The 92602-nt window shown below is 57.8% G+C and carries 89 protein-coding genes, 2 tRNA genes and 1 other RNA gene; 38 read left to right on the forward strand and 54 right to left on the reverse strand.

All coding sequences use genetic code 11. From position 1 onward, the window contains the following. Position 1: 1 nt before the first annotated feature. The 6 genes from HY29_RS05840 to HY29_RS18325 form a co-directional block, all read right to left on the reverse strand. A tRNA-Pro gene (locus HY29_RS05840) sits at positions 2-75 on the reverse strand. 53 nt (positions 76-128) lie between these two features. Next, positions 129-602 (reverse strand): MerR family transcriptional regulator, encoded by a 474-nt coding sequence (locus tag HY29_RS05845; protein WP_034794037.1) that lies wholly within the window; start codon positions 600-602, stop codon positions 129-131. A gap of 17 nt (positions 603-619) precedes the next feature. Further along, positions 620-913, reverse strand: coding sequence for an integration host factor subunit alpha (locus tag HY29_RS05850; protein ID WP_034794040.1), 294 nt, complete (start codon positions 911-913; stop codon positions 620-622). A 103-nt stretch (positions 914-1016) separates the two neighbouring features. After that, positions 1017-1988: a beta-ketoacyl-ACP synthase III gene (locus HY29_RS05855; protein ID WP_034794043.1), complete on the reverse strand. Its 972-nt coding sequence runs from the start codon at positions 1986-1988 to the stop codon at positions 1017-1019. Positions 1989-2010: 22 nt separating this feature from the next. Beyond that, positions 2011-3045 (reverse strand): phosphate acyltransferase PlsX, encoded by a 1035-nt coding sequence (gene plsX / locus HY29_RS05860; RefSeq protein ID WP_081811253.1) that lies wholly within the window; start codon positions 3043-3045, stop codon positions 2011-2013. Between the two features lie 97 nt (positions 3046-3142). Then, positions 3143-3676, reverse strand: coding sequence for a ubiquinol-cytochrome C chaperone family protein (locus HY29_RS18325; protein WP_051601188.1), 534 nt, complete (start codon positions 3674-3676; stop codon positions 3143-3145). A 91-nt stretch (positions 3677-3767) separates the two neighbouring features. Between HY29_RS18325 and HY29_RS05870 the strand changes: the two genes are divergently transcribed. Both HY29_RS05870 and HY29_RS19160 read left to right on the forward strand, forming a co-directional pair. Continuing rightward, on the forward strand, positions 3768-4247 hold the full coding sequence (locus tag HY29_RS05870) for an outer membrane protein assembly factor BamE (RefSeq protein ID WP_034794047.1): 480 nt from the start codon (positions 3768-3770) through the stop codon (positions 4245-4247). A 235-nt stretch (positions 4248-4482) separates the two neighbouring features. Next, positions 4483-4674, forward strand: a complete 192-nt coding sequence (locus tag HY29_RS19160; protein WP_155838220.1) for a hypothetical protein — start codon at positions 4483-4485, stop codon at positions 4672-4674. A gap of 15 nt (positions 4675-4689) precedes the next feature. Here the strand turns inward: HY29_RS19160 and HY29_RS05880 are convergent, their stop codons facing one another. Together HY29_RS05880 and HY29_RS05885 are read right to left on the reverse strand one after the other, a co-directional pair. Then, positions 4690-4890, reverse strand: a complete 201-nt coding sequence (locus HY29_RS05880) for a NepR family anti-sigma factor (protein WP_155838221.1) — start codon at positions 4888-4890, stop codon at positions 4690-4692. A gap of 163 nt (positions 4891-5053) precedes the next feature. After that, positions 5054-6280 carry an alpha/beta fold hydrolase gene (locus HY29_RS05885; protein WP_034794055.1) on the reverse strand — a complete coding sequence of 409 codons (1227 nt, stop codon included), beginning with the start codon at positions 6278-6280 and terminating at the stop codon, positions 5054-5056. Positions 6281-6423: 143 nt separating this feature from the next. Here HY29_RS05885 and HY29_RS05890 point away from each other — a divergent pair, with 143 nt between their 5' ends. The 3 genes from HY29_RS05890 to HY29_RS05900 all read left to right on the forward strand — a co-directional run bounded on the left by HY29_RS05890 (position 6424) and on the right by HY29_RS05900 (position 9081). Beyond that, positions 6424-7290, forward strand: coding sequence for an alpha/beta fold hydrolase (locus tag HY29_RS05890; RefSeq protein WP_034794057.1), 867 nt, complete (start codon positions 6424-6426; stop codon positions 7288-7290). A gap of 80 nt (positions 7291-7370) precedes the next feature. Then, complete coding sequence (locus tag HY29_RS05895; RefSeq protein ID WP_034794253.1) at positions 7371-8111, forward strand: SDR family NAD(P)-dependent oxidoreductase; 741 nt, start codon at positions 7371-7373, stop codon at positions 8109-8111. A 13-nt stretch (positions 8112-8124) separates the two neighbouring features. After that, positions 8125-9081, forward strand: coding sequence for an alpha/beta hydrolase (locus tag HY29_RS05900; protein WP_034794255.1), 957 nt, complete (start codon positions 8125-8127; stop codon positions 9079-9081). Here HY29_RS05900 and HY29_RS05905 read toward each other — a convergent pair. The 3 genes from HY29_RS05905 to pabB form a co-directional block, all read right to left on the reverse strand. Continuing rightward, positions 9078-10244 carry a CaiB/BaiF CoA transferase family protein gene (locus HY29_RS05905; RefSeq protein ID WP_034794060.1) on the reverse strand — a complete coding sequence of 389 codons (1167 nt, stop codon included), beginning with the start codon at positions 10242-10244 and terminating at the stop codon, positions 9078-9080. The genes HY29_RS05900 and HY29_RS05905 overlap by 4 nt on opposite strands. Positions 10245-10384: 140 nt before the next feature. Then, entirely contained in the window at positions 10385-10984 is a 600-nt protein-coding gene (locus HY29_RS05910; protein WP_034794062.1) for a hypothetical protein, read from the reverse strand. A gap of 64 nt (positions 10985-11048) precedes the next feature. Beyond that, positions 11049-13193, reverse strand: coding sequence for an aminodeoxychorismate synthase component I (pabB, locus tag HY29_RS18810; protein ID WP_081811255.1), 2145 nt, complete (start codon positions 13191-13193; stop codon positions 11049-11051). Positions 13194-13530: 337 nt separating this feature from the next. Between pabB and HY29_RS05920 the strand changes: the two genes are divergently transcribed. The 4 genes from HY29_RS05920 to HY29_RS05935 all read left to right on the forward strand — a co-directional run bounded on the left by HY29_RS05920 (position 13531) and on the right by HY29_RS05935 (position 18204). Beyond that, positions 13531-14388, forward strand: coding sequence for an SGNH/GDSL hydrolase family protein (locus tag HY29_RS05920; RefSeq protein ID WP_051601189.1), 858 nt, complete (start codon positions 13531-13533; stop codon positions 14386-14388). An 11-nt stretch (positions 14389-14399) separates the two neighbouring features. After that, positions 14400-15677 (forward strand): SGNH/GDSL hydrolase family protein, encoded by a 1278-nt coding sequence (locus tag HY29_RS05925; RefSeq protein WP_034794074.1) that lies wholly within the window; start codon positions 14400-14402, stop codon positions 15675-15677. 118 nt (positions 15678-15795) lie between these two features. Further along, positions 15796-17070 (forward strand): MFS transporter, encoded by a 1275-nt coding sequence (locus HY29_RS05930; protein WP_051601190.1) that lies wholly within the window; start codon positions 15796-15798, stop codon positions 17068-17070. 9 nt (positions 17071-17079) lie between these two features. Next, the gene (locus tag HY29_RS05935) at positions 17080-18204 is read left to right on the forward strand and encodes a glycoside hydrolase family protein (RefSeq protein WP_034794080.1); all 1125 of its coding nucleotides are present in this window, start codon (positions 17080-17082) and stop codon (positions 18202-18204) included. Between the two features lies 1 nt (position 18205). On the opposite strand, the gene HY29_RS05940 is transcribed toward HY29_RS05935, so the two are convergent. Next, positions 18206-19210: a LacI family DNA-binding transcriptional regulator gene (locus tag HY29_RS05940; RefSeq protein ID WP_034794083.1), complete on the reverse strand. Its 1005-nt coding sequence runs from the start codon at positions 19208-19210 to the stop codon at positions 18206-18208. A 410-nt stretch (positions 19211-19620) separates the two neighbouring features. Between HY29_RS05940 and HY29_RS05945 the strand changes: the two genes are divergently transcribed. From HY29_RS05945 to HY29_RS05955, 3 genes are all read left to right on the forward strand, one after another. Next, positions 19621-20703, forward strand: coding sequence for an alpha/beta hydrolase (locus tag HY29_RS05945; RefSeq protein ID WP_034794085.1), 1083 nt, complete (start codon positions 19621-19623; stop codon positions 20701-20703). Between the two features lie 71 nt (positions 20704-20774). Further along, positions 20775-21902, forward strand: coding sequence for an alpha/beta hydrolase fold domain-containing protein (locus tag HY29_RS05950; RefSeq protein WP_206741932.1), 1128 nt, complete (start codon positions 20775-20777; stop codon positions 21900-21902). A 103-nt stretch (positions 21903-22005) separates the two neighbouring features. After that, positions 22006-22902, forward strand: coding sequence for an ROK family protein (locus HY29_RS05955; RefSeq protein WP_034794087.1), 897 nt, complete (start codon positions 22006-22008; stop codon positions 22900-22902). 126 nt (positions 22903-23028) lie between these two features. Here HY29_RS05955 and HY29_RS05960 read toward each other — a convergent pair whose 3' ends face one another. Continuing rightward, positions 23029-24396 carry a neutral/alkaline non-lysosomal ceramidase N-terminal domain-containing protein gene (locus HY29_RS05960; protein WP_206741933.1) on the reverse strand — a complete coding sequence of 456 codons (1368 nt, stop codon included), beginning with the start codon at positions 24394-24396 and terminating at the stop codon, positions 23029-23031. A 406-nt stretch (positions 24397-24802) separates the two neighbouring features. On the opposite strand from HY29_RS05960, the gene HY29_RS05965 reads away from it, so the two are divergent. Continuing rightward, on the forward strand, positions 24803-26917 hold the full coding sequence (locus HY29_RS05965; protein WP_034794092.1) for a TonB-dependent receptor: 2115 nt from the start codon (positions 24803-24805) through the stop codon (positions 26915-26917). A 387-nt stretch (positions 26918-27304) separates the two neighbouring features. Here the strand turns inward: HY29_RS05965 and HY29_RS05970 are convergent. Further along, a tRNA-Gly gene (locus HY29_RS05970) sits at positions 27305-27379 on the reverse strand. A 128-nt stretch (positions 27380-27507) separates the two neighbouring features. Then, positions 27508-27972, reverse strand: coding sequence for a winged helix-turn-helix transcriptional regulator (locus tag HY29_RS05975; RefSeq protein WP_034794094.1), 465 nt, complete (start codon positions 27970-27972; stop codon positions 27508-27510). Positions 27973-28075: 103 nt separating this feature from the next. Here HY29_RS05975 and HY29_RS05980 point away from each other — a divergent pair, with 103 nt between their 5' ends. The 4 genes from HY29_RS05980 to HY29_RS18330 all read left to right on the forward strand — a co-directional run bounded on the left by HY29_RS05980 (position 28076) and on the right by HY29_RS18330 (position 31130). Next, positions 28076-29182, forward strand: coding sequence for an esterase-like activity of phytase family protein (locus tag HY29_RS05980; RefSeq protein WP_034794096.1), 1107 nt, complete (start codon positions 28076-28078; stop codon positions 29180-29182). Between the two features lie 69 nt (positions 29183-29251). Continuing rightward, positions 29252-29411: non-coding RNA, 6S RNA (gene ssrS, locus HY29_RS18815), on the forward strand. 51 nt (positions 29412-29462) lie between these two features. Continuing rightward, a complete protein-coding gene (locus tag HY29_RS05985) occupies positions 29463-30065 on the forward strand; it encodes a 5-formyltetrahydrofolate cyclo-ligase (protein WP_034794098.1) in 603 nt (200 codons plus the stop codon). A 63-nt stretch (positions 30066-30128) separates the two neighbouring features. After that, positions 30129-31130, forward strand: a complete 1002-nt coding sequence (locus tag HY29_RS18330) for a family 16 glycosylhydrolase (RefSeq protein WP_051601193.1) — start codon at positions 30129-30131, stop codon at positions 31128-31130. Between the two features lie 35 nt (positions 31131-31165). Here HY29_RS18330 and HY29_RS05995 read toward each other — a convergent pair whose 3' ends face one another. Next, positions 31166-31489 carry a DUF1476 domain-containing protein gene (locus HY29_RS05995; RefSeq protein ID WP_034794100.1) on the reverse strand — a complete coding sequence of 108 codons (324 nt, stop codon included), beginning with the start codon at positions 31487-31489 and terminating at the stop codon, positions 31166-31168. A 174-nt stretch (positions 31490-31663) separates the two neighbouring features. Between HY29_RS05995 and purC the strand changes: the two genes are divergently transcribed. The 4 genes from purC to HY29_RS06015 all read left to right on the forward strand — a co-directional run bounded on the left by purC (position 31664) and on the right by HY29_RS06015 (position 34420). Further along, a complete protein-coding gene (purC, locus tag HY29_RS06000) occupies positions 31664-32437 on the forward strand; it encodes a phosphoribosylaminoimidazolesuccinocarboxamide synthase (protein ID WP_034794102.1) in 774 nt (257 codons plus the stop codon). 115 nt (positions 32438-32552) lie between these two features. Then, complete coding sequence (gene purS, locus HY29_RS06005) at positions 32553-32798, forward strand: phosphoribosylformylglycinamidine synthase subunit PurS (protein WP_034794105.1); 246 nt, start codon at positions 32553-32555, stop codon at positions 32796-32798. 183 nt (positions 32799-32981) lie between these two features. Further along, entirely contained in the window at positions 32982-33590 is a 609-nt protein-coding gene (locus HY29_RS06010; RefSeq protein WP_051601194.1) for a TetR/AcrR family transcriptional regulator, read from the forward strand. 23 nt (positions 33591-33613) lie between these two features. Then, entirely contained in the window at positions 33614-34420 is an 807-nt protein-coding gene (locus tag HY29_RS06015) for a lysophospholipid acyltransferase family protein (RefSeq protein ID WP_034794107.1), read from the forward strand. A 6-nt stretch (positions 34421-34426) separates the two neighbouring features. Here HY29_RS06015 and HY29_RS06020 read toward each other — a convergent pair whose 3' ends face one another. The 10 genes from HY29_RS06020 to HY29_RS06065 form a co-directional block, all read right to left on the reverse strand. Next, complete coding sequence (locus HY29_RS06020; RefSeq protein ID WP_034794126.1) at positions 34427-35032, reverse strand: inorganic diphosphatase; 606 nt, start codon at positions 35030-35032, stop codon at positions 34427-34429. Between the two features lie 28 nt (positions 35033-35060). Further along, a complete protein-coding gene (locus tag HY29_RS06025; protein WP_034794127.1) occupies positions 35061-35555 on the reverse strand; it encodes a DNA-deoxyinosine glycosylase in 495 nt (164 codons plus the stop codon). A 34-nt stretch (positions 35556-35589) separates the two neighbouring features. Further along, complete coding sequence (locus tag HY29_RS06030) at positions 35590-35949, reverse strand: HesB/IscA family protein (protein WP_034794129.1); 360 nt, start codon at positions 35947-35949, stop codon at positions 35590-35592. Positions 35950-35984: 35 nt separating this feature from the next. Continuing rightward, positions 35985-36368, reverse strand: coding sequence for an SUF system Fe-S cluster assembly protein (locus HY29_RS06035; protein ID WP_034794131.1), 384 nt, complete (start codon positions 36366-36368; stop codon positions 35985-35987). A gap of 8 nt (positions 36369-36376) precedes the next feature. Next, positions 36377-37600 (reverse strand): cysteine desulfurase, encoded by a 1224-nt coding sequence (locus HY29_RS06040; protein ID WP_034794133.1) that lies wholly within the window; start codon positions 37598-37600, stop codon positions 36377-36379. Continuing rightward, positions 37597-38823, reverse strand: a complete 1227-nt coding sequence (locus HY29_RS06045; protein ID WP_034794137.1) for a SufB/SufD family protein — start codon at positions 38821-38823, stop codon at positions 37597-37599. Before HY29_RS06045 ends, HY29_RS06040 begins: the two co-directional genes overlap by 4 nt. Beyond that, positions 38820-39581, reverse strand: a complete 762-nt coding sequence (gene sufC, locus HY29_RS06050; protein WP_034794283.1) for a Fe-S cluster assembly ATPase SufC — start codon at positions 39579-39581, stop codon at positions 38820-38822. The genes HY29_RS06045 and sufC overlap by 4 nt, the downstream gene beginning before the upstream one ends. 84 nt (positions 39582-39665) lie before the next feature. Further along, positions 39666-40061, reverse strand: a complete 396-nt coding sequence (locus tag HY29_RS06055; RefSeq protein WP_034794140.1) for a Cif family virulence factor — start codon at positions 40059-40061, stop codon at positions 39666-39668. Beyond that, positions 40054-41616: a Fe-S cluster assembly protein SufB gene (gene sufB / locus HY29_RS06060; protein WP_051601195.1), complete on the reverse strand. Its 1563-nt coding sequence runs from the start codon at positions 41614-41616 to the stop codon at positions 40054-40056. The genes HY29_RS06055 and sufB overlap by 8 nt, the downstream gene beginning before the upstream one ends. A gap of 51 nt (positions 41617-41667) precedes the next feature. Then, positions 41668-42813: a cysteine desulfurase family protein gene (locus tag HY29_RS06065; RefSeq protein WP_034794143.1), complete on the reverse strand. Its 1146-nt coding sequence runs from the start codon at positions 42811-42813 to the stop codon at positions 41668-41670. 109 nt (positions 42814-42922) lie between these two features. Between HY29_RS06065 and HY29_RS06070 the strand changes: the two genes are divergently transcribed. After that, entirely contained in the window at positions 42923-43600 is a 678-nt protein-coding gene (locus HY29_RS06070; protein WP_034794151.1) for an alpha/beta hydrolase, read from the forward strand. Here the strand turns inward: HY29_RS06070 and HY29_RS06075 are convergent. After that, positions 43597-44760 carry an anhydro-N-acetylmuramic acid kinase gene (locus tag HY29_RS06075; RefSeq protein ID WP_081811256.1) on the reverse strand — a complete coding sequence of 388 codons (1164 nt, stop codon included), beginning with the start codon at positions 44758-44760 and terminating at the stop codon, positions 43597-43599. The two genes, HY29_RS06070 and HY29_RS06075, sit on opposite strands and share 4 nt — an antisense overlap. Before the next feature lie 14 nt (positions 44761-44774). Here HY29_RS06075 and tyrS point away from each other — a divergent pair, with 14 nt between their 5' ends. Then, positions 44775-46025: a tyrosine--tRNA ligase gene (gene tyrS, locus HY29_RS06080; protein ID WP_034794152.1), complete on the forward strand. Its 1251-nt coding sequence runs from the start codon at positions 44775-44777 to the stop codon at positions 46023-46025. Here the strand turns inward: tyrS and HY29_RS06085 are convergent. After that, on the reverse strand, positions 46022-49405 hold the full coding sequence (locus tag HY29_RS06085; RefSeq protein ID WP_034794153.1) for a YhdP family protein: 3384 nt from the start codon (positions 49403-49405) through the stop codon (positions 46022-46024). The genes tyrS and HY29_RS06085 overlap by 4 nt on opposite strands. Positions 49406-49504: 99 nt before the next feature. On the opposite strand from HY29_RS06085, the gene HY29_RS06090 reads away from it, so the two are divergent. The 4 genes from HY29_RS06090 (at position 49505) to HY29_RS06105 (ending at position 53570) form a co-directional block, all read left to right on the forward strand. After that, entirely contained in the window at positions 49505-49969 is a 465-nt protein-coding gene (locus HY29_RS06090) for a peroxiredoxin (RefSeq protein ID WP_034794154.1), read from the forward strand. A gap of 206 nt (positions 49970-50175) precedes the next feature. After that, positions 50176-51399, forward strand: a complete 1224-nt coding sequence (locus HY29_RS06095) for a peptidoglycan DD-metalloendopeptidase family protein (RefSeq protein ID WP_034794156.1) — start codon at positions 50176-50178, stop codon at positions 51397-51399. A gap of 37 nt (positions 51400-51436) precedes the next feature. Further along, positions 51437-51910, forward strand: a complete 474-nt coding sequence (locus HY29_RS06100; RefSeq protein WP_241765145.1) for a bactofilin family protein — start codon at positions 51437-51439, stop codon at positions 51908-51910. A gap of 148 nt (positions 51911-52058) precedes the next feature. Further along, positions 52059-53570, forward strand: a complete 1512-nt coding sequence (locus tag HY29_RS06105; protein WP_051601196.1) for a S10 family peptidase — start codon at positions 52059-52061, stop codon at positions 53568-53570. Between the two features lie 15 nt (positions 53571-53585). On the opposite strand, the gene HY29_RS06110 is transcribed toward HY29_RS06105, so the two are convergent. The 3 genes from HY29_RS06110 to HY29_RS06120 form a co-directional block, all read right to left on the reverse strand. After that, positions 53586-54053, reverse strand: coding sequence for an NfeD family protein (locus HY29_RS06110; protein ID WP_034794162.1), 468 nt, complete (start codon positions 54051-54053; stop codon positions 53586-53588). 3 nt (positions 54054-54056) lie between these two features. Then, on the reverse strand, positions 54057-54965 hold the full coding sequence (locus tag HY29_RS06115; RefSeq protein ID WP_422119919.1) for an SPFH domain-containing protein: 909 nt from the start codon (positions 54963-54965) through the stop codon (positions 54057-54059). A 151-nt stretch (positions 54966-55116) separates the two neighbouring features. Further along, positions 55117-55599 carry a peroxiredoxin gene (locus HY29_RS06120; protein ID WP_034794164.1) on the reverse strand — a complete coding sequence of 161 codons (483 nt, stop codon included), beginning with the start codon at positions 55597-55599 and terminating at the stop codon, positions 55117-55119. Positions 55600-55722: 123 nt separating this feature from the next. Between HY29_RS06120 and HY29_RS06125 the strand changes: the two genes are divergently transcribed. Continuing rightward, positions 55723-56283, forward strand: coding sequence for a YqgE/AlgH family protein (locus tag HY29_RS06125; RefSeq protein WP_034794166.1), 561 nt, complete (start codon positions 55723-55725; stop codon positions 56281-56283). On the opposite strand, the gene HY29_RS06130 is transcribed toward HY29_RS06125, so the two are convergent. From HY29_RS06130 to HY29_RS06175, 10 genes are all read right to left on the reverse strand, one after another. After that, complete coding sequence (locus tag HY29_RS06130; RefSeq protein ID WP_051601198.1) at positions 56284-57312, reverse strand: EAL domain-containing protein; 1029 nt, start codon at positions 57310-57312, stop codon at positions 56284-56286. 16 nt (positions 57313-57328) lie between these two features. Further along, positions 57329-57892 carry a GNAT family N-acetyltransferase gene (locus HY29_RS06135; RefSeq protein WP_034794167.1) on the reverse strand — a complete coding sequence of 188 codons (564 nt, stop codon included), beginning with the start codon at positions 57890-57892 and terminating at the stop codon, positions 57329-57331. 3 nt (positions 57893-57895) lie between these two features. Then, positions 57896-59272, reverse strand: coding sequence for a threonine synthase (gene thrC / locus HY29_RS06140; protein ID WP_034794168.1), 1377 nt, complete (start codon positions 59270-59272; stop codon positions 57896-57898). Then, positions 59269-59961: an SURF1 family cytochrome oxidase biogenesis protein gene (locus HY29_RS06145; protein WP_034794170.1), complete on the reverse strand. Its 693-nt coding sequence runs from the start codon at positions 59959-59961 to the stop codon at positions 59269-59271. The genes thrC and HY29_RS06145 overlap by 4 nt, the downstream gene beginning before the upstream one ends. 84 nt (positions 59962-60045) lie before the next feature. After that, positions 60046-60918, reverse strand: a complete 873-nt coding sequence (locus tag HY29_RS06150) for a cytochrome c oxidase subunit 3 (protein WP_034794171.1) — start codon at positions 60916-60918, stop codon at positions 60046-60048. Between the two features lie 77 nt (positions 60919-60995). Then, positions 60996-61574 carry a cytochrome c oxidase assembly protein gene (locus tag HY29_RS06155; protein ID WP_034794172.1) on the reverse strand — a complete coding sequence of 193 codons (579 nt, stop codon included), beginning with the start codon at positions 61572-61574 and terminating at the stop codon, positions 60996-60998. Continuing rightward, on the reverse strand, positions 61574-61897 hold the full coding sequence (locus HY29_RS06160; protein ID WP_034794173.1) for a hypothetical protein: 324 nt from the start codon (positions 61895-61897) through the stop codon (positions 61574-61576). The genes HY29_RS06155 and HY29_RS06160 overlap by 1 nt, the downstream gene beginning before the upstream one ends. A 1-nt stretch (position 61898) precedes the next feature. Further along, positions 61899-62852: a heme o synthase gene (locus tag HY29_RS06165; RefSeq protein ID WP_034794174.1), complete on the reverse strand. Its 954-nt coding sequence runs from the start codon at positions 62850-62852 to the stop codon at positions 61899-61901. A 110-nt stretch (positions 62853-62962) separates the two neighbouring features. Further along, positions 62963-64630: a cytochrome c oxidase subunit I gene (gene ctaD / locus HY29_RS06170; protein WP_206741934.1), complete on the reverse strand. Its 1668-nt coding sequence runs from the start codon at positions 64628-64630 to the stop codon at positions 62963-62965. 22 nt (positions 64631-64652) lie between these two features. Next, on the reverse strand, positions 64653-65615 hold the full coding sequence (locus HY29_RS06175; protein WP_034794176.1) for a cytochrome c oxidase subunit II: 963 nt from the start codon (positions 65613-65615) through the stop codon (positions 64653-64655). Positions 65616-65780: 165 nt separating this feature from the next. On the opposite strand from HY29_RS06175, the gene HY29_RS06180 reads away from it, so the two are divergent. The 3 genes from HY29_RS06180 (at position 65781) to HY29_RS06190 (ending at position 68352) form a co-directional block, all read left to right on the forward strand. After that, positions 65781-66335, forward strand: a complete 555-nt coding sequence (locus HY29_RS06180; protein ID WP_034794177.1) for a tetratricopeptide repeat protein — start codon at positions 65781-65783, stop codon at positions 66333-66335. Between the two features lie 57 nt (positions 66336-66392). Continuing rightward, positions 66393-67796, forward strand: coding sequence for a metalloprotease TldD (gene tldD, locus HY29_RS06185; RefSeq protein WP_034794181.1), 1404 nt, complete (start codon positions 66393-66395; stop codon positions 67794-67796). Between the two features lie 115 nt (positions 67797-67911). Then, positions 67912-68352 (forward strand): rhodanese-like domain-containing protein, encoded by a 441-nt coding sequence (locus HY29_RS06190; protein ID WP_034794184.1) that lies wholly within the window; start codon positions 67912-67914, stop codon positions 68350-68352. Positions 68353-68444: 92 nt separating this feature from the next. Here HY29_RS06190 and HY29_RS06195 read toward each other — a convergent pair whose 3' ends face one another. Together HY29_RS06195 and HY29_RS06200 are read right to left on the reverse strand one after the other, a co-directional pair. Further along, positions 68445-70490 carry a peptide MFS transporter gene (locus HY29_RS06195; protein ID WP_241765146.1) on the reverse strand — a complete coding sequence of 682 codons (2046 nt, stop codon included), beginning with the start codon at positions 70488-70490 and terminating at the stop codon, positions 68445-68447. Between the two features lie 109 nt (positions 70491-70599). Beyond that, positions 70600-71979, reverse strand: coding sequence for a glutamate--cysteine ligase (locus tag HY29_RS06200; RefSeq protein ID WP_034794187.1), 1380 nt, complete (start codon positions 71977-71979; stop codon positions 70600-70602). 106 nt (positions 71980-72085) lie between these two features. Here HY29_RS06200 and HY29_RS06205 point away from each other — a divergent pair, with 106 nt between their 5' ends. Next, positions 72086-72718 (forward strand): DUF6891 domain-containing protein, encoded by a 633-nt coding sequence (locus HY29_RS06205; RefSeq protein WP_051601199.1) that lies wholly within the window; start codon positions 72086-72088, stop codon positions 72716-72718. On the opposite strand, the gene HY29_RS06210 is transcribed toward HY29_RS06205, so the two are convergent. After that, entirely contained in the window at positions 72715-73491 is a 777-nt protein-coding gene (locus HY29_RS06210) for a 16S rRNA (uracil(1498)-N(3))-methyltransferase (protein WP_034794189.1), read from the reverse strand. The two genes, HY29_RS06205 and HY29_RS06210, sit on opposite strands and share 4 nt — an antisense overlap. Positions 73492-73538: 47 nt before the next feature. Here HY29_RS06210 and HY29_RS06215 point away from each other — a divergent pair, with 47 nt between their 5' ends. The 4 genes from HY29_RS06215 (at position 73539) to HY29_RS06235 (ending at position 79200) form a co-directional block, all read left to right on the forward strand. Beyond that, positions 73539-74912, forward strand: coding sequence for an NAD-dependent succinate-semialdehyde dehydrogenase (locus tag HY29_RS06215; RefSeq protein ID WP_034794193.1), 1374 nt, complete (start codon positions 73539-73541; stop codon positions 74910-74912). A 75-nt stretch (positions 74913-74987) separates the two neighbouring features. Next, positions 74988-76124 carry a 4-hydroxybenzoate octaprenyltransferase gene (gene ubiA, locus HY29_RS06220; RefSeq protein WP_051601200.1) on the forward strand — a complete coding sequence of 379 codons (1137 nt, stop codon included), beginning with the start codon at positions 74988-74990 and terminating at the stop codon, positions 76122-76124. Between the two features lie 915 nt (positions 76125-77039). Then, on the forward strand, positions 77040-78491 hold the full coding sequence (locus tag HY29_RS06230) for a pyridoxal phosphate-dependent decarboxylase family protein (RefSeq protein ID WP_034794207.1): 1452 nt from the start codon (positions 77040-77042) through the stop codon (positions 78489-78491). Between the two features lie 43 nt (positions 78492-78534). Further along, positions 78535-79200: a DsbA family oxidoreductase gene (locus HY29_RS06235; protein WP_034794211.1), complete on the forward strand. Its 666-nt coding sequence runs from the start codon at positions 78535-78537 to the stop codon at positions 79198-79200. A 78-nt stretch (positions 79201-79278) separates the two neighbouring features. On the opposite strand, the gene HY29_RS06240 is transcribed toward HY29_RS06235, so the two are convergent. The 6 genes from HY29_RS06240 to HY29_RS06265 all read right to left on the reverse strand — a co-directional run bounded on the left by HY29_RS06240 (position 79279) and on the right by HY29_RS06265 (position 86639). After that, positions 79279-79686, reverse strand: coding sequence for an ATP synthase F1 subunit epsilon (locus HY29_RS06240; RefSeq protein WP_034794214.1), 408 nt, complete (start codon positions 79684-79686; stop codon positions 79279-79281). A gap of 110 nt (positions 79687-79796) precedes the next feature. Then, positions 79797-81221, reverse strand: coding sequence for a F0F1 ATP synthase subunit beta (gene atpD / locus HY29_RS06245; RefSeq protein ID WP_034794217.1), 1425 nt, complete (start codon positions 81219-81221; stop codon positions 79797-79799). Between the two features lie 48 nt (positions 81222-81269). Beyond that, the gene (locus tag HY29_RS06250) at positions 81270-82148 is read right to left on the reverse strand and encodes a F0F1 ATP synthase subunit gamma (RefSeq protein ID WP_034794220.1); all 879 of its coding nucleotides are present in this window, start codon (positions 82146-82148) and stop codon (positions 81270-81272) included. 37 nt (positions 82149-82185) lie between these two features. After that, a complete protein-coding gene (gene atpA / locus HY29_RS06255) occupies positions 82186-83721 on the reverse strand; it encodes a F0F1 ATP synthase subunit alpha (RefSeq protein ID WP_034794222.1) in 1536 nt (511 codons plus the stop codon). An 8-nt stretch (positions 83722-83729) separates the two neighbouring features. Further along, positions 83730-84290, reverse strand: a complete 561-nt coding sequence (locus HY29_RS06260; RefSeq protein WP_241765147.1) for a F0F1 ATP synthase subunit delta — start codon at positions 84288-84290, stop codon at positions 83730-83732. Positions 84291-84470: 180 nt separating this feature from the next. Further along, a complete protein-coding gene (locus HY29_RS06265) occupies positions 84471-86639 on the reverse strand; it encodes a primosomal protein N' (protein WP_034794238.1) in 2169 nt (722 codons plus the stop codon). A 120-nt stretch (positions 86640-86759) separates the two neighbouring features. Between HY29_RS06265 and HY29_RS06270 the strand changes: the two genes are divergently transcribed. Both HY29_RS06270 and HY29_RS06275 read left to right on the forward strand, forming a co-directional pair. After that, on the forward strand, positions 86760-87725 hold the full coding sequence (locus HY29_RS06270) for an AAA family ATPase (RefSeq protein ID WP_081811259.1): 966 nt from the start codon (positions 86760-86762) through the stop codon (positions 87723-87725). A gap of 7 nt (positions 87726-87732) precedes the next feature. Then, the gene (locus HY29_RS06275) at positions 87733-89082 is read left to right on the forward strand and encodes a vWA domain-containing protein (RefSeq protein WP_034794240.1); all 1350 of its coding nucleotides are present in this window, start codon (positions 87733-87735) and stop codon (positions 89080-89082) included. 81 nt (positions 89083-89163) lie between these two features. Here the strand turns inward: HY29_RS06275 and HY29_RS06280 are convergent, their stop codons facing one another. From HY29_RS06280 to HY29_RS06295, 4 genes are all read right to left on the reverse strand, one after another. Further along, complete coding sequence (locus tag HY29_RS06280) at positions 89164-90567, reverse strand: tetratricopeptide repeat protein (RefSeq protein WP_034794242.1); 1404 nt, start codon at positions 90565-90567, stop codon at positions 89164-89166. A 196-nt stretch (positions 90568-90763) separates the two neighbouring features. After that, positions 90764-91450, reverse strand: coding sequence for an energy transducer TonB (locus HY29_RS06285; protein WP_051601201.1), 687 nt, complete (start codon positions 91448-91450; stop codon positions 90764-90766). Between the two features lie 172 nt (positions 91451-91622). Continuing rightward, positions 91623-92249, reverse strand: a complete 627-nt coding sequence (locus HY29_RS06290; protein WP_034794245.1) for an energy transducer TonB — start codon at positions 92247-92249, stop codon at positions 91623-91625. Positions 92250-92258: 9 nt separating this feature from the next. Next, a partial coding sequence (locus tag HY29_RS06295; protein ID WP_034794248.1) for an ExbD/TolR family protein occupies positions 92259-92602 on the reverse strand: 344 nt, incomplete at its 5' end.

Consider the following 92602-nt stretch of genomic DNA (forward strand, 5'->3'; position numbering starts at 1 on the left):
GTCGGAGCGATAGGATTCGAACCTACGACCCCTCGCCCCCCAGGCGAGTGCGCTACCGGGCTGCGCCACGCTCCGACACCGGCGGCTTGTAGCCAAGCCTCCGCTTTTCCGCAATGCGTTATGTGGGATTAGGCTGCGCGTTTCTGCCGGACTGCGTCGAGGCGGGCTTTCAGGTCCGTCAGGCCGACCAGCGCATCTTCCAGCCGCTCGCGGCTGCCAGTCGCTGCCGTGTCCTCGATCTTGGCATCGAACGCTTCAGCGACACTCTTCTGCAGCTCACGAGCCGGGCTCGGGGCGGATGCGCCCAGGGTTGCCTCGCCCGCCAGCACGGCCGGAACGCCCTGCTCCGCCAACAGCGCCTTCGCGCCTTTCAGGGTTAGGCCTTTTTCGTGGACGAGGATCTGAATCGCCCGCAGTGCCTCAAGATCCTGTGGCCGGAACATGCGGCGGCCATCGCCGCGCTTTACCGGGCGCACATCGCGCGTGAACTTGCTTTCCCAATAGCGGATGACATGTGTCTCCAGCCCCAGCTCTGACGCCGCTTCTCCGATTGACCGGAATGCTTTGGCGGACTTTTCAACACGAGCGCGGCTTGCAGACATAAAGGGATCCTTCCTGGCTAATCTTTATCGACCAATGACTTGAGCATTGGTGAGGGGCGGAAGGTGACGACGCGGCGCGCGGCGATCACGGCTTCTTCCCCGGTTTTTGGGTTACGACCTTCGCGCGCGGATTTAGACCGCACCACGAAGTTGCCAAAACGGGAGAGCTTGACCTCATCTTCCTTCTCAAGCGCAGAGCCGATCAGCTCCAGCGTCTTGTCCAGCAGATCAGACGATTCCTGACGTGTAACCCCTACTTCACGAACGATAGCGTCGGTAACTTCGGCGCGTGTGACAGTCTGGTTAGTCATGGGATTCTCCCGCTTTGGTTAATGGTTAGCCAAGGATTATTAACGGAATCCTAGCGCCCGCGTTCCTTCTGAACTTTGATAATGCTGATTTTCGCCTGTGAGGCTAGAGGCGGAAAAGGCTCGCGCCCCAGGAAAAGCCGCCGCCCATCGCTTCAGACAGGATCAGGTCGCCCTTCTTGGCCCGTCCCGTGCGCACGGCATGGTTCAGGGCCAGAGGAATGGACGCAGCCGATGTATTGGCGTGCTGGTCCACCGTGATGATCACCTTGTCCTCATGGATGTTCATCTTCTTGGCCACCGCATCCAGGATGCGTTTGTTGGCCTGGTGCGGCACGAACCAGTCAATATCCTCGATGGTCAGACCCGTATCGTCCAGCACGGCCTGGATGGCCGCGGAAATATTGGCCACGGCATGGCGGAACACGCGATTGCCTTCCATGCGGACATGGCCAATCGTACCGGTAGAACTGACGCCGCCATCGACATAGAGCAGATCGGACTTCGTTCCATCGGTGCGGATATGGTGCGTGATGACGCCCTCATCTTCAGCGCCGTCCCATTCCTCGGCCTGCAGCACGACAGCGCCGCCGCCATCCCCGAACAGCACGCAGGTGCCGCGATCAGACCAGTCCAGCAGGCGCGTAAACGTTTCCGCGCCGATCACGACCGCCGTATTGAACAGGCCCTGCTTCAGCATCGAATCCGCTGTCGACAACGCGAACAGGAATCCGGAACAGACGGCCTGAACGTCAAAAGCCGCGCCGCCGGTCATGCCCAGCTTCGCCTGCACCGCCGTCGCAGTGGCCGGGAACGTCTGGTCAGGTGTTGTCGTGCCCAGCACGATCAGGTCCAAATCCGCTGGCGTCAGGCCCGCCGCCGCCAGCGCATCCCGCGCCGCCGCTGTTGCGATGTCAGACGTCATTTCCCCTTCGGCCGCTATGTGCCGCTGGTGAATGCCGGTCCGCTCGACAATCCATTCATGAGATGTATCGACCATTTTGGAGAGGTCGTCATTGGTCAGCACCTTTGTGGGAAGATAACTGCCAGTACCACGGATAAAACTGCGCCGTGCCATCAAATGCCTTTCATAGAGCCGTCTATTCGGCCGCTATCCCTTTTTGCCGGATTTTTGAGAGGTTCGTGGCAACCTCATCTCTATAATGGCTTGTCGCCAAGTCTGCGGCAAGCTGGCAAGCGCGGGCAAATCCACGACCATCCGTGCCACCATGGCTTTTGACGGATACACCGCCCAGCCCCAGCAGGACACCGCCATTCACATTGCTCGGGTCCATCTGCGAACGCAGATTCTTCAGACCACCCATGGCGAGCACAGCGCCCAGCTTTGAGAACAGACTGCCCGTCAAGGCCTCGCGCACCCGCACCCCAAGCATGCGGGCCACACCTTCACCGGCCTTCAGGGCAACATTGCCCGTGAAGCCATCTGTCACAATGACATCTACCTTGCCGCTGGAAATATCATCGCCTTCGACAAAGCCCTGATAGTCCAGGTCCAGTTCACTGCCGCGCAGCAACTCATGGGCCTCGCGGATTTCGTCATGGCCCTTCATCTCTTCAGAGCCGATATTCAGCAAGCCGATCGTCGGACGCTCTATTCCCAGAATCGCTCGCGCATAGGCCTCGCCCATGATCGCGAAGGTGACCAGTTGGGCCGCGTCGGCTTCCAGGTTCGCGCCAACATCCAGCACGACAGTCCGGCCCCGAAGTGTCGGCCAGGCAGCCGTCATGGCGGGGCGATGTACGCCGTCCATCTTGCGCAGGACCAGCATGGAAATAGCCATCAGCGCGCCCGTATTCCCTGCGGAAACGGCGGCATTCGCCCGGCCTTCCTTCACATCTTCCAGCGCGTTCCACATCGAGGAGTTCCGCCCACGGCGCAGGGCCTGGCTGGGCTTCATGTCACTGGTGATGACATCCTCAGTGTGAACGATTTCCATTCTGTCAGCGACGGAGGAATACTTCGCCATTACGGGCTTCAGCTTTGCTTCATCGCCGTGCAGGCGCACAAATGCTTCCTTTCGCGCCGAGAGAAACGCTGCGGCGCCCTCTACGGTCACGTCAGGGGCATTATCGCCGCCCATTGCATCAACTGCCAGGATTGTGCCTTTAGCCACGGGCGCTCCAGCTCCACCGAGTTTGTCCGGATTACCCAGCGGTGTTTAAGGTGCGCCCCGCGCATTGGCAACGGCGGGCATGTGAAGGAATCGCAACTCAGACCAGACTTTTCCAGAACAGGGCCCCGGAGAGAAACGCCTCATCCGGCTGATCTGCCAGCCACTGGCGCCGCACCAGCAGATAGTCTGCCAGCTCAATCTCCTTGTCCGGCATACAGATCGCGTTGCGGCGGACGCAGGCTGCAACCGCGTCGGCACGTGCATTATCTTCTACAGCATACGCCTCTGCCAGAGACTTCCCCAGCCCGTAATGAACTTCCGCCAGCTTGCGCATCTTGCGGGCGATAGATGAATCCCCGACGCCCTTTTCACGAAATGAGGCATCAAACCCATCCAGAATCAGGGCGTTCACCGCTTCGGCCAAACGGTCCCCATCGCGGGCTTCCATGGCATTGAGGCGGGGAATCAGAAGGCTGGCATGCGCCGTCACCATGGCCGCACGGCCTTCAAACGTATCTATGGCCAGGCCGCGCTCGTAAAGCGCCGGCTCCAGAGAGGCCATCACCATGCCGGAATGAAGCGCCCCGGCCGTGCGCTTGATGTTCGTGCGTTTCCGCCTGGCCCATAACATAGGAAAACCCTTCGCCTCCTGCATACCTGCGCTTGCCAAGCCATACTCGCAACCGCTAGGTCTTTGCCAACGAGTTATCAGGAGTATTCCGATGTCGCGATGCGCGATTCTGGCCCTATCGGTTCTGGCCCTGCCTCTGACGGCCTGTCTCACTCCGTCACGGGACTATCATGGCTATGTGGCTGACGAGGCGCAACCGCGTGACATGGCGCCGGGCGAGGATACGCGCTCCACAGTTCTGGCCAAACTCGGCTCTCCTTCCACGACCAGCGTTTTCGATGAAGATACCTGGATTTACATGTCCGATATTCAGGAACGGATTGCCTTCCTGAAACCCAAAATCACCAAGCGCAGCGTTGTCGCCATCAGCTTCGGCACGGACGACAAAGTTGAAGAGGTGGTTGAGTACGATGCAGATGCAGGTCAAATCATCCAGTACGCATCGCGTGAAACGCCAACCCGCGGTCGTGAACTCGGCTTCTGGGAGCAAATCTTCGGCACAATCGGCGCAGTCCAGCTGCCCCGCACAGACGAAGCCACCCCGGACAATCCAACTGGCCGTCGCCGCTAACATTTTCAGCGTTCCTGCCTGACTTCCGAACAGCCCTTCCCCTTGGGGAATCGATTCGCTTGTCATTATAAAAAAGTAACTCGCCTGAGCTGCGAATACCCGTTAGTGTGACATTACTGCCGCACTGGACATGGCCCTGTCCGCAGAAGTCAGGCCCATCCAGTCGGAACAGGTGTGCAAAACGCGGGGAGCGTATTTCCCCATACTGCAAACCAGGCAAGGCAGGAGGATGGTGATGGCTTGGAAAATGCCACTATTGAACAGAACGGTGAAATCGCTTGGACAAGCATCCCGGCAGGCACCGCAGAATTCATCAGCAACAGAAGCAGCCCAAAAGAGATATCAGCGGGTCAGGGATCTTGCGCGCAAGAGGCTGGCCATGGCTGAAAACCCGATGGAAGAAGATACGCCTCAGCCCGCGGGCTGAACGGCCAGTTTGCCCTCATTTCTTTTTCTTGAGGTCTTCGGCTTTCTTTAATTGCTGCATAAGCTCGACCAGCCTGTCCGGGACGGGCTCCTCAAGAGTCTTATCGTAGACCTTTTTCAGGGCTCTTCCGAGATAATCATAGCGACTGTCGCTGGAACGATTGGGCTCACTGGAAGCTGACGTCGGCCATGGCGCCTTAAGCTTATATTTTTTCATGTGAACCCCCATGCATCTGACCGCCTACCCCAGCGATCAAACATACCCCAGCCAGATATTTATATTAAACCTTTAATAGGCGATTACCATCACACCCCTTGGGAGGTATAATCTGCTTATTTGGAGGATATATTAGTATCACCGCCAAACCGTTCCATAATTTTCATGCAAAATGAAGCCGGCGGTACTTGCCGTTGAAATAAAGCAGTGGATCACGTCTCGGGTCAAATTTGGCCCGCATCACTTCACCTATCAGAATGATATGATCTCCTCCTTCATGAATGGCATGTTGGCGACACTCAAAATTGGCCAGTGCTCCAGAAAGTAGAGGCACATCATGCTGACCGGTCTCCCAGGGAGTCTGCGAAAACCGGTCTTCTCCAGGCTTCGCAAACAGGTTTGATGTGGGTTGCTGACCGATATGCAGTACATTGACGGCGAAGGTTTCCGCCACCTCCAGCGCGGCCCGGCTCTTCGATGTATTCGCGATGCAGACGAGCAACAAAGGCGGGTCGAGCGAGACGGAAGTGAAGGAGTTCGCTGTCAGGCCGACTGGCTCTCCGTCAGCATCCTTTGCGGTCACCACCGTAACACCGGTGGCAAAGCACCCCATCGCATCGCGTAGCGTCCGGGCATCCGACCCGGAACGATATTCCGGTACCGAGCGCGGCACGCGTCTCTCCAGAAAATCCAGAAGCGTCGCATTGAAAAGGTCAGCGGAATCCGTCGCAACGGCGTGCCCCGCCTCTCTGACTTCCGCATATTCCGCGTCGGCAAAGCGCCCGGCGAACCGGCCTGCTTCATCCGCAGGGCTAATCCGGCTGAGCGCGCCGCGGACGAACAAGACCGGCAGGCGGATGGTACCGGCTGCTGACTGAACTCTCTGAACCAGATCGCCCGAATAAAAGGTTTCCTGAAAGCGCGGATCAAACCGGCCGGAAGACAAGGCCGCCTCCGTCACGGCCCTGATGGCCGCATCTGACCTTTCGGAAGAGCCGGTTTCGGACTCAGGCGGCGCATCGACCAGAACCAGACCGGACGCCAGATGCGCGCCGTCTTCCCCAATCACAGCCGTCGCGATCCACCCCGCCAGTGACGATGCCACAACAACGGGCCGAGAGGCCATCTGCGCCAGAACACAGCGGAGGTCTTCAACGCAGGCGTCAAAGTCATAACGGCCATCTTCCGGCCACTCGCTTTCGCCATGGCCGCGCAAATCAACTCTCAGGACTCGGCGGCCCGCCTTGCGGAGGGCATCAGCCACATCATTCCAGTCATCCCGGCTCTGGCCCACCCCATGGACCAGAAGCACTGAGGGGTCATTCTCATTGCCGGAAACGTCTCCCTTGAGAGCCACCCCGGCAAATCCCTTGAAACTGATGTCGTGCATGAATTGTCCTGACTACGCTTCGCGCTTTCCCTTCATTTATCCCGCTCGCCCAATGTGTCGAGAGCAGGCCTGTTTACACCTGCCGCGACTTGCCGCTGCGGAGTATCTGGACAAGCCGGGTCCAGCGGACGAAAGTCACCGGCATGATTACAGGGCCAACATCTCATTCTTACTATTCGCAGCGTCTTCGGCTTCATTATGTCGATTGGGGAAATGAAGGCGCACCCATTCTGATTCTTCTCCATGGCGGGCGCGATCATTGCCGGAGCTGGGACTGGGTTGCGCAGGAATTGCGCGAGGACTGGCACGTTATCGCGCCGGATCTGCGCGGCCATGGCGACAGTGCCTGGTCAGCCGACGGGGAATATTCGCCGCGTGCATGCGTATATGATCTGGCGCAGTTGATCCACCAGTTGAATGCCGGACCGGTGACGATTGTGGCCCATTCCTATGGCGGCAATATCGCCCTTCGCTATGCCGGCATCTATCCGGAGATGGTCAAGAAGATCGTCGCGATTGAGGGTCTTGGCCCCTCCCCGAAGATTTTGGCTGAACGGGCTGAAGTCAGCCCGGCAGACAAGATGAAGGAGTGGATAGACTCCAAGCGCTCCGTCGCGGGCCGCCTGCCGCGCAAATATGAAAGCCTGGAGGTCGCTTACAAGCGGATGAAGGAAGAGAATACCTATCTCTCTGATGCTCAGGCGCGCCACCTGACTATTCACGGAATCAGCCAGAATGAAGACGGCACATATTCCTGGAAGTTCGACAATTACATGCGCGTTTTTACGCCCTATGACATGCCCCAGGAAGATTTGGAAAAGCTGTGGCAGAACATCTCCTGCCCAACTCTGTTGATGTATGGCGACAAGAGCTGGGCGTCTAATCCCGCAGAAGATGGACGTGCCGAGCATTTCAAGAACGCCCGCGTGAAACTCTACAAGGATGCCGGGCACTGGCTCCACCATGACAAGCTCGATGAATTCCTGGCGGACCTGAAAGACTTCCTCTGAATTCCGGCCCACCTGCCGCCGCGACATATCTGGCGAGTCCTGAGCGCGCCGGTACAGTGATGGCCAAAGAGGAGGAACGCATGACAGACCCACTTTTCAGTCTTGAGGGAAAAGTTGCGCTGATCACCGGCGGCAGCCGGGGCCTTGGCTATCAGATGGTCAAGGCATTCGCAGAGCGCGGCGCGGACGTGATCATTGCCAGCCGTAATCAGGACGCCTGTGAGGAGGTCGCTGAAGAAGTCCGCGCAATGGGCCGAAGAGCGCTGGCCGTCGGCGCGCATTGCGGACGCTGGGAAGACATCGACCAGCTGATCGAGACCGCCTATGCCGAGTTTGGCCGGGTGGACATCCTCGTCAACAATGCGGGTATGGGCCCGATGGTGCCGAGCCATGAGGTGCCGGAAAACCTGTTCGACAGCGTCATGAATCTGAACTTCAAGGGCCCGTTCCGCCTTGCCTCGATCATCGGTGACCGGATGAAAAATGCTGGCAGCGGCTGCATCATCAATATCTCCTCCATTGCCTCTCTGGTTCCGATGCCAGCGGTGGTTCCCTATGCCGGCGCGAAAGCGGCGCTGAATGCGATGACGACATCGATGGCCCGGGAGTATGCGCCGGAAGTGCGGGTGAATTGCATCGCCGCAGGTCCCTTCCTGACAGACATCTCAAAGGCCTGGACTGAAGAAGCTCGCCAGACCGCTGATAATGCGCTTAATCGCCCCGGTCGCCCGGAAGAGATTGTGACCGCCGCCTTGTATCTGGCCACAGACTCCTCCAGCTTCACAACGGGCGTCATCCTGCGTGTGGATGGCGGCCCTTGAGGAGGAAAAGCCAATGTCATCGAAGTATCTGCTTGATCCTGAACTGAAAGCCTTTTTTGAGGCCCTGCCCCCGACGACACTGACCCGCGAGGCCTTGCCGGAAATTCGTAAAGTGCGGAAGGAATTTGCCATGGCGCAAATGCCTCCGCTGCCGCCGGAAGTGAGCATCGTTCAGGAAATGGCGCCGGGACGGAATGGCGATCCGGACGTGCGGATGAAAATCTACCGCACCGGCTCTGATAGGACAGACCGCCCGGCCATTTTGCATCTTCATGGCGGCGGCTATGTCCTTGGCAGTCCCGATACGATGGCACCGCAATGCGCGGCCTGGGCGAAGGGAATGGACGCGGTTGTTGTGGGAGCGGCTTACCGGCTGGGGCCTGAGACGAGCTATCCCGGAAATGTCGAGGATGCCTATGCGGCACTGGCCTGGATGCATGAGAATGCAGATCAGCTGGGCATTGATACCTCGCGCATTGCCGTCGCCGGAGAAAGCGCGGGCGGCGGGCTGGCGGCAGCGCTGGCTCTATTGGTCCGTGACCGGAAGGAGTTCTCATTCTGTCATCAGCAGCTGATCTTCCCGATGATTGATGACCGGACGGCCATCCGGACGGACCTCTCCCCGATGTTCGGGGAGTTGGTGTGGACCCGTGAGATGAACCATTTTGGCTGGTCCGCCCTCTTGGGTCAGCCCCCCGGATCAGAGGGTGTCTCGCCTTACGCCGCTGCGGCCCGGGCAGAAGACCTTTCCGGCCTGCCTCCGGTGTTCATGGCGACAGGTGCAATGGACCTCTTCACCGAAGAAAACCTCGAATATGCCCGCCGCCTGATGGCCGCCGGCGTTCCGGTGGAACTCCATGTCTATCCGGGGGCGCCGCATGGCTTCATGTGGGTGACAGAAGCCCGCGTGACCAAGCAATACACCCGAGACGCCTGGGACGCGCTGGCGCGAGGCATTGGCGCGGCCTAGTCCAGAGACAGGCCAAGCTCTGCAAGAACTTCTTCGGTGTGCTCACCGATACGCGGTGCCGGGCGGATTTCCTTTTTCGGCGCGCCCACAAAATGGACCGGCGGTTGGGGCTCCCAATACCCACCTTCTGTAGGGTGCTCGCGCCGCTGGAAGAAATTGACCGCCTTGAGGTGCGGATCTTCCTGCAGATCCGGAAAATCATTCGCCCTGGCCGCTGGGATATCCGCGTCTGACAGAACTTGCAGCCAGTGCTCCGTAGGCTGATCCTTGAAGTAGTGCTGCACCCGCTCCATCATATAGTCCATGTTGAAATAGCGGCCGCGATAATCACTGATACGGTCATCTTCCAGTTCCTGCGGCGCACCGATCACGTCGAACAGTTTCACCCATCGGGCGTCCACATAGGGCGCAATGACGATATAGCCGTTAGAGGTTTTCAGCGGCTGGCGGCACGGGTCCACCTGGCGCTGATAGCAGAACGGACCATTCGCCGGATCAAAGACCGCCTCGTAGAAATGCTCTTCCAGCAGGAAGTGGGTGATGCATTCGAACATCGGCACTTCGACATGGACGGCCTCTCCTGTGCGATCGCGCTGGCGGAGGGCAGCGAGCGTGGCATAGACGGCATGAAGACCGGAAACCTTGTCTGCAAAGGCAGTCGGGATGAAACGCGGGCGCTCATTTCCATCAACCTTTGGCAACAGCATGGTCGCGCCCGATAGCCCCTGGATAAGATCATCATAGGCTGGGCGGCCCGCATAAGGCCCCTCCGAGCCGAAGCCGACGCAATGGATATAGACAATATCCGGCTTGATCTTCTTCACTTCCTCAAAAGTGAGGCCAAGGCGGGCGACCGCATCGGCGCGAATGTTGTGGATGAAAACATCGCTCGTCTCTATCAGCTTTCGGATGGCGGCCTTGCCTTCATCGGATTTCATGTCCCAAACCACAGAGCGCTTGCCGCGGTTCATGGTCAGGTGACACGGCCCCATGCCCTTGGTGTTGGCGGGCTTGCCGACATTACGGAAATCGTCACCCTTCTCCGGCTCAACCTTCACGACCTCAGCACCCATGTCTGCCAGGGTCTGCGTGCAGTAAGGGCCGAAGATGACCGTCGTCATGTCGGCGATGCGCAGGTCAGACAGAACATTCGTTGCGGGCATGTGGTTTCCTCCGGATTTTTCTTGCTCATAATGCGGTTGTCGCTGGGACAGACAAGACGTTTCGAGCGATTGACTGACCTGCGCCTGTATCCGCGCCCGCTGATGAGGGCACGGCAGGAACGTGTGTTTTGGAGACAGGCTCAGCTGGTGTCACACCAGTCCTGCAGCAGAGCGCGGATCATACCGGGCAAGGCCGCAGAGACGATGCCCAATTCCGGGCGCAGACGGTACGCACTGGCAATCGGCATAATCTGGGGTGCGGGCTCGCCCGCCTGTTTCTGCCGTGCGATACAGCGCGCCAGGCGCTTTGCATGCGCATCCGGGTCTTTCAGGACACGATAGAGCGCCGCGATGCGAGCCAGAAAGGGTGCCGCCAGAACCGGCTGCCCGTCCCGAAAGGGTGGCTGCAGGAAAACGGCATCTGAGACCATGGCCACCTTCTTTGCGGAAAGGGCAAAGCGCCGCTGAGTGGGAAAGGAAACGATCTCCGTGCCTTCCGGCAACTGGCGCGGCTCTGTCTTGCGGGGCTCCGCAGGCGCCGGAAGGCCCAGCATCAGAGCCATCAGGAACAGGAGCCGGCGGACAATCATCTCAAGCTGGGACAAACGCCCGGACGCGCGCTGCTTCAGGCTGCGCGGCAATGTTCTTGGCCTCAACTGCGCGTTCGTCATGCCAATGATATTGGTCAGGGCGTAACGCGCCTGTTCAAGGCCGTGATTGATGAAGTCCGGATTGCTCATGCCCCACAGAATGAGGGCACGGCCTATGCGACGGATTCGGGCAGTGAACTCGGCCTCTGTCGCATCAGGTTTCCTGATGCGTTTGAGCCAGCAAGTGCCCGTCCAGACTTGCAACGGCGCGGAGCCCCCACAGGGAATTGGCACCAAAGAGCTGGGCGCCCGGCTGCAACAGTTCCGCATAGTCGACGGGCCTTATCTCATAAGGTGCGCCATCTTGCTGAAGGCGGAGGAGGATGCTGGCGCGCATATAGCCGGGGCGTACGCCCTCTTCTTCCGGCGGTGTGACCCACACACCATCCGCCGTAACGAGGAACAGATTTCCCATGGCAAAGCAGGCAGGCCGGCCAGCCATGTTGAGCATCAGGGATTCATCCGCCCCTGCCTCTGTGGCTTGCCGCCGCGCGGCGAGATTGTCGCCATAGCTGGTCGATTTGATCTGCGAGAGAGGAGATGTCTCGTTCCGGCGTATCGAAGCTGTAATCACACTCATGGGTGCATAGGGCCGCGTATCAGAAAGCGGGGTGGCGCTGAGCACGGTCAGAGGCTCGCTGCTCGTGGCGTCTGCCCCGCGCCCGCCTGCCCCGCGGCTGACCGTTAGTCTCAGGGCGGCCTCGCCCGTGATGCGCTTTGCGAGCTGCTGAAGGGCCTGCCTCAGGGTTTCATCCTGGGGGATGCCATTTATTCCCAGCACGGAAAGAGAGCGCCGCAGTAGGGCGATATGCTCATCCAGGCCTTCAATGCTACCCCCTGACAGGCGCAGGGTTTCAAAACATCCATCGCCCAGCAGGAATGCCCTGTCGCGCACGGACACTTCTGGTGAGGCGGTCTGGGCTGAGCCCTTGAAGGCAATGTCCATAGGTTCCGGCATGTTATCCTCCATCAGCGCACGGATTACGGCAGATGCCTTGTCCAGTGTTTCCTGATATTCCTCTGACGGAACAGAATCCGAGACGATCCCGCCTCCCGACCGGAAATGGCCCGTCCAACGATCATCCTGTTGCCTGGCCATAGCCACGGTGCGGATAAGGATGGAGGATTCCATGTTCCCGTCAGGACTCATCCAGACGAGTGAGCCGCAATAGGGGCCGCGCGCTTCCTGCTCGAGTTCAGCAATGATTTGCATGGCCCGGATCTTCGGCGCGCCCGTGATGGAGCCGCCCGGAAAGGCCGCCTGGATAACATCCAGAGCATCACGCCCCTCTTCCAACTCGCTCGTCACGGTCGAGACGAGATGGTGGACATTCGCATAGCTTTCCAACGCATTCAGTTTCGGAACCTTCACGCTGCCCGGCCTGGAGACGCGCGAGAGATCATTACGCATGAGGTCCACAATCATCAGGTTTTCCGCACGGTCCTTTTCGGAGGTCACAAGTTCTTCCGCCAGGCGCTTATCTTCGTCCGGTGCTTGGCCGCGAGGGCGCGTCCCCTTGATGGGCTGAGTGGTTACCTTGTGTACGCCGTCTGGCGTGACGTGAACCTTCAGGAACCGCTCGGGTGAATTCGAGACGAGGGCATGATGCGGCAAGCGGAAATAGGCCGAAAATGGCGCCGGGCTGTTCCCTGACAGGCGGCGCATGAGATCATAGGGATGCGCGGCGCCCTCCAAGTCGAAATCGAAGCGCTGGGAAATGTTTGCCTGAAAACAGTCCCCGGCATGAATGTAGGCCACAGTGCGGGCGATGCTTTGCTCATACTCCGGACGGGCGATTGTTGTGCGTGGCGCATGATGGGTTAGCCGAGGGGGAAGAGGTGCGTGGGCCTGCAGAGAGATCATGTCTCTCAAGGATGGCTTGCCTGTGTCGCCCCATGACCAGCGCCAGTATTCAGCCCTTTGCTGAATGTGATCAAACGCGATGACCTCCGGATAAAGGCCCAGCGCGATATCGGGCCAGCCTTCCCGCTCTGGCCCGGAATCCAGATTTGGCAGCAAGGCGCGGCCATATTCATAGGAAAGGAGCCCAGCCCAGCCACCACAAAAGGGCGGCGCATCAGATGGACGCTCAAAGCCCAGCCGCCGCGTCATCGCCCGGATTTCATCCAGATGCCGCGCGTCGCTGGCGACATCCGCCGTCACAACGCTGACCGGGTTTGCGCAGATATAGCTCCAGCGGGCATCGGGGCTGTAGAGCAGCAACGCATAGGGGCTGTCTCGCAGGGGCGCAAAGGCCTCAAGCGGGTCGCACCATGGGATGAGATCGCGGCGAAACATCGGCCTCAGCCAATCCTGACAAAGCTAAATCCAGCAGACCGCCTGTCTTAGCGGGGAAGTCTCATCGGCGAAAGCACAGGCTTTGGGCATTAGCGCGCCCTTTCGCGCAGCTTGCCCTAAAAGCGACTTAACACATTGAATCCAATAGCAATACACCATGACAGAAAGGATGCATGAAAGGGCGAACACACAAAATACAAACGTTTGTGTTGACGCCTGCGCGCGGCTTTGTATGGTCCGATTCAATAATGGGAGCCCCCGTATGGCGGGGCCTGAGATAAAGCACAGCATCGTCGTGAGCCTGCCTTGATGCCCCGATGCTGAGGAGGAGAAGACAATGAAGCTGACCCACACGTTCCTGGCATCCATGGCTGCGGTCTCACTTGGCATGGCCGCTCATTCGGAAGAACCTGTTGCCGCCCCCGCCCCCCATGTGTGCCCGGAATTGAGCCCTGAGGGCGCCGTGTTCATGGAGGGCGTCGTTGAGCGGATGATGGATCCGGACAGCAATTTCACCCATGCCTCGGTGCTCAGCGCCCCGGAGTTTCCCGAAATTCGCGCACGGGATGAACGCCTGCTCAAGGAAGACTGGGGGAATGTCTGCAAATACCAGAAAGACAATGAGACGGTGCTTGAAGGACAAGCGCCGAAAGTCGTCTTCATGGGCGACTCCATCACGGAATTCTGGCGTGTGGGCGACAAGGAGCTGTTTACTGACGGCGTCATCGATCGCGGCATCAGCGGGCAAACCTCTTCGCAAATGCTGGTTCGCTTCTGGCAGGATGTGGTAGCACTGAAGCCCCAAGCCGTGCACATCATGGCAGGCACGAATGATCTGGCCGAGAATACCGGTTATGTCAGCGACGAAGCCTACAAAAACAATATCCGTTCCATGACGACCCTGGCCCAGAGCAATGACATTGCTGTCATTCTTGCCAGCATACCGCCCGCCGACGTGTTCGGGTGGCGCCCGGAACTACAGCCCGCCAAGCGTATCGACACCCTGAACGCCTGGCTTGAGGACTATGCCGCCGAAGTCGGCGCAGTTTATGTGGACTATCACAGCCTTCTGTCTGAAGATGGCAAGGGCATGACGCCCAAATATACGCCTGATGGTGTTCACCCGAACCGCCTTGGCTATGCCGCAATCCATGACACAGCAGAAGCGGCAATCACTAAAGCCCTTCAAGACTGAGGCCTGAGCAAATGAAACGCTTTTCTCTGCGAAAGCCTTCGGGCGTACTGGCCCTCCTCGCTTCCAGCGCCACATTGATGCTGGCCGCCTGCCAAACGGCCGATCTGGAAGCCCAACCCCTTTCCTCCGAAAACTGGGTTGCGACATGGGCCAGCAGCCCTTCCCTGCCTGTGCCGCCTGAAGCCGCCCCTCGCGGCATGGTGGCGCCCCGCCTTGAGGGCACAGTGCGCTATTTCATGCGTGTCAGTGCAGGTGGCGAGAAAGTCCGCATCGTTCTGGATGGCGGCCCAAGTGTTGACCGTCTATCCATCGGCTCTGCCAGTATCGCGCTCGCCACCAAAGATGGCATCGATACGGATACGATCCGTCCCCTGAAGTTCTTCGGCCGTGATGATTTGCTTCTGCTGTCTGCCGGCGCGCCGATCTGGAGCGACCCCGTCGACCTCGATGTTCCCGATGGCAGTGTTGTGGCCGTCAGCCTCTATATGCGTGAACCTGTGAATGTCGCTCAAGCCGACCCACAACTCATCGCGCATGTTGCACCGGGTGCAGATCAGACCCGCAGCCAGAAATTGGAAAACAGCAAAACACTTGTCGGACAGCCTTTGGTATCCGCCATTCACACAGACAATGCGGATGTTGACCGCGTGGTCGTGGCCTTTGGCGACTCTATCACGGACGGCATGGGCAGCCGCGATCCCTTGATGAGAGGGTGGCCGGACTATCTGGCAGAGCGAATGCGCGCCGCAGGCATGGACGATGTGGCGATTGTGAATCACGGCATCGGTGGCAACCGTCTGCTTCAGGATAGTGTAGGCCAAAGCGCCCTCGCCCGCTTTGATCGCGATGTGCTTGGAATGCCCGGCGTGACGGATGTGATCATTCTGGAAGGCATCAATGATATTGGCGTGAGCGGACTGGTCATGCCTGGCCGGACAGAGCCTTACGGCCGGGTGACCGCTTCCGATATTACGAGCGCTTACATACAGCTGATCGAACGAGCACACGCCAATGGCATCCGCGTAATCGGCGCCACCCTGACGCCTGATCTTGGCTCTCCGTTTCCGGGCTACGCCACAGAGAAAAAAGATGTCATCCGCAAGGAGGTCAATGACTGGATCCGCAATAGCGGCGCGTTTGATGCCGTCATCGACTTTGACGCCGCCGTGCGAGATCCGGAAAATCCTGACTATCTGGCCGAGAAATACAATTCCGGCGACCGTATTCATCCCTCAGATGTCGGCTACAAGGCTATGGCAGAGTCGATTGATCTCGACCTGTTTCGCTAAGCGTGCACCTGACCGGACCTGACTTGACCCAAAAGACCAGAATGGAGATGAGCGAGCGCGACGGATTTACAAACGTTTGTATTTCTCGTAGCGTTCTCCCATACCGAGGAACATTGATATGAGCTCACTGGATAGTTCTGCCCCATCAGGCGCCGGACAGACCCGCAGCGGATACCCGCTGGTCACCGCCCTCACCTATGCGATGTTCTTCATGTTCGCCATGACAACGGATGCCGTCGGCGAAATCATCAGCATCGCCAAGGAGGAGATGAATCTCTCCAATACCGAGGCAAGCCTGTTCCACTGGGCGACGATGGTCGGCATCGCGCTGAGCGGCATTCTGCTGGGCTCGCTCGCCGACTCTATTGGCCGGAAGAAGGCGATCATTGTCGGCCTGGCCGTGTACGCAGTTTCGTGCGCCGCGTTTTTCGGGTTCAGCTCATTTGCCTTCTATCTCGGCCTGCTGTTTGCGGGCGGCCTCGCGATTGGTGTATTCAAGACGGCCATCCTGGCGCTGATTGGTGACATCACTACGTCCACCCATGACCACACGCGCCGCATGAACGCCTGCGAAGGCTTCTTCGGAATTGGTGCCATCATTGGCCCCATGATTGTCGTTTCGCTGGACAAGGCTGGCCTGTCCTGGCGCTGGCTCTACCTGTTCGCTGCCGCAATGTGTGTGGTGATGATCATTGCCTCGCTGAGAACGACCTACCCCTCTGCTTCAGAGAGCAAGAAACCCGATCCGGAAAAGACAGACACAGATCTGCTCAGCACCATTCGCCTGATGGGAAATCGCTATGCCATGGGCTTCTCCATGGCCATCGCCCTCTATGTGGCATGCGAAGTCTCGATCTTCGTCTGGGCCCCTACGCTGTTCGCAGACTTTACCGGCACGCCACTTGCCACGGCGGTCGCCGCCTATGCCGTCATGATCTTCTTCATCCTGCGTGCAGTGGGCCGGTTCCTGGCCGTCTGGATCCTCCAGATGTTTGACTGGAAGCTTGTCATGGCGGCGTTCACCGGTGTGATCTTCCTGTGCTTCCTGTTGAGCGCCGTGATGGGCAAGGCGACCGCCGTGTTCCTGCTGCCCTTCTCCGGCCTGTTCATGTCGATGATCTATCCAACATTCAACTCGAAGGGCATCAGCTGCCTTCCCAAGGCCAAGCATGGCGCCGCAGCAGGACTGATCCTGTTCTTCACGGCCGTATCTGCCGCCTTTGCACCGCTTCTGATGGGCTATGTCAGCGATACGTTCGGCGGTGGGAACATGGAGATTGGCTTCCGCCTGGCCACCATCTTCGCCGGCCTGCTCTTCGTCTTCGCCATTTACAACGCCATTGCAGACCCGGCCGGCAGCACGCTCGCTGAAGCTGACTCGCAAGAATACTGAGACGCATATATGTCTACCCAAAAACCGACACCGGTTCCGCCGCCGTCGCCCCTTCGCTTTGAGAATGGTATCGCGCACCCTGACCTCTGGTTGTGGGATTCCTGGACGACCCAGCTGAATGGCAAGACGCATCTCTACAGTCTGGCGCTAAGCCGTGTGGACTCTGCAGGCCATCAGGTCAGCGAAGGCGAGCGCAATAACTACCCCTTCCATATTCGCCACTTTGTCTCTTCAGATGAAGGCATGACGTGGGCAGACGAAGGCGTCTTTCTGGAACCGAAGGATGTTGGCGATGGCGCATTTGCCCGCAATGTCTGGAGCGGGTCCATCCTGGCCAGACCTGAAGGCGCCTGGGTCTGCGGTTTTACGGGTGTGCGCGAGGTCAATGCCCTGACGCCGTTCCTGCAAACCATCTGCCTTGCATCCTCTGAAAACGGAGCGCACCTGGACACACTGCCCGAAAGCCCGCTCTCCTGTCCGCAGCGTGACTATGATGAGATCCGTGCCGCAGGTTATTACCTTCCCGAGAAAGACAAGATCGGCGCCCATGATGGCGAAGAAGGTGGCCCTATTCTGGCCTGGCGCGATCCGTTCATTCTGGAAGGCGAGCAAGGCAAATTGGAAGTGTTCTGGTCGGCCAAGGTCTCGCCCGCACGCGGCGCTGTTGCCCACGCAACCGTTGTTCAGACCGGCAGTGATTTCCGTATCGAGACGCTGCACCCGCCGATGACGCTTCCCGATGATGAGGCCTTCACGCAGGCCGAAGTACCGAAAGTGTATCAAGACGCCAAATCTGGTGCGTACTATCTCATCATCTCGGCCTGTGATCGCCTGAGCGAAACGCAGCCTGCGGATGAGGTGACCAAGATGCTGCGGCTCTACAAGGCGCCCTCTCTGCGCGGGCCATGGGTCTCCGCATTTCCAGGACAAGACTCCGTCATCCCCGGAACAGAGAATTTGTTTGGCGCGAGCATCATGAGTACGGATTTCGACGCTGGCATCCTACGCCTGATCGCACCTTATACTGAGTATGCCTCAGCCGATCTGCAGCTGACCTTCCCGCTGCCTGTCGACATTCAGCTGCCTCAGCAAAGCGCTGATATCGCCGTCGCAGCGAACGCTGAAGCCAACTAGATCAGGCTGAGTCGCGGACGATCAATTCGGTTTTGGTGAAACGTGAATTCACCTTCTCGCCCTCAAGTTTGGCGAGCAGAAGCTCAACCATCATCTGACCACCCTGGGAGATGTTCTGGGAGACTGTCGTGAGCGGCGGGGTCATCATCGAGGCCTGGCCGATATTATCGTACCCAACGACGCGCACATCACCTGGAACGCTGAGGCCTTTGGCCACCAGGGCATGGATCGCAGAATTTGCAAGAAGGTCAGAGCTGGCGAATATGCCGTCGATCTTGTTGCCGGCGCGAAGGAAGTCCAGAACCTGATTATAGGTCGTGCGGCCACCAAAATTCATGCGCAGCAGATAGGATGGATCATGGCTGATACCGGCCTCTTTTTGCGCTTTCAGGAAACCATCATAGCGTAGCTTGACTTCTGGCAGGTCCGGGTCCCCCAGGAAGAGGATGCGCCTGGCACCGCGCTCAAGAAGGTGTGAGGTCGCAATGTGGCCGCCCTTTACATTGTCGCTGCCGACCGTCGTGTATTTGGCGCGCTTGATACGTCCGCCCCATACCACGAAATTGGAGTGAACTTCGGCCAGTTCATTCAGCCGCTCAATCCGAGCCGCCTGCCCGATCACGATAATGCCATCCGCACGCCCCGTATTCAGAAGGCGTCTCTCGGCGACCTGACGCGCATCGCGCGGCACAGTAACGACAAGATCATAGTCCAGATCCGCTGCAGCCTGCGAAACAGCTCCCACCATTTCCAGATAGAAAGGGTCAGACATCGTCTGCTCGGCTTCCTGATCCAGAGGGATAACCATGCCAATGGCGCGCGCAGACTTGCGGCGCAGACTGCTGGCAGGCGCATTCACAGCATAGCCGATTTCGTCAGCAATGCGCTGGATACGGCGGCGCGTGCTTTCTTTGACGACAGGGCTGTTGTTCAATGCCCTCGATACCGTCGAGATATCGACGCGGGCAATCTTTGCCAGCTCCAGCATTGTTACTTTCTTGTTCATTCCTGCCGTCCGTTAGTCTTTATAATCCGGATATTTCAAGCAGTCCCCACCCTCAACTCCATGAGCAATCTGCCTCGTCTTGTAATAATCTAAGGCAATGCTGATGGGAATGCGAGTGCCTTCCCCTGCCAAGGGTAACGGGCGCGCTGAGGTGAGACAAAAACATGCTGATCTGCCCTCATTGCTGCGCTTGCAGGCTTTAGGCCCCTGCTATGCAGGAGAAGAATGTGACGTCGTTTTACAGCACCTGAATGGAGTATACAATCGTTTGCATTTCATGACCCAAACGTGTTAATGTTCAGGCATAAGCTGCGCCATGCCCCGGTGCCTGCAAAGGCATATGAATTTCCGGGAGTTGGTCATCAGGCAAGTTAGCCTCTTTGAGAGGCAAAATTGAGGAAACCTGAAGGATGAAGATCAGCCGCCGGCAGTTTGGACTCGCAGGCCTCGGTGCGGCAGGCGCAGTGGCACTGGGCGCATGCGCGAGCAGGGCAACGGCTAAGCCAGGCATCCCCAGCGGTGCTGTCGCAGCAGACCCCCTAACCCATGTCGCGCCTGAGTATCGCGAAGCGGCCCGGTTCTTTATCGAGGGCGGCCCTCCGGGTGTCGACTCCATGGAGACCCTCAAAGCGGCGCGTGGTGGCGGAGCCGCCTTCGCCGCGCCGCGTTTACCAGACATTCCCGTCAGCAAGGAAATCATTCCCGGCAGCATCGATCAGCCGGATGTCACCCTGTATGTGATCAACGCGAAGCCGGGCGAGAAGCGCCCTGCCATTCTGCACACACATGGCGGCGGCTTCATTCTGGGCGCTGCCGAATGGGAAGTGGGCAAACTTCAGGGTATCGCGAAAGAGCTGAACTGCGTCATCGTGACGGTTGAGTATCGCCTTGCCCCGGAAACGCGTTTCACAGGCTCTGTCGAAGATAATTATGCCGGGCTGCTCTGGCTCTACAACAATGCCGCATCTCTGGGAGTCGACCAGGATCGTATCGCCCTGATGGGGGAAAGCGCAGGGGGCGGGCACGCTGCCCTGCTCGCCATCGCAGCGCGAGACCGGCGCCAGGTGCCTTTGGTGCTGCAGATCCTGATCTATCCAATGCTGGATGACCGGACCGGCAGCACGCGGCAGATGCCACCCTATATTGGCGCAATTGGCTGGACTGCCGATTCCAATCGTTTTGGCTGGGAATGCTTCCTTGGCCAGACGCCCGGCGGCCCCGATGTTCCTGCTGCGGGTGTTCCTTCGCGTCAGACAGATCTCTCAGGTCTTGCCCCAGCCTTTATTGGCGTAGGCGGCGTGGACCTGTTTGTCAGCGAGTCGCTTGAGTATGCGCGCCGTCTGACAGAAGCAGGCGTCATGACGCAGTTTCATCTCGTGCCCGGCGCATTCCATGGCTTCGACTTTGTCCAGGATGCCATGCCCACCAAACTTTTCAACAAGGCCAAGATGAATGCCCTGCGCAGAGCATTCGGACAGCCTTTGGACCTCTGATAAAGTCAGGCTCCCCCTTTCAGAGGCCCTTGCCCACTCATATACCGACACCATCCCATGGAGGAATGAACATGAAAGCCGGATTTTCCATCCCTGCCCCTCTGGGCCGCCTGATGATCGCGGGGGCTATCTCGCTCTCTGCAGCGCTTGGGACAGCCCAGGCACAAGACGGCCCTCCGAAAAACCCCGTAACGGTTGATACAGACGGCACGGTGAATGTGCCCGCCATGTCTGTGCCCGTGACAGAGTATCTGAGCCCGGAAGGCAAGGCATACCTGACCGAGCACTTGCTGACGATGCAAAACCCAGCGCTTCTGAAGGAAGTTGAAGAGATCGGCGCGCCAGGCTTTCTGAAAGGCTACATGGAGCGCCAAGCCGAGCTGTTTCCGTTCAAAAAAGAAGATACCGAAATCGGCGGCGTGCATGTCTATGAGTACACGCCAGTTGATGGTGTTGCAGAAAGGAACAAGGACCGCGTCCTGATCAATCTGCATGGCGGCGGCTTTATCACCTGCTGGCCGGGCTGCGCGGAGCTCGAATCTGTTCCGTTGGCCTCGCTGGGCAAGTTTCGGGTTGTCTCCGTCGATTATCGCCAAGCCCCTGAATACAAATTCCCTGCTGCCAGTGAGGACGTTGCGAAAGTCTATGCTGAGCTTCTGAAAACGTATCCCGCTGAAAACATCGGCATCTATGGCTGCTCCGCAGGCGGAATGCTGACGGGTATGTCTGTCGCATGGTTCCAGGCACACGGACTGCCGAAGCCGGGCGCGATTGGCATCTATTGCGCAGGATCAGCGGCGCCCGTGAATGGTTTTGGCGGGGACGCAAACTATACGGCAACAGCTATTGGCGAAGGCCGCTTCATGGCCCCGCCGAGCGGAGCACAATCCGAAAAGCCAAAACGCTCCCAGATGCCTTACCTTTCCGAAGCAGACCCGTATGACCCGCTGGTCGCTCCGGCCGAGTCCGATGAAGTCATGGCGCAATTCCCGCCAACCCAGATCATCACCGGGACACGCGGCTTTGAGCTAAGCTCGGCTGTCTATACGCACAGCCGTCTCGTCAAGGCCGGTGTGGATGCTGATCTGCATGTCTGGGAAGGCATGTTCCACGGCTTCTTCTACAATCCGGACGTACCGGAATCCCGCGACGCCTATGATGTGATGATCAACTTCTTCGACAAGCATCTGGGCAACTAAGCGCGCAGTCAAAAGCGCAGACTATTCCAAGCCATGGGCGCAGTGATTTCTCGCTGCGCCCTTTTCAAACCCCCGCCAGGAATTCAGATAATCGGAGCGCGATATGGATACGGATCAGCTTCTGGCAGCTGTGGAACTGGGCGGGACAAAGTCTATCGCCCTGCTTGCCAGAGGGCATGACATTCTGGAGCAGATAACTGTTCCAACGACGACACCGGACGAAACGCTCAGTCAGCTGCAAAATCAGCTAAGAACGTGGTATGCTGCGGAGCCATTCTCCGCCATTGGCATCGCCTCATTCGGGCCTGTGCAATTGCAGCAGGATCAACCGGATTTCGGCTGCATGCTGGATACGCCCAAACCGAATTGGAGCCAGGCACGTGTTGCGCCCGTCCTGACTGAGCCATTTTCCTGCCCGTGGAAATTCGATACGGACGTCAATGGCGCGGCGCTGGCGGAATATAAATGGGGCGCAGGCAAGGATTGCGACAGTGTATGCTATGTCACAATCGGCACGGGCCTGGGCGCAGGTTTACTGATCCACGGTACGCCGATCCATGGCGCTATGCATCCGGAAGTCGGCCACATCAAAACTCGTCGGGCCGAGGGAGACTCATTTGGCGGCGCTTGCCCTTTTCATGGAGACTGTATTGAGGGTCTGGTTGCCGGACCCGCACTCGCAGCACGCTTCAACGCAGACATGCGCACCGTACCGGACGATCACCCTGTTTGGCAGAATGTAGCGCATGATATTGCGGAGCTAACAGCGACAATCCTTCTGACAACCTCTGCGCAGCGCATTTTGTATGGAGGCGGTGTCTCCACATTGCGCCCATTCCTGCTTCCTATGGTGCGAGAGCGCGTCGTCAAGAACCTTGGCAGCTATCTGCCATTCCTTGATGCTCAGTCAGCAGAAGAGATCATCCGTCCTCCTGCTCTAGGGAATGAGGCCGGCCCACGCGGCGCCTTGGCCCTGTCCATGGCCGCTCTGGAGATCTGAGCGGAGCACGCGCCCTTCTCCTCGATCAGTTCGCATAGCGGATAAAAAAAGAAGCCGGACAGGACTTGAAGGTCCGTCCGGCTTTTCAGTTTGTGAGCGGATTGTAAAACGCTCAGGCCCTATTGCCTATTCTACCTCTTCCACAAGATCGAGCAGACCATCCACGATGGCGGTTTCCGCGCATCCTGGTTTCAGGCGTGAAGACACAACCTCAAAAGTATACTGACCATAAGCGGCATCATTCGGGATATAGCCCGTACGCGCCATGCCATTGGTCAGGGTCGTCATCATAGTGTGCTTGTAGGGCGATTCATTCTTGAAGCGCTGCGCGATCATCGTGAAGATCTCAGCATTAACGCCACCAATCACCGTGTCGCCAATCTTCAGCATGCTCAATTGGATACCGAGCGGGTCAGCGTCTTCATATACGCCCGCATATCCAGCGCGTCCCTTGTCCAGGCGATTGCGACCCGGGCACATCACGATTTCCTGCGTTCCGGTGATACTGGCTTCGGAAACAGGGCGCTCCAATCCGCTCCGCATGACATGAAGAACTTCCTCGCCAAGCATCTGTCCCATTGAGAGGGTCATCTGCTTCTGCTGCTCCATCAGCATGGCAACCTTCGGATTATCACGATCCATACCCTTGCCGCCTGGCGGCATGGCATTGCTGATATCTTCACCACGCTTCGCATAATCCTCAATGCGGATTTCACGAAGGTCATAGGTTTGCTGGAAATAGATCGGGTTCTGATCACCTGCAGCGCCATTGGAATACACCGCAATGGCATCATTACCGAGGGATTGCTCGATATAGCGGGACGCAGCCCCTGGCAGATCGCCGCTGATGAGGTCCAAATTTCCGGTCAAAACAGCATGGACGCCATAATTGTAATAAACGCCAATCGGCTTTCCTTCGGGTGTTTCGAAGGTGACGACCGCAACAGTCTTGTCTGAAGGGCCTTCATAATTAGGGCCTTCCCACCAGCGATTAGTCTCCGGATCGATGATGTTGCGATTTACATTGATATAGGAAACGCCTGTTCCATAGGCCATTTCGGCAGGCTGCAGGGTACTGGCCGCATCCTTGATGGCTTCATAGATTTCGTCTTCATACCCCTCATCCCACCCGAACGGCACACTATGAGTGTGCGTCGCGGTCAGCATGACGTTCTCTGCGGGAATGCCGAGTTCAGCTTCAGCCTTTTCGGTGACGCGCTGCCAGATCGGATCAGGGATAACGCCGGCATCGACGGTCACCAGCGCGGCGCGCGTCTCGCCATTATCGATCACGATGGCCCGGGCAAAAATATGGTCCAGAACGCCCAGGAAATTCTTTGGCAGAGCTTCCCCCATCGGGGTGATGTCTACTTTGGCGGCACCGGCCTTCAGTGCCAGATCATCCGCATAAGCAGCCCCTGCAGCCATGACTGCACTGGCCGCCAACGCGACCATTTTTCGAACCCGTCCATTTGGGCGTGGAAATACTGACATGTGTGTCCTCCCTGTCTTCTCGATGGAATCAGATGCAACAAATTTTGCAAACGATTGTACGATGTTTAAAGACGCCCCCTTCCTGATGCAAGTTTGCAAGCAATTTTCATGACTTTTTTGAGGTCTGCATTCGTTATTCCATTCTAGAGAGCGCAAAAGAGAATAAACATCACTTTAGGTTGGCACCCCCAAAGACACAAAATTATCTTTGTTTTTATTGTATTTTATTGAAATCCGAACTTCCTTTTGTCTCATTTCAGGTGCGGCATGAGTGGCCCTGTCTTAAAACCGATGCATTTGCGCAACGGATGACAGCGAAACGAAGCGCGCACTCTTGGAATCTAAAATTTCGGAGAGTATACAAACGTTTGGAATACGCAAAAGATGACCCACAGGGAGGGATAAAATGTTGCGACTTCAAAATGCTTCCATGTTGTCACTGGCAATCGCCATGACCATGATGGCCAGCCCGAGCTACGCTCAGGAAGACACTCAGGAAACTCCTGAAAAAGACTACCAGCTCGACACTGTGGTCGTGACGGCAACGAAATCCGGCGCCACAGAACTTCAGACCGTTCCTCTGGCAATCCAGGCTTTCAGTGGCGAAGAACTGAAAGAAAGAAACATCAACACGGTCGATGACCTTGTTTCTACCATTCCAGGTGCCTTCGAAGGCCAGCGCCAGTCTGTCGCTTCGCGCTCCTACAACCTTCGCGGCGCTGGCGGCAGCAACGCGAACGGCGACTCCCCTATCGGCTATTATCTGGACGATGTCCCCTTCATCGTAACCAATTTCGGCATTGCACCGCCGGTACGCTTCCTGGACATGGAACGGGTTGAAGTTCTGCGTGGCCCACAAGGTACGCTGTATGGCCAAGGCTCTTCAGGTGGTGTGTTCATCTTCCACACGAAGGACCCGAACCTGCAGGAAGTAGAATATGCTGCTGAAGCTGAACTGTCCCAGACAGCAGATGCCAGCGACATGAACTACGGCATTTCCGGTGCGGTCTCCGTTCCAATCATCAAGGACAAGCTGGCCCTGCGCGTCAGCGGTGGCCACTCCCGTAATCCAGGCTGGGCTGATGCCTATTACGGTCCGTTTGATGGCACACCAGACGAAGAAGATGTCAACGAAGCGAAGAACGATGACATCCGTCTTGTCGCCCTGTACCGCCCTACCGACAATATCACACTGCGTGGTCAGTATTGGCACTTCCAGCCGCGTCAGGATTTCACGGGCTTCACAGCGTCAGTTAAGCCACCCTATTTCGAAAACACAGCTGGCCAGCAGGGCTTCAGTAACGGCGACTTCAAACTTTGGAGCTTCACGGCCGAAGTTGAGTTCGACAACTTCATGGTCACCAGTGCCACCAGCAATCTGGAAGGCGAGTTCGGAATCAATATTCCGCTGTCGCCGGCCGGTTCCTTCTCCAGCCAGTTCTACCCGAAAATGTTCGCTCAGGAACTTCGCGTGAACTCCACGACGCCAGGGCCTCTGCACTGGATTGTCGGCGCATCCTACCAGGATGGTGAAGGCCCACAGGCCAACGACCTGACCCTCCCGGCGATTGTCATCAATGCTGACAACAATACGCTGACGGAAAACTGGGCGCTGTTCGGCGAAGTCAGCTATGACCTGTTCGACGGCAAACTGGTTCCGCTGGTTGGTCTGCGTACATATCACGATGAACGCACCTTTGAGGACGACACGGTTTCCCTGCCGACGGAAAAAGACGTCAACACATGGCGCCTGAACCTGTCATATATTCCGAACGACAACCTCACCATGTTTGCAACGGCCTCTACAGGTTTCCGCGCAGGCATTGTGCAGTCCAAGGTACAGGTTGAATCCCTGCGCCTCGCAGGTGTTCCCGCCGAAGTCGCCCTGCAGCCCGAAGAGTCAACCAACTACGAAGTCGGCCTGAAATGGCGTAACTCCAGCCGTACCCTGACGGTTGGCCTGAACCTCTACCAGACTGAGTACACCAACCTTCAGACAAGCACGCCTGGCTTCATTGATGATGTCGACGGCTTCTCCAATTTTGGTGATGCGACCACCAAGGGTCTCGATTTTGAAATCCGCTGGGACACGCCGCTCGAAGGCCTGACGCTCAGCACCGTCGGCAACATCAATGACGGCGAGTATGACAGCGTGAACCAGGCCGTTCAGCAGGCACTGCCGCTGTTCACGCCCGGCTCCCGCATGGTGAACTCCATCGAGGATACATATCGTTTCGACGCAAACTATACGCGTGATCTCGCGAATGATCTGGAAGGCTTCGGCAACATTGGCTTCACCCATACGGGTGACCGTCTGCAGGCAAATGGCCTTACGGCGGATCCCTATGACATGGTCAATGTAACTCTGGGTGTGCGCACTGGTCCGTACGAGATTGCGTTCATCGGCACCAATCTCGGCGACGAGCGTGGGCCGAGCTTCCTGGGAACGGACGGCCCGCTGTCCGGCTCCGGCCCGATCCCGCGCACGATGGGTATCCGCGTTCGCGTTCTTTCGCAGTAATCCTCCCATTACTGTCACTACGGCCCTGCTTCTCCGGAGGCAGGGCCGTTTCTTTTTGTGGGAATACTTTCAAAGAGAGTGCTTACGTCAACCGGCGCTCCGCCCAAGGATCATGGATCCATGGCGGCACATAAATATCTCGCTGTAGCGCTCTGGGAGAGCCTGGCACACGCATGTATAGGGATCAGCGCCTGAGAGCTCCAGAACGCTCCTGAAGGCGCCTCAAACGCTCACCTTGTTGCGGCCCCAGCAAGCCGGCAGACGCCTTTGCTAACTACCAAGGCACAAACCGATCAGCCCAGCACAGGCTGCGCCAGAGGAGCAGATGCCCCCCAGATCAGGCAGAAAACCTTATGGTTTCCTGCTTCGTCTTAGAATGTGTGAAATTGGAGCGGGCGAAGAGATTCGAACTCTCGACCCCAACCTTGGCAAGGTTGTGCTCTACCCCTGAGCTACGCCCGCGTCCTATAGGGTATGTCACGACGTCTCCGCCGAGAGGCGTGATAAAGCGCATCACGCTGGCCTTTGCAAGGTGGAATTTCGGCAAATCTGCACAAAATGCAGATGGACGCCAAAACCCCCTTTATCCGTTAGCCTCTCAACACAGCGCGGATCTGATCCGGACGGACTTCACGGCCTTCCAGGTCCACAAAAGCGGCTCGAATCGCGCTCTTTGAGCCCGCCTTGGTGAAACTGATGGGCGGTGTCTCGCCCTGCCCCAGCCAGGCATCGCCCCACTGCGTCAGCCCGATCAGAATCGGCCGCAGCGAGAGCCCCATGGAAGAGAGTGTATATTCCGGACGCGCACGCTTGCCGGGCGATTTATAAGACCGTTTCGTCAGAAGGCCTGCCTCAACCAGATTCTTCAGGCGCCCCGACAGAACTGTGCGGGGGCAGCTGAGCTCGGCCTGGAAGTCATCAAATCTGCGAACACCATAAAGGGCGGCGCGCAGGATCAGCAGCGTCCAGCGATCTCCGATAATATCAATCGCTTTGGCAAGGTTACAGGATTCAGGCGGAACGGGCGAGCGGCGGGCAAGAGGGATCTGTGACATGACAAATGTCTTGGATAAGTTCGCTTTTTAAATCCAGAGTCTTTCGGGACTCTGTCACAATTTTCAGCGATATGCTCTGCTCGCTACAAGAGGAAACCGATTCATGCGCACCGCCCTGCTTTGTCTTCTGATACTGCCTAGTCTGTCTGTCGGTTGCGCCGCGCCATCGGAATCTGAAGGCGCCCTTGCGGAGGCGCCCCTGTCCGGCCTGCAAGAAGCGCCCGGCGAAGCCGCAATGAAAAAGATCATTGCTGAGAGCTGTCCGGCGGGAAACCAGAAGATTGCCCCCACGCCTATCGATATAGACACCACATCCATACCACTTTGGCCAAAGGGAAAGGCCGATGACCTGCCGACCGGAACACGCTTTGTTGGCGGCTGGGTTCTGACATCATCGCATCACGGTTTTGGCGGATTGTCCGGGATAGACCTGCTTCCAGACGGCAACCTGCTGACCGTGTCAGATGAAGGCGCGTTCGTATGGATCGACATGAAGGATGATGCCCCAGCGGGCCGTGGCAAGCTTGCTTATATGCGCGGACCGGATGGAAGCTATCTCCGCGGCAAGACGGATGGAGATTCCGAGGGCCTCGCAGTGAGTGACGGCATAGCCTATGTCAGCTTTGAGCGGCGTCACCGTATTGAGGCTTTCGCGCTGGAAGCCTGCGGTGCAGCGGCCCAGTCTGTCCTGATAAGCACCTTACCGAACGATATCGATGGCGTCGGCATTCATGAGAATGCCGGAGCAGAGGCATTAGCCTTCAATGCAGAGACGCTTCAGGCAGGCTTTGAACAGGTTATCAACGGCCGCTCAGGTGTCATAAGCTTGTCTGACGACATGGCATCTGTCGAGATGCTGGAGCCTGTCGCTTCCGGCTATGGCGGCCCATTGGTAGGCATGTCGAATGCCTTGCCAACGGCCTCGGATGACGGAGAGAAAATCACTTTTGCCCTGCGCCGTCAGTTCAATCCTATCTTTGGTAACCGCCTGACTATTGAGGCACGTTATTCAAATGCAGATGAATACACACTCGCGGAGGGCGCCGTGCCGGTGCTCAAACTGTCGCCCCCGATGAGTGTCGACAATTTTGAAGGCATCGCGGCAAAGATTCAGCCAGATGGCAGCTATCGGCTCTGGCTGATCTCGGACAACAATTTCAGCCCAAGGCAAAGAACCCTTCTTTACGCCTTTGACGTCAGCCTGCCCTGAAGCATTTGCACCACGGCGCATCAATCCCTCTTACAAAGAGGTGCAGGCCGAATTACATCATAGCCAGCACAAGGGCTGCTGCGTTTGCAATGGGACTGATCTCCGGCGACCTTACTTACCGTCAGGGAGCTGGCAATCTGGTCCGGACCGTGGTCCGGGCTCACCTGGCACCCACCTAGTCTCTAGGTTGACGGGAGTGAATATGCCCAGCGGCGTTGGTGGTTCTTGTGCGCATATAATCTGGTGACGCCAGCCCTTATGGCCGTTAAGGCTGCTGCAGATGACACAGAGCATAGACAAAACTGATCTGCGCCACCGTATGCGTACCCTCCGCGCCGAAGCCGCCGCGCGTGATCCCGACGCAGCAGAGACGCTGGCCGAACAATTTCCAATGAAATTGCTGGAGCGATATGGCCCTGTCGTCGCTGGCTATGTGGCAATCAATGAAGAGATTGACCCGGCACCACTGATGAAGCGTCTTGCGAAGGCTGGCGCGGAACTGTGCCTGCCCCGTATCGAGGATAGCGGAGAGCTGACTTGGCGCCTGTGGTCTGTGGGCGAACCTCTGGAGCGCCGCCCCTTTGGTCTGCTCGAACCTGCACAAGATGCTCCGATGGCTAAGCCGACGCTGATCCTGACGCCCTTGCTGGCATTTGATGGCATGGGCAACCGCCTCGGCTATGGCAAAGGTCATTATGACCGAGCTTTTGAGGCTCTGCGCGCAAATGGCCGCGCGTTTGCCTGCGCCCTCGCCTATCCGGCGCAGCAGATTGATCAGGTTCCTACGGAATCCCATGACCAGCCTCTGGACTGGGCCGTGACCCCCATCGGCTCGATACCGCTTTTCATGATGCGAAACATGAAAAGCCTGACAGACAGCTAGGACGCTCAGAAAACTGGCGCATTTCTTGCGAAATACCTGAAAAGGTAAACGCAAAGCAGTGAAATGCAGTCTTCAGAAGAAAACATCGAAAAGAAGTGGCTAGGCCATTTCAGCGATATTCATGCCATTGTGGGACTCTGCCTGGTCGCAGTGTTTCTATTCGGGATCATAGGCCTCGTGTCTTCCAAAAAGACAGACAGGCCCTCCCTGATGGCGGACGTGCCCGTTTACTATCCCGCCACACCTCCAGAGGCTGAACCTGCGCCTCATGATGATACCAAGACGCCTGCGCCGGACGCCGTGCCAGAGCCAGCCCCCGAGCAGAACGCCCCCCAACCCAAACAGCTCGCCAATTCGAGCCCAGCCTTCATCTCATTGCTGGGAGATGCCCCTCTGGAGGACACCTATTATCTCGCCAAGAGCAATGGCCCCCGCGATTTCTACGGCGGCCGATGGGCGCCCGAAAACATCGAGACCACAGCCGATGGCACCACCTTCACGGTGAAGAAGGAAGACAATCCGGACGTTCCGTTCTCGATTGCGGAGGCGAGCACCTACAAGCGCTACGGCTATGGCCGCTATGAAGCGATCATGCAGATCGGCAAGGGTTCAGGGCTGGTTTCGGCCTTCTTCACCTATACCGGCCCCTATTTCGGGGACCCGCATGATGAAGTGGACATCGAATTCCTGGGCAAGGACACGACCAAGATCCATTTCAATTACTGGCGAAATGGGAAACGCGGCAAGTTTGCCACGTTCGACCTGCCCTTTGATGCCTCTGAAGGACCACACCTTTACGCGTTTGAATGGCTTCCGGACCGCATCACCTGGTATGTCGACGGTGTGCCATTCTATGCGAGCGACCTGAACGATCCCTCTATCCCCAAAACTGCAGGCAAGATGCATTTCAGCCACTGGACCGGCATCCCCCAAATGCGGGACTGGCACGGAAAGCCCGGCTTTGGGGATGAGGCTGTGACGACCGTCAGCTGCGCGTCTTTCACGCCGATGGGCGAAGACAAGCGGTCCTGCAGCGATGTCTACAAGGAAAAGAAAAACTCCTGAGCCGTCCTTTGAAGGAGGCTCAGGAGACAGTTTTCTTACTTGTCCTTGAGGATTTGCTCGCGGGCGACCGGCAGCAATTCAGCCATCTGCTCGCGAATACGGGCGTCCGTGCGATCAATGCCTGCTTCGTCGAAATCCTTGCGAACCTTGCGGAACACGTCCTCATCGCCGGCTTCTTCCAGGTCAGACAGGACAACAGATTTCGCATAGGCTTCGGCGTCAGCACCGCTCAGCCCCATCAGATCCGCAGCCCAGACGCCAAGCAGCTTGTTGCGGCGCGCCATCACTTTGAACTGGGTTTCCTGATCCAATGCGTAGCGTGCCTCTTCTGCGCGCTCGCGATCATCAAATGTGCTCATGAAATGGCCTTTCTGAAAGGTGGTCTTCTTCTGGGTGCATATAGGGGCTGACATGAGGTGTGCGCAATAATTGTTTCTTTGGGCAGATTGGCGTAACAGTCGCGCTTTCTGGGGTTGCTGTTCACGATTCTCGTTACAGGCGAACCAGATCCCTTTGCAGGAGGCCCGGTACGTATGAACAAGAAGCGCGTAGTCTATGAGGGCAAGGCCAAGATTCTTTATGAAGGCCCGGAACCCGGTACACTGATCCAGTACTTCAAGGACGATGCGACCGCATTCAACGCAGAAAAGCGCGCCGTCCTGGACGGCAAAGGCGTCCTGAACAACCGCATCAGCGAGTTCATGATGACCCGTCTTTCCGCCGTGGGCATCCCGACACACTTCATCCGTCGCCTCAACATGCGTGAGCAGCTGATCAAGAAAGTGGACATCATTCCGCTGGAAGTCGTCGTGCGCAATGTTGCCGCAGGCACGCTTTCTAAGCGCCTCGGCATTGAGGAAGGCCAAGTCCTTCCGCGCCCTATGGTGGAGTTCTACTACAAGGACGACGCCCTGGGTGACCCCCTTGTCACAGAAGAGCATATTGCTGCATTTGGCTGGGCCGGGCCGCAGGAATATGATGACCTGATCTCTCTGGCTCTGCGCGTGAATGATTTCATGTCCGGCCTGTTTGCTGCCGTTGGTATTCGCTTGGTCGACTTCAAACTTGAGTTTGGTCGCCATTATGATGGTGACAGCGAAGTGCCGCGCATCCTGCTGGCTGACGAAATCAGCCCGGACAGCTGCCGCCTCTGGGATTTTGAGACGGGCAACAAGTTGGACAAGGATCGCTTTCGCCGTGACATGGGCGGCGTGACAGAGGCCTATGCCGAAGTCGCTCGCCGCTTGGGCATTCTCAAGGAGTCCGGTGAAACGGACAATGTGGTCAGCTTCAACGGGGGCAAATAGCCCCCAATCGCCCTTAGGCAAAAACCTTCACAATCGCGCGCTGCCTGTCTGTTCCAATGACGAGGCAATTGGGCTAAACGAAGCCCGACTCAGACTTCGCCAGGAGATCATTTACATGAAGGCCATCGTTCACATCGCACTCAAGAATGGTGTTCTGGACCCTCAAGGTAAGGCCGTTGCGGATACTCTGGCACGTATGGGCTACAAGGAAGTTGAAGCGGCGCGCATCGGCAAGGTCATCGAACTGGATCTTGAAGATGGCCTCTCCAAAGATTCCGCGGACGCTCGCGTAAAGGAAATGTGCGAGAAGCTTCTGGCAAACACCGTGATCGAAAGCTATCGCTACGAACTGGCTGACTAGGCTGTCGCCCTCAGGGCCCCAGTCATGGGGCCCATAATTATAGCAAACTTCTGAAATGCATTTTGCTGGTATGTGCGTCACTTTCTGGCGCATGCAACGTCAACTGCATTAGTGAGCAAGTAATCACTTGCGGGAATTTCCTGTCGAGGCTATATCTGGGCCAGAGAGATAGGGGAATGCACCATGGCGCGACAAGCCAGCAAAACCAAAGACGAGGCAAAAAAACCTCGCGCGCGTAATGCGCGCCCGAAAATCGAGCGGGCCGCCCTCAAGCTCTTCATTCACGAAGGGATTGATGCCGCGACAACGCGCGAAATTGCCGAGAAAGCTGGCGTGTCTGAAGGCGCGCTTTACCGACACTACAAGGGCAAGGACGAGTTGGCCCTCTCCCTGTTCATGGAAACTCATAACCGCCTTGGTGCGATGATGGCCGAAGCCCTGTCGGGTGATGGCAATCTGGATGAAAAAGTGCTTTCCGCTGTGACGGCCTACTGCGAACTGGCCGATGAGGACTTTCTGCTCTTCTCATTCCATCTCGTCTCGCTGAACCGGTTCCTACCTTATGACAAACGCCGCGAAGATGATCCGGTCTCGATCACGGAGAAGATCATCGCCAGTTTGATGCAGGAAGGCGTAATTCCCAAAGGCGACCCAGCCCTGAAGGCTGCCATGGCCTTGGGTGTCGTCATGCAGGCTGGACAGAACAAGATCTATAATCGCCTGCCCGGCCCACTCTCCCAGCATGCGGAAGCCATGGCCCGCGCAGTCCTCTGTGTTCTGAAGTCGGAATAGTTCCTTTTAAGGAGAACGACGTCATGCGCGCCCTGGTCTTCACACTCGTATACTATCTGCTGTCAGCGATTTATGTGCTGGTTTCCGTCCCGTTTCTGGCTCTGCCAGGTCGCGGCCCGGTCAGCAGGATCATCCGTAGCTATACGCGTGCCATGAACTGGAATTTGCGCATGGTCGCCGGCATTCGCAAAGAAGTGCGCGGCAAGGAAAACCTGCCGGAGGGCGCGTTCGTGATCGGCGCCAAGCATCAAAGTTGGGGCGATGGATACCTGATCTATCCCGAAGTGAAGAACCTCGCCTTCGTCACCGGCGATCATCTGGAGAAGTTCCCGCTCGTCGGCGGCATACTGCGAAAGCTTGGTGCAATTGTTATCGACACATGCGGCGGCGGAGAACGTAAGGCAGCCTCTCTTCGTGAAGGCATGGAAGTCGCCCGAAAGGAAGGTCGCCGCGTATTGATCTATCCGGAGGGGCACCTGGCCCCGGCTGGTTACCATTTCCGCTACAAGCCCGGCATCTGGCACATGGCGCAAGCCATGCAGGTGCCAGTCGTTCCCGTTGCCACAAATATCGGTGTCTTCTGGAGGCAGCAGGAAAAGAAAAAACGACCCGGCACAGCTGTCATCGAGTTTCTGGAGCCGATCCCGTACGATCTGCCCAAGGACGAGTTCATGAACCGGCTGACAGAAGTCGTTGAGGCGCGGACTGCAGAACTCGTTGCCGAAGCCACCGGCTCCCCTGTCACGCCTGCCATACTTATCCCGGACCCGCCAAAGGGCATGGAAGCCCAGCCTACGCCCAGCGACCTCGCAGCCTATGGCAAGCCTTGATCTGCCCTATTCGGCGCCCTGTGCCCTGTAAGCCTCTAAGGCGGCTTCCACTACGCCTTGTGCTTCCGCTGCATCCCCATAGCCACTCAGCACCACCTGGTTGCCACCTACGGGAACCTGCTTGTAAGTCAGAAAGAAAGCCTCGATCTGGTCACGCTGTACTGTCGGCAAGTCAGAGACGTCACGAACTTCCTTGTAGAAAGGGTCGACGTCATCAGCAGGCACGGTAATGATCTTGTCGTCAGGGTCCCCTGCATCCGTCATGCGTAGCACGCCGATAGCGCGCACTTTGAGGTAAGCCCCTGGTACGACAGGCTGGCGCGTCAGTACCATGGTATCCAGTGGGTCCCCATCGCCTGCAAGAGACGACGGAATAGACCCGTAATTCGCAGGATACCCGACAGACGTGGACAGGAACCGGTCGACGCGCACATGGCCCGTCTCTTTATCAATCTCGTATTTTGTGAAGCTGCCCGCCGGAATTTCGATGACGGCGTAGAAACCGTCTGTCTCTTCTGGCTGCGGAATCGCGAATGGATGCACCGGTTCGGCAAACGCAGACACTAAACTCAGGGACGCTACTCCCAGCAGCAGGCTCGCCAGTTTCTTCATCCCAGACCTCCCATAAAGCTGAACCCTGTCAGTTATCGCCCAGAAGCGCAGCACGCCATAGGGCACACTTCTGTTGAAACCGCATGGCCGCATAGGCTGGGCTGGTGGACGGCACGGCAAGTGCCTGCGCCGATGGCGGCAGATGATCACGCGCAAAGCGGTCAAAACTCTTGGCAGCCTTTCCGCCATTCAGCGCGACACGGCGAATATTTGGATGCCTGAAAAAAAAGCCAGAAAAGTCATTCGGCACTTCGGCCTTGATATTGGAATCGAGACTACCTTCTCGTTTGCAGAACTGAAGCACATCCCACACGGCGACACCTTGAGTCTTGAGGATCTGCGCACGCGTCTCATAGGGCTTGTCCGGGCCCGCGCCAAACAATTCCCCCATGATGGGCCAGAATGCATTGCGGGGATGGGCATAGTATTGCCCTGCCTCAAGGGAGGCGACGCCAGGCATGCTACCAAGAATAAGAATTCTCGCATCAGGGGCCGCGATCGGATCAAAGCTCTGAATGATCATTCGGGCCCTGCTCCGGCAATCAGATTCAGGGGCCTCAGGCGTCTACAGCCGGCACAATCGTGACGCTTTCACCGCATCCGCAGGCATCTGTCTGGTTCGGGTTCCGAAACACAAATTTCTCGTGCAGCGGAGTGACTTCATAATCGACTTCACTGCCCAGCAGAAACAGGACGGCTTTGGCATCTATCAGGATGGTCACGCCATTGTCTTCCACCACCTCATCCAGAGTTTCCGGCGCGGTGGCGTAATCCATGACATATTCCATGCCAGCACAGCCGCCATTCTTCACGCCAACGCGCAAATAGCCGGCGCCTTTTTCCTGCATGATCTCCTTAACGCGCTCTGCAGCGGCGTCAGTGAGCTTTACGGGTTTGGGTCTCGGTCTTCTGGCCATACTGACTAGATAGGAAGGATAGGGTTCAGGTTCAATTAAAGCATGTTCAGCGCAAGACGCGCTTCATCGGACATACGGGACGGATCCCAAGGCGGATCGAAGGTAAGGTGTACCTCGACATCCTTGATGCCCTCTACAGTTCGCGCGGCCGTCTCCACCCAGCCCGGCATATCGCCCGCCACCGGGCATCCTGGAGCCGTGAGGGTCATTTCCACGTCCACTTTGCGGTCATCATCAATGTCGACTTTATAGATCAGGCCCAATTCATAGATATCGACCGGGATTTCCGGGTCGAATACCGTCTTGAATGCCTCGATCAGCGCATCGGTGATCTTGTTCAGCTCATCCTGCGGAATCGCCGAAGGCGCCGCATCCTCTGAAACATCGACCATGTCGCGAGATGTCATATCATCTGCCATGGTGCCCTCTATACCAGCATTTCCCGGGCCTTGGCGAGCGCTTCAATGAAAGCGTCCACTTCGGCCTCAGTGTTGTAGATTGCGAAACTTGCCCGCGCCGTGGCGCTGACGCCCAGATGCTCCATCAGTGGCTGGGCACAGTGGTGGCCCGCGCGGATGGCAACGCCATAGCGATCCAGAATTTGCGCCAGATCGTGTGGATGGGCCCCTTGCAGGCTAAATGTAAGTACAGCGCCTTTGTCTGGTGTCGTGCCGTGAACCGTCATGCCATTCACGCCGCGCAGCCCGTCATAGGCACGATTATAAAGCGCCACTTCATGCGCTTCGATTTCCGCATGATCAAACGCCTTGATCCATTTCAGCGCGACCCCCAGGCCGATAGCCTCCAGAATAGGCGGCGTGCCAGCTTCGAATTTATGCGGCGCAGTATTGTATGTGACGCGATCACGGGTCACGACTTCGATCATCTCGCCGCCGCCCTGATAGGGGCGCGCGCGATCCAGCGCTTCGGCCGTGCCGTACAGCACGCCAATGCCGCTGGGGCCGTAGAGCTTGTGGCCGGTCATAACGTACCAGTCGACGCCCAGCGCCTGCACATCAACCGGAATGTGTACGGCGGCCTGGCTGCCATCTGCCAACACCTGAGCGTCAGCATCGTGGGCCAATTGGCAAATCTTCGCCATCTCAGTGACGGTGCCCAGTACGTTACTCATATGTGTGATGGCAACCATACGGGTCTTCGGCCCGATAGCCTCGGCCAGCTCTTCCATATTGAGCGAGCCGTCCTCGTGGAGGCCGACCCATTTCAGTACAGCGCCATGCCGTTCGCGCAGGAAATGCCACGGAACAATGTTCGAGTGGTGCTCCATAATGGAGAGCACAATCTCGTCCCCTGGACGGATCTCACCTGCCAGTGCTGACGCAACAAGATTTATGCCTTCGGTCGAGCCTTTGGTGAAAACAATATTATCCGTAGACGCAGCATTCAGATACGCACGGCACGTTTCGCGGGCCGCCTCATACGCTTCAGTCGTTTCATTCGACAGCGTATGAATGCCCCGGTGGACATTGGCGTAGGCTGTACGGGACTGATTGGCGATTGCATCAATCACCGCATTTGGCTTCTGCGCACTCGCGGCATTATCCAGATAGACCAGCGGCTTGCCGTTCACCTCACGCGACAGGATCGGAAACTCTGCCCGAATGGCGTCTATGTCCAGCGCCCTACTCATGACTCGGCCAACCAGTTGCTGGCTTCATCACGCAAAATATCTTTCAGATCCCCCGCCGTTTCCACAGCTTCGGCGATGAAGGCTTCGGTCAACAGGGCCCGTGCGGCGCGTTCCGGAATGCCGCGCTGACGCATGTAAAACAGCTGGTTCGCATCCAGCGCGCCGCACGTATTACCGTGTGCGCATTCCACATCGTCGGCATAAATCTCAAGCTCTGGCTTGGCAAACACAACCGCGCCTTCTTCCAGCAGCAAGGCTTTATGCTGCATGTCGGCATCGGTGTATTGCCCGGCTGTACGGGGCACATGGAATTTGCCCTGGAAGACACCCGTGCCGCCATCAAGCACAGCGCCCTTGGTCATCTGCCGCGTAATACAGGACGGCGCACCGTGGCGCACATGCGTCGTAATATCAGCATGCAGACCTTTTCCAACAAGGTACGCAGCATTCATGATTGCCTTGGCTCCGGCTTCCTTGTGGACAAGGCGCGTTTCCAACCGGGCCAGTTTTGCACCAAAAGCCAAACTGGTCTGCGTGTACTCAGACGCGCCTTCCAACTGAACAAGCGCAGTCGCCGCCATTGTCTCCTGGTCTGCGCCGCGTTGATAAACCGTCCGGTTTAGCTTCGCATCGCCCTGGAGACTATATTCGAACACGGAAGACAGGAACCCAGCGCCCCCGAGATAGCTTTCCGAAACAGAAAGTTCAGCGCCGGGCCGCACAACGATTGTCACGCGGGCAAAGCTCGCTTCACCTTCGCCGCCGAACGCAAAGTGAAGGCGTGGCAGATCAGCTGCCGTCACTTCAATCATCAGCGTTCCTGGACGCGTCTTGGAGCCTGCAAGTGCTGCAGCGAGCGCGCCGAGCGGCACATCCTCAGCAGAGCCAAGCGCTTGTGGCTCAGGCTTTACAAACAGGTGGATGCCTTCCGGCAGATCCTTGGGATATTCAAACCCATCCGGCGAAAAACGGAAGCATAATGCGTCATCAGATGCCAGCGGGTCAGAGGCGCTCTGGCTAGCTGGACGATCAAGCGCGCTCAGCGCGGCTTTGAAATCCGTCCACTTCCACGCTTCCATACGCCGCGTGGGCAGGCCGGTTTGCGCAAACGCTTCGAACAGCCGCTCGCGCCGCGGATCTTCCGGCTGCATGCCATACCGGGCAATCAGCTCAAGCTCTGCGGTATTCGGGTTGGAGATGAGGTCGCGAAGAGCTGTGGTCACGCCACTTCTCCCAGAACTCCATCATAACCTTCTTTTTCCAGACGATGCGCCAATTCAGGTCCGCCGGTCGCGATGATGCGGCCCTTGGCCAGCACATGCACCTTGTCAGGCTGGATATGATCCAAAAGGCGCTGATAGTGCGTGATCACCAGCATGCCGCGATCGGGTGAGCGCATGGCGTTCACCCCATCAGAGACAGTCTTCAAAGCGTCGATATCAAGGCCAGAATCCGTCTCGTCGAGGATCAGGAATTTCGGCTCCAGCATCATCATCTGATAGATTTCGAGCCGCTTCTTCTCGCCGCCGGAAAAGCCGACATTCAGCGGACGCTTCAGCATGTCGGCGTCCAGTTTCAGCTTCTGGCCAAGTTCGCGGGATTTCTTGATGAAATCAGGCGCAGAAATCTCGTCTTCACCGCGCGCCTTGCGCTGCGAGTTCATCGCCGCACGTACAAAGGTCATCACCGGCACGCCAGGAATCTCGACAGGATACTGGAAGGACAGGAACAGGCCCTTCGCGGCACGCTCTTCCGGATCCATGCCCAGAATGTCTTCGCCGTTCAGAGTCGCAGAGCCGCCCGTGACCTCATAGCCATCACGGCCCGTCAGGACATAGGACAGGGTCGATTTACCGGCGCCGTTAGGCCCCATGATGGCATGGACTTCCCCAGCAGGCACTTCCAGGTCGAGACCATTGATAATGGTTTTGGCCTCGTCTTCTTCGCCGACAGTCGCGGTCAGATTCTCAATCTTCAACATGGTGCGCATGTAAGCGGGCATGAGGCCCGGGAAAAGCCCCTGATGCAGGAAAAGGTTGGTTTAGGTGAATGCTGTAGGCCGGGTTCAGGCGTCACGCTGGGCCAACATGTCGGCTTCGCGCACTGAGAGGGTTTCCGTCCACAGGGTCAAACGGGTGCACAGCCCGGCCTCATTCAGTTCCGCCTTCAAGATGCCGTCAGCTCTCCATGGCTCGTCCAGGGCAATGATTGTACCGCCTTGAGACCAGTGCGCCCAGCCATCTCCAATCCGCTTGATCTCGAAAACACCGCGCTCCAGTCGGCTCCACGATGCCTCATATTCGCGACAAATCGCATCTCGTCCCTCAAGAGCGCGGTCAAACGGGGTTTTCAGAAAGTGCGCGGAAACGGAGAACACTTTTGCCAGCTGATCCGCATTCCTGGCCTCAACAGCCCGAGAATAGGCGTCTAACCATGTCTGGAAAGCGTCTGGATCAACCAACGCTACCCTCCAGACTGACCTTCAGAAGGCTCTGGGCTTCCACGGCGAACTCCATGGGCAGCTCCTGCAGAACCTCACGCACAAAGCCGTTAACAAGCAAGGCAACCGCCTCTTCCTCTGCAATGCCGCGCTGGCGCACATAGAAAAGCTGATCATCTGACAGCTTGGTTGTCGTCGCCTCATGCTCCAACTGGGCATCGGCCCGGCGGTTTTCGACATAGGGCACCGTATGCGCGCCGCAGCGGTCACCAATCAGCAGGCTGTCGCACTGGGTGAAGTTCCGGGCCTTGTCGGCCTTTTTGTTCACCGAGACGAGGCCGCGATAGGTATTGTTGGATTTGCCAGCCGAAATGCCCTTGGAGATGATCCGGCTGCGCGTGCGCTTGCCAAGGTGGATCATCTTGGTGCCTGTATCAGCCTGCTGGCGGCCATTGGTGACGGCGATGGAGTAGAACTCACCCACGCTGTCATCGCCGCGCAAAATGCAGGACGGATACTTCCAGGTCACGGCTGAGCCAGTCTCGACTTGTGTCCAGCTGATCTTGGAACGGTCCCCGCGGCAGTCGCCGCGCTTCGTCACGAAATTGTAGATTCCGCCCTTGCCGTCTTCATCGCCTGGCCACCAGTTCTGGACCGTGGAGTATTTGATCTCGGCATCTTCCAGCGCAACCAGCTCCACCACAGCGGCATGCAGCTGGTTCTCGTCACGCATCGGCGCCGTGCAGCCTTCAAGATAAGAGACATAGGCCCCCTCGTCGCACACGATGAGCGTCCGCTCGAACTGGCCGGTATTCTCGGCGTTCATGCGGAAATAGGTCGATAGCTCCATCGGGCAGCGCACGCCTTTGGGCACATAGACAAACGTTCCGTCAGAGAAGACGGCGCTGTTCAGCGTCGCGAAGAAATTGTCGGATTGCGGCACCACCGTGCCCAGATACTTCTTCACCAGATCCGGATACTCATGCACGGCTTCGGAAATCGACATGAAGATCACGCCAGCCTTTTCCAGCTCCTTCCGGAACGTGGTCGCGACCGATACGGAATCGAACACGGCATCGACGGCTACACGCGGCGTCTCCCGGGCCGTCGCGGCAGTTTCCGCTGCGCCCTCGACGCCCAGCAGAACCTCGGCCTCGCGAAGCGGGATGCCCAGCTTCTCATAGGTTTCGAGGATTTCCTTCGGTACGTCATCGATCGACTCATACTTCGCGCCCGTTTTCGGGGCCGCGTAGTAGTAATAATCCTGATAATTGATCTCTGGATAGCTCACCATCGCCCAGGTCGGCTCTTCCATGGTCAGCCAGCGCTTGTACGCAGCCAGGCGCCATTCGAGCAGCCATTCGGGCTCATTCTTCTTCGCGGAAATGAAACGGATCGTGTCCTCTGACAGGCCCTTGGGCGCCATGTCCATTTCGATGTCGGTGGAAAAGCCCGCCGAATAGTTTTCAGACTGCAGGCGCTTTGCCGCCTCGACAGTGCCCGCGTCGATGCTGTCCTTCACCTTTACATCGGTGCAGTCGTCTTCATGTTCGTCGATGCCGCCGCAGCAATCCATACCAAGTCTTTCTTCTCAATCAGGTCTGGGAGCAATATCCCGGCAACCAGGTCAGGCTTTTTCCTTCAGCACTGTGCGTTTGGCCGCCTGTAACCACGCATCTGCCACGCCTTTAAAGTCTTCCGGCGTGCTATTCCATCCAAAGCTGGTGCGGATTGCAGATTCCGCAAGGGCATCAGATGCGCCCATGGCCAGCAATACGAGCGAGCGCTTCACCTTTCCAGACGAACATGCAGACCCGGCTGAAATACAGACGCCAGCCAGATCCATGGCCATCACCTGCGTTTCGGCCGCAAAGCCAGGCAAGGCGAAATTGGATGTACCAGCCAGACGGTCTGCGCCCTTGCCCATGACTGTCACGCCTGCCACTTCTTCCAGTCGGCGCTCCATCTCGTCACGATGTGTCGATAGTTTAGCATATTTTGGCATGTCGCGCAGGGCCGCTTCGATTGCGGCATGAAATCCGGCAAACGCCGCTACGTTTTCCGTGCCTGAGCGCAGGCCGCGCTCCTGACCGCCGCCCTGCTGAACCGCCTTCAATGGCGCGCCTGCCCGGTGCCACAAGGCGCCCGCGCCCTGCGGCCCGCCAATCTTGTGCGCGGACAGGCTGAGATAATCGACGCCCAGCATGGCCACATTGACCGGGATCTTGCCGAGCCCCTGAACTGCATCACAGACGGTCAGCCCTTCGGCCTCGCGCACCAGGGCCGCCGCCTCAGCCACTGGCTGGATCACGCCTGTCTCATTATTCGCCAGCATCAGGCACAGGACCGGAACGCCCTTGGCGTCATGGTCCCAATCCGACAGGCGCGCGGTGAGATCCTCAAGATCAATAATGCCTTCCGGCGTGACATAGGCTGTTTCGACACGTGCGCCTGAGAAAGCCGCCGCCTTCGCAATCGCCTCATGTTCAATCGCCGAGACCAAAAAGGTACATTTGCCTTCCAATGCCGCCACGATTCCGTGAATGGCCAGATTGTCAGCCTCCGTGCCGCCACTGGTCAGCACCACGTCTTCCGCGCGGCTACCAATGGCCCCGCCAATGGCCGCACGTGCTTTTTCCAATACAGCGCGCGCTGCCCGTCCGGCCGTGTGGACCGATGACGGGTTGGTCGCTCCCATGTCCCAAACAGCCTGCATGGCATCACGGGCTTCGGGCCTCAGAGGAGAGGTTGCATTGTGGTCTGCATAGATCATGTAATGAATATACGTACTTCCGGCGTTTTTTGCAGGTGCAGAAAAATTTGCTTTTCATACAGCAAATGGCTTATGACCGCGCCCTTCCCCCGTGACCAGCGAGTATAACATGGCAGAACTCATAATTCCTGGCCCACAGGGCCGCATTGAAGCACGCTACACTGAGCCGCCTTATGAAGGCGCGCCCATTGCTCTGATCCTGCATCCTCACCCGAAAGCAGGCGGTACCATGCAGGATCCGATCACGATCATGCTGTATCAGATGTTCGAGAGACACGGCTTCGGCGTCCTGCGGTACAATTCTCGCGGCGTCGGCCGCAGCCAGGGCCAATACGACCAGGGCGTAGGTGAGCTGGAAGATGCCGCCTATGTGCTCGATTATGTCGAGAACCTGTCTGAAAGCCCCCGCTTTGTTTGGTGCGCCGGGTACAGCTTCGGAGCCTGGATCACGCTTCAGCTGCTGATGCGTCGCCCCGAGATCGACGGCTTCCTGGCAGTCTCCCCGCCGGCCAACCATTATGACCTGTCCTTCCTGGCACCCTGTCCGGCCTCAGGCCTGATCGTCTCTGGCGACTCCGACTCGATCTCCTCACCTGAAGATGTTGAGCGCGCGCTGACCAAGGTTCGCGTTCAGAAGGGTGAACAGATTGACCGCGCCCGCATCAAAGGGGCCAACCACTTCTATCAGGACAAACGCGAAGAGCTGATCGGCCTTTGCGAGGAATACCTTCTGCAGCGTCTGGCAGATGCCGAAGAAAAGCTGCGGCTGGAAGCTGAAAAAGACTAATCCAGCAATATGCCGCCTGTCAGCGGAGCCGGAACGCCCGTCGTATCCGGCCAGCTGATGGGCAGGCCCTTTGCGGTTCGCGCTGCCAGATAGGCAAACGCCTCCGCCTCAATCGAATCCCCGCGCCAGCCAACCTCTTCTGCCGTCAGGACGGGACACGCCATTGCTGCGCGCAGGAAAGCCATAAGTGTCGGATTATGCCGCCCTCCGCCACAGGCGATTACGCGCCGGGGGTATTCGGCCAGTTGCGAGAGACCCGCTGCAACAGCCCGCGCAGAGAATGCTGTCAGCGTCGCTGCACCATCCTCCAGAGACAGGCCACGCACCATTTCAGCGCTGAAATCATAACGGTCCAGAGATTTCGGAGGTGGCTGGCGGAACCAGTCACGTTCAAGCAAGCCGGCAAGCAAGCCCTCATCAACCTGCCCCGCCGCAGCAAGCCTGCCATCGACATCATGCGTGCCCTGCCTGTGAGCCTCCACCCACTCATCAACTGGGCCGTTGGCTGGTCCGGTATCGAAGGCAACCAGCGTTCCGTCTGAAGTGCGCACCGTGATGTTGGCAACGCCCCCCAGATTCAGCACGCAGGACGTTTCATCCCCGAGCCGGCGCAACAGCGCAGCATGGTAGGCTGGCGCTAAGGGCGCACCTTGCCCGCCTTGGGAAACGTCATGCGTCCTGAAATCATAAGCGAGCGGCACCCCTAGAGCGCGGTGCATCGCGGGCCCATCAATCAGCTGAAGCGTCTCACCCTTCTGGCTATCTTTAGGTGCCCTGTGCAAAACCGTCTGACCGTGCACGCCAGCAAGGGCAGGCCGAGGTCCGTCCCATGCGTCGAGCAGCGCCTGCCAGGTCTCCTGGTGGGTTGAGGTGATGACAGTGCGAGCCTGCGCAAAAAGGGCCGCGGGTGGCTCGCCTGTCCAGTTCCAGGCGCGGGCGGCCTCTGTTGCCTGCTGCAGAATAAGGCGCTCTTCCGGCAGATATTTACGCTCGGCCGTCGCGCCAAAATCCAGCACATTCTCGCCATCCGTCAGGATCAAGGCGGCATCAACGGCATCCAGGGAAGTGCCGGACATAAAGCCTGCGACCCATTGGTATTCAGATTTTTCACTCACAGAGTTCAAGATCACCTCTTTCCATGGTACGCGCGGCTTCCTCACGGAGACACGAGAAAATGAGCGAATACAAGTCGGAATTCCTGAAGACCCTCTCAGACCGGGGTTACATCAAGCAAGTCACGCATCCAAAGGAACTGGATACGTATTGCGACCAAGGGACTCCGATTGGTTATATCGGCTTCGACGCGACGGCGGATAGCCTTCACGTCGGCTCCCTGTTGCAGATCATGATGCTGCGCCGCCTTCAGAAGGCTGGGGGCAAGCCGATCGTCCTGATGGGCGGCGGCACCACGAAAGTGGGCGACCCGACCGACAAGGAAAAGTCTCGCCCGCTGCTGACCAATGAGCAGATCGAAGCGAACATAGCCGGTATCAAGAAGGCATTCGAACCGTTCCTGAAGTTCGGCGACGGCCCGACGGATGCCATCATGGTCAATAATGACGACTGGCTGAGCAAGGTCGGCTATATCGACATGCTGCGCGAAGTGGGCGTGCACTTCACCATCAACACAATGGTGAAACAGGATACGGTTGCCCGCCGCCTCACCAATGAGCAGCCCTACACCTTCCTCGAATTCAACTACCTGTTGATGCAGTCCTATGACTACCTTGAACTGTTCCGTCGGCAGAATTGCCGCCTGCAGTTTGGCGGGTCTGACCAATGGGGCAACATCGTTGGCGGTGTTGACCTGGTCCACAAGGCCGATGGCGGCGAAGTGTACGGTCTCACGGCGCACCTCATCACGACGGCATCTGGCGGAAAGATGGGCAAGACAGCGGATGGCGCTGTCTGGCTGAATGCTGACCGCAAGAGCCCGTATGAGTACTGGCAGTTCTGGCGCAATACCGAAGACGCGGACGTAGGCCGCTTCTTGCGCCTGTTCACCGAGCTGCCCCTCGACGAGATCGCCCGCCTCGAATCTCTCGAAGGCGCAGAGATCAATCAGGCGAAGGTTACGCTGGCCAATGAGGCAACCACGCTGCTGCATGGCGAGGCCGCCGCGAAGGAAGCTGAAGCAGCGGCCTCAGCGGTTTTCGCGCAAGGAGGCTCGGCTGAAGCACTGCCAACCGTCGAAGTCACCAAAGAAGAGATTGTAGGCGGCATGCTGGTCGCAGCAGCCTTCATGGCCGCCGGCCTGACCGAGTCCAATGGCGAGGCCCGCAGACTGATCAAGCAAGGCGCCGCCAAGGTGAATGATGTTCAGGTCAAAGACCAGAATGCCGCTTTGTCAGCAGATGATATCGTCGACGGTACGATTAAGCTATCGGCCGGCAAGAAGCGTCACGCCCTGGTGAAAGCAGTCTAGAATTCCTCTTCAGGAATAGGCGGCAGTTCGGACGGGATCGGCTCATCTTCGGGCCGAGGCTTGGCCTCTGGAATGGATGTATCCGCCGGGTTTTCAAACACTCGGCGGATAACCCCAGGCGCCAGGGCGGATAGCGGGTTCACGGACACGTTCGCTTTTTCAAGGCTTCCCCGCACGCTGTAGGTCAGCGAAAAAACACCTTCGCCATCGCGGCCAACAACAAGGTCCCCGATGATCGGAATGCTACCGAGTGCGGAGTTCATCCCGAAGCTGGGCACGAGAACGCCATCCACGCTGATCTCATTTGTCCCGGACTCAAGAAATCCGTTCACGGTCAAACCCAGCGCCGGCCCCTGGGCCTTGCCGCCTGTCACGACATAGCGGTCCGCTGCCAGCGTCAGCGGAATATCTATGCGTGAGAAGAGCACGCCTTCGCCGCCAAGGGTGTCCGCCAGACCACGCAGGGAAGCCAGGGAAAGTATCTGCGTGAGAACAGGCGCATTCCGTACCCTGCCATTCGTAATGACAATCTCAAACTTTGAGGCCTGGCCTTTTGGCGCAAGCTTTCCATCCACCTCAAGCTTGCCACCTTCCAGAAAGTCCAGACCGAGAAAGGCGCTGGCCAGAAACCCCGCATCGCCACTCACGACGTGAATATCTGTGCCGTCAGTTCCCGTGCCATCAAGGTTCACTTCGAACGGAGAGCCATCATCGGTGGCCCCATTGGCAGCAAAGCGCTGCATCCCTGCAGATGTTGAATACCATGACGCGGTGGCACCGCGAACATTCAATCCCGGCCCAAGGGTCAGCGTATCCAGATTGGCATCCACCCGCAGCGGCGTTCCATTATCGGAGTCAGCGTTCTCAATCGCACCGAGACCAGGAAGCGCGCCCGTAAGGTCCAGATATGTCCCCTCCAGACCAACGACGAGATTACCATCATCCCCCCTGCGCACATCTCCTTTTACGTCAGCCGTATCGGCCAGATAGGCGCGCCGCACGTCTGCAGAGATCAGGCGGGAATCCTTGCCCAGCGCAAATGTGCCGTCAAAATAGGCCTCCGCACTGGTGAATAGCACATCAGATGAAAAACCGTCTTCCTTGTTCGAATAGACGACAGACACCTTGCCGCTGTCTCCCGCAGGCTTGATCCAGCCCAATTCAGACAAATCAATGCGCGCCTCAGTCAGATCTGCTGAGATCGTCGCGAGAGACACAGACTCATCTGCGATAGAGGCCTGGATTTCTGCCGGAACTTCTCCGGTCAGATATGCCCTGCCCGGCAAACCAAACCGGTTCAGCACATCCGCTGTTATGATCGCACTCGCGGTGAGCGCAGAGGGTTGATCATCATCATTGAACCCATCCCGCCAAGTATATTGGACTGGTGCAGGGCCGAGTTCTCCGAAACCGGAAATCATGATCCCATCCTGATCGACATTGATCTTGGAGGACGCTTCTTTCAAATTCAGACCCAGAGCAGCATTCTTCAGGCCGCCATTCTCCAGAGTGCCAATGGCGGTGAAACGGACATCTTCATACGGAACATCGTCAAGCGCAGGACGGAACATCTCGAATGTCATTTCGGCATCTCCGCTTAGACGCTCGGCATCAAAATCAAGCTGCAGGCGAGATTCATTGAGAATGCGAATAATATTCTGAACAGGCCCCCTGCCTTTGGCAAATACCCGGAAGTCCTCTCCCTTGGGATTAAAGGCCGGAAAGTCGACCAGAGCCTCGTCGACATCCCAACCGCCATAGTCAGCTGAATCGACCGTCACACGAAAGCTGTTGCCCGTCAGACGTCCCTTGCCTGCAGCATTTTTCACAGCGGGCAAATCATCCAGAAAACGCACCTGCGCGCCCGTAACATTAAAGGTGAGGTTCAGATCCTCATCTCTGAGATACCCTTCGGCCAGACTGTCACGCTTGAGCTCGAGACGCCCCTTCAGGCCGGAGACATCTGCTGCTTCGATACGCTCGTCTGTGAAGTTGCGCGCGCCCGTACCCAGCCCGACAGGCCAGAGAGCCAGAACAGTATTCTTGGTGACAGCGCCTTCTGTTTCCAATTCGATCGTGCCCAGAATAGGCGGCTCATTCTCTTTCTTGTCCTTGGTCAGGGCAAGATCAAGGTCGGCCTTGAAGAGCGTTTCGCCATAACGAAAGGTCGCATGCGTCTTCTCAATGCGGCGCTCTGGCAGATCGATATGACCTTTGAAATTTACGGCTCCAAGCTGCAGGGCAGTTTCAAAGCCCGGAGTCAGATCAAGCACAAGATCCTTGCTCTGCATCTGGAAAGGCCTGGGTCCTGTGCCCTTCAGGGCGTCGTTCAGGCTGAGGGAAAGCTCTCCTGAGACCGGCCCCGCCTTTGTACTTGTCCCCACAAGATCCAGCTGGTCCTCTCCGGCCTTGTAAGTCAGCGTGACATCCAGGTCGGAAACATCCCGCGCTTCGCCGCCAAAAGGTATTTTTCCTTCCGCCAGATGCGCCTTGAGAGCCACCTGTTCGACACCGGCACTTGCCGATGTATCAAACTCAACGGAGACATCGGCCGGCAGGCCGGTCAGGTTTTCCCCGCCGACACCAAAACGGCTTGCAAGGTCTGCAAGCGGCCAGTCTGCTACAGCGAACTCGGCAGACATGCGCTGGCTGAGATCGCTCGTGCGGATGTCCATTGCCACTCCGCCAGGCAGGCCTTCGCCAACACCGCTTCCGGAAACCGACAGGCTGAGGCCATCCTCATCCCTGGACATCAGCCCCCGGGAATCGATCAGCTGCATGACAGGCGCACCTTGAGCGTCCTTCACCCGGATTTCAAAATTCTCGAAAGACACCCGTTCGAGGCTGAACTCTTGCTGTGCTTGCTGAAGGGCCGTCAGCACTTGTGGAAGCACGGTGTTGGCGCGATCCAGCCATTCTGAAGGATTTTGTGGCAAGGTGCCTTCCGGCAGCTCTGGCAGAGGATCTCCGCCAACGCGCCACGTACCGTCTGCTGTCTCGTCAACATTGACCCAGCCATCCTGCATCGCCAACCCGAGAACCTCGACATCCCCGAAGACGAGTGCAGAGCCAGCCAGAACGATTCTGGCGCGCTTGGCCTCGGCGGCCACGTTGCCATCATCATCCATCAGGCGAAGATCATTACCTGTCACCAGAACCCGGCGATCCTTGGTGGACCATTCAAGATAGACATCATCGAGGGTAACAGGCCGGCCATTCCTGGCACTGGAAATCGCTTTCTCGATATCATCCCGAAACATTTCGAGTTTGATCGGGCCGCTTGAGAGCCGGAAGACCAGAATTCCCGCGAGAACAATAGCCAGTAGAATCAAGCCGCCCAGAATCTCGAGAACGATGAGTGAGGCTTTCTTACGGACCAAATCTCGGCTCCGGTCTGGTGAGGGAGGTTACTTGAACCACGAACAACGGCTTACTAGCGATATATGCAACTGAATCTGAGCGTACCATAGGAGGAATACATGGCAGACACACTTGAGGCAGGCGACAAGGCACCGGACTTCTCCATGCCGTCCACATCAGGCCCGGTTAAGCTGAGGGATTTCAAAGGCAATTATCTGGTCCTGTACTTCTACCCAAAGGACAATACCCCGGGCTGCACGAATGAAGCGAAGGACTTCACTGCCCTCGCAGACGCATTTGAGGCAAAGGGTGCAAAAATTGTAGGCGTCTCTCGTGACAGTCTCAAAAAGCATGAAAATTTTGCTGCGAAGCACGAACTCAAAGTCATCTTGGCCAGCGACGAGACGGGCGCCGTAACCGAAACCTATGGCACCTGGGTCGAGAAGAAATTGTACGGACGCACATATATGGGAATTGCTCGCGAAACCTTCCTGATAGATCCGAAGGGAACAATCATTAAAGTTTGGAAAAAAGTCCGCGTGAAGGGTCATGCAGAGGACGTTTTTGACTCCATACCGGAGTGATCAATTTCCATTAAATATAAGGTCTAAGGCGAAATAATTTAATATTAATGGGAGGTTTACCCTATGAGGCGAAAATTAGCACAAATTATGCTCCTTAGGGGTTTCGTCTCGAAGTGATTAAGGTATGTATATTAGCAACGGGTTTGGGAACTTGCTGTAAAGACTGTTGCAGTAGGCGGTGTGATTCCAGTCGACGGGTGGCGTGAATGGCGAAATGGAGTGCGAACCTCAAGGCGACGTTCGATCGCGCATTTCCGGAACGGCAAATATATCATCGTAGTGGCGGCACAGTCCGTTACATTTCCATTTCTCCTTGGCAGCAGGCCATTTTCGCACTGGGTGCGGCAGCCGTTGCCGGGTGGACAATCTTCCTGACAGGTTCATTTGCGCTGGGCGGATCGTCCGGTGCGCTGACAGGCAATCCCGATGATCGCGAGTTGGCCAAGTATGAGCGCTGGGTGCAGGAACTTCGCGCCAAGGACGCGCTGTCCCGGTCTCTCCTTGAAGAGCGCACTGACGCCTTCCAGAAGGAAACTGCCGAGTGGGAAGATCGCCAGAAAGCTCTGGAAGATCTGTTTGAACAGCTTAAGGGCGAAGAAGATCTGGAAGTATCCGCCCTGAAGGGTGATGGTTCAAACCTGCTCGTCCAAGCATCTATCGAGGAGGCTGATACACGTCAGTCCCGCGACAGTTTCCGTATGACCGCCTCATTGGATACAAGCGGCACACGTGTCAGCGTCCGCAACCTGAAATACAATCAGGAGCGTATGCTGAACGAAGCAGAAGAAATGGCCATTGATCGCGCAGAACGTGCGCGCAGCGTTATCCAGCTGACCTCCGTAGGCAGTGACCGTATTCTCTCCGGCACGGAAATGGGCGGTCCGCTTGTCTCCATGGCCAATCTGACTTCCGGCGCGAATGGTGTTTCCGATCAAAGCGCCGCATTCTATCAGCGACTTGCCGAAACGCAGGCGCGGGTCGCTGAAATGCAGTATTATGAGCAAATTCTTGAAAGTCTGCCGATCAATCGGCCAGTCGGTGTACCATACCGTCTGACCAGTGATTATGGCGTCCGGGTCGATCCTTTTACGAAACGCCCCGGCTGGCATAATGGGCTTGATCTGGCAGCTTACCGTAACGCACCCATCGTGGCCTCCGGGCCGGGTGTTGTGAGCTATGCTGGGGCACGCTCAGGGTACGGGCGTCTGGTGGAAATCGACCATGGGCATGGATTCAAGTCCCGCTATGGCCACTTGCGCTCCATTACGGTAAAAAAAGGGGACATCGTTAATGTCGGTGACCTTGTGGGGAAGATGGGCACGACTGGGCGAAGCACCGGCGACCACCTTCATTTCGAAGTGTGGTTCAACGGCAAACCATATGATCCTATTAAATTCTTGAAAGCAGGCCGTCATGTTCACCAAAAGTAATAAATCCTCAGCCTCGACCCCACCGCAGGCCGAACCCATGAAAGCTGCTCCCGCGCAGGATGCCATTCGTGGCGCCTCCTCCAAACCCGCAGCTCGCGCAGCATCCATCATTTGCGCCGACATGAAGATCAATGGCTCTGTCAGCTCTGAAGGCGCGCTTCAGATTGACGGCGTGGTGGACGGCGACGTCACCGCAACCGACATCACCATCGGTGCCAGTGGCCACATTACCGGCGAAGTGAAAGCCGAAGTGGTCAAGGTCAAAGGCCGCATCAAAGGTTCCATCCGCGCTCGCAAGGTCGAGCTGGAAACCGGCGCGCACGTTAAAGGCGACATCGTTCACTCTTCCCTGCAGATCCAGTCCAATGCTGTATTTGAAGGCCAGGTGAAGCACGCGGAAGATCCGCTGAAGGACACAGCGCCTCGCGCCGCAGCCGAAAGCAGACCATCTGCCAGCGTTACGCCGCCGGCGGCAAATGCGAACTTCGGTATTTCGCCGAACGCTTCCTAGTTCATTCCTCATTCGGGAATACTGGCAGCGGCTTCTTCGGAGGCCGCTGTTTTTCCATTCGGAACAAAGCCTTGCCTTCGCTAGACTTGCTAGCTGTGCACCGGCTGTCTAGGGTCCGCCCCAAACAGAAACAAGTTTGAGGTGTCTCATGCGCGGTTGGTTACTTGCACTTTGCCTGGTTGTATCTTCGGGTCAGGCATTCGCCCAGGATGCTCCGAAGGATAGTAAGGAAGCTGCAGAAATTCCGGAGCCGAGTGTCTTTGCATCGGAACACTCTCTGCGCCTCAACGGAGCCAACATCAAATATAAGACTGTCGCAAGCGAGACCTATCTGCGCGACGACAAGGATGAGCCGACCGCCTCCATCTTCTCCGTTTCATATGTCCGCGACGGATTGAGCGATGCCACAAAACGCCCCGTAACCTTCGTATTCAATGGCGGCCCAGGCTCTGCTTCACTCTGGCTTCATATGGGGGCTTTCGGTCCGAAACAGGTTATCACACCGTCGGACGCAAAAGGCGTCGGCGCGCCGCCCTATACGATCCGCGATAATCAGAACTCCCTGCTCGATGTCACAGACCTCGTCTTCATTGATCCCGTTGGCACCGGCTATTCCCGTCCGCTGGGCGATACCGAAGGCAAGGAATTTTACGGCGTGAATGAGGATGCAGAGAGCATCGCCGAATTCATCCGCCTTTGGCTGACAGAGAATGGTCGCTGGAACAGCCCGAAATTTCTGGCTGGCGAAAGCTATGGCACAACGCGCGCTGCGGCCCTGACGGAAAAGCTTCAAGGCGGCTGGAATGGCATCGGCCTGAACGGCGTGATCCTGATCTCCGCGATCCTGGACTTCCAGACTGCGCGTTTCGCGCCGGCGAACGATACTGCACACCTCGCCTTCTTTCCTACAGAAGCTGCGATCGCCTGGTATCACGGCAAGGCAGACAAGGCGAAATGGAACAATGACTTTGCCGCATTCGTCTCCGATGCGCGTACCTATGCCATCGAAACGCTGGCCCCTGCCCTGATCCGCGGCTCTACCCTGTCCGATGCTGAGGAAACTCAAATCGCCAATGAGATGAGCGCCTATCTTGGCGTCTCGGCTGAGTGGATCAAGCTGGCCAATCTGCGTGTGGAACCGACACGCTTCCGCAAGGAATTGCTGCGCCGCGAAGGCTACACGGTCGGTCGCTTCGACGGACGCTATAAAGGCATCGATAGCGAAGGCACCAGCGACATGCCGGAAAACGATCCGTCTGGATACGGAATGGATGTCGCCTATGTGGCGGCCATCAATGACTATCTGACGCGTGAGCTGAAAGTTGATTTCACACGGCCTTACAAGGTTCTGACAGGAGAGCCGGGATCACAGTGGAATTGGGACATGAACAATCGCGGCTGGCCATCCTATGTCAACGTCACGCCATGGCTGGGCAAAGGCATGCGGGAAAACCCTGATCTGAAGGTCCTGCTGGCTGCAGGCTGGTATGATCTGGCGACACCATTCTTTGGCGCAGAGATGTCCCTTTACAAGAATGGCGTTGTATTGGACCGCGTCCAGTTCGATTATTACGATGCGGGCCACATGATGTATCTGAAGGAAAAGGACGGCGAGAAGCTGTCTCAGGATGTGCGCGACTTTATCGAAGCCGCGCACTGATAAAAATCTCTAAGACTATACCTTGCGAACGAGGGCCGTGTTCATGCGCGCGCCCTCGACAATGACGGCTTCACCTTCGCTGATGGTGGAGCCGTCTGACACCTCAGCCCCCCAAACCGTATCGCCAATTTTGACACGGCCGCTACCGGCTGCGGAGAAGTCGCCGGTCGCAATGCCACGCTGACCTACCAGGCTGGCCATACGCTTATTGAGCGTAGGATGCTCTTCGCCGCTGTTGCGCATGCCTGAAAGAACTGTGCGGCCCAAAACAACCAGCGCGAAGGCGGCCACCCCGAATACGATAAGCTGCCCCTGCCAGGTCGACAGGTTATCTGGCGCAAAATAGGCAAAGGCCGCCGTCAACCAGGCTGCAATGGAGACCATCAGCAGGTCGAACGTGCCGGTCATCATCTCGATACCGAACAGCAGCAGACCAATCGCCAGCCAGTGCCAGAATGTCAGCTCAGTGAAGATCTGTTCCATGTATCAGTCCTCCTTCTTCTTGGCGTCCGTCAGTCCCTTGATGCCTTCGATTGTGCCGATGATGCTGGAGAACTCCGCCGGAATAATGACCGTCTTCTGCTGGTTGGAGGATGCCAGTTTCTCAAAGGCCTGCACATAGGCCTGGCCGAGGAAGTAGTTGATGGCGTTTACGTCACCGGCCGCGATGGCTTGGCTGACCATTTCGGTTGCCTTCGCTTCGGCTTCGGCTTCGCGCTCGCGTGCTTCAGCATCACGGAAAGCGGCTTCCCGGCGCCCTTCGGCCTCCAGAATTTGTGCTTGTTTTTGGCCTTCAGCCTTCAGAATGGCGGACTGCTTGTCGCCTTCTGCGGTGAGGATTTCCGCACGCTTCAGGCGCTCTGCCTTCATCTGGCGGGCCATGGCCTCGGTGATATCAGCAGGCGGGCTGAGATCCGCGATCTCTATACGGGTGACCTTTACACCCCACGGATTGGTCGCGGCATCAATGACTGTCAGGAGGCGCGCATTGATATCGTCCCGGTTCGACAGCACTTCGTCCAGATCCATTGAACCGACAACCGTACGGATGTTCGTCAGTGCCAGATTGGTAATGGCATGATGCAAATTGTTGACCTCATAGGCCGCAGAAACGGCATCCACGACCTGGATGAAGACCACGGCATCACAGGAAACCATGGCGTTGTCCTTGGTGATCACCTCCTGCTGGGGCACATCCAGAACTGTCTCCATCATGTTCATCTTGCGGCCAACCCGGTCAAAGAACGGCGTGATGATGGACATGCCCGGCCCGAGCGTGCGCGTGTATCTTCCGAAGCGCTCAACCGTATAGTTATATCCTTGGGGCACAAATTTGAACGCCGACGTCAGGCCGATCAGACCGACAACAGCAACCAGAATAACGACAGCAAAAATCGGGTCCACGTGCCCTCTCCTTTATTATTACCTGTATTTAAGGTGGGGAGAGTTTTCCGTTATTCAATAAAAATTGGGCGAAAAAAGGGTGCGCCCGGCCCCACCAGACGCACCCTTTATGTCTCACTTTGCTTAAAAAAGCTCGCGGGAATTAGAGCTGATTCAACATGTAGTCCGCGCTGGAAACCTTGAACTCACCGCCGTCTTCGACATTGAGCTCAGAAACCACGCCATCTTTCACGATCATGGAATAACGCTGGGAGCGCTGACCCATGCCAAAGCCGCTCGCATCCAGTTCCAGGCCAACAGCCTTCGCAAAGGCGCCATTGCCATCGGCCAGCATGCGCACGCTTTCATTTGCGTCAGCATCCTTGCCCCATGCGCCCATGACGAACACGTCATTCACGGACGTACAGACAATATCGTCCACGCCTTTGGCTTTCAGATCACCCGCCTTGTCGACAAAGCCCGGCAGGTGACGCGCCGAACAGGTTGGCGTGTAGGCGCCAGGAACAGCAAACAGCGCAACGGTCTTGCCGCCGAACACATCCGCCGTCGTTCGGGGTTGAGGGCCATCTTCCGTCATCTCCATGAAGGTAGCCTCGGGAAGCTTGTCACCGACCTTGATGCTCATATCTTTCTCTCCTTGATTATCGTGCCGTTGAGATAGGTGTTCCGCCGTCATGCGACAAGCGCGCTATCCCTTGCCAATAGTCTGGATTTGCCTCAGCATCATCGCATAAAGGTATACGGACGTATGGATGTTGACCTGACAGGAAAAGTATTGATTGCCTTGCCAGGCATCGGAGATCCGAGGTTTGCCCGGTCTGTCATCCTGCTATGCGCCCATTCCCCCGAATTCGCGATGGGCATCGTTCTCAACAATCCCATGGTCGGCTTGAAACTGCCCCAGCTACTCGAGCAGCTGGATGTACCTGTGGAGATCGACGTATCCGATTCCTACGTGCTGGATGGCGGCCCGGTCAGCAGTGATCGCGGCTTCGTGCTTCATACCGAAGACGTGATGAGCGAAGGCGCAACGCTGGAGGTCAATGAGGACCTCTGCATGACCGCGACACGAGACATTCTACACGCCATTGCTTCTGAGGCAGCGCCACGCCGCTCTGTGCTCGCTCTGGGCTATTCAGGCTGGGGCGCAGGACAATTGGAATATGAACTGGCAGAAAATGCCTGGCTCGTTGCCGATCCTGACCCTGAACTGGTGTTTGGAGAGGACCATGAAGAGAAATGGCACAATGCCCTGAGCAGTCTGGGCGTGGATACGGGCCGTCTTCAGGTCGATCCCGGCCGCGCCTGATCAGCCCAGCAGAAACTTCATGGCCGCTTCTTCATCCATTGGCCGCGCGAACGCAAATCCTTGTGCGTAGTCAAAACCAAGGCTGCGAAGGCGGGCCGCATCTTCCTTGTTCTCGACGCCTTCTGCGGTCGTCGTCATCCCCAGACGGCTCGCCAGCAAGGTGATCGCCCCGAGGATCGTGTCAGTACGATATTGGCCCAGGCGACGAGTCAAACCGTGATCCACCTTCAGGCTATCTGCCGGAAAGTCCGCCAGCCAGGCGAAGGATGAGTGTCCGGTCCCGAAATCATCCAGAACAAGCCCGGCCCCTACAGCCTTCAATGCCATGACAGCGGCCAGGGCGTGGTTCTCATCGCGCAGCGCCGCCTGCTCCGTCAGCTCGATCCGGATGGCACGCTCAGGCAGGCCATAGCCATTCATCAAGGCTTCAACCAGCGCAGGCAAGGCACTTCTCGCCAGATCCCGCGCCGTCAAATTCACATGCATGAACAAATCATCGCGGCCCGAAGCTTCGCGCAGCTTGGACAGGGTTTCCGCGGACCGGATCAGCATGTTGGAGGCAAGTGCCTCGTCTTCATAGCGGCTGGGGGGCGATTTCACATCGCCATCATCCCAGCGCGCCAAAGCTTCGAAGCCGGCAATGCGGCCATTGGCCAACGATACAATCGGCTGGAAAACCGGATGCAAATCTGGCCCCGGTTTCAGGTCCGACGGGTCCATGTCCGAAAACTCAGAGCCGCTAAGCAACAGGCCATGCGCTTCTGCATCACCGATAAACGCCCCGACAAGATGAATATCTTCGCCGCGAGACAGGCGCAACGCGCATCTGACCGGGCCTTCATTATCCGCAAAGGCTTGCGCCAGACGCCCTCGGCTCAGGCCCTCGAACATCTGTTCAATGGCATCCAGCGTCCAGTCCCCGGCCAATTCCGACAAGGCGCTACCACTGCCCGTCTCAATGACCAGATGCCGTGTGGGCGCAAACCAGTGCCAGCTGCCTTGAGGCTGAGTTGTAGGGCCAAGAGTCATATAGCCATATCTATCGCTATGAATCCGGCCTGACGAGGGCGAAAAGGACATGATCGCGGCGTTCGCCTGCGATTTCGAGATAAGCCTTTGCATGTCCCTCTTCCTGAAATCCGTTTGTTTCCAATACTTTCCGGGAACGCAGGTTTGATGCCAGAATGCCCGCTTCTATGCGATAAAGTCCCAATTCACTGAAAGACCATTGGCAAACAGCCCCAACGCCTTCGGCCATATAGCCATGGCCCTGGAAGTCCTTCCCAAGCCAATAGCCCATGCTGGCCGCGCTTGCGGGCCATGGGCGAACATTGGTGAGGGAAATCCCGCCCACAAGGCGGTCATCCTTCAAACGCCGGATCAGGAAGACAAAAGCCCGGCCGGACTTCCAGCCATTTTTCCAGGCATGCGTGCGACGCGTCCAGTCTGCTCTGGAATTGGCATCCTTGGACCATAGCGGCTCCCAACGCTCCAGATGCTTGCGGCTGGATTTACGCAGTTCAGACCAGTCCTCAAAGTCAGATTTCCGCGCCGGCGTGATCACCAGGCGTTCTGATACAAGGACCGTATCCTTTCTTCTCGGAGGCATGATCTACCCGGTTATCTCTTCTACGCGCGCGCGGACAGCACCGAGATTGGGCTCAATACGCTCGAACACCTCTTCCTGATCGCGCAGACCTTTAACACGGTCCGGCAGCGGGCAGTCGCGCCCCGTCGCCTCCAGAACCGTTTCAGGAAACTTCGCAGGAGAGGCCGTTGCGAGCACAACTGTCGCGACATCAGCTTTCGGCAAAGACCGCGCGACATGCGTTCCAACAGCCGTGTGCGGACAAATGAGCCAGCCCGTTTCGGCCTCAACCCTCTTCATCTCGGCCATTGTATCGAGATTGCTGACACTTGCTGCCTTCATGCCGGAACACGCAAGCCGGCTCGTCACGTTTTCCGGCAGCACGGCCTCTCCCGACTGCGCGAAACTATTGTAGGCCGAACGCACCACATCGCTGTCACGTCCAGACAATTCAAACAGCAGGCGCTCAAAATTGGATGGAATGGAAATATCCATCGCAGGGCTCGGCGTGGAAACCGCAGCCTCTCTCGCCATAACACCTGTATTGAAAATACGCGCGAGAGAATCGTTTTCGTTCACGGCACAGACGATTTCCAGGCCACCCGTGAGCATCCCGCAGCGCGCAGCCACATAACCGGCCAGCGCATCGCCCATATTCCCGCTGGGCACCACGAACCGGATAGGCTGGGCCAGCGCAGCCTGAGCTGTCGCGTAATAAACCATCTGCGCAGCAATGCGCACCCAATTGATTGAGTTGACGCCAGAGAGGCCAACTCGCGTCACGAAATCACGATCCGAAAACAGGGATTTCACAATTGTTTGACAGGTGTCGAAATCGCTATCGAGCGCGAGATTGAAAACATTCTCTGCGCCGGTGGTCGTCATGAACAGGCGTTGCACCGGCGATATCCGCTCGAACGGGTGCAGGATGACGAGATTGGCATTCTTCGCTCCGGCAAAAGCCGCGGCCGCAGCACCGCCCGTATCGCCCGAAGTCGCGCACATGATCGTCATGCGCTGGCCCGTCTTGGCCAGCAAATGGTCATACAGCTGACCAATCAGCTGCATCGCCACATCCTTGAACGCCAGCGTCGGGCCGTGGTGCAGCTCAAGCTGCCAACTGGCCGGTCCCGTCTGGGTCAGCGGCGCAACGGATTGGTGTGCGAACGTCCCATAGGCTTTCTCGCAGAGCCCCTCTAGTTCATCCAGAGACAGGGTATCGCCCGCGAAGGCGGACAGGATACGCGCAGCAACCTGCGTATAGGTCTCGCCCGGTTTGGCCGGAGCAATGGACGGAAATGTTTCCGGGACATACAGCCCCCCATCGGGCGCCAAGCCAGCCAGGCAAGCCCCGACAAAATCAACAGGTTCAGATTGTCCCCGTGTGGAAATATACTTCACGATCCATTCCTTCCGCGTAGCCGCAAGCGGCCTTTCTGGTGATGGAAAGCCAGATACACAGCCAGCAAGGCCATGGCGAGCCCCCACCACGTAATCGCATAGCCAAAATGCCGTTGGGGCGGCAGTTGGTCATCCATTCGAAGGCGGGCAAACGGGTTGCGTCCAGCCTTCGCCCGGCCATTCTCGACCATGCGCAATGTTTGAGGTTCAAAGACATCCGGATCAATGCGGGCTGCATTCTCCGGCGACAGCAAATGCGACAGTTCCGCGGGCTTGTAGGAGTAGAAGACGCCAGAAGCGGGATGGTCCTTGCCTGCGAACGGATTTTTTCCACCCGGAGTCTTGTAGATCCCCTCCGCCGCAAATTTGAGATTGGCCCCGCAATCCGGCCCCTGGCACGGCACGGGCGGGTCGACCTGATACAACAGCTCGATCGTGGTGAAGACGATATCGTCACCGCGATCAATCGCCACCACACGGCGCCAAGCTGATGCACCATCCGCATAGGCGTAGACCATGGCCTCGCTGCCAGGCACGACACGGCCTTCCAGCATCTGCCATTCGGGCTCCATCTCATCCAGCGCCATTTTCTCGCTGAATCGGCCATACTGCCAATTCCCCAGCATGATCAGGATGACCAGACTGACCAGCGTGAACACCGTCATCACAGGATATGGCCGGAAGCTCATGGAAAACTATACCTTGAAAAAAATCAGGCCCGCCAGGCATGTCGCCGGCGGGCCTGGTGTAAATTAGCTCGTCAGCAAGGCGGCCTAGCCGCCATGGGCCAGGAACGGCACCACATAAACGAATGCAAAGAGGAAGATCCAGACGACGTCAACGAAGTGCCAGTACCAGGCAGCAAACTCAAAGCCGAGGTGCTTCTCAGCGCTCATATTGCCAGCCATCAGGCGCAGCAGGCAGACGATCAGGAAGAGCGTACCGATGACTACGTGCGCACCGTGGAAGCCCGTCGCCATAAAGAAGGCAGAGCCATACAGCGTACCGTCAAAGGTGAACTGGGCGTGCTGATATTCGAAGACCTGCAGGCAGGTGAACATCATGCCGAGCAGAATGGTCAGCAGCAGGCCAAGCTTTGCACCGGAACGGTCATCATGCTGCAGCGCGTGGTGCGCCCAGGTAACCGTCGTACCGGACAGGAGCAGGATCAGCGTGTTCATCAGCGGCAGGTGGAAGGGGTCAAAAGTCTCAACGCCTACTGGCGGCCAGTCTCTGAAGCGCGAAAGCCCTTCAGCGAAGAGCGGGTTCGCAGCATCCCAATTCGGGCCGACGCGCGCGCTGTTGAAGATAGCAAACTCAAAAAAGCTCCAGAACCAACCTGCGAAGAACATAACTTCGGAGGCGATAAACAGGATCATCCCGTAGCGAAGACCGATCATGACGACCGGCGTGTGGTCCCCGTGACGGCCTTCCTTGATGACTTCGCGCCACCAACCGAACATGACCCAGGCAACCATTGCCAGGCCAAGGGCGAGCAGCCACCAGGTGCCCTTTTCAAGGCCAAACAGGCCTTTCATGAACGTTACCCCGCCAAGCGCCGTCACAACGACAGACATAGACCCAAGCAGTGGCCAGGGTGATGGATTGACGAGATGGTAATCGTGTTTGACTTCGTCGTGAGCCATGGCCTTTTAGACCCCTCTAGAAATTCACATGAATCAGATCGCTCTTTAGCCCGCTCCGCATAGGAAACGCAACTGTATCAGCCGGGTTTGGCCGAATTCGCCGCACCTTTCACAGCGGCTTCCTTTGGCCCTGAATAGGCCGAGCTTTCAAAGAACGTGTAGCTAAGTGTTATTGTCTCCAGATTTCGCGAAACGCGATCATCCTGCATGTCTGCGGAGACAAAATAGACAACAGGCAATTTCTTGGTTTCCCCGGGCGCAATGACGCGTTCTTCAAAGCAGAAACACTCCAGCTTGTAGAAGAACGGACCAGCATAGTGCGGGGTCACATTATACGTGGCGACGACGCGGTATTCGCGATCCGTCGGGTTGGTAACCTCATAAAAGGCAAGGCCATGCTGGCCCAGCTTCAGCGTCTGATCAGATTGCAACGGACGGAAGGTCAACGGCATATCTGCGACGTTCGCGTCGAAACGGATATGCACCATCTGATCGGCCACCTTGTCAGGCGCAGCCGTCGCAATCCGGGTTGTGCCACCGAATCCGGTGACACGGCAGAATGTGTTGTAGAGCGGGTCAGCCGCAAAACCGAGGCCCAGCATGCCGCCAAAGACAGCTAGCGAAATGGCCGCGACCTGGACATTGGAAAGCTTCATTACAGATCATCCCCCGTTGGCTCATCCTGCTCCGGTTCCACCGGCGTCAGATTGGGCGGCGGAGCAGCCTGGTCAGGCTCCATGCCGGGTGGCAGCTGCATCTCTTCCTCAGCCGCCTTGTCCTTGAAATTATAGTAGAACCCGCTTTTGCTGAGGTCAGAAGATGACAGACGAATAAAGGTCACCACGCCAACCAGAATAACGAAACCCGCCAGGGCAAAACCCAGCACACGGTTACGGCTGCGGCGGGCGCGTTGCTCTTCCGCGCTCGGTATGTAGATCTCCTTGAACTGTCCTTCGTATTTGTTCTCAGGTTCAGTCATCTCAGAATACCTTCACCGGAAAATACAGCCCGAAGGCGTGCTCTACGATCAAGGCCGCAAAGACCAGGAAAAGATAGAGAATCGAAAACAGGAACATGCCCTTGGCCAGCTTCATATCAGCCGGCGCGGCGCCCTTGTCGCCTGCATGGGAACGCCAGACGCGGACAGCGTAAGACAGGAAAACAAGGCCCAACACGCCGGCAACTGCGCCATAGAGCCAACCGCCAAGACCGGTCAGAAGTGGCGTCATGGCCAGAGGCACCAGCAGAATGGTATAGAGAAGGATCTGGTTACGGGTCGCCTTTGCCCCATGCGTCACCGGCAGCATCGGCACGCCGGCCTTTTCGTACTCACCATGGGCCAGCAAGCTGAGCGCCCAGAAATGCGGCGGCGTCCAGAAGAAAATGATGGCAAACAGGATCCACGCATCCAGCGGCGTATTACCTGTCACAGCAGCCCAGCCAATGACGGGCGGAAACGCCCCTGCTCCGCCGCCGATCACAATGTTCTGCGGCGTCGAGCGCTTCAGCCACATCGTGTAGATCACGCCATAATAGAAGATGGAAAAGGCCAGCAAGCCCGCTGCGAGCCAGTTGGATGCGAGCCACATCAGCATGACGGAAACACCGCTCATGATCAGGCCCATGGCCAGTGCTTCCTCGCGCGGTACAGCGCCGGATGGGATCGGCCGCGTCGAAGTACGGGTCATGATCTGGTCGATATCGGAATCGTACCACATGTTGATTGCCCCGGCCGCGCCAGATCCAAGCGCGATGGAAAGCGTGGCAATGGCCGCCATGATCGGATTGATCGGCTGGCCGGTCACGCCAACAGCAGCCACAAGACCCGACACGGCCGTAAACACGACCAGCATCATGATGCGCGGCTTCAGCAGCTGAACATAATCACCTGCTGTGGCGTAGCGTTTCGTTTGGGATGCGGACATGTCGGTCATGGATGCTCTTGGTGAGGACTTAGAAACGAAACGGCCCATGCGCCTGTGTACGCTGGGCCGCCCCGTGTTTCATTCAGACTGGCAGGAGGGCCACGCCCTCCTCCCTTGAATTAGTGGCCACCCTTCGCAGTAACGTGCGGCAGCTCGTTATACTGGTGGAATGGCGGCGGAGATGACAGCGTCCACTCCAGGGTCGTGGCACCTTCGCCCCACGGATTGGCAACACCCTTGCGGCGGCGGATCAGTGCCTCGGCCAGGCCAACGAAGAAGACCAGAGTTGCAACCAGCGTGATCGCATAGCCGATGGAAGAGACATGGTGCCAGGTGGCGAAGCCGTCAGCATAGTCGATGTAGCGGCGCGGCATGCCTTGCAGACCTAGGAAGTGCTGCGGGAAGAACAGGACGTTAGACCCGATGAACATCAGCCAGAAGTGCAGACCACCGATAAAGCCATTGTACTTGATGCCGAACATCTTCTCGAACCAGTAGTACCAGCCCGCAAAGAGGCCGAACACGGCGCCGAGGGACAGCACGTAGTGGAAGTGTGCCACAACATAGTATGTGTCGTGCAGGGCGTGGTCGATACCGGCATTAGCCAGAACCACACCGGTCACACCGCCAACGGTGAACAGGAAGATGAAGCCGATTGCCCAGAGCATCGGAACCTTGAACTCGATGGAACCGCCCCACATCGTCGCGATCCATGAGAAGATCTTGATGCCAGTGGGAACCGCGATCACCATGGTTGCGGCCACGAAGTAGGCTTTCAGGTCAACATTCATGCCGACCGTGTACATGTGGTGCGCCCACACAACGAAGCCGATCACACCGATGGAGACCATGGCGTAGGCCATGCCGAGATAGCCGAAGATCGGCTTCTTGGAAAAGGTCGAAACGATGTGGCTGATGATGCCGAAGGCCGGCAGGATCATGATGTACACTTCAGGGTGACCGAAGAACCAGAACAGGTGCTGGAACATGACCGGGTCACCACCACCTGCCGGGTTAAAGAACTGCGAACCGAAGTTACGATCTGTCAGCAGCATCGTCAGCGCGGCAGCAAGAACCGGCAGAGACAGAAGCAGAAGAACAGCCGTGACCAGAACGCCCCATGCAAACAGCGGCATCTTGTGCAGCGTCATGCCAGGTGCGCGCATGTTCAGGATGGTCACGATGAAGTTGATGGCGCCAAGGATGGACGCGATACCCGCTGTGTGCAGCGAAAGGATCAGGACATCCATGGCCGGGCCAGGGTGACCGGTTGTGGAAGACAGCGGCGGATAGAGAACCCAGCCACCTGCAAAGCCATTACCGGCAGATCCACCTGGAACCATCATCGAGACACAGGCCAGAACAAAGGCAGCAGCCGTCAGCCAGAACGAGATATTGTTCATACGTGGGAAGGCCATGTCCGGCGCGCCGATCATCAGCGGCACGAACCAGTTGCCGAAGCCACCGATAAGGGCTGGCATGACCATGAAGAAGATCATGATCAGACCGTGATAGGTGATCACAGCGTTGTAGAAATGCTTGGCATTCTGAATGGCAACATCGCCTTCACCGGCAACGAATTGCGTCAGCACACCGATACCCGGCTCAGCCAGTTCCCAACGGATCAGACCGGACAGGGTGTAACCCACGATACCCGCGATCAGCGCGAAGATCAGGTACAGCGTACCGATATCTTTGTGGTTCGTGGAAAACAGCCACCGCTTGAAAAAGCCGGGCTTGTGATCGTGTGCGTCGTGATGGTCGAGGGCAACTTCATCCATAGGCATGGCGATTCACTCTTCTCTCAGATTACTGTTTGGCGGCGAACTTGGTCGCCTGCTCAGTGGATGCAACTTGACGAACGGAAGCGGCCGCGGCGTCATAATCGCCAGCCAGCATCAGCTCGGCCCAACGGGCATATTCTTCTTCGCTGACAACCCGAACTTCGATGGGCATGTAGGCGTGGTTTACGCCGCAAAGTTCTGAACACTGGCCGTAATAAACGCCTGGACGATCAACAAGGAACCAGCCTTCGTTCAGACGGCCCGGAATAGCGTCCGTTTTCACGCCAAAGGCCGGAACGGTCCAGGAGTGGATCACGTCAGCAGCAGCTGTGTAGTAACGGACATAGCGGCCAACCGGAATCACCATCGGGTAATCCACGGCCAAATTGCGCGGGCCCACCTTGGAGTCGGTCGACAGGCCAACCTGCAGGGGGTTTGAAACGAACTCGAGTGGATAGCCGGCATCGTCAACGATATCCGGATAGGTGTAGGTCCAGTTCCACTGGTTGCCTTGCGCCTTGATGTTCACAAAACCCTTTTCAGCCGCTTCCGGGAAGTAATTCTTGGTGTAGCGGTTATAGGCAGCCGTCTTGCCATCGGCCTGCAACTGCTTCCCCTTGCTGGTGATCTGCTCCAAATTCGGGACCACATCCTGATAGAACAGGTTCGGGAAAGACTGGCTGGCAATCGCCACCAGGATCAGGGCCGGAACCACCGTCCAGACAACCTCAACCAGAGTGTTGTGGCTGAATTTGCGCGGTTGCGGGTTCGCCTTTTTATTGTGGCGGATAATCACCCAGAGCAGCAGGCCCAGCACGAAGATCGTGATGATGGTGATGATAACCAGCACAAATCCGTGGAACTGATGAATGCGTTCCGCGATACGTGTAGCAGCGGGCTGCATACCCAGCGCGCCGTTTTGTGGTTGTTCTGCCAGCGCCGGACCAGCCAGAATGGCGGCGCACATGGCGGCAATAAGGTGTCGCACGAAGGAATCCTCGTCTCGTTGGAATCTGTGCTCCTGTATCTACAATACGTATTAGCCGCAACCTACCACTTTCCGCGCTCAATATTGTCGCAGGTTGTCGCCGGAGTGCGGCTTCTATGGTAATTTGCAATAATAACATAAAGTCACACGAAAGGCCCGACCAGCATGAAAAAGACAATAAGTCTGGCTGCGCTTGCGCTTGTCGCCGCGTCACCTGCTGCACTTGCGCAGGTCACGATCCTGGGTGGTGGTATCGCCAAGGAGTGCTTTGAAGCTGCCAAATATGAGAAGCTCAGCCCTCAAGAGGGCGAGCAAATCTGCACCCGCGCGATCGAATCAGAGGCTATGACCCCCGGTAATCGCGCCGCGACCTATACAAATCGCGGCGTCCTGCGCATGCGTGCGGCCAAGTATGACAAGGCTTTGTCCGATTACGAAACCGCCAAGAAACTGAAACCGGAAGCCGGTGAAGTTTATCTGAATGAAGGGGCGGCCTACATTTTCCTAAAGGATTATCCCAACGCGCTGGAGGCCCTGACCACTGCAATCGGCCTGCAATCAAGCGACCTGCACGCAGCCTATTACAATCGCGCGATTGCCAAAGAGAAGCTTGGCGATGTCCAGGGGGCCTATTTTGACTTTCTGAAAGCCGTGGAGCTGAAGCCGGAATGGGAGCTCGCACAGTGGCAGCTCTCCCGGTTTGAAGTCACGACAAACTGATGCGCGATCTGCGGCTTTGCCCTTGCGGGCAGCTGAGGCGTCGCGCATCTATTTGGCATGACACAAACTCCCCTGCCCTTCGACCTCGCCAAAGCTTCGCAGATTCTCTCTGATGCCACACAAGGGGCAGATGACGGCGATCTTTTCATTGAGCGCTCCCGCTCTGAAAGCTTCGTCTTTGATGATGGCCGCCTGAAATCGGCCGCCTTTGATACAGACCAGGGCTTTGGCTTGCGTGTTGTCGCAGGAGAATCAACCGGGTCCGGCTATGCCTCCGAGCTCTCCCTCGATGCCCTGAAGCGCGCCGCCAGCACGGCTTCGCAAGCCAGACGGGGACACAATGGCAAACTGGATGTCGGGCCAACCCCGATCAATCGCCGCCTCTATGAGCCGATCGACCCGACTGCTGCGCCGGACTTTTCTGTAAAGACCGGCCTGCTGGCCGAGATTGATGCATGGACCCGCGCCTATGACCCGCGCGTCGTGCAGGTTTCGGTATCGCTCGCGGGCAGTCACAAGGAAATCGACATTGTCCGCCCTGATGGCGCGACCTTCTCCGAAGTCCGCCCGCTGGTTCGACTCAATGTTTCCGTAACGCTGGAAGAGAATGGCCGCCGCGAATCCGCTGGCGCAGGCGCCGGTGGCCGCGCCGCCTATGAGGAGTGGATCCAACCGGAGCGCTGGCAGCAAATGGTCAAGCGAGCGATCCAGAAAGCGTCCGTGAATCTGCAATCCATTCCGACTCCCGCCGGCAAGATGGAAGTCGTACTCGGGCCTGGCTGGCCGGCCGTTCTGCTGCACGAGGCCGTAGGACACGGCCTGGAAGGCGACTTCAACCGCAAAGGCACCAGCGTTTATGCGGGCCGCATCGGCGAACAGGTCGCCGCGAAGGGCGTCACCGTGATCGATGATGGCAGCATTGAACAGCGCCGCGGGTCCCTGTCTTTTGATGATGAAGGCACACCGACGCAGCGAACAGTTCTGATCGAGGATGGCATTCTCAAAGGTTATATGCAGGACCGCCTGAATGCGCGCCTGATGGGCCAACAGCCGACGGGCAATGGCCGACGGGAAAGCTATGAAGCCTCCACCATGCCGCGGATGACCAACACCGTGATGCTTGGCGGCGACAAGGATCCGGAAGAAATCGTTTCCTCCATCAAGCGTGGCCTGTGGGCTGTAGACTTTGGCGGTGGTCAGGTGGACATCACCTCTGGCAATTTCGTCTTTCAGTGTACGGAAGCCTATCTGGTCGAAGATGGCAAAGTCGTCGCGCCAGTGAAGAATGCGACCCTGATTGGCCACGGGCCGACCGTGCTGCAGGATGTCACCATGATCGGCAACGACTTCGCCATGGATGACGGCGTAGGTGTGTGCGGCAAGGCCGGGCAGTCTGTTCCGGTTGGTGTCGGACAGCCAACGCTCAAAGTAGGTGCCCTGACTGTAGGCGGTGCAGGCTAAATTTACTGTTAGCCTTGGTTTCGGCTCTTGCCCGGCCTCATCAGCTTTGACACTTTGTTGCCATATTTGATTCCCTGCGCGTGCTGCGCAGGTCGTATGGAAGTTGAGTATCGTAATGACTGGCCGTTTGTCTCGCTTGCTGCTTGCAGCAACTGTTGCATCGACACTTGTATTCTCCGCCAAAGCGGACGTTGACACCCTCCCCGCCGACACGGCGCACAAGCTGGTGCAACGCGGGGAAATGATTCTGATTGATGTACGCACGCCAACCGAATGGGCGATGACCGGCATGCCGCGCGACAGCGTGGGCGCTACCCTGCAAGATGTCGACTTCCTGGCTCAGGCACGCGGCGCTGTATTGGGGGACCTGGAATATCCTGTGGCCGTGATCTGCCGATCCGGCAACCGCTCCTCTGAAGCGGCCAAGCGGCTGGCTCAGGCAGGCTTCACCCATGTTTTTGACGTCGCAGAAGGCATGACCGGCCATGAAGGTGCTGGCGATGGCTGGATCAAGCGTGGTCTGCCCACGGACCAGTTTCTACCGCCGGATCGCTAGCAACAACACTTCCCCGGAAAAATCTGACACATACAAAAAAAGGGCGGCCTGAATTGAAAGCCGCCCTTTTCATTTCAGGTCGTGAATTGTGTCTATGTCATCTCGTCGGAGACGATCGGTGACTCGTCGGGCAGGTGATCAGCCTTCATCCAATGCTTGATGATTGGCGAGATCAGCAACATCAGAACGCCGATCCCCATCGCGATGTAACCAACGCTGGAATAGACGCTCGCATAGGTCGCTTTCGCTGCAACCACATCCGTGATCTGTCCACCAATCGTTTCCGCACCCGTGCCCCGAGCGATGATCCCGGCGAGATAGTTCGACAGGCCGGAATAGAGGAACCACGCTCCCATCGTCATGCCGACAACACGAGCAGGCGCCATCTTGGTCACAGCGGCCAAGCCGACCGGTGAAACCATCAGTTCGCCCATCGTGTGCACCCAGTAGATCAGGAAGATGAAATACACTGCCGTCAGCCCAGCCGATCCAGATGCGCCAATGCCTGCCACCAGTGACAAGAAGCCCAGACCCGCAAGGAATACGCCAACCGCGAACTTCACGGGCGTCGACGGCTCAAGCTTCCGCTTCGCTAGCACGATCCACAACCATGCTAGGATCGGCGCAAAGATCACGATGTAACCTGCATTCAGCGCCTGAAAGACAGGGGCTGGTACTTCGACACCGAACATCGTCTTGTCGACCAGACGGTCCGTGAACAAGTTCAGCGACGAACCGGCCTGTTCGAACAGCGCCCAGAACGGAATTTGCGCCAGCACGAAATAGATCGCCGCGAACATGCGGTTACGTTCTTTGCCCTGCAGGGTCAGGAAGCTGTAGGCGACAAGACCGATAAACACAATCACGCCAAGAGCGCCGACAAACCCGTCCGGAATGATGTCTGCATTCATCACAATCAGCATCGCCACAGCGATAATCACCAAGCCGGTCAAATAGCAGGCCAGTTCCACATTGATCGGCCCCAGGAAAGGTTTCTTCAGCGTCTCAGGGTTCGGTGGCTCAGCTTTCCCGTCGAGGTATTTCTGCCCCCAGATGAAGACAACCAAACCCGCTGCCATGCCGATGCCGGCTAAGCCGAAGCCCCATGCCCAGCCATAAACGATACCGAGAATGCCGCAGGAGATCGAGCTGAGCAATGAGCCCAGATTGATGCCCATATAGAACAGAGTGAAGCCCGAATCCCGCCGCGGATCATCAAACTCATACAGCGCCCCGACAATGGTCGAGATATTGGCTTTTAGATAACCAACACCTGCAATGATCAAGGCGAGCGACAGGAACAGGATCATAACGAATAATGGCTGCTGCTCGATCCGCGTGTCATATTTACCGTCCAGCACTTCGCGGATAACCGGCACATCCGCCGTTTCCTTCGCATCCGTGGCCGTTTCGAGAATGTGGATATTGGACTCCGTGACGATCGGATAGAGCTGCCCGTTGATCTCAACCTGCTTGACGCCATCACCGGAGATGGTGACTGGATAGGTCTCTTCGCCCCAGACGAAGTCGGTACGGGGTTCAGGACCGGCACATCCCGCTCCAACCAAACCACAGAGATTCTGCACGAGGCCCCGGCGGACTTCCCGGATCACATAATCGCCCTGACCGTCATCATTGAGCGGCATGAGGCGCTTACCGTCCACATCGACGAATGTGACTGAGTCGAATACCAAGCGACGTTCTTGGCCTTCATATTCGACGAACAGTTTCCGATTCGAGCCGCGTCCTGAATCTGAGATTTCGATCTCTTGCCCATCGAACTGCAGGTATTCCTTCGAACCCGATCCCTCGAACGCCATGCCGAAATGGCCGAGACACAGCAGAATTGCACCGAATGTCACAGCCTTACGCTGCCCAAGGTACCTGTCAGCCAGCGTACCGCCGATGATCGTCATGACGTAGACCAGCGCCGTATATGCGCCATACATCACAGCCGACCGCTCGTCCGAAAACAGGAAATGCTGCGTCAGATACAGGATCAGCAGGCCGCGCATCCCGTAATAGGAAAAGCGTTCCCACATTTCGGTGAAGAACAGGATGGCCAGCCCCTTCGGATGGCCAAAAAACGACGCATCGCGGGGCTTTCCCGCAGTATTATCTGTGGCGATATCTGTCACGCGTTCAACTCCCCAGAAACTCGTGCTGCGGCACAGTTTGACCACGGCCCTGTCACACCGACAAGGCAGCATCTGCCAATTTTAGGACTCTCGGCGGGAAATCTATCCCCTAATACGCCTCCTCGACGAAAACGGGACGCACGTCGCATGCCCATTTGCCGTAATAGCGTTCCAGCAGACGCTCGGCAGGCGTAATGCCTGTTTGGGCAATAAGATCCAGCTCTGACAGGTAACCGGTCTCATCATCCCCAGAGACGGAGAGCTTGGCCCGGCGCTTCAGGCCAGCGCGAGATAGTTCCAGCACATCCTTCGCCATATCCTGCAGCGTGCGACCGCCCGGAATCGGGGCTTTCAGACCCAGCGTACGAACACTCTGGCGCAGCGCTTCGCGCTCGGCGGCAGACCAGTCCTTCACCATGTCCCAGGCGGCATCGATGCTGTCAGAGCAATAAAGCAGCCCTGTCCAGAATGCAGAGAACGCGCAGAGACGGCTCCAAGGGCCGGCATCCGAACCGCGCATTTCCAGGAATTGCTTCAGGCGCACTTCCGGGAAAATTGTCGAAAGATGGTCAGCAAAATCATCCATGGCCGGCTTTTCACCTGGCAGGATCGGCAGCTTGCCATCCATGAAGTCCCGGAACGAAAGCCCGCTCGCATCGAGATACTTGCCGCCCCTGCGCACGAAGTACATCGGCACATCCAGCGCGTAATCGACATAGCGCTCGAAGCCGAAGCCATCCTCGAATACGAACGGCAACATGCCCGTCCGGTCCGGATCCGTATCGGTCCAAATCTGCGAACGGTAGGACAGGAAGCCATTCGGCCGACCTTCCATGAAAGGAGAGTTCGCAAACAGCGCGGTGCCAAGCGGCTGCAAGGCCAGCGCCACGCGGAACTTCTTCACCATGTCGGCTTCAGAACTGAAATCGAGGTTCGACTGAACCGTGCAGGTGCGGAACATCATCTGGCGGCCAAGGCGACCGACCTTGTCCATATATTCCATCATGATCTTGTAGCGGCCCTTGGGCATGACGGGCGTCTCGCTGAGGCTCCACAGCGGGCTCGCGCCCAGGCCCAGGAAGGCCACGCCAAGAGGATCAGCAATCTGGCGCACTTCCTTGAGGTGCTGGCCCACCTCGTTGCAGGTCTCGTGCATCGTCTCCAGAGGCGCGCCCGATAGCTCGAACTGGCCGCCCGGCTCAAGCGAGACACTCGCGCCGTCCTTTTTAAGACCAATCAGATGACCGCCCTCCTCGATGGGCTGCCAGCCAAAGCGATCTCTCAAACCTTCAAGGATGGAAAGAACGGACGCCTCTCCATCATAAGGCAGCGGCCTAAGACCATCGCGCAAAAAGCCGAACTTCTCGTGCTCGGTTCCGACCCGCCATTCGGCCGCCGGCTTGCTTCCAGCTTCAAGAAATTCAACGAGTTCCGATTTCCCGGAAATGCGAACGGAGGACTCATCGATGTCCGACGTGGGCGTGGTCACAACGAAAGGCTCCCTCAAACTCCTGATGACAGTGCACATAGGGATGTTTCATCCGAGCGCCAACCGGGTTATTCTGATAACTTGGTTTAGAACTCTGGAAGTATGCATGTCGCGATTGACCACAGAAGAGCGTGATGACCTGAAACTCTGGGCACGAATCCATGTGCGCGGTGGGTATGAACCTGTGGAAGAAATCGAAGAAATTCTTCTCGATCTCTCGGAGGAATTCGATTCTCCACTTTCGGAGCGCGATCGGCAGACCGAAGTACGGTCCGCTGTGATTCAGGCAATCGAAGTCTTGAGAGAGGAACAGGTCGGCTGGCCCGTCCTGACTGATTTTGACCGGCTGGAACTCGCTTTTGACATGCTGGAAGACAAGGACATCGTCGCCCGCCAGAACTTCACCTGCTGCGGCACCTGCGGCGCGTCAGAGATCGGCATCGAAATCGAGGATTTCGAATCCTATGGCCGCGCGGCCCGTGGTTATGTGTTCTTCCATCAGCAGGATACCGAGAGCGCTGTCGAGACAGGCAACCTTTATCTCAGCTATGGCGCAGCCAATAATAATGCCGATGTCGTCTTCCTGGATATTGGTCAGGAAATCCATGACACGCTGAAAGCCGTTGGCCTGAACGTTCACTGGGATGGCCAGCTGGAACACCGTATCGGTGTCACTATGGATTGGCAGAGACGCTGGGAAGGCGCGATCCCGAAGCCAATGAAACGCTGGCCCTTCTAGGCCTCGCTCCAGTCTCCACAAATCGCCTGCCAGAGTGTCAGCGCTGATACGACCGCTGTCTCAGCGCGCAGAATCCTCGGTCCCAGGCTGACGGGCTGGGTCCCTTCCCGGCTCCGCAAATGAGCACGCTCTTCCGGACTGAACCCACCTTCCGGACCAATCAGGATCGCCGCCGGCTGACCCTTCAGCGATCCGATTACGGACGCGGCAGATCTGGCCCGACCAATCTCGCCGCCCCAAGGCTTGCCCTCTTCGTCACCGGCCTCATCGCAAAAGATCACCACTGTTCCAGACGGCAGCGCATCAAGCGCCTTGTCGAGGCCTGTCAGCTCATGGATGTCCGGCAGATCCAGCCGCTCGGTCTGCTCGGCCGCCTCCAGGGCAATCTTGTTGAACCGGTCCAGTCGCACTGTGCGGGTTTGCGTGAACTGAGTCACAACAGGCTGGATCGTCTGGACCCCAAGTTCTGTCGCCTTTTCGACGATGAAATCCGTCTCTGATTTCTTTACCGGCGCAAAGAGCAGCGTGAGCGGTGGTGCCTCTGTTCCAGTTTGCGGCCGCATCTGCTCCACAGGCATCAGAATCGCCTGCTTGCCTTCCGGCGCCGCCAGCTCAGCCAGCCATTCGCCATCACGGCCATTGAACACACGCACCTTGTCGCCCTGCGACAGGCGCATCACACGCAGAAGGTATTTCGAGGCTTCATCATCCAGCCGGACTTCGGCGTCAGGCTTTAGATCAGCTTTTATATACAGTCGGGGTTGGGAACTCATGCTGGCGATATACCTTAAAAGAGCAGGAAGTTAAGCAAGAGGTGAACATGTCAGACCAGACGGTAAAATCGGTAAACCCGGCAACGGAAGTTCTCATTGAAGAGTTTTCGCCCTTCACCGATCCCATGATCGACTCTGCGATCACCAAATCCGACGACTGCTTCACCGAATGGCGCAAGACCAGTTTTGAGCGCCGGGCCGAATTGATGAACAAGGCCGCAGACGTCCTGGACCAGAATGCTGAGCGCTATGCCCGCCAGATGACGGCAGAGATGGGCAAACCGCTCAGCCAGGCCAAAGCAGAAGTCGAAAAATGCGCCTGGGTCTGCCGACACTATGCCGAGCATGCCGAGGAATATCTCTCTGACGAGCCCATGGAAAGCGGTGGCCAGAAGGCCTATGTGCGGCACCTGCCTCTTGGCCCTGTCCTTGCGGTCATGCCCTGGAACTATCCGTTCTGGCAGGTCTTCCGCTTTGCAGCACCTACCCTGATGGCCGGCAATACCGGGCTGTTGAAACATGCCTCCAATGTCTGGCGCTCTGCGTTGAACATCGAGGAAGTCTTCCGGGAGGCAGGATTTCCGGACGGGTGCTTCCAGACCCTGCTGATTGGCTCCGGCGCTGTGGAGCGCATCATCGAGGACAGGCGCGTCAAGGCCGTGACACTGACAGGCTCCGGCCCGGCGGGCCAATCCGTCGCGGCCACAGCGGGCAAACAGCTGAAGCCTTCTCTGCTGGAGCTTGGCGGATCGGACGCCTTCCTCATCATGCCATCTGCAGACCTTGAAAAAGCACTGGATACGGCCGTGACGGCGCGCACGCAGAACAATGGGCAATCCTGCATCGCCGCGAAGCGTTTCTTCGTGCACGCCGACATCTTTGACACCTTCAAGGAAGGTTTTGAAGCCCGCTTTGAAGCCCTGAAAGTCGGCGCCCCAATGAGCGATGAGACGGATGTCGGTCCCCTCGCCACAGGCCAGATCCGAGACGAACTGGCCGAGCAGGTGGAGAAATCCACGCAAGCTGGCGCAAAGGCTTTCTATGCCGGCGCAGGCCTTCCGGAGAAAGGCTATTGGTTTGACCCGGCCATTCTTTATGACGCCCCGGACGGCAGCCCCTCTGCCGATGAAGAAATGTTCGGCCCCGTCGCCAATGTCTGGAAGGTAGACAGTCTGGAAGACGCGATCGCCCGCGCCAATCGCAGCATCTATGGGCTGGGTTCCGCCATCTTCACACAGGATGAAGACGAAATGGACGTGGCCATCGACCAGCTTGAAGCTGGCGCGACGTTCATCAATGCGATGACCGCCTCTGACCCGCGCCTGCCCTTCGGCGGGATCAAGCAATCGGGCTATGGCCGGGAACTTTCGGCTGACGGCATCAAGGCCTTTGTGAACCGCAAGACCGTGTACCTTGCCTGAGCAACTGCAGACGGAATTCGCCCAAAACGGGTGAATGGCTGTTGGATGCGCGGTTTTTCGGTATAAGCCGCAGCGATGGACGAAGATACGCGCAAGATACCGGCGGACAGCGCCCTTCCCGGCTGGCTTTCGAGCCTGCCGGATAGCTGGCGCCCCTATGCCATGCTGGCCCGGTGGGACCGGCCTGTGGGCATATGGCTGCTTTACCTGCCATGCATCATTGGCCTTGCCTTCCAACGGCTGGCGTCTGGCGTCTATATCGCGGACATCGCCTGGGTTTTGCTCTTCCTGATCGGTGCCACGGCCATGCGCGGCGCGGGCTGCACCTGGAACGACATCACTGACCGCGACATTGATGGCAGTGTCAGCCGCACGGCCCAGCGCCCCTTGCCATCTGGCGCGGTCACCCTGCGCCAGGCTTATATGTTTCTGGCCGCGCAATTGCTGGTCGGCTTGATCGTCTGGATCTGCCTGCCGCTGGACGCAAAGATTGTTGCCCTCCTCTCAATACCTCTTGTTGGGGCCTATCCCTTCATGAAGCGCGTCACCTGGTGGCCTCAGGCCTGGCTGGGCATGACCTTCAATTGGGGCGTACTGGTAGGTGCCGCGACGGCCAGCATCATCACGCCCCAAGTGATCGTGCTGTATGTCGGCCTGATCCTGTGGACGATTGCCTATGACACAATCTACGCCCTGCAGGACCGTGAAGACGATGCGCTGATCGGCGTGCGCTCGACCGCCCGCCTGTTTGGGAAGCGCGCCGTCCTGATCAGCTTTTGCTTCCATATGGGGTCTGCCGCCCTGATCGCGCTGGCCGCATCCCTGAATGGCGCAGGCCGGGTGGGCGCGGCGACGGCGCTGGCCTTCCTGATACATGGCATCTGGCAAACGGCGCGCCTGAAATCCACACAGGAACGCGCGGCCCTCGCCGTGTTCAAATCCAATGTCTGGGCGGGCGCCATCATCGCTATCGGGTTCGCTTTCTCTGCGATGCTGCCAGAATCAAAACCCAAATCCCTGTTTGCTCACCATGAGATTGTACCCGAAGGCCCCTCCAGCGAGATGAAATTGCCTTTTGGGCTGGAGCTGAAGCGGCACGTACATTCCCCCGCAGACAAGGGCGAAACATGGTTTGCCAGCGATACGATCCGCGCCCTGAAGCGCGAAGGTGTGATCCCGCCAGACGAGGTGGCCCCCGATTCTGACGAGTAGGATGCTTCTTTGCAGTCCTATGAAGGTGGCTCCTGCCCTACGCTTGCGCTTGGGCCTGCCTCTGGAAATCGATTCACTGGATCGATTTCTTTCCCTCGGCAGCACCAAAAGCCGGACTGGCCGAAACCATCCGGGTTCGCTGATACTACCTTGCCCCTTCACAAGAGCCGTGCGCGGCGGGCGCCGTGGCGCTCCGCCTGAAGTGAATAAAGGCTACGGAATGGAGCGTTACCGCCCGCCGCGCCGGTCAGGAGTTTTGGCGAGATATGCTCAACATACCCCAAGGTCCCGGGTCTTCTGAGCGAGCGTACAGCAAACGGAGCATCCGGGCTTTTTACCCGAGACATCCATCTGGAGGGCAAGCCCCCGTACGCCCGACGAGGTGGAAATGCCCAACCGGCTTTCACCGGCTCACCCTGGCCTGACCTGCCTAGGCACCGAGGGGACCGTCTCTCCCCCCAGCACCATCCTGACCCTGCCCCCACGACCAGAACGGTACCTGATCCGGCCCCCGTGTGAGCAGACCTGAAGTATGGCTTTGGGGCGTATCAGACGGATTGGAGGTGTGAGCAGGTATCCAGACAATGGTCTGACCCCAAGCGCGTCAGGATATTGTTCGCGATGGATGCCTGGCTGGCGGGGGAGAGGACGGGGCTGTATCCGCCGAAGTTTGCGCTTGCCGCCCTGGCCCCCGGCATGTGCCGGCGCGCGCGGAAGAGTGGCGCGTCCAATTCCGGGATGACAGGAGAAAGTGTGTTGCATTGGCCTGATATTGCCCTGTCTTGGATCACACGCAGATAAAAAACTCAGGCAGTTTCCGCGATGTCATGCAGGAATTACAGCAGGGTGCGACCCATTTACCCCTTATCGCGTATAGACATTGTGCAATTGCGAAAAAGGCGTGATCGGTAAGGTATGACTTCAGATAAAGAGCCCCATCAGGAAACCCTGGACCCGGCAGACTGGGAGGCTTTCTCCACCCGTCTGCACAGCATGCTGGACGCCGCTATCGGCAAGATGCGCACTGCCAGCGAAGGCCGCGTCTGGACCGAGCCACCGGAAGACCTGCGCACAAAATTCAGCCTGGACGGCGCCGCACACAGCCCGGACGAGGTGGACAGCACGCTGCGCTATCTATTGCCCTATGGCGCGGGAAATACGCATCCGCGCTTCCTCGGCTGGGTCCATGGATCAGGCACGCCTGCCAATCTGGCCGCAGATATGGCCGCCGCGGCGATGAACGCCAATACAGGCGGGCGCAATCATGGCGCCATTCAGGTGGAACGCGAGGTGATAGACTGGTGCCGCCGCCTCTATTCCTTTCCGGAGACCACCAGCGGCCTGATCGTTTCCGGCACGTCCATGGCGACCATTATCGGCCTGAAAGTGGCGCGTGACAGCCAGCTTGAGTTCGAAAGCCGCAAAAGCGGTGTATGCGGACAGAAGCTTGTCGGCTACACTTCCAGCGAAGCCCATGCCTGCATCGCACGCGCCTTTGACATGCTGGGCCTCGGCTCAGACGCCTTGCGACGCATCCCGGTTACGCCAGACCATATCATGGACGTGTCTGCCCTGAAGGAAATGATCGCGAAAGACCGCGCCGATGGCTGTACGCCTTTCATGATCGCCGGAACCTGTGGATCCGTGAATGCTGGCACGATCGACGATCTTGATACGTTGGCAGATATTTCGGATACGGAGGATTTGTGGTTTCACGTTGACGGCGCATTTGGCGCGCTCGGCATTTTGAGCGACCGCCTGCGCCCACGCCTGAAGGGGTTGGAGCGCGCAGACTCTCTGGCCTTCGATTTCCATAAATGGCTGCATGTGAATTACGATGCTGGCTGTATACTCGTTCGTGATGGCGAAGCGCACCTGCGCAGCTTTTCCGACAGGCCGGATTACCTGAAATCCAGTGAGCGCGGTCTGGCCGCCGGAAGCCCCTGGCCCGTCGAGTTTGGCCCCGAACTGTCACGCGGCTTTCGCGCGCTGAAAGTGTGGGCGCATATTGCCGAACATGGCGAGGAAAAGCTCGGCCGTCTCATCACGCGTAATTGCGAGCAGGCCGCCTATCTGGGCGAACTGGTTCAGGCTGCGCCGGATTTGGAGCTGCTGCTGCCTGTCTCAATGCAGATCTGCTGTTTCCGCTATGTACGTGACGGTCTCAGCGATGAGGCGCTGAACAAATTGAACGAGGATATCGTCATCCAGTTGCAGCTGCAGGGCGTTGCAGCCCCCTCCACCACACGGATCAGCGGGCGCCTGGCCATTCGCGTGAACATTACCAACCATCGTACGCGGTTTTCAGATCTTGATCTGCTGGTGCGCGAAATCGAGCGGATTGCTGCCGATTTGACGTCTGACTGAAGCTTTATTTGAACCTTGGCCCCAGCGCCCCTACCTATGGGCCATGACAGTTGTAATCGAAATGGTATCGGACCTCGTTTGCCCCTGGTGTTGGCTGGGCAAACGCAGGATTGAAGGCGCAATGGCCCTGACCCCGGATGTCGACGTTCAGTTGATCTTCCGCCCCTATGAGCTGGACCCTTCGGTCCCGGCGGGCGGTGTCGACTACAAGGAATACATGCGGGAGAAGTTTGGCTCTGATGAGGGCAAGGACCGCGCCAGTGCGATGCGCCAAGCCCTGATCGATTATGGCCAGGAGGAAGGCATCCCCTACCAGTTCGACAAGATTACGCGCCGTCCCAACAGTTTTGACGCCCACCGCCTCGTGCGCTGGGCACAGGGCCAGGAGCAAGGCTCAGCCGCCAAGGAAGCGCTGTTCAAGGCCTTCTTCCATGATGGCCGCGACATTGGCGACCATGAGGTTCTGGTGGACATTGCCGGCCAGATTGCCCTCGACCAGAAAATTGTCGCCGACCTGCTGGCAAGCGATGCGGATGTCGAAAATGTGCGCAATGAAGCCAATCTGTTCCGGCAGATGGGCGTGACCGGCGTGCCAACCTATATCGCCAACCGCCAGTTCGCGGCCCAAGGCGCCGAAACGTCGGAAAAGCTGGCCAAGTTCATACGCCACGCCGCCACGCACGAACCGGAAGAACGCCCCGCGGGCTAAGCCCATTTGGCAAAAGAGCAAATAAAAACGCCGCCCCTGTCCGGAGCGGCGTTTTTTATGTCTGGTATCGTGCGGGTCTTAGTGAACCAGAGCGGCCTTCAGGCTTTCGAGATAGTCGAAATGTTCCTGCAGGGCGATGCGCGCGGAATCATCCTTGTCGAGGGACTGGATCTTCAGCAGCGTAGCGTCGATCTCTTCCTGAACGCTGGCCGCGGTCACGTCTTCAAGAAGGCGCGCTTCCTCAGCGAGGATGGTGAGGCCTTCGGACGTGACGTCCGCAAAACCGCCGCGCACGAAAATGCGCATCTTGGTGGTGCCATTCTCAAGCACGCGGACAACGCCGTTCTTGAGCGTGGTCATGAAGGGCGCATGGTTGACCAGCACACCGAACTCACCCTCAGAGCCGGGCGCGATCACATGGTCCACCTCGCCGGAGAAAACCTCCTTGGCGGGGGAAACGAGTGAGAAGTGGAGTTTGTCGGCCATACTCTCTTGATCCTTGGTTTTCACTCAGGACGCTCCAGCGAAAGGATTGTCCAGTGATGACCGCCCCCGCCCGGCAGGTCTGCCTGAGCGGGAACGGAAAATGGGGTGACTTAGGCGTCAGCCAGCATCTTTTCGGCTTTGGCTTTCGCCTCTTCCATGTTGCCGACCATGTAGAAGGCCTGCTCCGGAAGGTGATCGAACTCACCCGCGATGAGGCCTTTGAAGCCAGCAATCGTGTCTTCCAGTTTCACCTGGACACCCGGGGAACCGGTGAAGACTTCAGCCACGTCGAACGGCTGGGACAGGAAGCGCTCAACCTTACGGGCACGGGCCACGGCCAGTTTGTCTTCCTCGGACAGTTCGTCCATGCCGAGAATGGCGATGATGTCCTGCAGTTCCTTGTAGCGCTGGAGGATCTCCTGCACGCCACGCGCAACATTGTAGTGATCTTCGCCGACGATCATCGGGTCAAGAATACGGCTGGTGGAGTCCAGCGGGTCCACGGCCGGATAGATGCCCTTCTCGGCGATGGCACGGTTGAGAACCGTCGTCGCATCAAGGTGGGCAAAGGATGTGGCAGGCGCCGGGTCCGTAAGGTCATCAGCCGGAACGTAAACGGCCTGAACCGAGGTGATGGAGCCCTTGGTCGTGGAGGTAATACGCTCCTGCAGGCCACCCATGTCGGTTGCCAGCGTCGGCTGGTAGCCCACAGCGGACGGGATACGACCGAGAAGTGCGGACACCTCGGCACCGGCCTGCGTGAAGCGGAAGATGTTGTCCACGAAGAACAGAACGTCTTTGCCTTCTTCGTCGCGGAAGTATTCAGCCTGAGCCAGACCGGTCAGAGCCACACGTGCACGGGCACCCGGAGGCTCGTTCATCTGACCGTAGACCAGAGCAATACGGCTCTCGCCTTCCAGGTCGATAACCTTGGATTCGATCATCTCGTGGTAAAGGTCGTTCCCTTCACGGGTACGCTCACCCACACCAGCGAACACGGAGTAACCACCGAACAGTTTCGCGATGTTGTTGATCAGCTCCATGATCAGAACCGTTTTGCCCACACCGGCACCGCCGAACAGGCCGATCTTGCCGCCCTTCACATAGGGGCAGAGCAGGTCAACAACCTTGATGCCCGTGACAAGCACTTCGGACTCGGTCGACTGGTCAACGAATTCCGGCGCTTCAGCGTGGATCGGGCGACGCATTTCGGTATCCACCGGGCCACGCTCGTCGATCGGCTCGCCGATGACGTTCATGATGCGGCCGAGCGTTGCCGGACCAACCGGAACGGTGATCGGGCTGCCGGTATCGGCCACGCCCTGACCACGCACCAGACCCTCAGTGGAGTCCATGGCGATGGTGCGGACAGTGTTCTCACCCAGGTGCTGGGCAACTTCCAGCAGCAGGCGGTTGCCGTTATTATCTGTTTCGAGCGCGTTCAGGATGGCGGGCAGTTCGCCGTCGAACTCGACGTCGACAACAGCACCGATGACCTGAGACACGCGGCCTTTGGCGTTTGCGGGAGTGCTCATGCGGGTCGTCTCCTTTGGAGCGGGTATAAGGATACAGTCTGGGCCATGCTAGAGTGCCTCGGCCCCGGAGATGATCTCGATCAGCTCCTTGGTGATCTGCGCCTGGCGGGCGCGGTTATATTGCAGCGACAGCGAGTCGATCATTTCGCCAGCATTGTTTGTGGCGTTGTCCATCGCGGTCATGCGGCTGGCCTGTTCACCAGCAGCACTTTCCAGCAATGCGGACAGGATCTGCGTGTTGATGTAACGCGGCAGCAGGGTTTCGAGGATGCCCTCTTCAGACGGCTCGTAGATATAGAGCGCGTTGCCGAGTTTGGCCTCTTCAGCTTCCGCCGGCATGGAAGCCGGAATCAGCTGCTGTGCCGTCGGCACCTGGCTGAGAACGTTCTTAAACTGGGAGTAGATGAGCGTCGCAACATCAAACTCACCGGCATCGAAATCGCTGGTCAGCTTCTTGCCGAGGCTGATGGCAGACTCAGAGAAGTCTCCACCTTTCACACCGGACAGATCAATATGGCCAACAAACATGTCGCCATATTCGCGGGACAGCTGTTCGCGGCCCTTCTTGCCGACCGTGAGGATCTTCACGGTTTTGCCTTCGGCGCGGAGTTCACCAATCTTCTGCTTGGCCAGCTTCACCACATAGGTGTTGAAGCCACCGGCCAGACCACGCTCTGCCGTCAGAACGACGATCAGGTGTGTATCTTCCGACCCGGTGCCGGTCAGCAGTTTCGGGCCGCCTGCACCGGCAGACGCAGACAGGTTTGCGAGAACCGATGCCATACGCTCAGCATAGGGCCGCGAAGCTGTCGCGGCTTCTTGTGCGCGCTTCAGCTTTGCCGCGGCCACCATCTGCATGGCCTTGGTGATCTTCCGCGTGGATTTCACGCTGGAGATCCGGTTCTTGAGGTCCTTCAAGCTGGGCATGTCAGGCCTTCGTTCTTCGTTCTCGGTCTACGGGCGATCAGGCGAATTTCGACGTGAAATCGTCGAGCGTTGTCTTGATCTCGGCTTCGATGTCGTCCGTCAGAGCTTTCTCGTCGCGGATTTTCTTCAGAAGGTCAGCCTTGGCGCCACGGATGTGAGCCAGCAGCTCTTTCTCGTAACGGGTGACATCCTTCAGTTCGACCTTGTCGAGGTAGCCACGCGTACCGGCGTAGATCACGACGACCTGCTCTTCCATCAGCAGCGGCGAGTATTGCGGCTGTTTCAGGAGTTCCGTCAGGCGGGCACCACGGTTCAGCAGGCGCTGGGTTGCGGCGTCGAGGTCGGAACCGAATTTCGCAAAGGCTGCCATCTCACGATACTGGGCGAGTTCGCCCTTCATGGAACCGGCGACCTTTTTCATGGCCTTCGTCTGAGCTGCAGAGCCCACACGGGACACGGACAGACCGACGTTCACGGCCGGGCGGATACCCTGATAGAAGAGGTCCGTCTCTAGGAAGATCTGACCGTCGGTGATGGAGATCACGTTGGTCGGAATGTAGGCAGACACGTCGTTAGCCTGGGTCTCAATGATCGGCAGCGCCGTCAGGGAGCCAGCACCGGCAGCGTCGCCCATTTTGGCGGCGCGCTCCAGCAGACGGCTGTGCAGGTAGAACACGTCACCCGGATAGGCTTCGCGGCCCGGCGGACGACGCAGCAGCAGGGACATCTGGCGATACGCCACAGCCTGCTTGGAAAGGTCATCATAGATGATCAGGGCGTGCTGGCCGTTGTCACGGAACCACTCACCCATGGCGCAACCGGTGAATGGTGCGAGGTATTGCATTGGAGCCGGCTCAGATGCCGTAGCAGCCACAACGATCGTGTAGTCCAGGGCGCCGCGCTCTTCGAGCGTCTTGACGACCTGCGCCACCGTGGAGCGCTTCTGGCCGATTGCAACGTAGACGCAGAACAGCTTCTCGCTGTCATCCTTGGCAGCGTCATTGGTCGCTTTCTGGTTCAGGATGGCGTCAACGCAGACGGCCGTCTTGCCGGTCTGGCGGTCACCAATGACCAGCTCGCGCTGACCACGGCCGACCGGGATCATGCCGTCGATGGCCTTGATACCCGTCATCATCGGCTCATGCACGGATTTACGCGGGATGATGCCTGGCGCTTTCACGTCCACACGGGCACGCTCAGCAATATCCGTGATCGGGCCTTTGCCGTCGATCGGCTCACCCAGTGCGTTCACGACGCGGCCCAGCAGGCCCTTGCCGACCGGAGCCGACACAATCTCGTCGAGGCGCTTGACGGTGTCGCCTTCTTTAATGCTGCGGTCATCACCGAAGATAACGACACCCACGTTGTCGCTCTCCAGGTTCAGGGCCATGCCCTTAATGCCGCCATCGAATTCGACCATTTCGCCAGCCTGAACGCTGTCGAGGCCGTAGATACGGGCGATACCATCGCCGACTGACAGAACCTGGCCGACATCGGACACTTCGGCTTCAGCGCCAAAGCTTTCGATTTGCGACTTCAGGATGCCCGAAATTTCTGCTGCTGAGATATCCATCGAGCTACTCATGCTCCCTTCATGGCGGTGTTCATGCGATCCAGTTTGGCGGCGAGGCTGGCGTCAACGAGTTGAGAGCCGATGCGCAGCTGTATGCCACCGATCAACGAGGGGTCTACCTCGCTGGAAAGTTCCACCTCGCCGCCTACGGCCTTGGCGAGGATTGATTCGATACGCTGACGCTCGGCGCCAGACATTTCCTTGGCAGTGCGAACAACTGCGCGCTTCACGCCGCGCTGCTTCGCATACAATTCGTCAAAGGCGTGCTGTGCGTCGACGATATCACGCGCACGGCCATTTTGGGCCATCGTGCCGATAAATTTCGCCAGCAGGTCCGTCATGCCAGCTTTCTTTACCACTTCAGCCAGAGCCTTCACCTTCTCTTCACGAGAGAAAGCCGGAGACTCCAGAAGACGGGTCAGGTCCTCGGACTCCTCAGCCATGGCGACGAACGCCTTGTAATCATTGTGGACATCGGCAATCGCGCCTTTGTCCTGAGCGAGTTCGAAGAGGGCGCTGGCATAGCGCCGGGCAGCTTCACTCGCGTGTGTCACTTTATTTGCAGCCAAGGTTCGGTCGTCCATGGTTGAATCGGGCGGGATTAGCCCAGAAAATACAGCGCAGGGCTGCGCACACGCTGTGCGCGCCCACAAAAACTTTGCGCCGCTTAGCATCAGTCTTTCAGCCTGACAACATCGCCAAAGCGCCATTGCCTGCGGCGAACTGGCATTCCCCTACGGCGTTAGCGCCTACAGGAAAGAGTAAGGGTCGATATCCACAGACATGCGCACCGGATTCGGCAGCTTCAGACGGGCAGTCCAGACGGCCATATAGGCCGAAAGATCAACATTTCTGGGAGCTTTGACGAGGAATCGCCTCCTGTGACGCCCTCGCAGGACGGTAATAGGCGCTGGAGCCGGACCGAAGACCTCGATTCCCTCCCCATTCGGCGCCTGGGAGATCACGTCCTGCGCCACCTGATCCACCATTTCGGCTGAGGGGGCAGAGAGAATCATTGCGGCGAGCCGACCGAAGGGCGGCAGGCCCAGTTCAGCCCGCACATCCCGCTCGATCTGAAGGAAGCCGTCGCGATTATTGTCTGCCAGCGCCAGCATGGCCGGATTGTCGGGCGCATAGGTCTGCACCAGCGCCCGGCCCGGTCTTTCGGCGCGCCCGGCCCGGCCCGCCACCTGGCTCAGCAATTGGTAGGTCCGCTCGCCTGCGCGCAGATCTCCGCCCTTCATGCCGCTATCGGCGTCGACAACGCCCACAAGCGTCAGGTTCGGGAAGTTGTGGCCCTTGGCGACAATCTGCGTGCCGATCAGGACATCAATCTCGCCCTGCTCCATCCGGTCCACAATTCCGCGCGTCGCCTCACCGCCCTGCGCCGTATCGGAGGAGAAAATCTCGATCCGCGCCTCTGGCATCAGAACGCGCACTTCTTCCGCCACGCGCTCCACGCCTGGCCCGACCCCCATAAGGGAATCCGCCGCCCCGCAATGCGGGCAGGTCTTGGGCTTGGGGATGGAATAGCCGGTGACATGGCAGACAAGGCGACCCGTATAGCGGTGCTCGGTCAGCCAGTTCTCTGTGCCGGGCGTCTTCAGGCGCTCGCCGCAGCTCTTGCAGATCACGAGAGGCGCATAGCCGCGACGGTTCAGGAACAGGAGCGTCTGCTCGCCTGCCTCTAACGTCTCCTGCATGGCCTGAATCAGGTGCGGCGACAGCCAGTGATTCCGTTCCGGCGGTGCGCGGCGCAAATCCACCAGTTCCACATCCGGCAAGCGCGACGCGCCAGGGCGCGCTGCCAGCTGTAGCCGTGTGTAGCGGCCGAGTTCCGCATTCACCATGGTTTCCAGCGCGGGCGTCGCGGAGGCCAGCACGACGACGGCCTCTTCCAGCTTTGCCCGCATCACCGCCATATCACGCGCATGATAGGTAACGCCGTCTTCCTGCTTGTAACTGCCATCATGCTCCTCATCGATAATGATAAGCTTCAGGCGACGATACGGAAGGAACAGGGCGGAGCGCGCGCCGATTACGATTCGCGCGCGGCCATGCACGACCTCCCGCCAGGTGCGGCGGCGATCCTTGTCAGAAAGGCCTGAATGCCAGGGCGCAGGGGCCGCACCGAATCGCGCCTCAAACCGGGACAGGATCGCCTGCGTCAGCGCGATCTCCGGCAGCAGGACCAGGATCTGCGCTTCAGGATCGCGCCGCAGCGCCTCTGCGATAGCCTCAAAATAGACTTCCGTCTTGCCGGAGCCGGTGACGCCATCAATCAGGAATGTATGAAACCCGCCAGACGCGACAGCGGCCGTCAGTTCTTCGGCGGCCTCAGCCTGCTCGACCGTCAGCACGGCGCCGGGAAGATCAGGGGATGGCTCCGCATAGGGCAGGTCTGTCTCCACGACTTCCGCCCTCAGCGCGCCCGTCTCTGCAAGTCCCTTTACCACACCTGAAGAGACCTCTGCGGCGGCGGCAAGGGCTGTCGCTGTTTGCGGGCCAAGTTCCTCGGCGGCGGCCAGAAGGCGGCTGCGCGCCTCAGTCAGCCGGGATGGCTCCTGCCCGGTCAGATGGTAAACCGTCTCGGTGGGGGATGGCCCAAGCCCAGCCCGCGCGCGAAGCACCATGCCCAGCACATGCCCTGGATGCGAGACCGTGTACTTCGCCGCCCACAGGATGAAATCCCGCATCGAGCGCGACATGGGCGGCGCATCATAGACATGCACCACGTCTTTCAGCTTGCGCCCCTCACCCGCACTGTCCGGCAAAATCTCCAGCACGATGCCGAGACGTTCATATTTCCCAAGCGGCGCCGTAACATAGGCGCCTTCAGGCACGGCCAGCCCTTCCGGGATGGCATAATCAAACGGCTCCGGCAGGGGTAAGGGAAAGAGAATCCGCGCGACAGGCATACCCGACTCCTAGCCCCCGTATCGCGCCGCGTCATCCCGCCTTGCGCTGCCCTGCCCTAGCGACACCGCTTGCAAGGTTCTGCGCCGGGCCCTACCCCTTGGATGATGTCAAACGATCTGATTACCGGCTACGAGCCCATGACCTCCATTGAGGCCATTACGGCAGGCCTTGAATCGGTGGGGTATATCTCCACCCGCCCGATTTCCACGTCTGTCTTCCTGGCCCATGGCCTGCGCAAGCCTATCCTGATTGAGGGCCCTGCGGGGGTCGGCAAAACGGATCTGGCGGCCTCTCTGTCACGCTGGCTGGATGTGCCGCTGCTGCGCCTGCAATGCTATGAAGGCCTCGATGAGGGCAAAGCGCTGTATGAATGGAAGTATGGCAAGCAATTGCTCTACACCCAGATCCTGAAAGAGAAGCTGAACGATGTGATCGGCGACGCGCAGACGCTGGAGGCTTCCCTCAGCGAGTTGGGTACATTCGAAGACTTGTTCTTCTCTGAGCAATTCCTGGAAGCCCGCCCCCTGCTGACCGCCATGCGCCAGTCTGCCGGCAGTGTGCTGCTGGTCGACGAGATCGATAAATCCGATGAGGAATTCGAGGCCTTCCTGCTGGAAGTCCTGTCTGATTATCAAGTAACTGTTCCAGAAATCGGCACCATTCGGGCGAATGTGCCGCCGATTGTTATTCTGACCTCGAACAATGTACGTGAACTGGGCGACGCCCTGAAGCGCCGCTGCCTGCACCTGCATATCGGCTTTCCGGACCACAAGCGCGAGCAACGCATTGTTCAGGCGCGCGTGGAAGGCATCTCCGAAACCCTTCTGGACCAAATGGTCGGCTTCGTTCAGTCCATCCGTGAACTGGATATCAAGAAGCGCCCATCCATTGCAGAGACTGTGGACTGGGCAAAGACCCTGCTACTGTTGCACGCGAACACTCTGGATGAGACCTTTGTGCGCGACACGCTGAATGTGCTGCTGAAGCATGAGAGCGATATTGCGGCAGTCACCACGGATATCCCTAAACTTGTAAGGCAGGCCGTAAGCGGACAATCAGCTTCCGGGCGCCCGTCATCATACTGAGGCCGGCATGGACCGGCAGATCACCAGCTTCATTCGCGCGCTGCGGTCATCTGATGTCCGTGTCTCAACGGGCGAAGCCCTGGACGCCGTTCGAGCGGTTGCCATGGTGGGGTACGCCGACCGCGCGCTATTGAAGGATACGCTTGGCTGCGTTCTGGCGAAGTCTCCAGATGAGAAGGTGACGTTCGACGAATTGTTCGATGTCTACTTCTCTCGCAAGGATACGACTACTGAAAGTGCCGGCGCCTCCGAACAGAGCCAAGAGGAAAGTTCAGGAGCCACCGCCAAGAACACACCGCAGAATCTCGTCGAACTGATGGAATCCGGTGATGAGACAGCCATTGCGACGGCAATTGAGAAGGCCGCCAGCGCCGCAGAGGTAGACGATATCCGCTTCTCTACGCAGGTCGCCTATTATGCGCAGCAGATGGTGAAACAGATGGGCGGCGAATCCCTGCAGGCACGCCTGCTGGACGCCCTATCTCAGCATACGGATGAGGGCGAAGCCGAGGCCGAACGTCTGATCGAGATGCGCCGCGACCTGACCATGCGCGCAAGAGAGCGTACTCAAAGGGCTTTTGACGTTTTCGGAAAAGGCGAAACCCGCCAGTTCCGCGAAGACTATGCCGCCAGCAAGCGCCTCTCGGCGCTGGACCGGTCAGACATGGAGCGCATGAAAGTCCTTGTCGCCAAGATCGCCAAGCGGCTTGCTGTAAAGCACTCCCGTCGGCGCAAGAAAAAGTCTCGCGGGCAACTTGATGTACGTCGCACCATGCGGGCCAATGCCGGGATGGACGGCGTGCCCTTCAATGTCATCTGGCGGCAAAAGAAACGAGAGCGTCCGAAGATCGTCGTTGTCTGCGACGTGTCCGGATCGGTTGCCCAATATGTCCGCTTCCTGTTGCTGCTGCTCTGGTCGATGAAAGATGTGGTTCCAGACCTGCACGCCTTTGCCTTTTCGGGTCGACTGTATGATGTGGACGAGTATCTTGAAGACAAGCCTTTTGAGGAAGCGATGGCAGAGATCATGCGCGTCGCAGGGCTCGGCTCCACCAGCTACGGACAGGCCTGGTCTGACCTGAAAGTGGACCATGAACAGCTGATTGACCGCCGTACCACACTCATGGTGATGGGCGATGGGCGCTCCAATTATGGTGATCCGCGAACGGACCTATTCCGGGACTTTGCCAGCCGGGCCAAACGCACAATCTGGCTGAACCCGGAAGGCCCTGGCCTGTGGGGCACCGGAGACAGTGAGATTTTACGATACCGCCCCTATTGCAACCAGATGAGCCATGTCGCGACGCTGAAAGATTTGGAACGCGCCGTAGACGATGTGCTGAGCGCGTATAACTGATCGGACTGTCTTTGAAAGTTTCAGGCATAAAAAAAACCCCGGCGCTGAGCCGGGGTTTTTCAAATACTTGTTGATAAAGCCTTAGGTGGCCTGAGCTTTACACTCCGGCGTTGCCTCAAACTTCTCTTGAGCCGCTTTCAAGCGCTCAGGAACCGTTTTGCAGTTCTCCGGCACATTGTCTTCACCCAGAACAGCGAGGCGTTTACAGATCTTTGCTTCGTTCTCGACGTTGAGATAGGCAGCCTGCACCTCAAAGCAAACCAGAGCGGATGCAGTAGCTTCTTCGGAGTTCATGAACTGAATCCAGCTGCGCCCGGCACGGTTGCCAGCATTGCCGAAGGCTTCACGAGCACCAGAACGATCACCGCGCTCATAACGGGACTGGCCGATCATGACCCAGGCTGTGCCACGGTCTTTCAAGCCGCCCATTTGCAGGGCTTTCTGGAGGGCGTTTTCTGTTTCTTCCCACTCCTGAAGGTCAGCGTAGGAGCGGCCGAGACGCTCATACATTGCGCCGCCGCCGCCAGCATCAGCAGCCTGACGGATAACCGGGATGGCTTTCTCGTGCTCACGAGCAACCTGATACAGGTTTGCCAGAAGCTCCAGATGGTCGAGGTTCTTGCTGACACGACCAGCATTCATCTCTTTTTCCAGAATCTGGGCAGCGTGATAAGGCGCATTGAAGCGGTTGTAGAAGTTCACCACGCGCATGATTTCGTCTTCCTTGGTCAGCAGACCAGCAAGATACATGGCTTTCTGAACTTCAAACGCTTTGCGCTCTTCGTTTGCAGCATAGTAGTTGCCGGCAATCGCGTCCCAATACTTACGCTCGGTGGGGTTACGGACGAGAACTTCCTCAAGAATGGAGGCTAGCTTCGCTTTGTCATCCACCTGGTTGTAGAGGTAAATCAGCAGGTCATAGACTTCCTGCTTGTAATTCTTGCTGCCGTCGTCGCTCTTGACTTCTTCAGCCCACTTGATGGCCGTCTTGAAATCATCGACGCGCTGATACAGCACGGCCAACTGCCACTTCTGCTGACGGTCAGGCTTTCCACCGGCCTGCTGCCACTTCTTCATATACTCAAGCGCCTTGTCGACGTTTTCGTCCTGAAGATAGATCTGGGCGATGTTATAATAGGTTCCGGCAGCATCCTTTTGCGGGATGTAGCCTTTTTCCAGAGCGGTGAGCAGGTCGCGCACAGCGGCTTGGCGATCACCACGCTCAATGTTGATGTAAGCGGACAGCTTGAGGACAGCGCCCTCTTCGTAGCAGTTCAACTCCATCGATTTAAGCTGGCTCATCGCCTGAGCAGCACCGGCGAAGTTCTTTTCTGTCATCGCGGCTTGTTCAGCCTTCAGGTAAATTTCACCTGTTTTTGACGAGAATTGAGTTTCTTCACACGCTTGCGCTGCTGCAGCACCAGCACCGAAGGCGACCATCATGCCGGCAAAGACGGCACCTTTGAGGGTTGCTTTAAATCCCATATTTCCTCTCCTGTCCGCAGGATCCGCGGGGTTCAGCTCTTTCAACCGGAATTGACCGGCAGGATCAAGGACTTCCGCGCGCTTTATCACGCTTTTTATGCGCGCGCGTCTGCCATGTACAAATCTGTAGCGTTTCATGGTGAATATGGGTCCATGCAGCCTTCGGCGTCAACGCTGTACTACAGAGTTTTCATTATTATCGCCTCGAATCGAAGCGAAACGCCAAAGGGTAAACCGCCCCATACGACTCAACCGCGTGACCGTTCACAATTTGCGGAAGAAACTCTGCCCTTTCCACGGCTCTCCGGGCCTCCGATTCGAAGATGGAATGCGTGCAGCTTGCCTTCACGTTGAAAGGCGTTCCACGCGGAGTGATATCAAACCGCACATCGCAATCTCCCTCCAATCCTCGCGTTGCCGCAGAGGACGGATAGGTTGGCATGGGCGGCCGGACAGGCGTCGCAATGCGGTCCCCTATGGGCTGCGGGCCTGTCAGGATGGGCGTGATATGGTCAATCGGAAGGCCTTGCGGCGCGTTTCCCACCAGAACGATTGGCGGCATGGAGACCCCCTTGGGCGCTGCACTGACCTGAGGCGGGGGCGGCGGTGTCGCAGCCTCCGGGATCGCCGGAAATTCATGCTTGCTCATTACCTCTGACGGCTCCTCATGTGAGTAGACTATACTTTCAAGGATGCGCGTTTCAGCAGGGGCCAGTTTAACCTCTTTGACCTGGATCAGCCCCGTCATGATGCCAAACAGGCCCGCCGTGACCACGGCCGCCGGCAATGTAGAGACCAGCAAGCGCTGCCGACCATTCAGCAGCCATGAGGGCCGCGCCGCAGAAAAGTCGCTCAGCGTGTGAGGTATCGTTGTTGTTGTCATGCCGTATCCTCCCTATTTTATAGTAACATTATTACATAACCGTTACCCAACGTAAAGACCTTTCCCTTTCGGGACTAAAGCTCATTCGCCTTTCCAGAAAAACCATTTAAAAACAAAGAAAAAGGGCGTCCCAAAAGGACGCCCTTTTCTAAGTCTGGAATTCATTTTGCCCTTAGTTGGACAGTTTGAATTCCAGCGGATAGACCACGTTGCGACGCTCGGCGGCCTTACCCCGAATGATTTTCGGCGCAAATTCCACCCGGCCAACTGCGCGCTCAGCTTCACGTTTGAACACGTTGTCTGAGCAATTCGCGCTGATGTTGTACGGCTTACCGCGCGTATCCACATCGAAGCGAACCTCACAGGTGCCCTCAATGCCGCGCTCAGCCGCACGTTGCGGATAAGATGGCATTGGCGGACGGATCGGCTGGGCATCACGGTCTGAGATAGCAACCGGATCAATCGCCAGAGAGTCCATGCGGCCAAGGTTCAGATCGGTCGGCGCGGCACCCTCAATTCTAGGTGTCGGCAGATTGATCTGCGACTTGGTAGCAGACACTTTCGGCGGTGGCGGCGGCTTCTGGGCCGAGTCGATACGCTTCGGCTTGGACCGCTGGCGCACCCGCATCTCCGCGTCTTGCTTCTGTGGCGTGATCGCCGTCAACACGCGCTGTTCGCTCTGGTCCAGTTTGACTTCCTTAACGCTGATGAGCGCGCTCATCAGGATGAAAAGGAGGTAAACAATCGGAATAGCAATTCCGAGGGCGACCAGTAGACGAAGGAAAGGATTGTTGAACATAGCGGTCTCCTAATCTCTCTTCGCCGAAATATCGATCACAGTCGCGCCATCGATCTTGTTGATGGCCTCCATGAGATCAACCAGGACTTCGGCTTCAGAGTCGACATCTGCCTGTACAACAATCTTACCACGCGGATTGTCTTCACGCATCTGTTTCAGCGTGAAAGACACTTCGTCGGGATCTACGACCTTTTTGTCGATGTAGATCTCGCTCTCCGAGTTGATGGCGACCAGGATAGCCAGAGGCTTGGCCTGAGCCTTGTTGTCCACTTCCGGACGGATGATCGGAACACCAGGTTCCTTGATGAACTGAGCCGTCACAATGAAGAAGATCAGCAGGATGAAGACCACGT

Source organism: Hyphomonas beringensis (assembly GCF_000682755.1).
In the GTDB taxonomy this organism is placed as follows: Bacteria; Pseudomonadota; Alphaproteobacteria; order Caulobacterales; family Hyphomonadaceae; genus Hyphomonas; species Hyphomonas beringensis.

Coding starts and splice junctions, on each gene's coding strand:
- HY29_RS06010 (WP_051601194.1), top strand. CDS start 32,982: ATGGCGCGACAAGCCAGCAAAACCAAAGACGAGGCAAAAAAACCTCGC.
- HY29_RS05925 (WP_034794074.1), top strand. CDS start 14,400: ATGAAACGCTTTTCTCTGCGAAAGCCTTCGGGCGTACTGGCCCTCCTC.
- HY29_RS06280 (WP_034794242.1), bottom strand. CDS start 90,567: ATGGGATTTAAAGCAACCCTCAAAGGTGCCGTCTTTGCCGGCATGATG.
- HY29_RS05905 (WP_034794060.1), bottom strand. CDS start 10,244: ATGCCCGCAACGAATGTTCTGTCTGACCTGCGCATCGCCGACATGACG.
- HY29_RS06130 (WP_051601198.1), bottom strand. CDS start 57,312: ATGACTCTTGGCCCTACAACTCAGCCTCAAGGCAGCTGGCACTGGTTT.
- HY29_RS06065 (WP_034794143.1), bottom strand. CDS start 42,813: ATGATCTATGCAGACCACAATGCAACCTCTCCTCTGAGGCCCGAAGCC.
- HY29_RS05895 (WP_034794253.1), top strand. CDS start 7,371: ATGACAGACCCACTTTTCAGTCTTGAGGGAAAAGTTGCGCTGATCACC.
- HY29_RS05885 (WP_034794055.1), bottom strand. CDS start 6,280: ATGCACGACATCAGTTTCAAGGGATTTGCCGGGGTGGCTCTCAAGGGA.
- HY29_RS05890 (WP_034794057.1), top strand. CDS start 6,424: ATGATTACAGGGCCAACATCTCATTCTTACTATTCGCAGCGTCTTCGG.
- HY29_RS06230 (WP_034794207.1), top strand. CDS start 77,040: ATGACTTCAGATAAAGAGCCCCATCAGGAAACCCTGGACCCGGCAGAC.
- HY29_RS05845 (WP_034794037.1), bottom strand. CDS start 602: ATGTCTGCAAGCCGCGCTCGTGTTGAAAAGTCCGCCAAAGCATTCCGG.
- HY29_RS06095 (WP_034794156.1), top strand. CDS start 50,176: ATGGCGAAATGGAGTGCGAACCTCAAGGCGACGTTCGATCGCGCATTT.
- HY29_RS19160 (WP_155838220.1), top strand. CDS start 4,483: ATGGCTTGGAAAATGCCACTATTGAACAGAACGGTGAAATCGCTTGGA.
- sufC (WP_034794283.1), bottom strand. CDS start 39,581: ATGTTGAAGATTGAGAATCTGACCGCGACTGTCGGCGAAGAAGACGAG.
- HY29_RS06275 (WP_034794240.1), top strand. CDS start 87,733: ATGGACCGGCAGATCACCAGCTTCATTCGCGCGCTGCGGTCATCTGAT.
- HY29_RS06265 (WP_034794238.1), bottom strand. CDS start 86,639: ATGCCTGTCGCGCGGATTCTCTTTCCCTTACCCCTGCCGGAGCCGTTT.
- HY29_RS05850 (WP_034794040.1), bottom strand. CDS start 913: ATGACTAACCAGACTGTCACACGCGCCGAAGTTACCGACGCTATCGTT.
- HY29_RS06125 (WP_034794166.1), top strand. CDS start 55,723: ATGGATGTTGACCTGACAGGAAAAGTATTGATTGCCTTGCCAGGCATC.
- HY29_RS06135 (WP_034794167.1), bottom strand. CDS start 57,892: ATGCCTCCGAGAAGAAAGGATACGGTCCTTGTATCAGAACGCCTGGTG.
- HY29_RS05940 (WP_034794083.1), bottom strand. CDS start 19,210: ATGAACAAGAAAGTAACAATGCTGGAGCTGGCAAAGATTGCCCGCGTC.
- sufB (WP_051601195.1), bottom strand. CDS start 41,616: ATGGATTGCTGCGGCGGCATCGACGAACATGAAGACGACTGCACCGAT.
- HY29_RS06090 (WP_034794154.1), top strand. CDS start 49,505: ATGGCAGACACACTTGAGGCAGGCGACAAGGCACCGGACTTCTCCATG.
- HY29_RS05900 (WP_034794255.1), top strand. CDS start 8,125: ATGTCATCGAAGTATCTGCTTGATCCTGAACTGAAAGCCTTTTTTGAG.
- HY29_RS06165 (WP_034794174.1), bottom strand. CDS start 62,852: ATGACCGACATGTCCGCATCCCAAACGAAACGCTACGCCACAGCAGGT.
- HY29_RS06160 (WP_034794173.1), bottom strand. CDS start 61,897: ATGACTGAACCTGAGAACAAATACGAAGGACAGTTCAAGGAGATCTAC.
- HY29_RS05995 (WP_034794100.1), bottom strand. CDS start 31,489: ATGAGCACATTTGATGATCGCGAGCGCGCAGAAGAGGCACGCTACGCA.
- HY29_RS06110 (WP_034794162.1), bottom strand. CDS start 54,053: ATGGAACAGATCTTCACTGAGCTGACATTCTGGCACTGGCTGGCGATT.
- HY29_RS06210 (WP_034794189.1), bottom strand. CDS start 73,491: ATGAGTTCCCAACCCCGACTGTATATAAAAGCTGATCTAAAGCCTGAC.
- HY29_RS06290 (WP_034794245.1), bottom strand. CDS start 92,249: ATGTTCAACAATCCTTTCCTTCGTCTACTGGTCGCCCTCGGAATTGCT.
- HY29_RS05965 (WP_034794092.1), top strand. CDS start 24,803: ATGTTGCGACTTCAAAATGCTTCCATGTTGTCACTGGCAATCGCCATG.
- HY29_RS06285 (WP_051601201.1), bottom strand. CDS start 91,450: ATGACAACAACAACGATACCTCACACGCTGAGCGACTTTTCTGCGGCG.
- HY29_RS06215 (WP_034794193.1), top strand. CDS start 73,539: ATGTCAGACCAGACGGTAAAATCGGTAAACCCGGCAACGGAAGTTCTC.
- HY29_RS05960 (WP_206741933.1), bottom strand. CDS start 24,396: ATGTCAGTATTTCCACGCCCAAATGGACGGGTTCGAAAAATGGTCGCG.
- HY29_RS06105 (WP_051601196.1), top strand. CDS start 52,059: ATGCGCGGTTGGTTACTTGCACTTTGCCTGGTTGTATCTTCGGGTCAG.
- HY29_RS05930 (WP_051601190.1), top strand. CDS start 15,796: ATGAGCTCACTGGATAGTTCTGCCCCATCAGGCGCCGGACAGACCCGC.
- HY29_RS06040 (WP_034794133.1), bottom strand. CDS start 37,600: ATGAGTAGGGCGCTGGACATAGACGCCATTCGGGCAGAGTTTCCGATC.
- HY29_RS06145 (WP_034794170.1), bottom strand. CDS start 59,961: ATGAGCTTCCGGCCATATCCTGTGATGACGGTGTTCACGCTGGTCAGT.
- HY29_RS06030 (WP_034794129.1), bottom strand. CDS start 35,949: ATGGCCAGAAGACCGAGACCCAAACCCGTAAAGCTCACTGACGCCGCT.
- HY29_RS05945 (WP_034794085.1), top strand. CDS start 19,621: ATGAAGATCAGCCGCCGGCAGTTTGGACTCGCAGGCCTCGGTGCGGCA.
- HY29_RS06240 (WP_034794214.1), bottom strand. CDS start 79,686: ATGGCCGACAAACTCCACTTCTCACTCGTTTCCCCCGCCAAGGAGGTT.
- HY29_RS05855 (WP_034794043.1), bottom strand. CDS start 1,988: ATGGCACGGCGCAGTTTTATCCGTGGTACTGGCAGTTATCTTCCCACA.
- HY29_RS06235 (WP_034794211.1), top strand. CDS start 78,535: ATGACAGTTGTAATCGAAATGGTATCGGACCTCGTTTGCCCCTGGTGT.
- HY29_RS06190 (WP_034794184.1), top strand. CDS start 67,912: ATGACTGGCCGTTTGTCTCGCTTGCTGCTTGCAGCAACTGTTGCATCG.
- atpA (WP_034794222.1), bottom strand. CDS start 83,721: ATGGATATCTCAGCAGCAGAAATTTCGGGCATCCTGAAGTCGCAAATC.
- HY29_RS05980 (WP_034794096.1), top strand. CDS start 28,076: ATGCGCACCGCCCTGCTTTGTCTTCTGATACTGCCTAGTCTGTCTGTC.
- HY29_RS06180 (WP_034794177.1), top strand. CDS start 65,781: ATGAAAAAGACAATAAGTCTGGCTGCGCTTGCGCTTGTCGCCGCGTCA.
- tldD (WP_034794181.1), top strand. CDS start 66,393: ATGACACAAACTCCCCTGCCCTTCGACCTCGCCAAAGCTTCGCAGATT.
- HY29_RS06205 (WP_051601199.1), top strand. CDS start 72,086: ATGTCGCGATTGACCACAGAAGAGCGTGATGACCTGAAACTCTGGGCA.
- HY29_RS06035 (WP_034794131.1), bottom strand. CDS start 36,368: ATGGCAGATGATATGACATCTCGCGACATGGTCGATGTTTCAGAGGAT.
- HY29_RS05880 (WP_155838221.1), bottom strand. CDS start 4,890: ATGAAAAAATATAAGCTTAAGGCGCCATGGCCGACGTCAGCTTCCAGT.
- HY29_RS06155 (WP_034794172.1), bottom strand. CDS start 61,574: ATGAAGCTTTCCAATGTCCAGGTCGCGGCCATTTCGCTAGCTGTCTTT.
- ctaD (WP_206741934.1), bottom strand. CDS start 64,630: ATGCCTATGGATGAAGTTGCCCTCGACCATCACGACGCACACGATCAC.
- HY29_RS05950 (WP_206741932.1), top strand. CDS start 20,775: ATGAAAGCCGGATTTTCCATCCCTGCCCCTCTGGGCCGCCTGATGATC.
- HY29_RS06070 (WP_034794151.1), top strand. CDS start 42,923: ATGGCAGAACTCATAATTCCTGGCCCACAGGGCCGCATTGAAGCACGC.
- HY29_RS05985 (WP_034794098.1), top strand. CDS start 29,463: ATGACACAGAGCATAGACAAAACTGATCTGCGCCACCGTATGCGTACC.
- HY29_RS18330 (WP_051601193.1), top strand. CDS start 30,129: ATGCAGTCTTCAGAAGAAAACATCGAAAAGAAGTGGCTAGGCCATTTC.
- HY29_RS06100 (WP_241765145.1), top strand. CDS start 51,437: ATGAAAGCTGCTCCCGCGCAGGATGCCATTCGTGGCGCCTCCTCCAAA.
- HY29_RS05955 (WP_034794087.1), top strand. CDS start 22,006: ATGGATACGGATCAGCTTCTGGCAGCTGTGGAACTGGGCGGGACAAAG.
- ubiA (WP_051601200.1), top strand. CDS start 74,988: ATGGACGAAGATACGCGCAAGATACCGGCGGACAGCGCCCTTCCCGGC.
- HY29_RS06025 (WP_034794127.1), bottom strand. CDS start 35,555: ATGATCATTCAGAGCTTTGATCCGATCGCGGCCCCTGATGCGAGAATT.
- HY29_RS05870 (WP_034794047.1), top strand. CDS start 3,768: ATGTCGCGATGCGCGATTCTGGCCCTATCGGTTCTGGCCCTGCCTCTG.
- purS (WP_034794105.1), top strand. CDS start 32,553: ATGAAGGCCATCGTTCACATCGCACTCAAGAATGGTGTTCTGGACCCT.
- HY29_RS05975 (WP_034794094.1), bottom strand. CDS start 27,972: ATGTCACAGATCCCTCTTGCCCGCCGCTCGCCCGTTCCGCCTGAATCC.
- HY29_RS05920 (WP_051601189.1), top strand. CDS start 13,531: ATGAAGCTGACCCACACGTTCCTGGCATCCATGGCTGCGGTCTCACTT.
- atpD (WP_034794217.1), bottom strand. CDS start 81,221: ATGAGCACTCCCGCAAACGCCAAAGGCCGCGTGTCTCAGGTCATCGGT.
- pabB (WP_081811255.1), bottom strand. CDS start 13,193: ATGTTTCGCCGCGATCTCATCCCATGGTGCGACCCGCTTGAGGCCTTT.
- HY29_RS06020 (WP_034794126.1), bottom strand. CDS start 35,032: ATGAAGAAACTGGCGAGCCTGCTGCTGGGAGTAGCGTCCCTGAGTTTA.
- HY29_RS06015 (WP_034794107.1), top strand. CDS start 33,614: ATGCGCGCCCTGGTCTTCACACTCGTATACTATCTGCTGTCAGCGATT.
- HY29_RS18325 (WP_051601188.1), bottom strand. CDS start 3,676: ATGTTATGGGCCAGGCGGAAACGCACGAACATCAAGCGCACGGCCGGG.
- HY29_RS06250 (WP_034794220.1), bottom strand. CDS start 82,148: ATGCCCAGCTTGAAGGACCTCAAGAACCGGATCTCCAGCGTGAAATCC.
- purC (WP_034794102.1), top strand. CDS start 31,664: ATGAACAAGAAGCGCGTAGTCTATGAGGGCAAGGCCAAGATTCTTTAT.
- HY29_RS05910 (WP_034794062.1), bottom strand. CDS start 10,984: ATGAGCAATCCGGACTTCATCAATCACGGCCTTGAACAGGCGCGTTAC.
- HY29_RS05935 (WP_034794080.1), top strand. CDS start 17,080: ATGTCTACCCAAAAACCGACACCGGTTCCGCCGCCGTCGCCCCTTCGC.
- HY29_RS06150 (WP_034794171.1), bottom strand. CDS start 60,918: ATGGCTCACGACGAAGTCAAACACGATTACCATCTCGTCAATCCATCA.
- HY29_RS06120 (WP_034794164.1), bottom strand. CDS start 55,599: ATGAGCATCAAGGTCGGTGACAAGCTTCCCGAGGCTACCTTCATGGAG.
- tyrS (WP_034794152.1), top strand. CDS start 44,775: ATGAGCGAATACAAGTCGGAATTCCTGAAGACCCTCTCAGACCGGGGT.